The sequence below is a fragment of the Speluncibacter jeojiensis genome (assembly GCF_029589495.1).
GTDB classification, from domain to species: Bacteria; Actinomycetota; Actinomycetes; order Mycobacteriales; family Mycobacteriaceae; genus Speluncibacter; species Speluncibacter jeojiensis.
This window is the reverse complement of record NZ_JAAIVF010000006.1, coordinates 1-112,381: the sequence shown is the minus strand read 5'-3', so window position 1 is coordinate 112,381 and position 112,381 is coordinate 1. Positions and strand designations below refer to the sequence as shown.

Below are 112,381 nucleotides of genomic sequence, written 5' to 3'. Positions count from 1 at the left end.
ACCTCGCTGGTGCTGGCGGTCGGCACCGCGACGCTGAGCTTCCTGGTCGGCGCGGGCGGACTGGGTGTGCTCATCGACACCGGATACAAGCTGCGGGAGAACTCCACGCTGTACGTCGGCGCCCTGCTCGCGGTGGCTCTGGCGCTGTTCGTGGACTGGCTCGGGGCGCTCGCCGAGAGGTACCTCGGACCGAGGGGGCTGCGCTGACATGACGCTTCGCACGATCGTCGGCGGCGCACGACGTCGCTCGCTTCCTCTCCTGGTGCTGACGCTGACCGGCATCCTGTTGGCCTCCTGCGGGTTGCAGTCCGGCGGCGCACTGCCGCTGCAGGTCGGGCCGGGCAGCATCACCAAGGTGCCCGAACTCGACGGCGTGCAGTTGACCGTCGGCTCGAAGGACTTCACCGAGAACGTCATCCTCGGTTACATCGCGGAGTTCGCACTCAGCGCGGCCGGCGCCGACGTCCGCGACCTGACCAACATCCAGGGGTCGAACAGCGCCCGGTCCGCGATGGAGGCCGGACAGATCGACCTGTACTACGAGTACACCGGCACGGGCTGGATCAACTACCTGCACCACGAGCACCCGATCCGGGACCCCGAACAGCAGTTCACCGCGGTGCGGGACGAGGACCTGAAGAAGAACGGCATCGTCTGGGTCGATCCGGCGCCGATGGACAACACCTACGCGCTGGCCACCAACCAGCGCAACGCGAAGGCGCTCGGTGTGCGCACCCTCTCGGACTACGCGAACCTGGTGCACACCGACCCGCGGGCGGCGACGACCTGCCTGGAGACCGAGTTCAACAGCCGCCAGGACGGATTCCCCGGGATGGCCGCGGCCTACGGGTTCGACCCCCACACGGTTCCCGTCAAGATCCTGCAGACCGGCATCATCTACCAGGCCACCGCGGACGGCACCTGCACGTTCGGTGAGGTGTTCACCACCGACGGCCGCGTCAAGGGCCTGAACCTGGTGGTGCTCGAGGACGACAAGCAGTTCTTCCCGCACTACAACGCGGCGGTCGTGATGCGCGAGGAGATCGCGAAGAAGTACCCGCAGATCGCCGAGATCCTGCGGCCCGTGTCGGCGGCGCTGACGAACCCGGTGATCTCGGACCTCAACGCCCAGGTCGACGTCCACGGCAAGGAGCCCGCCGACGTCGCGCGGGACTGGATGGTGTCCAAGGGTTTCGTCACCGCGCGGTGAGCGACAGCGATCGTCCGGCCGCGACCCGGTACCGCTCGGGCCCCGCCGACGGGGGTTGGATCACTCGCCGAAGGTGCGCTCCACGACCGCCTTCGCGCGACGGGTGACGCGCAGGTAGTGGTCGAGGAACTCGTTGGCGTCTCCCCCGGGCCACCCGGCGGCGTTCGCCACCGCCGCCAGCTGCCGCCCCGGACCGGGCAGTTGGTCGCCGGGCTTGCCGCGGGCCAGCACCAGCGCGTTGCGGGCATGCGTTGCGGTCAGCCAGGATTCGCGCAGCAACTCGGCGTCCTCGCGGCTGAGCAGGTCCGCCTCCGCGATCGCGTCGAGCGTCTGCAGCGTCGACGTCCCGCGCAGGTCCGGCACCTCGTGCGCGTGCCGCAGCTGCAGCAGCTGCACCGTCCACTCGATGTCGGCGAGACCGCCGCGTCCCAGCTTGGTGTGGGTGGCGGGATCGGCGCCGCGCGGCAGCCGCTCGGAGTCGACGCGGGCCTTGATGCGGCGGATCTCCTGCACCGCGGTCTGGGACACCCCGCCTGCGGGATAACGGAATTCGTCGATCATGTGCAGGAACCGCAACCCCAGGTCCGGATCGCCGGCGACCGCGTGGGCACGCAGCAGTGCCTGGATCTCCCACGACTGCGCCCACTGCTCGTAGTAGGCCCGGTACGACCCCAGGGTGCGGACCATCGGCCCGCTGCGCCCCTCCGGACGCAGCCCGGTGTCGACCTCCAGCGGCGGGTCCACACTGGCGGCGCCCAGCAGGGCCCGGACCCGCTCGGCGATCTCGGTGGCCCAGCGCACCGCCTCGGTCTCGTCGGCGCCCTCGACCGGCTCGCACACGAACAGCACGTCGGCATCGGAGCCGTAGCCGAGTTCGCCGCCGCCGAGCCGGCCCATGCCGATCACCGACAGCCGCGCCGGGGCGGGACGGCCGCGACCACGCAGCGACGCATCGGCCACCGAACGCAGCGCCGCCTCGAGCACCGCGACCCACACCGACGACAACGCCGTGCACACCTGCGGCACCGTGAGCATCCCGAGCAGGTCGGCCGAGGCCACCCGCGCGAGTTCGTGCCGCCGCAGGGACCGGGCCGCGGCGACCGCCCGGTCCGGGTCCCGGTAGCGCATCGACGACGACAGCAGACCGCGCGCGACGTCCTCCGGCTCGGCCTCGAGCAGCTTGGGCCCGTTGGCGCCGTCCGCGTACAGCCGCAGCACCTCGGGTGCCCGCATCAACAGGTCCGGTACATAGGCCGACGACCCGAGCACCGTCATCAGCCGCTGCGCGACCGCGCCCTCGTCCCGCAGGGTGCGCAGATACCAGGTCTGGTCGATCAACGCCTCGGACACCCGGCGGTACGCGAGCAGTCCGGCGTCGGGATCCGGTGTCTCGCCGAGCCATTCGAGCAGTGTCGGCAGCAGCAGCGCCTGGATGCGGCCCTTGCGCGAGGCTCCTCCGGTCAGCGCGCGCAGGTGGCCGAGCGCGTTCTCCGGGGCCAGGTAGCCGAGCGCGGAGAGCTGCCGGATGGCCGCCTCGGGGCTCAGCCGCAGCGCGGCCGAGTCGATCCGGGTGACCGATTCGAGCAGCGGGCGGTAGAAGAGCTTCGCGTGGAGCCGCCGCACCCGCAACGAGTTCCGCTTGATCTCGGCCCTCAGCACGCCCAGCGAGTCGGTTCGTCCGTCGGGCCGCATGTGTGACGCCCGGGCCAGCCAGCGCAGCGACTCCTCGTCGTCCGGCGCGGGCAGGGTGTGCGTGCGCTGCAGCCGCTGCAGTTGCAGGCGGTGTTCGAGCAGGCGCAGGAATTCGTACGAGGCCGTCAGGTTCGCGGCGTCGTCGCGCCCGACGTAACCGCCGGCAGCGAGCGCGGTGAGCGCCTCGACCGTCGACTGGACGTGCAGCGACTCGTCCGCGCGGCCGTGCACCAGTTGCAGCAGTTGCACCGCGAACTCGACGTCGCGCAGGCTGCCGCGGCCCAGCTTCAGCTCCCGCTCGCGCATCGCGGCCGGGACCATGTTCTCGACGCGACGGCGCATCGCCTGCACCTCGGGCACGAAGTCCTCGCGCTGCGAGGCGGTCCACACCATCGGGCCCAGCGCCTCGACGTACTTGCGCCCCAAGCCCATGTCGCCGGCCATCGGCCGCGCCTTCAGCAGCGCCTGGAACTCCCACGTCTTCGCCCACCGCTGGTAGTAGGCGATGTGCGAGTCGAGGGTGCGGACCAGCTCGCCCCGCTTGCCCTCCGGCCGCAGCGCGGCGTCGACCTCGAAGAAGGCCGCCGTCCCGATCTGCATCATCTCGGCCGCGATCCGGCTCGCCTTCGCGTCGGCGGGCTCGGCGACGAACACGACGTCCACGTCGCTGACGTAGTTCAGTTCCCGCGCACCGCATTTGCCCATCGCGATCACGGCGAGCCGCACCGGGCAGGGCTCGTCCGGATAGACCGTGGCCACGGCCACCGCGAGCGCGGCGGTCAGCGCGGCGTCGGCGAGGTCGGACAGGTGCCGGCCGACCGCCGGGAACGCCAGCACCGGCTCGTTCTCCACGACCGCGGCGAGGTCTGCGGCCGCCAGGATCAGCAGCTGGTCGCGGTACTCCTTGCGCAGCAGCGCGACAGCCTCCGGACCGGTCACCGCGGCGCGCAGCACCGGACCGCCCGGACACCCCTCGTCGGCGGTGGCCCGCACGACCTCCAGGAAGCGCGCGGTCATCCGGTCGGCCGGCGGCAGGTCGTTGCCGGTGGTGAGCCGCCGCCAGCCCTGCGGGTCGGTGACCAGGTGTTCACCGAGCGCCGTCGACGCGCCGATCACCGCGAACAGCCGGCCGCGCAAGGTCCGATCGGCGTGCAGCGCCTCGGCCAGTTCCGGCCAGCCGTCGCCGAGCGCCTCCTTGAGCTGCGTCAGCGTGCGCAGCGACAGGTCGGCGTCCGGTGCCCGCGACAGCGCCCAGAGCAGATCGATGTGCGCCTCGGTCGTCCATCCGAGGTCGGCCAGGTCGGCGGCCGCAGCGGGTTCGACCAACCCGAGCCGGCCCGGGCCGGGGATCACCGAGCGTGCTGTCGGAGGCCGGATCATCTACAGCCCCAGGTAGTTCTGCAACTCGAACGGCGTGACCAGACTGCGGTAGCCGTCCCACTCCTGACGCTTGTTGCGTAGGAAGAAGTCGAAGACGTGCTCCCCCAACGTCTCTGCCACCAGCTCCGAGCTCTCCATCGCCGACAACGCCTGGTCCAGACTCGTCGGCAACCCCTTGTAACCCATCGCCCGGCGCTCGCCCGGAGTCAGCGCCCAGACGTCGTCCTCGGCCTCCGGCGCGAGTTCGTAACCGCCCTCGATGCCCTTGAGACCCGCGGCCAGCAGCACCGCGAACGACAGGTACGGGTTGCAGGCGGAGTCCGGGGTCCGGATCTCGACCCGGCGAGACGACGCCTTGTTCGGCGTGTACATCGGCACCCGGACCATCGCCGACCGGTTCGCCGCGCCCCACGTCGCCGCGGTCGGCGCCTCCCCGCCCACGATCAGCCGCTTGTACGAGTTGACGTACTGGTTGGTGACCGCGCTGATCTCGTTCGCGTGCTCGAGAATGCCTGCGATGAAAGCCTTTCCGGTCACCGACAGCTGCAGCGGGTCATCCGGGTTGTGGAAGGCGTTGTTCTCGCCCTCGAACAGGCTCATGTGCGTGTGCATCGCCGAACCCGCGTGCTCGCTGAACGGCTTGGGCATGAACGTCGCCCGCACGCCCTCCTGGATGGCGACCTGCTTGACCAGGTAGCGGAAGGTCATCACGTTGTCCGCCATCGACAGCGCGTCGGCGTAACGCAGGTCGATCTCCTGCTGGCCGGGGGCGGTCTCGTGGTGGCTGAACTCCACCGAGATCCCCATCGACTCGAGCGCGTCGATGGCGTGCCGGCGGAAGTTCGGCGCCGCGTCGTGCACCGCCTGGTCGAAGTAGCCGCCGTTGTCCGCGGGCACCGGCGCCGACCCGTCGGACGGGCCGTTGCGCAGCAGGAAGAACTCGATCTCCGGGTGCACGTAGCAGCTGAAGCCGAGGTCCGCCGCCTTGTTGAGCTGACGTCGCAGCACATGGCGCGGGTCGGCCCAGGAGGCGGTGCCGTCGGGCATCGCGATGTCGCAGAACATGCGCGCCGAATGCTGGGCGCCGTCGGCGTGCGCCCACGGCAGCACCTGGAACGTCGACGGGTCGGGCTTGGCGACCGTGTCGGCCTCGGAGACCCGGGAGAAGCCCTCGATCGCGGATCCGTCGAAGCCGATCCCCTCCTCGAACGCGCCCTCGAGTTCAGCGGGCGCGATCGCCACCGACTTGAGGTAGCCGAGGACGTCGGTGAACCACAACCGGACGAACCGAATGTCGCGCTCTTCTAGGGTCCGGAGCACGAATTCCTTCTGGCGATCCATGTCCGCGAGCCTAGCGTGAACGCTGTCGGTGCGCCTCAACGACCGCAGGTCAAACCCGCTGCCGGAGTGGTCAGATCGACAAGGTACTTCGTGACCGCGTCGTCGACACAGGAATTGCCGTCCAGCGTCGCGGTGTGCTGGGTGCCCTCGAAGGTGATCAGCGAGCCGCCGAGCGCCTTCGCCAGGTCGACGCCGGCCTGGTACGGGGTCGCCGGATCGTGGGTCGTGGAGACGACGACCGTCGGGGCCAGTCCGGGCGCGTTCACCTGCCGCGGGGACAGCGTGTTCGGCACCGGCCAGAACGCGCACAGGTCGAGCGGCGCATTGCCGGTGCCCCGGCCGTCGTCGAGGAAGGGCGCCGCCTTGCGGTAGGCCATGTCGGCCTTCCCCGCCACCGCGCGATCCTTCTGCGGCGGGTCGTCGACGCAGCGGATCGCGTTGAACGCGTCCGTCGAGTTGGAGTACTTCCCGTCGTCGTCGCGGCCCTCGTAGAGGTCGGCGAGCTGCAGCAGGGTGTCGCCGCGATCCTGGGCGAGTTCGTCGAGACCGGTGCGCAGCGCCGGCCACAGCTGCGGCGAGTACAGCGCCTGCATGACCCCGGTGATGGCGTCGGCGTAACTCAGCCCTCGCGGGTCGGTCGTGCGGGCGGGATGCGCGATCAGCGGGTCCACCAGCGCGCGGAACTTCTTGTTCGCCTGGGCCGGATCGTCGCCGAGTGCGCAGTCGGACGCCTTCGCACAGTCGGCCGCGAAGCCGTCGAACGCGCTCTGGAAGCCGGCGCCCTGGGCGATCTGTTCCTGCACCGGATCCTGCGCCGGGTCGAGCGCCCCGTCGAGCACCATCGCGCGCACGTGCGTCGGGAACTGCTCGGCGTAGACGGTGCCGAGGCGGGTGCCGTAGGAGAAGCCCAGATAGTTCAGCTTCGGGTCGCCGAGCACCGCCCGGATCACGTCCATGTCCTTGGCGACCTCACGGGTCCCGACGTGCGCGAGCAACTCGTCGCCGCTGCGTTTGGTGCACCGGGCCGCGTAGGTCTTGCGTTCCTTTTCGATCTTCGCGATGCCGGCCGGGCTCATGTCGACGTCGGGCAGCGTGCGCTGGTGGTCGGCCTCGGCGTCGGTGAGGCAGTGCACCGCCGGCGTGGAGGAGCCGACTCCGCGCGGGTCGAAGCCGACCAGGTCGAAACGTTTCCCCAGCTCCGCGTTGGACACCGTCTGGCCGAGACTGCCCGCCACCAGCTGCAGCCCCGAGCCGCCCGGGCCGCCGGGGTTGACCAGCAGCGAGCCGATCTTGCTCCCGGTGGCCGCCAACTTCATGATCGCGACCTTCGCCGTCGGTCCGTCCGGCTTGTCATAGTCGATCGGCACGGTCACCCGCGCGCAGGACAGCAGCGGATTGGCGAACTGGTCGGGCGAATCGCCGGTGGTCACGAAGGCGCTGCACGGCTGCCAGTCGAGCTTCTGGTCGTAGAAGCGCTCCAGCCCCGCGGGGACCGCCGGGGCGGAGCTGGGCGCCGGCGCGGACGACTGCGGCAACTTGCCGGCCGACGTCGACGCCGCCGGCGACGACCCCGCCTCGGCCTGCCCGTCGGTCTGACGTGCACACCCGGCACCGACCAGTCCCACGATCAGAAGTGCGGTCAGGACAATCGGGTACCGCCGGACTCGCTGCATGCCGCGATCGTGCCACGCCGACCTGTCCCCGATCACATCGCCAGGTCGGGGCCGCACACCCCGAAAACTGACGGTGACCTGCGTCACTGCGCCGTTCCCCGGGCTCCGCACCGATGGCACACTGGGGGCGTCATCACAACCCACACCCGGGGACCCGCATCGGGCCTCGAGGGCAGAAAGGGACAACGATGTCCGAAAATTCTCCGTACGGTGCTGCGCCCACCTCGGCCGCGACCGGAGCCGCGAAGCGGACCAAGACCCGCGTGCACCACCTCGCCGAGATGAAACTGCGCGGCGAGCGGTGGGGCATGCTCACCGCCTACGACTACTCCAGCGCCCGCATCTTCGACGAGGCCGGCATCCCGGTGCTGCTGGTCGGCGACTCCGCCGCCAACGTCGTCTACGGCTACGACACCACCGTCCCGGTGACCACCGAGGAACTGCTGCCGCTGGTGCGCGGCGTGGTCCGCGGCGCGCCGCACGCACTGGTCGTCGCCGACCTCCCGTTCGGCAGCTACGAGGCCTCGCCGGAGCAGGCGCTCGCCACCGCCACCCGCTTCTTCAAGGAGGGCCTCGCCCACGCCGTCAAGCTGGAGGGCGGCGTCCGGGCGGCCCCGCAGATCGCGGCGCTCACGGCGGCCGGCATCCCGGTGATGGCGCACATCGGCTTCACCCCGCAGTCGGTCAACGGGCTCGGCGGCTTCCGTGTGCAGGGTCGCGGCGACGGGGCGAGCCAGTTGCTCGACGACGCGCTCGCGGTCGAGGAGGCGGGCGCCTTCTCGGTGGTCATGGAGATGGTGCCGGCCGAACTGGCGGGCCAGGTCACCGGCAAGCTGACGATCCCGACGGTCGGCATCGGCGCCGGCGCCGACTGCGACGGCCAGGTGCTGGTCTGGCAGGACATGGCCGGCTACACCTCGGGCAAGACCGCCAAGTTCGTCCGCCGCTTCGGCGAGGTCGGCGCGGCGCTGCGCGAGGCCGCCACCGGGTACGCCGACGCCGTACGCGAGCGCAGCTTCCCCGCCGCCGAACACAGTTTCTGATCTGATCCACGGGCGAGTCCGGGTGCGGCGCTGCCGCACCCGGACTCGTCGCACCGCCGCGTTTCCACCCCGCCATGCCCGCGCCACGAAGGGAACCGTTGTGACCGTCACCGTTTCGCCCTCCCCCACTCGGCATCGGGTCCGGTTCCGCCGCGCCGCACTGCCGCTCGCCGCCCTCGCGCTGGCCGCGACGGCCTCCGCCTGCACGAGCACCGGCACGCCCGAATCGACCGGCCAGGGCTCCCCCGTACCGCCCGCCACCGCGGCGCCGGCGCCCGGCGGCGCCACCCTGCCCGGCGGGGTCTCGGCCGCTGCGGCACAGAAGCTGTGCGACAGCCTGGAAAGCCAGCTGCAGTCGATGCGCACCTACACGCTCACCCCAGGCAAGATCACGCTCAACGGGGTCGTCGCCACCTGGGCCACGCAGAACGGGATCAACGTCGTCGACCTGGCCACCCACAAGGAGCGCGTCGACGCGATCACGCAGGCCCAGTGCCCGCAGGTCCGCACCGATGTGACCAAGGCGCTCGAGATCCCGGACCTCGCCTCCGGTCTGCTCGGCATCTGATCCCGGCACGTCCGAACCGCTACGAGGCGCTGCGGTTCGGACCTCCGGCGCGATCCGGCTGGCAGGATGGCGCCCATGCGCACCCTCTATCCGAGGATCGAGCCCTACGCCGAGGGGATGCTCGACGTCGGCGACGGCCAGTTGATCCACTGGGAACAGTGCGGCAACCCGGACGGCAAGCCCGCGGTGTTCCTGCACGGCGGACCGGGCGGCGGCAGCAATCCGCAAGCGCGGCGGGCTTTCGATCCGCAGGCGTACCGGGTGGTGCTGTTCGACCAGCGTGGCTGCGGCCGCTCGACACCGCATGTCGCCGACGGGGCCGACCTGTCGATGAACACCACCGGGCGCCTGGTCGCCGACATCGAGACGCTGCGCACCCATCTGGGCATCGAACACTGGCAGGTGTTCGGCGGCTCCTGGGGGTCGACGCTCGCACTGGCCTATGCGCAGGCCCATCCTCGGAGAGTCACCGAAATGGTGTTGCGCGGGATCTTCCTGCTGCGCCGCAGCGAGATCGACTGGTACTACAACGGCGGCGCAGGTCACCTGTTCCCCGAGTGGTGGTCGCGTTTCCTCGCGCCCGTACCGCCGGACGAGCGCGACGGCGACCTCGTCGAGGCGTATCACCGACTGCTGCATCACGACGACCCCGCGGTCGCGTTGAACGCCGCGGTCGCCTGGTCGATATGGGAGGCCGCGACCAGCAGCCTTCTGCCGCAACCGAACCGGATCACCGAGAACGCGGACCCGCGGTTCGCGCTGGCGTTCGCTCGGATCGAGAACCACTACTTCCGCCACGGCGGCTTCCTCGACGAGGGCCAGTTGCTCGCGGACGCCGGCGCGTTGGCCGGCATCCCCGGCGTGCTGGTGCAGGGCCGCTACGACGTGGTGTGCCCGGCCACCAGCGCGTGGGAGCTGCAACGGGCCTGGCCCGATGCCGAACTCGTCGTCGTCGACGACGCCGGCCACTCGTTCGCCGAGCCCGGCATCACCCATCACCTCGTCGAGGCGACCGACCGCTTCCGCCGCTGAGCGCGCCTGTGGCTCAGTTGTTCCAGCGGTCGTCGGCCTCGTCCGCGGATTTGTTCCGCGCCGCGGCGATCTCCAGCGCACGCTCCGCGGTGGCCCGGTCCGGGTAGGGCCCGAGACGGTCCAGCCCGCGTGCCTGTTTGCCCTGGCGCACGGTGTGGTCGCTCAGGCAGTAGTACCAGCCCTGGTCCTCGTCGTCCATGTCCGAGAGTCTGCCCCGGTTGCCGGGGCGTCGCCAGGGAAACGGTCACGCCTCGCCGGGGTGCCGCGCCTCGGCCGCGCGGCGATCGCGGCCGATCCGCGCCGCGGCCGTCAACAGCTTCACCCCGATCGCGAGCATCCCGAGGTTCGCGAGCATCTGCACCGTCACCAGCACGCGCGCCAGTTGGCTGTGCGCGGTGATGTCGCCGAAGCCGACGGTCGCCAGCACGGTCACCGTGAAGTAGAGCGCGTCGACGCGGGTCAGCGGCCCGCCGAAGCTGTCCGCGGACTGCGCCGCCAGCACGTAGTAGACGGTCGCGAACACCAGGATGAACAGCGGCACCGTCACCGTCAGTGCCTGCGCACCGCGGACCACCGGACGATCCGACACCATGATCCGGTTGACCTGCCAGCTCATCAGCGCGACAACGACCAGCAGGCCGACGGTGGTCATCCCCACCGGCCCGAGCGGGACCAGGCCGTCCAGCGGCAGCAGGAAATACAGGGCCGTGAGCACCGTGGTGGACACTGCGGCGCGCAGCAGCACCCCGAACAGCGTCCGGCGCCGGGCCCGCCGCTCGGCCACCTCATCCCGCATCCGCACGCCCCTCGAAGGACAACCGCCACCGTGTGTTCCGGCGTCGGGCCACCGGGCCGACGCCTGCCGGTAAGGGTAGGCGGACGGGGCGGACGAGTTGGCCTGTAAGCCGGATCCTGTTCCCGGCGCCGAAACGCCGGGCGGCGACCATCCATCTGGGCACACCGTCGCCGGGTACCTCGAGCGGTCCACCCGCAGGCTCGGGCGAGCAGCCCTCGGACACCTGCGCAGCCGCACCTTCGAGAAGGTGCGGCCTTTGACCTTGCTCCGGGCGGGGTTTACCGAGCCACCCCGGTCACCCGGGGTGCTGGTGCGCTCTTACCGCACCGTTTCACCCTTACCGGCCTGACGGCCGGCGGTCTGTTCTCTGTGGCACTGTTCCCGCGAGTCACCTCGGGTTGCCGTTGGCAACCGCCCTGCTCTGTGGAGTCCGGACTTTCCTCGGCACCTGGCCTGCCCACATCCGTGAACGGTTCCCTGTGCCGCGGCCGCCCGGCCAACTCGTCCGCCCGTACAGCGTACTGTGCCGCCGCGCGGTGACCGAGCCGACCACCAGCGTCGCCGCGGCGGCACCCGATCGCCGGGCAGATGTCCCTGTCCCCCAGTAGGTTCTGCGCATGACGCGCTACATCACACTGCTCCGCGGCATCAACGTCGGCGGAATCAACATCAAGATGGCCGATCTGCGGGCCGCGGTCGCCGACCTCGGATACGCCGACGTCAAGACGGTCCTGGCCTCGGGCAACGTGCTCTTCGACAGCGACCGCACCGACGTCGCGGGACTGAAATCCGAACTCGAGGCCCGGCTGCGGGACCGGTTCGGCTACGAGGCGTGGGTGATCGTGCTGGACCAGGCCACGCTGCGCGCGGTCGTCGACGGCTATCCGTTCGAGCCCGACCGCGAGGGATGGCACCCGTACGTGCTCTTCGGTTCCGACCCCGCCGTGCTCACCGAACTGCTCGACCTCGCCCCCGACCTGGACCCGTCACTCGAGCGGGTGCGCGGCGGCGACGGCGTCCTGTACTGGGAGGTCGAGCGCGGCCACACCCTCGACAGCCGCTTCGGCAAGACGACCGGCCGGGCGCGCTACAAGCCGAGCACGACGACCCGCAACCTGCGCACGCTACGCAAGTTGTTGTGACCGATCGTGACGCCCCCGACCTGGCCGAACACCCGCCGGATCGTTAGCACACGGAAGTGCGTAAAGGTTGCTGTGAACGCCCGGAACCACTTACCCCGGGCGCGTGGGGTCGCTATCTTTTCCCGCGGCAACCGCCCCACGAAGTAAGGAGAAACACATGAACTCCAGCGGATCCTTCTCGACGCTCTTCAGCACCCTGCTGTCCGCGCTCGGCAGCGGCAGCACCGGCGGTGGTGGCGCCAACGGCACCGGGGGCGTCAGCCTGTCGGCCTGATCCGCTCGGTGTGAACGGGGGTGGGACCACACCGGTCCCACCCCCGTTCCGCGTCTGCGTCCGGTCGTCAGACGCCGGCCGGTACGCGCTGCTGCTCGCGCTCCGTCGCCGTCGCCTCGCCGGCGATCGCCTCCGTCGCGTCGCTGTCGTCGGCGAACGGGTCGCCACCCCGGTCGGCGTTGTAGAGGTTCTCGTCGAGGATGCCCTCACGCTTGGCGACGATCACCGGCACCAGCGCCTGACCGGTCACGTTGACCGCGGTGCGGCCCATGTCCAGGATCGGCTCGACGGCCAGCAGCAGTCCCACCCCGGCGAGCGGCAGCCCCAGCGTGGACAGGGTCAGGGTGAGCATCACGGTCGCGCCGGTGGTGCCGGCGGTGGCGGCCGAGCCGATCACCGCCACCACGACGATCAGCAGATAGTCGGTCACCGACAGGTGCACGCCGTAGAACTGGGCGACGAAGATCGCCGCCACCGCCGGGTAGATGGCCGCGCAGCCGTCCATCTTGGTGGTCGAGCCGAGCGGCACCGCGAACGACGCGTAATCGCGCGGCACGCCCAGATTCCGCTCGGTGACCCGTTCGGTCAGCGGCAGCGTGCCGATCGACGATCGCGAGACGAATCCGAGTTGTGTGGCCGGCCACACACCGGAGTAGAAGCGGCGCACCGACAGCCCGTGGACGCGGATCAGCACCGGGTAGACGACCAGGAACACCAGTGCCAGACCGAGGTAGATCGAGACCGTGAACCAGCCCAGCTGGCCCAACGCGTTCCAGCCGTAGGTGGCGACCGCCTTGGCGATCAGCGCGGCGGTGCCGATAGGCGCGAGCCGGATGATCCACCACAGCACCTTCTGCACGATCGCGAGCAGGGCGGCGTTGAAGTCGAGGAACGGCTGCGCCTTCTCCCCCACCTTCAGCGCCGCGATGCCGATCGCGACCGCGATCACCAGCAGTTGCAGGACGTTGAAGTTGAGCACGGTGGCGGCGACGCCGTCCGTCACCGTCGTCTTGGCGCCGAGTGCCAGGAAGTTCTGCGGCACCAGGCCGGTGAGGAAGGCCCACCACGATCCCGACGATGCGGGTGCCGCGGCCGACGCGGCGTCGATGCTGGTGTGGGCGCCGGGCTGCACGATCAGGCCGATGACGATGCCGATGACGACGGCGATCAGCGCGGTCAGTGCGAACCACAGCAGGGTCCGCACCGCGAGCCGCGCGGCGTTGGCGACCTGACGCAGGTTCGCGATGGAGCTGACGATGGCGGTGAACACCAGCGGGATCACCGAGACGGTGAGCAGCGCGACATAACTGGTCCCGATGGTGGTGACCGTGCCGGCCAGCCAGTTCGGGTTGCCGTCGGCGGCGGCGGGCAGTGCGCGGGCGATCACGCCGAGCAGGACGCCGGCGATCAGGCCGAGGAGGATCTGGGTTCCGAAGGAGGTTGCCCAGGCGGGCAGGCGGCGTCCGGTGCGGACGCGGGAGGAGGCCGACATGCGGCGGGGCCTTTCTGGCGGACACGCGCGGGCCACGGCGTGGGCGGGGCGCGTGAATGAGGTGCTGCGCGACGGGCGCGGCAGCCGACGACTGTGGGCTGGTCCCGGGACTCGACGGTCGACCGGGGCTCAGCGCGAACAGACGGCGCTCGACTGCAGACAGTTGTCGACATAGCGTCGGCAGGTCAGCAGCGGAGTCACTCGGCAGATATTAGCGCTCCGCGCCCGTGAGTGCGTTGCGGGGTCCCGACCACGCACCGTGCTCACAGGCGGCGGAGCCGCCTCAGAGGTGGGAGGTGTCGTTGACCAGCCGCACCGACGAGCCGCCGTCGGGATAGAACTCGGCGATGCTCAGCGAGGCCAGGTCGAGGTGCAGGCGGTACAGCAGCGACGGGCCCGCGTCGAGCGCGATCCGCAGCAGTTCCTTGATCGGTGTCACGTGCGAGACCACCAGCACGTTCGCCGCGCCGTAGGTGCGCACGAGCCGGTCGCGGACGTCGGCGATCCGGACCGCGACCTCGTCGAAGCTCTCCCCCCGCGGCGGCCGCACCGAGGTGTCTCCCAGCCAGCGACCGTGCAGTTCGGGGTCGCGCGCGGCAGCCTCGGCGAACGTCAGCCCCTCCCAGTCGCCGAAGTCGGTCTCGATCAGACCCTCGTCGACGACCACCTCGGCGCCGAGCGCGTCGGCCGCGGCCTGCGCGGTCGCCCGGGCCCGCGCCAGCGGCGACGAGACGACCGCGGCGATGCCGCCACGCGCGCCCAGCCGCCGGGCCGCGGCCGCGGCCTGTGACCGTCCGAGCTCGGTCAGTTCGGGGTTGCCCCGCCCGGAATAGCGGCGCTGCACCGACAGCGGGGTCTGCCCGTGGCGCAGCAACAGCAGCCGGGTCGGCTTGCCGACCGCGCCCGTCCACCCGGGCGAACCGGTCGCCGCCGAACCCGTCGTCGGTGCGGCGGGCGTCGCGCGCACCGGCTCGGTGGACACGGCCTCGGCGGTCACGGCCTCGGCGGCGTCCATCGCCACATTGGCGAGGCGGTCGGCGTGGGCGTTCTGGGCGCGCGGGATCCACTCGAACTCCACCCGCGCGAAGCCGGCCACCAGCTCTCGGGCCCGGGCGGCGAGCGGAATCATGTCCGGGTGCTTGATCTTCCAACGCCCGGACATCTGCTCGACGACGAGCTTGGAGTCCATCCGCACCGCGACCTCGTCGGCACCGAGTTCCGCCGCCGCGGTCAGCCCCGCGATCAGCCCCCGGTACTCGGCGACGTTGTTGGTCGCGATGCCGAGGTTCTCGGACCGCTCGGCGAGCACCTCGGCGTGGTCTGCGTCGAACACGACCGCGCCGTAGCCGGCGTTGCCCGGGTTGCCGCGCGAGCCGCCGTCGGCCTCGAGCACCACCCGGGCCGGACGCGCACCCGGCACCGTCACAAGCCGGATTCCTTGGTGCGCACCAGGATTGCGCCGCACTCCTCGCAGCGGATCAGTTCGTCGTCGGCGGCCGCGGCGATGCTCGCGATGACGCCACGGTCCAGCTCGATGCGGCAGGCCCCGCAACGGCGGGCCTGCAGCAGCGCGGCGCCGATGCCGTGCGCGACCCGCTGCTTGTCGTAGATCGCGAGCAGCTCGGGCAGGAAGTTTCCGACGAGTCCGGCGCGCTGCGCGGTGCAGCGGTCCTCGGCGGTGTCCAGGTCGGCGACCGCGTCGTCGCGTCGGCGGGTGGCATCGATCAGCGCGTCGTCGATCTGGCTCAGCTGCGCACCCGCGTGGTCGTGGTCGGCGACACTCGCCTCACGCCGCTCCATCACCTCGAGCAGCTCCTCCTCGAGCACCGACTGGCGGCGCTGCAGGGTTCCGAGCTCGTGCTGCAGTTCGCTGAGCTGCTTTGCCGGGACCGCGCCCGAATCGAGTCGCTCGCGGTTGCGGCGTTCGCGTTCGCGCACCGCGTCGACCTCGCCCTCGAGCTTGCGGATGTCGCGGTCGAGGTCGTCGAGCACGATCTCGACCGACACCGCGGCGTCCTTGCGCTGTTGCCGGTCGCTCTCGAGTCGATCGATCTCCTGCGCCTCCGGCAGCACCCGGCGACGGTGGGCGATGCGGACCAGTTCCGCATCGACGGCAGCGAGGTCGAGCAGGTTTCGCTGCACCGCGGGATCGACTTTCACTCGGCTATCTCCTTGCTCGTCGGGCGGCATGTCCGCCCCGTGTGTGTCGCCCAACCGTACCGTTCCGCGCGGCGCCGTCCGTCACCTCTGGGCGACCGTCCAGGGATCGGTGCGGATCGTGCTGACCGTGGCCGTCAACCGGTCCCCGAACGCAGCCTCGAGCACGGACCGTGCCTGCGCGCACCAGGGGAACTCGCTCGCCCAGTGCGCGACGTCGACTAGCGCGGGCCCGCCGGCGCGCAGGTGCTCGTCGGCCGGGTGATGCCGCAGGTCGGCGGTGACATAGGCGTCCACGCCGAGCCTGCTCACCGTGGACAGCAGCGAATCGCCGGCCCCGCCGCACACCGCGACGGTGCGCACCTTCCGCTGCGGGTCGCCGGCGGCGCGCACCCCCCACGCGGTGGCCGGCAGCGCCGCGGCCACGGTGGCGGTGAACTCGGCGAGGGTCTGCGGCTGCGGCAGTTCGCCGACCCGGCCGAGTCCGCGCGGCGAGTCCAGCGGTGCGGACTCGAACACGTCGAACGCCGGTGACTCGTACGGGTGCGCCGCCAGCAGCGCGGCCAGCACCCGGCCGCGCAGCCCGCGCGGCGCGAGCACCTCGACCCGGTCCTCGGCGACCTGCTCGAGCTCGCCGATCGTGCCGATCGTCGGGTTCGCGCCACCCTGCGGCCGGAACCGGCCGGTGCCGGCGACCGTCCAGCTGCATTCGCGATAGTCGTCGATCTCCCCCGCGCCGGCCGCGAACAACGCCCGGCGGACCGTGTCGGTGTCGGTCTGCGGGGCCAGCACGACCCATTTGTCGGTGGCCGGCTGCGGCAGCGGGCCGATCGGGCCGCGTACGACCAGCCCCAGCGCGGCGGCCAGCGCGTCCGAGACCCCCGGATCGGCGGAGTCGGCGTTCGTGTGCGCGGTCATCAGTGCGCACCCGGACCGGATCAGCCGGTGCACCAGCGCACCCTTCGGGGTGTGCGCGCCGACCGTGTCGACGCCGCGCAGCAGCAGCGGATGGTGGACCAGCAGCAGCTGGGCGCCCGCCCCGATCGCCTCATCGACGACGGCCTCGGTCGCATCGACGGCGATCCGGATCGTGGAGACCTCGTCGTCCGGGTCGCCGGAGACCAGCCCGACCGAGTCCCAGTCCTCCGCCAGGTGTGGCGGATAGGCCCGGTCGAGTTCGGCGATGACCTCAGCCAGCCGCACACCCATCAGTGGTCCTCCCTCTCGTGTGATGTCCCGCAACCGATTTCGTTCAGCGCAACGACCAGCTCGCGCACCTGTTCCGGATCGCGGACGGCGACCCGCAGGTGGTCGGCGGTCAGCCCGGGGAACGTGTCGCACCGCCGGACCGCGATGCCGCGCGCACGCAGCGCCGTCCGTACGCGCTCGCCGCCGGGCACCCGCAGCAGCAGGAACGGCCCCGCCGCGGGCAGGTGCACACGCACCCCGATCGCGGTCAGCGCCGCGACCATCTCGGCCCGTTCGGTCTCGATCAGCTCGGCCTGGCGCCGCGCCGCGGCGGTCGCCTCCGCGGTGCTGCACGCCTCGATCCCGGCCAACTGCAGGGTGCCCAGCGGCCAGTGCGGACGACCGTGGGCCAGCCGGGCCAGTACCTCCGGCGCACCGAGCGCGTAGCCGACCCGCAACCCGGCCAGCGCCCAGGTCTTGGTCAGGCTGCGCAGCACCAGCACGTCCGGCAGCGACAGTCCGGCCACGGACTCGCGCTCCTCGATCACGGCGTCCGCGAAGGCCTCGTCGACCACGACGATCCGCCCGGGCCGGCGCAGCGCGAGCAGCGTCTCGCGCGGGTGCAGCACCGACGTCGGGTTCGTCGGATTGCCCACCACCACCAGGTCGGCGTCGTCGGGGATGCGGTCGGGGTCGAGCCGATACGGCTCGTCGAGCACCACCCGCCGCACCGGCACCCCGGCCTCGCGCAACGCCAGTTCGGGTTCGGTGAACGACGGGTGGACGACGGCCGCCAACCGCGGGGCCAGCCGCGGCAGCAGCGCGAAGCCCTCCGCCCCGCCGGCGAGCAGCAGCACCTCCTCGGGGCTGCGACGGTGCCGCCGCGCGACCTGCCCGCGCGCCCGCCGGTCCTCGGCGGCACCCGGGTAGCGGCCCAGGTCGCCGATCCGCTCGGTCAACGCCTCCTGCAGCCATCGCGGCGGCGCGCTGCCACGCACGTTGACCGCGAAGTCGAGCAGGCCCTCGCCCGCCTCGACGTCCCCGTGGTGGCGCAGCGCGGTGAGATCGAGTGCCGCCGCATTCATGCCCCGGGATCCTACTGACCGACCTGGGCCACAATGGGCGCATGCCCGATCGACCGATCACCACCGTCCTGTTCGACCTGGACGGCACCCTGACCGACTCGGAGGCCGGTATCGTCGCCGGCTTCCGGTACGCGCTCGAGGCCGTCGGCGCGCCGGAACCGTCCGCCGCGGTGGTGGCCGACGTCGCCGGGCCACCGATGTTCGACACACTGACCTCGCTGGGGATCGACGGCGAGCGCCGGGACGCGGCGCTGGCCGCCTATTCCGAGCAGTACGACGCCGTCGGCTGGGCGCAGAACGCGGTGTTCGACGGTGTCGAGGACCTGCTGACCGAGTTGCACGCGGCCGGGCTGCGACTGGCGGTAGCGACGTCGAAGGCGGAGTCCCGCGCGGTCCGGATCCTCGAGCACTTCGGACTGGCGCGGCACTTCGACGTCATCGCCGGCGCCAGCGCGGACGGCACCCGCCGCGCCAAGGCCGATGTCATCGCCCGCGCACTGTCCGGACTCGGCATCGCGCCCGACGACGCCGCGGCCGGGGTGCTGATGGTCGGCGACCGCGAGCACGACGTCGCCGGGGCGGCCCGCTTCGGCATCCCGGTGGTGTTCGTCGGCTGGGGATACGGTCGCCCCGCCGAGGCGGACGACGCCGACTGGACCGTGCACTCCGTCGCCGAACTCCGGAAGGTGATCATGGACCTGACCCGCACCGAACCCCCGGTCACCGAGCCGGACGCCGAACCGACCACCGCGCCGCGCACCGAAGCGCTGCACGTCAGCTTCGTGTGCACCGGGAACATCTGCCGGTCCCCCATGGCGGAGAAGATCTTCGCCGAGCACCTGCGCCGAGCGGGCCTGACCGACCGCGTGCGGGTCTCCAGCGCAGGCACCTCCGGCTGGCACATCGGCGACGACGCCGACGAGCGGACCAACGTGGTGTTGCGGGCGCACGGGTATCCGACCGGACACGCCGCCGCCCAGGTCGACGACGATCACCTCGACGCCGATCTGTTGCTCGCGATGGACACCGGCCACCTGCGCGCGCTGCTCGCGCTCGGTGTCGATCCCGAGCGCGTGCGGTTGCTGCGCAGCTTCGACCCGGACGCGGACGACGACGAGGTCGCGGACCCCTACTACGGCGGCGCCGACGAGTTCGAGCGCGTGCGCGTCGAGGTCGAGGACGCGGTGCCCGGGCTGCTCGAGTGGGTCCGCGAACAACTGTGAGACGGCTGTGCGCACGGCCCCTGACCTGTGCACTTCCGATGATGGCTTACCGTTGAGCCGTGCGAAGGCTCTCGTTCTTGTTCCGGCCCGGCTGGTTGGCCCTGGGTGCCGTGGTCGCGGTCTTCGCGGTCATGTGCTTCACGGTGCTGGCGCCGTGGCAACTGGGCAAGAACACCACGACCTCGCACCGCAACACGCTGATCACCGATTCGGTCAAGTCGACGCCGGTGCCGCTGGCGCAGGTCCTGAACGGCAAGACCGTCGCCCCGAGCGGTGACGAGTGGCGGCGGGTGACCGTCGGCGGTCACTACCTGCCGGACAAGCAGGTGCTCGAGCGTCTGCGCGTCATCGACGACAACCCGGCCTATCTGGTACTGGCCCCCTTCGCGCTCGACGGCGGCGAGGGCACCATCCTGGTCAACCGCGGCTACGTCCGCCCGGTCCAGGGCACCCAGCCGCCGGCGGTGGCCGCACCCCCGGCCGGCCACGTCACCCTGCAGGCGCGGATCCGGGCGGCCGAGCCGGTCGATCCGGGCCGCAGCCCGGTCACCGAGGCCGGCTGGCAGCAGGTCTATTCGATCGACCCGACCCAGGTCGGCCAGATCACCGGGCTGCCGCTGCTCGGCGACTACCTGCAGCTCGAGGCGGACCAGCCCGGCGGGCTGGGGGTGATCGCGCTGCCGCAACTCGACTCGGGGCCGTACCTGTCCTACGGGCTGCAGTGGCTGGCGTTCGGCATCATGGCGCCACTGGGCCTGGCCTACTTCGTCCGCGCCGAACTGCGCGAGCGCAAGCGGCGCCGCCAACAGCAGCAGGAGATCGACGCGCTGACGGCCGGGGACGCTGTGCCTGCGGATCCGCCATCGGACGGTCCTGCAGCGGGCGAGAAGACCGCACCGGTCGAGGATCCGGCGCCGGCCGAGAACATCGCGACGCCGGCGGCCGCCGCGACGCCCGCCGACGATCTCGACCACGTGCTGCGCGGACGTCGCCGCCGGTCACACGCCGACGCGCCCGCGTTGACGGCGACGCAGGCCAAACTGGCCGACCGCTACGGCGACCGCCGCTGACACCGCCGCCGCGCCGTACTGCACGGCCGTCGACAGCCGGGCCGCACGGGCCAGGTCGGCGATGGCCGGGCGCGGTCCCGCACCGAGCGTCGGTCGCAGTTCCGCGCCGTGCGCGTATTCGGTGAGCCCACCGAGCGCCACCCCCAGCGCGCCCGCCGCGGACGCCTCGACGACACCCGCATTGGGACTGGGATGACCGGCGGCGTCGCGACACCACGCCGACCACGCCTCGGCGGGATCCCCGCCGACGACCGGGGCGCTCGCGACCGTCAACGCGCCGCACAGCCGCGCGGGCAGCAGGTTCGCCACGTCGTCGAGGCGCGCCGCCGCCCAGCCGAACCGCAGATGCCGCGGCGACCGGTAGCCGATCATCGCGTCGAGTGTGTTGACCGCGCGGTAGCCGAGCAGTCCGGGCACCCCGGCGACCGCACCCCACAGCAGCGGTGCGACCGCGGCGTCGGCGGTGTTCTCGGCGACCGACTCCACCGCCGCTCGCGCGAGGCCGTCCGCGTCGAGCAGGTTCGGGTCGCGGCCGCACAACGACGGCAGCAGCGCGCGGGCCGAGGCCAGATCGCCGCCGCTCAGATGCTCGGCCATCTGCCGGCCGGTCGCGGCGAGGGTGGTCCCGCCGAGCACCGTCCAGGTGGCCGCCGCGGTACCGAGGATCTCCCACACCCGGCCGCGGCGGCGCAGCAACCGCGCGGCGACCGCCCCCGCTCCGGCCGTCCCGCCGACGAGGACCGCCACGTGCACCACCCCGGCGAGGCGGTGGTCCCGGTAGCCGCGGGCCTCGGCCGCCATCGCGATCCGACCGAATCCGGCGACCGGGTGGCCGCGCCGCGGGTCCGCCCACAACCGGTCCGCGGCGAAGCCGAGCAACAGCCCGGCCGCGCGGCCGAGTCCACGACCCCGGCCGCCGGAGGGTCGGCGCGGGTCGAGGTCACGGCGAGCAGCTGTCATGGGGACTGTTCTAGCAGCCGCCGCCGAGCAGGATCCGCTCCGGTCGGCGGGCGCGGACGGTGATAGAGAAGACGGATGCCCCACGCCATCGGCCCCGCCGTGCCCGCCCTCGACCGCGTCAACACGATGATGGGCGTCGAGGCCCACCTGACCGCCTCGGGCCGGCGGGTGCTGCGGCAGCGGATCGGGCGCAGGTTCCACGACCACCGGGGACGCACCGTGCTCGGCTCGGTCGGCGTGCTGGTCGACACCGGACTGGGCGGCGCCGCGTATGCGGGCATGAGCGTCAAGCCGCGGTCGGTGGTCTCGCAGATGAGCATCGCGATGGGCGCGCCGATGCCGGCCGAGGGGCTGCTGACCGTGTCCGCGCACTCGGTGCATCTCGACGACGAGTCGGGGCTCGGCCGCGGCGAGGTGCTCGACGGCGACGGCGCCGCCGTGCTGTCGACGCTGTCGCGGGTGCTGACGGTGTCGCGGTCGGGCACCGCGGCCGCGGGCGACGACGACGGGCCGGTCGCGTTTCCCGAGCCCGAGCCGTGCTGCACGCCAGACGAACTCGCCGGGCGCTCCGGCGCCGAGGTGGTGACGGGCATCTCCGCCGGACGCCTGCCCCGCGGGCCGCTGGCGGGGCTGCTCGGTTTCGAGGTGTCGGCCGCCGAACGCGGGAGAGTCGTCGCGCAGGTGCAGCCGCAGTCGTGGATGAGCAACATGCTCGGTTCCGTCCAGGGCGGGATCCTCACCTCGATCGCCAACCTTGTCTCCGAGTTCGCGGCCCAGTCGCTGACGGAGGCCGGGCAGGATTACCGGTTGCTGGACCTGCGCCTGGAATTCCTGCGTTCGCCGTCCGTGGACGGGCCGTCGATCCGGGCCGAATCAGAAGTGGTCCGGGCCGGACGCAGGCTGGCCGTTGTGGAATCGCAGCTGCTCGGCGGCGACGGCCAGGTGCTGGCGCGGGCGGGCGCGACCGCGCAGTTGCGCTGACGGCACGGCGCCACGCGGCTACCGTCGGACGCATGGCGACGACGATTTCCCGTCAGGTGGTGGTGGTCGGTGCCGGATTCGCCGGCGTGGCCGTGGCGCAGCACCTGGCGCGCAAGGGCATCGAGGTGCTGGTGGTCGACAAGAACAACTACCACCAATTCCAACCGCTGCTGTATCAGGTCGCGACCTCCCAGATCGGCATCTCCGAGGTGGCGCGCCCGCTGCGCGGCATCTTCCGCCGGTCCCGATCCGTGCGCGTGGTGGTCGCCGAGGCGAGCGCCGTCGACGCGACCGCGCGCACCGTCACGCTGGCGGACGGCACGGTGTGCCACGCGCAGATCCTCGTCATGGCACTCGGCGCCGAGGTCAACTTCTTCGGGACGCCCGGGGCCGAGGAGCACGCCTTCCCGCTCTATTCGCTCGACGACGCCGCCCGACTCGGCTCCGCGCTGATCGGTGAACTCGACCGCGCCGACCTGGCGGCGGACTCGGCGATGGGCCTGGACGTCATCGTCGTCGGCGCCGGCGCGACCGGGGTCGAGGTGGCCGGCGCGCTGGCCGAGAACCTGCAGTTGGTGGTCCGGCGGGTGTATCCACACCAGCAGACCGGAACCGTCCACCTCGTCGACATGGTCGATGTCGTGCTCGGGCCGTTCTCGGCGAAGTCGCAGCGGTACGCCACCGAGCGGCTCACCGACTACGGGGTCCGCCTCCACCTCGGCTCCGGGGTCACCGAGGTCCGGCCCGACGGTGTGACGCTCGCCGACGGGAGCGTCATCGAGGGCCGGATCGTCATCTGGGCCGGCGGACTCCAAGGCAACGCGCTGCTCCGCGGTTCGGGCCTGCCCCAGGGCCGCGGCGGGCGCGTCGACGTGGCCCCGGACCTGACCGTTCCCGGATTCGACGGCGTGTACGTGCTCGGCGACTCCGCGAACATCACCGACGCCAAGGACCGCAAGCTGCCGCAATTGGGTTCGGTCGCACAGCAATCCGGCAAGTGGGCCGCACGGAACATCCACGCGGACCTCAGCGGAGGGGCGCGCGCCCCGTTCGCCTACCGCGACAAGGGCATCATGGCGATGGTCGGCCGCGGCGCCGCCGTCGCCGAGTTGGGGACCAGACGTCTGCAATTCCAGGGGCCTCCGGCGTTCCTCGCCTGGCTCGGGGTGCACGCGGCACTGCTCTCGGGTGTGTGGCAGCGGGTCGGCGCGGTCGCGTCGTGGAGTGTCGCCTTCCTGACCAGCCACCGTCCGCAGGCGGTCCTGCCGCGGATCGGACAACGCTGATCGACGAGATGCCGACCGGCGAAGCACCGGTTCACCGCTCGTCCGCGTCGCGCCAGCTCCCCAGGTGCACGGGCACCGGCAGACCCGACTCCGTGTGCTCGACCCCGCCGACGATGGCGGCGGATTCGTCGATGTCGGCAAGCAGCGCGTTCGCCAGATCGATCTCGGCCTGGAAGTACCGCTCGGACCACCGCAGGCTCAGCGTCGGATAGGCCCAGGCGGGCTCGTCGACCGACCGCTGTGCCTGCCGGCGCGCCCGGTCGCGGATCTCGACGAGATTGTCGATGTGCGCCCGCACCATCTCCTTGAGCCGCTCGGGTTCACAGAGGTGGCCGAGCCACAAGCGCAGCATCACACCGTGTTTGAGCACCGGCAGTTCCACCGGGGCGTTGTTCGCCCAGGACCGCACCGCGACGACGCCGGCCGGGGTGATCTCGTAGACGCGTTTGCTCCGGCTCCCGGGCTCCGAAACCGATTGCGAGGAGACCAGTTCGAGCGATTCGAGCTTCTTGAGCTCCGAATAGATCTGGCTGACCGACGGGCTCCAATAGAAGTAGCTGATGCTGTTGCCCGCCCACTTGCGCAGGTCGTTGCCGGTCAGCGCCTCGCCGAAGGAGAGCATGCCCAGCACCGCCCATGCGGTCGCCGGCAGATCGGGGTGGACCTCGGCGTATTCGGACTGCGCTGACACGACCGGAGGGTAGCAGGGGCTTCGCCGCCTAACGGACGGCGAAGCCCTTGTATCCGGATTCGGCGACCTCGGTGATGATGTCGCGGTAGGCGGAGAAGCCGCCGAGAAACGGCATGAACACCCGCGGCCGGCCGGGGATGTTCGCCCCCAGGTACCAGGAGTTCGCGTTGTTCAGCAGCGACGACTCGGCACGGGTGCGGCACTCGTCGACCCACTCGGCGACCGCCTCGGGCTCGGCCTCGATCGCGCTCGCACCGCGGTCGTCGAGGTACGCGACGGCGTCGGCGACCCAGTCGACGTGCAACTCCGAGTGCAAGACCATGTTCGCCAGCACCGACGGACTACCCGGGCCGGTGAGGTTGAAGAAGTTCGGGAATCCGTCGATGCCCAGACCCAGGTACGTCTGCGGGCCTGCAGCCCACTTGTCCTTGAGCGTCTGCCCGCCCCGGCCGATGACCTCGAGTTTGTCGAGCGAGCCGGTCATGGCGTCGAACCCGGTCGCCAGCACGATCGCGTCGAGGTCGTAATGCCCTGCCTCCGTAGCGATTCCGGCGGCATCCATCCCGACGATCGGCGCGGCCTTGAGGTCCACCAGCTCGACGTTGTCGCGGTTGTAGGTCTCGTAGTAGCCCGAGTCGGTGACGATCCGCTTCGCGCCGATCGCGTGGTCGTTCGGGATCAGCAACTCGGCTACCGCCGAATCGTCGATGACCCCACGCACCTTGTCTTCCCAGAACATCCGTGCGGTGTCGTTCGCCGCCGTGTCGGTGAGTTGGTCGGGGAACGTCTTCGAGAACAGCACGCCGCCGAGCTGCCAGCGTTCCTCATATGCGGCGGCCCGTTCCTGCTCGGACGCTTCGAGGGCCTTCTTCGGATACGCCCGGTGCGGCGATCCGCCGCCGGATTCCCACGACATCCGGCGACGCTCGGGATAGGACGCCTTCTGCGCGGCACGGGTCGCGTCGTCGAGGGGCGCGTTGCCGGCGGGGATGGAGTAGTTCGCGGTGCGCTGGAACACGAACAACTTCTCGGCCTGCCCGGCGATCAGCGGAATCGACTGGATCCCCGACGATCCCGTGCCGATCACCCCGACCCGCTTGCCGGTGAAGTCGATACCCTCGTGCGGCCACTGCGCGGTGTGGTGGACCTCGCCCGCGAACTCGTCCAGACCGTGGAAGGCGGGGGTGTTCGCGTTCGACAGCGGCCCCGCCGCCACCACGACGAACCGCGTCGACACCCGCTCGCCGGTGTCGGTGCGGACCGTCCACCGCAGCGTGGCCTCGTCGAGGGTCGCCGACGTCACCCGCGCGTCGAACGTGATGTGGCGGCGCAGGTCGAACCGGTCTGCGACATGCTCGAGGTAGGCCAGGATCTCCGGCTGCGTCGCGTACTTCTCGCTCCAGTCCCAGTCCTGTTGCAGTTCCTCGGAGAACGAGTACGAGTAGTCCACCGACTCGACGTCGCAACGCGCTCCCGGATACCGATTCCAGTACCACACGCCTCCGGGACCCGATCCGGCCTCGAAGCCGCGCACGGTCAGCCCCTGCTCCCGCAGCCGATACACCGCGTAGAGTCCGGCGATCCCCGCACCCACCACGACCGCATCCACCGACGCACGGATTGTTGTGGACTCGTTCAACTCTCAACTCCCTTGACTTGTCTGCTTTGTTCCTGCGTCCGTGTCCACTCCCGGGCGGACGCCGGGGTCACATCTTGTTGCGCTGCCACTCCCGCCAGATCTGCGCGGCGGCGCGCTGCACCGGAAGCCGCAACATCGGGTCGCCGGACACCCGGACCGCCGGGCCGCAGACCGACACCGCTGCGATCGCGCCGCCGGTGGGGCCCCGGCCGATCGGCGCGGCGACGCAGGAGTAGCCGGCCGCCGCGACCTCGTGGTCGTATGCGAGGCCGTGCTGCCGAATCCGGTTGAGGTCGGCGCTGTTCCGTCCGGTTCCGCTAGTTGCGAGCAGGCACTTCCCGATCGCCGACAGGTGCGCCGGGTACCGGCCGCCGGCCCGGGTGGGCACCCTGGTGTCGAGGTGGCCGCCGAGCTTCTCGAGGTAGACGACGTCGGTTCCCTCGAGGATCCCCAGGTGCACGATGCACTCCGTGGCGCGGTAGAGCTCGCAGAGGCTCGGCAGCGCGATCTTGCGCAACGGGTTCGTGTGCATGGCCGTCGAACCGAGCTCGAGGATCTGCAGCCCCAGCGCATAGTCCCCGCCCTGCCGGGTCACCCAGCGCAGCCCGACCAGCCGCTCGAGCGTCCGGTGCACCGAGGACCGCGGCAGCCCGGTCCGGGCGACGATCTGAGTCAGGTTCAGCGCGTGGGTACCACCGAGGGCATCCAGGATGCGCGAGGCGCGATGCAGCGTGCTCGTCGGGACCTCTTCCAGCATCTGGGTCACGTCACTCCACCTCACTACCCCACGCCTACCTCGCTATTTCAAATCGAAATTAGACCAGAAAGCGCAGTCGAGTGCAACGGGTCACAGGAAGTCGATCTCACGCGGGAACACACACCCCCCGACGGCAGGCGAAACGTGATCGGGACAAGCGTCGGCAACGCGCCGACCGTGCGGCGGAGCAGCGACACCTCCGCTACGAGAAAGAGAAAAGTGCCCCTCACCTGATCACCCAGGTGAGGGGCACTTTCCATTCGGTGGGCGCGACAGGGATCGAACCTGCGACCGCCTGTGTGTAAGACAGGAGCTCTACCGCTGAGCTACACGCCCCGACCACGTCGGCAGGGCCGACCGATCGTCTACCGTCGGCGCAGCCGAAAATCCGCCTCAGGAATGTAGCGCGGCGAGCGCGTTCTCCCAAGCCGCCTGGTCACGCGGTTCACCGGGGCCGTTCATCTCGGAGAACCGGATGATCCCCTCCTTGTCGACGACGAAGGTCCCCCGGTTGGCGATGCCCGCCGCGTCGTTGAACACCTCGTACTGCTGCGCGACGGCGCCGTGCGGCCAGAAGTCCGACAGCAGCGGGAACGTGTACCCCTGCTCGGCCGCCCAGATCTTGTGCGTCGGCGACGGGCCGACGGAGATCGCGAGGATCTCCGCATCGTCGTTCTGGAAGGTCGGCAGCGAGTCGCGGACCCGGCACAGCTCGCCCTGGCACACCCCCGTGAACGCCAGCGGGTAGAACACCAGCAGCACGTTCTTGCGCCCACGGAACGACGAGAGCGTCACCTCTTGGTTGTTCTGGTCCTTCAACGTGAAATCGGGCGCCTCGGCGCCGACCGGCAACGGCATCTGTCATTCCTCCGAACAATGTTGTGCCACAACGACGATCCCGCCGTCGTCGGCCGACGGCAGCGACGGTCAGCGACGGGGGGCGCGGGCCTTCGGCTGGACGAGCCGGCTGCCGATCCAGTCGCCCAGCTTGGCGGCCGAGGTCTGGGTGAGCCCGGCGGTCGGCGCCGACTCGGCGATCTCACTCGGCTCGACGTGCCCGGGCAGTCCGGTCTTCGGGCTGAGCACCCACACGAACCCCTCGTCGGCGAGCGGGCCGATGGCGTCCATCAGCTCGTCGACCAGGTCGCCGTCGCCGTCGCGCCACCACAGCAGCACGACGTCGACCACCTCGTCGGAGTCCGCGTCCACCATCTCACCGCCGATGACATCTTCCACCGCGGCTCTCAGGTCGTCGTCGGTGTCTTCGTCCCAGCCCAACTCTTGGACCACCATCTCATTGGTGATCCCCAGTGTCTCTGCAAAGTTCCGGGCGTCCGCGGCGACCACGGTGGTGTCCTCCTCAGGTTGACGATGTCTCCGATCGGACGCTGTATCCGACCGAACGGTGTGTACGGGTGAAACCGGTTAGGTGAAAGCGAACAACGTCGAGCGCGATCTCGCAAGCAGAACGGTCTCGATTCGTAGCCGGACTCGGTGCGCGGGCGCGACCGGGAGGGTCCCCCGGCGACGGTTCCGCCCGCGGACACGAAGGCGGGTCTCGCCGTCTGCCCTCCGGATGCCACGCGGACGCGACGCCACGACGACGTGGCCGTCTCCCCCATCGGGACGGGGCGCACGGGTGCACGCCCTCCAACTCGAACCCACGTCGCAGACAGTACCTGCCGAGGCCGCTCTTGATCGGAATTGCACCGCCCCGGCTGCGCGAACCAGTCCCACCGCCGGATAGCCGAGACCACATGGTGACCCGGCCGGTGACATACGGCACGATGGGAGTGCACAACTACATACACATTGCACCCGCCTCCACCAAGGGCGGACGCATGAACCGGGCGCCCCACCGTGCGCCCCACCGCGATGAGGAGCACACGTTGTTCGATCAGCCCCGTGTGTCGGCGACAAACGCGCCTGGCACAACGCATTCCGGCGTCGCCCCGAGCCCCACCGGCTCAGGACAGACGAACCGTGACACCCGCGTGCGGGTGATCCGGGAGGGCGTGGCGTCGTACCTTCCGGACATCGATCCCGAGGAGACGGGCGAGTGGCTCTCCTCGCTCGACGGGCTGCTCGACGAGGCCGGCCCCGCCCGTGCCCGCTACCTGATGCTGCGCCTGCTCGAGCGCGCCGGTGAGCGCAACGTCTCGCTGCCGTCCCTGACCTCGACGGACTACGTCAACACCATTCCGACCGAGAACGAGCCCTGGTTCCCCGGCGACGAGGAGGTCGAGCGCCGCTACCGCCGCTGGATCCGCTGGAACGCCGCGATCATGGTGCACCGCGGCCAGCGCCCGGGCATCGGCGTCGGCGGCCACATCTCCACCTACGCCTCATCCGCCTCGCTCTACGAGGTGGGCTTCAACCACTTCTTCCGCGGCAAGGACCACCCCGGCGGCGGCGACCAGCTGTTCATCCAGGGTCATGCCTCCCCCGGTATCTACGCGCGGGCCTTCCTCGAGGGCCGGATCAGTGCCGACCTGCTCGACGGGTTCCGCCAGGAGCACAGCCACCCGGGCGGCGGCCTGCCGTCGTACCCGCACCCGCACCTGATGCCGAACTTCTGGGAGTTCCCCACGGTGTCGATGGGCCTGGGCGCGATGAACGCGATCTACCAGGCGCGGCTGAACCGGTACCTGCACAACCGCGGCATCAAGGACACCGCCGACCAGCACGTGTGGAGCTTCCTCGGCGACGGCGAGTTCGACGAGGCGGAGTCGCGCGGACTCGTGCACGTCGCGGCGATGGAGGGTCTGGACAACCTCACCTTCGTCGTCAACTGCAACCTGCAGCGACTCGACGGCCCGGTGCGCGGCAACGGCAAGATCATCCAGGAACTCGAGTCGTTCTTCCGCGGCGCCGGCTGGAACGTCATCAAGGTCGTGTGGGGCCGTGAGTGGGACGCCCTGCTGCAGGCCGATCGCGACGGCGCGCTGGTGAACCTGATGAACGTCACCAACGACGGCGACTACCAGACCTACAAGGCCAACGACGGCGCCTACGTGCGCGAGCACTTCTTCGGCCGGGACCCCCGCACCAAGGCGCTGGTCCAGAACATGACCGACGAGCAGATCTGGAACCTCAAGCGCGGCGGGCACGACTACCGGAAGATCTACGCCGCCTACGCCGCGGCGCTGGAGCACAAGGGCCAGCCGACGATCATCCTTGCCAAGACCATCAAGGGCTACGCGCTGGGCAAGCACTTCGAGGGCCGCAACGCGACCCACCAGATGAAGAAGCTCACGCTCGACGACCTCAAGCGCTTCCGCGACATGCAGCGCATCCCGATCTCCGACGCGCAGCTCGAGTCCGACCCGTACCTGCCGCCGTACTACCACCCGGGACCGAAGTCGCCCGAGGTCGAGTACATGATCGAGCGCCGCCGCTCGCTCGGCGGGTTCCTGCCCGAGCGCCGCACGTCCGCCGCGCCGCTGCCGATGCCCGAGCAGAAGACGTACGCACCGATCCTCAAGGGCACCGGCAAGCAGGAGATCGCCACCACGATGGCGTTCGTCCGCGTCCTCAAGGAGTTGCTGCGCGACAAGGAGGTCGGGCCGCGCATCGTGCCGATCATCCCGGACGAGGCCCGCACGTTCGGGATGGACTCCTGGTTCCCGACGCTGAAGATCTACAACCCGAACGGCCAGCTGTACACCTCGGTGGACGCCGACCTGATGCTCGCGTACAAGGAGTCCGAGGTCGGGCAGATCCTGCACGAGGGCATCAACGAGGCCGGATCGACGGCCAGCTTCACCGCGGTCGGCACCTCGTACGCGACACACGGTGAACCGCTGATCCCGATCTACATCTTCTACTCGATGTTCGGGTTCCAGCGCACCGGCGACGGACTGTGGGCCGCCGCCGACCAGATGGCCCGCGGCTTCGTCCTCGGCGCCACTGCCGGCCGCACCACGCTCACCGGCGAGGGGCTGCAGCACGCGGACGGCCATTCGCTGCTGCTCGCGTCGACGAACCCGTCCGCGGTGACCTACGACCCTTCCTTCGGGTACGAGATCGCGTACATCGTCAAGGACGGGCTGCGGCGGATGTACGGCGGGACGGTCAACGAGGACCTCACGCTCGCCGAGGGCTTCGGCGGCGAGAACATCTTCTACTACATCACGCTGTACAACGAGCCGTACCAGCAGCCGGCCGCACCTGCCGACCTGGATGTCGAGGGTCTGCTCAAGGGCATCTACCGGTACCAGCGCTCCACGCTCGACGCCGGTCTGAAAGCACAGATCCTGGTGTCCGGCGTGACCATGCCGGACGGCCTGCGCGCGGCCCAGCTGCTCGCCGACGACTGGGGCGTGGCCGCGGACGTCTGGTCGGTCACCTCGTGGGGCGAGCTGCGTCGCGACGGTGTCGAGTGCGAACGCACCGCGCTGCGCCACCCCGAGGCCGCGCACCCGGTGCCGTACGTCGCCAAGGCGCTCGCCGGCGCCGAGGGCCCGTTCGTCGCCGCGTCCGACTGGATGCGGGCCGTCCCGGACCAGATCCGGCAGTGGGTTCCGGGCCCGTACACCACGCTCGGTACCGACGGGTTCGGCTTCTCCGACACCCGCACCGCGGCGCGGCGCTACTTCAACATCGACGCCGAGTCGATCGCCGTCGCCGTGCTCGAGTCGCTGGCCGGCACGGGGGCGCTGGACCGCTCGGTCGCCGTGGAGGCCGCTCGGCGCTACCGGATCGACGACGTGTTCGCCGCGCCCACGTCGTTCAAGGACCCGGGTTCGGCATAGCGAACCGTTCCACCGACGCCCGGCAGGGGCCGACCCGCACCAGCGGGCCGGCCCCTGCCGGGCGTCGGGCCGTGCTCGGGACGTGTTCCGGCGTAGTTTTTGTGCCATGAACCCCGGCACCACCGAGAACCCGCTCCCCGAGGCGCTGCTGCGCCGGGTCAAGAAGTACTCGGGCCGGCTCTCCACCGAGGCGGTGTCGTCGATGGAGGAGCAACTGCCCTTCTTCGGGCGGCTGGAGGCCTCTCAACGCGCCGGCGTTCAACTGGTCGTCCAGACCGCGGTGGTCAACTTCATCGACTGGCTGCGCGACCCCGACGGCGACATCCTCTCCACTGTCGAGGCGTTCCGCGTGGTCCCGCAGGACCTCGCCCGCCGGGTGACGCTGCGACAGACCGTCGACATGGTCCGGGTGGCCATGGAGTTCTTCGAGAAGTGGCTGCCGTTGCTCGCCCGCAACGACCAGCAACTCGTCGCGCTGACCGAGGCGGTACTGCGTTACGGCCGCGAACTGGGATTCGCCGCGGCGGCCGTGTACGCCTCGGCCGCCGAGTCCCGCGGCGCCTGGGACACGCGGCTCGAGGCGATGGTCGTCGACGCGGTGGTGCGCGGGGACTCCGACTCCGCGATGCTCTCGCGCGCCGCCACCTTGAACTGGGACGCGACCGAGCGGGCGACCGTGCTGGTGGGGTCGCCGCCGCCGGCCGACAACGTCTCGTCGGCCGGCACCGTGCACGAGGCCGCGGAGAAGCACGGCCGGTCCGCGCTCGCGGTGGTGCAGGGCGCGCGGCTGGTCGCGGTGATCAGCGGCGAGCTCAGCTCGCCGAGTGCGCTGCTCGACGACGTGCTCGAGGGGTTCTCCTCGGGGCCGGTGGTCATCGGCGGGACGTCGGAGACCCTCGCCACGGCGCACACCAGCGCCGTGCAGGCGCTGATCGGCTTCGAAGCGGTCGCCGGGTGGCGGACCGCGCCGCGGCCCGTGCATGCCGCCGAACTGCTGCCCGAGCGCGCCCTCATCGGCGACCGGTCGGCGATCGCCGCCCTGGACCACCAGATCATCACGCCGCTGCTGGCGACCGCCACATCACTCGCCGAGACCCTGGACATCTACCTCGACTCCGGCGGCTCGATCGAGCGCTGCGCCCGGGAGTTGTACGTCCATCCAAATACTGTCCGGTATCGCCTGAAAAAGATCGCGGCTGTCACGGGCCGGGACCCCTCCGATGCGCGCGACGCCTACGTGCTTCGGGTCGCCAGCACGGTCGGAAGGCTCATCCGTGCAGGTACCCGGTCCCTGACCGAGGCCCCAACAAGCTCACAGGTAACACCTGTAACGATGTGGGGCCTTGCGTAGATAGGGCCCGTTTTCTTGGGGTTTTAGAGGAAACCTACAAATCTCGTCCTCATAGTTCGTGCCCGGCGACACGACTGCCGAGCGCCGCGGGGGTGTTCTCTGATCAACGTGATAGCGCTCCTTGCACCCGGACAGGGCTCCCAGACACCTGGCATGCTCGCACCGTGGCTGGAACTCGCCGGCGCAGCCGACCAGGTCTCCCTCTGGTCCAAGCTGACCGGCCTGGACCTGCAGCGGCTCGGCACCACCGCCTCCGCGGAGGAGATCACCGACACCGCGGTGACCCAGCCTCTCGTCGTGGCCGCCGCGCTGCTCGCCTACGCCGAGCTGACCCGTGACGGCGCCGTCCCGCAGGAGCTGGTGACCGCCGGTCACTCGGTCGGCGAGCTCGCCGCCGCGGCCATCGCCGGCGTCATCGGCGTGGACGAGGCCGTCTCCCTCGCCGCCGTCCGCGGTGCCGAGATGGCCAAGGCCTGCGCCCTGGTCCCCACCGGCATGTCCGCCGTCCTCGGCGGCGACGAGCAGGCCGTGCTGGCACGTCTGGCCGAGCTGAACCTGGAGCCGGCCAACCGCAACGCGGCCGGGCAGATCGTCGCGGCCGGCAAGCTCGACGACCTCGAGGCCCTCGCCGCCAACCCGCCCGAGAAGGCCCGCGTCCGCGCGCTCCCGGTCGCCGGCGCATTCCACACCCAGTTCATGGCTCCGGCCGAGGACGCCGTCGCCGCGGCCGCCGCGAAGATCACTCCGTCGGATCCGGTCCGGACGCTGTTGTCCAACGCCGACGGCCAGGCCGTCGCCTCCGGCACGGAGGCGCTCGAGCGCCTGGTCGCGCAGGTCACCCGCCCGGTGCGGTGGGACCTGTGCACCGCCACGCTGCGCGAGTCGGCACCGGCCGCGCTGGTGGAGCTGCCGCCGGCCGGCACGCTCGTCGGAATCGCCAAGCGGGAGATGCGTGGCACGCCCACGTTGGCCCTCAAGACACCCGACGACCTCGCTCAGTTCAGAGAGCTGGGCTAGCCTCTCAGACCGCGCATCCGGGTCTGCGCACCGAAATCGATCCGGGGCTCATTGTTTTCCACACAGCAGAAGGGAGCCACCCAAGTGGCGACTCAGGAAGAAATCATCGCCAACCTCGCGGAGATCATCGAGGAGGTCACCGGTATCGAGCCTTCCGAGGTGACCGTCGAGAAGTCCTTCGTCGACGACCTGGACATCGACTCCCTGTCCATGGTCGAAATCGCGGTGCAGACCGAGGACAAGTACGGCGTGAAGATCCCGGACGAGGACCTCGCCGGCCTGCGCACCGTCGGTGACGTCGTCTCGTACATCCAGAAGCTCGAGGCCGAGGGCGGCGAGGCCGCCGACACCGTCAAGGCCAAGCTCGCCGAGAACGCCGACTCCGAGGGCAAGTGAGTCGAGCCGTGACCTCCGCCACCACCCGCAACGGGACGATCCCCAATATCGTCGTCACCAGCCTCGCGGCCACGACGTCGATCGCTGGTGACGTGGATGCCACGTGGAAGGGACTGCTCTCCGGCGAGAGCGGCGTCGGCATCATCGCCGACCCGTTCGTCGAGGAGTATGACCTTCCGGTTCGGATCGCCGGCCAGTTGAAGGTCAGCCCCGACGAGACGCTCTCGCGCGTCGAGGTCCGCCGGATGAGCTTCGTCGAGCGGCTGGCGCTGAGCCTGTCCCGCACGGTGTGGCAGAACGCCGGCAGCCCCGAGGTCGACAAGGAGCGCCTCGGCGTCGTCATCGGCACCGGCCTCGGCGGGGGCGAATCCCTCATCGACGCGGTCGACAAGATGCGCGCCGGCGGGTACCGCAAGGTCTCCCCGTTCGCGGTGCAGATGGTCATGCCGAACGGCCCGTCCGCCACGGTCGGGCTCGAACTCGGCGCCAAGGCAGGCGTGATCACCCCGGTCTCGGCCTGCTCGTCGGGTTCCGAGGCGATCGCCCACGCCTACCGGATGATCGCTCTCGGTGACGCCGACATCGTCGTCACCGGCGGCGTCGAGGGCCAGGTCAGCGAGGTGCCGATCGCGAGCTTCGCGATGATGCGCGCGCTGAGCACCCGCAACGACGACCCACAGGCCGCCTCGCGTCCGTTCGACAAGGACCGCGACGGCTTCGTGTTCGGCGAGGCCGGGGCCCTGATGGTGCTCGAGACCGAGGAGCATGCGAAGGCCCGGGGCGCGACCATCCACGCCCGCCTGATGGGCGCGGGGATCACCTCCGACGGCTTCCACATCGTCGCTCCCGATCCCGAGGGCACGGGCGCGGCGCGGGCGATGACCCGGGCGATCCAGACCGGCGGCCTGACCAAGGCCGACATCGCGCACGTCAATGCGCACGCCACGGCCACCCCCATCGGCGACACCGCCGAGGCCCTGGCCATCAAGTCCGCCGTGGGCAACCACGCCGCGGTGTACGCACCCAAGTCCGCGCTCGGACACTCCATCGGAGCGGTGGGCGCGCTGGAAGCGGTCCTGACCGTCCTGGCACTGCGTGAGGGAGTCATCCCGCCCACGCTCAACCTGGACAACCAGGACCCGGAGATCGACCTGGACGTGGTCAAGGGAGAACCGCGCTACGGCCAGATCGATTTCGCGATCAACAACTCGTTCGGATTCGGTGGTCACAATGTGGCCCTCGCGTTCGGTCGCGCCTAGATCGCATGCCTCATCGGGCGGGGTGCCGCCGAGTCCTCCGGACACGCCGGCACCTCACCCCGCGGGTGGGTTCCGGGATCCGTCCCGGACCCACCCGAACCGGGGACCTCTCCCGTCCCCGACCCACACCGACTCGAAGCGAGATCGACTGCCACGCAAGCCGGCACACGACCAACCCCAGGAGGAATCGATGACTCTTCTCGCCCCCGGCCAGAGCGTCGAGGCCAAGCCTGATCCTCGTGACCCGCTGCGCCGCCTCGAGGTCCTCTTCGACCCCGACACCGTCGAGTTGCTGCACCCGCGCGACCGTTCCGGCGTCCTGGCCGCGGCCGGCGAGATCTCCGGCGTGCGCACCATCGCCTTCTGCACGGACGGCACCGTCATGGGCGGCGCGATGGGTGTCGACGGCTGCCGGCACATCGTCGACGCGTACGACGTCGCGATCGCCGAGGAATCCCCCATCGTCGGCGTCTGGCACTCGGGCGGCGCCCGCCTCGCCGAGGGCGTAGAGGCCCTGCACGCGGTCGGACTGGTCTTCGAGGCCATGATCCGCGCCTCCGGACTCGTCCCGCAGATCTCGATCGTCGTCGGCTTCGCCGCCGGCGGGGCCGCCTACGGCCCGGCGCTGACCGACGTGGTCATCATGGCGCCGGAGGGCCGCGTCTTCGTGACCGGGCCCGACGTCGTGAAGTCGGTCACCGGCGAACAGGTCGACATGGCCTCGCTCGGCGGCCCCGACACCCACCACGGCAAGTCCGGCGTCTGCCACATCGTCGCCGACGACGAGGCCGACGCGTTCAGCCGCGGGCGTCGCCTCGTGGCGCTGTTCTCCCGCCAGGGTCACTTCGACCGGGCCAAGGCCGAGGCCGGCGACGTCGATCTGAAGGCGATGCTGCCCGAGTCGAACCGGCGCGCCTACGACGTGCACCCGATCGTCCGGACGCTGCTCGACCACGAGGTCGTCGAGGGACCCGACGGCGAACGCCTCGAGCTGTCCAGCTTCGAGGAGTTCCAGGCCAAGTGGGCCCGCTCGATGGTGATCGGGCTGGGCCGGCTGGCCGGGCGCACCGTCGGCGTCCTCGCCAACAACCCGCTGCGCCTCGGCGGCTGCCTGAACTCGGAGAGCGCCGAGAAGGCCGCGCGGTTCGTGCGCCTGTGCGACGCCTTCGGCATCCCGCTGGTGGTCGTCGTCGACGTGCCCGGCTACCTTCCCGGCGTCAGCCAGGAATGGGAGGGTGTGGTCCGCCGCGGCGCAAAGCTGCTGCACGCCTTCGGCGAGGCCTCCGTGCCGCGGGTGACGCTGGTGACCCGCAAGATCTACGGCGGCGCGTACATCGCGATGAACTCCCGCGCGCTCGGCGCCACCGCCGTCTACGCCTGGCCCGACTCCGAGGTCGCGGTCATGGGCGCCAAGGCCGCCGTCGGCATCTTGCACAAGCGTGCCCTGGCCGCCGCACCCGACGAGGAGCGCGAGGCCCTGCACGACCGGCTCGCGCAGGAGCACGAGCAGATCGCCGGCGGAGTCGGCCGCGCGATCGACATCGGCGTGGTCGACGAGGTGATCGATCCCGCGGTCACCCGCAGCCGCATCACCGCGGCGCTCGCCGCCGCCCCGGCCCGGCGCGGCCGGCACAAGAACATCCCACTGTGATCTGAGCACGGCATCGAGTTCGGCTGCGGCCCCGACCATCACGGTCGGGGCCGCAGCCGTCCCGGTACCTCGTACTTCCGGTACCCGGATCAACTGAGCGATCGCCCAACTCATAGGGTCGGGGGGTAACAACAGTCACATCGTGGCCGGATCCACCTGCCGGTCACGCAGGAGGGGGACTTCGCGATGCCGGATGCGACCACGCTCGCCACACCTTTGCCGCTGCCCTGCGGGGTCACGCTGCCCAACCGTATGGCGAAGGCCGCGTTGAGCGAGGGGCTCGGTGACAAGCACAACGGCCCCACCGCGCGCCTCGACCGGCTGTATCGGCGGTGGTCGGGTTCGGGCGCCGGACTGCTGATCACCGGCAACGTGATGATCGACCGGACCGCCATCGGCGAGCCCGGAAACGTTGTCGTCGAGGACACCCGTCACCTCGCGGAACTGCGCCGCTGGGCAGAGTCGGCCACCGCGGGCGGCTCCCGGGCGTGGGTGCAGATCAACCACCCGGGCCGCCAGATCCCCCGCCACCTCAGTGCCCGGCCGGTCGCCCCGTCGGAGATCGCGATCGCCGGGACAGGCGGCGCCTTCGCCCGCCCCCGCGCACTGAACCACCAGGAGATCCTGGACCTGGTACAGCGCTTCGCGACCGCCGCACGCACCGTCGTGGACGCGGGCTTCGGCGGGGTACAGGTGCACGCCGCCCACGGCTACCTGATCAGCCAGTTCCTCTCCCCACTGACCAATCAGCGCGACGACGAGTGGGGCGGCTCCGCGCAGAACCGCCGTCGGTTCCTGCTCGAGGTCGTCCGGGCGACCCGCGCCGCGGTGGGCCCGCGGGTGCCGGTGTCGGTCAAGCTGAACTCCGCGGACTTCCAGCGCGGCGGGATGACCGAGGACGAGTCGGTCGAGGTGGTGCTGGAACTGGCCGACCTCGGCATCGACCTGCTCGAGATTTCCGGCGGCACCTACGAGTCCACCGCGATGATGGGCATGCCCGCCGAGCCGGCCAAGGACAGCACCCGGGCCCGCGAGGCATACTTCCTCGACTATGCCGAGCGGGTGCGGTCGGTGACCGACGCACGGACTCTGCCGCTGATGCTCACCGGCGGATTCCGCACCGGTGGCGGCATGACCGATGCCCTCGAGTCCGGCGCGGTCGACATGATCGGGCTGGGCCGACCGCTCATCCTCGAACCGGACCTGCCCGCGCGGCTGCTCGCCGGCACCGCCCAGGCCAGCACGGTCCGTCCGCGGCGCATCGGCATCGCCAAGCTCGACGGCGCCTCCGACCTGGTGTGGCACTCCACCCAGATGTGGCGACTGGCCGACGGCAAGGAGCCCCTGCCGAACCGTCACCCGGCGCTGACCATCGCGCACTATCTCACCGAGACCGGGCTGGCCTCGCTGCGCCGGCCGCGCCGCGGATTCGCCGCCTGAGACCACCCCGGCCCGGCACACCCGGCCCACAGGAAAGCGCAAGGCGCCGACGCGCTCCCAGGTCCGGGGTTTAGAGTGCTCAGGTCATCCGTGATGCCGTAGGAAACCGGTGCCAATCCGGTGCGGTCGCGCCACTGTGTCCCGCCGGCGAGCAATGTTTCGCGAGCAATGCCTTCGTGCATTCGCACTCGCGACCAGCTGCCGTCGGCGGGGAGCCAGACCCTGCGCATCACGCCCGTCGAGAGGGACGCGTCAATCCCAGGAGGCCCGCACGTGACCACGCCCCGCACCGGCACCCCGCCCACCCGCCAACCTCGCATCCTGCGCAGTGTGCTGTCCGACTGGACCCGCCGCGACTGGACCGAGGCCGGCGCGCTGCTGGGCGTGATCGCCGCCATGCACGTGATCGGGTTCGGCATGCTGTTCTGGCTGATCGCCCCGCACGGATACCACCTGGGCACGCAGGTGTTCGGGGTCGGGCTGGGGATCACCGCCTACACGTTCGGCCTGCGGCACGCCTTCGACGCCGACCACATCGCGGCGATCGACAACACCACGCGCAAGCTCATGGCCGACGGGAAGCGCCCGAAGTCGGTCGGCTTCTGGTTCGCGATGGGTCACTCGACGATCGTGTTCGTGATGGCCGCGCTCGTCGTGCTGGGCGCCCACATCGTCGGCACGCTCGTCGACGACGACTCGCCGGCGCGGCACCGGCTCGGCATGATCAGCACCCTCGCCTCCGGCTCGTTCCTCTACATCATCGGGATCCTCAACGTGGTCGCGCTGATCGGGATCTGGCGGGTGTTCCGCGGACTGCGCAACGGTCGATACGACCACGACGAACTCGAGGAGGCGCTCAACGCCCGCGGGTTCCTCGCCCGCATCCTCGGACCGCTGATGCGGGCGATCAGCCGTCCCGGGCAGATGTACCCGGTGGGGGTGCTGTTCGGCCTGGGCTTCGACACCGCCACCGAGGTCGCGCTGCTTGCGCTGGCCGGTTCCGGCGCCGCCGCCGGACTGCCGTGGTATGCGATCCTGGTGCTGCCGTTGCTGTTCGCGGCGGGCATGAGCCTGATGGACACGGTGGACGGTCTGTTCATGAACGTCGCCTACGACTGGGCGTTCTCGAACCCGGTCCGCAAGGTCTACTACAACCTGACGATCACCGGGCTGTCCATCGCCGTCGCCCTGCTCATCGGGTCCATCGAACTGATCAGCGTGCTGCACGACGACCTGGGTTTGGTCGACCCGGTGACGAACTGGATCGCCTCGATCAACCTGAACAACGTCGGGTTCGCGATCGTCGGCATGTTCGTCCTCGCCTGGGCCTGCACGGTCGGCTACTGGCGCTGGGCGAAGGTCGAACAGCGCTGGTCGGTCGAGCGGGACGAATAGGCCGCATCGAACAGTCCGTCGACGCGACCTGCCGGGTCACGCTGCGCAGCACACGAAGTGGGGATAGTCCGCTCCCCTGTCGTCGCGCAGCAGGCGCACCCGCAGAGGGCCGACCGGTCCGGCGGTGATCCCCTCGACCCAGGCGTAGATCCACGGGCCCTCGTCGAGTTCGACGATGGCGATCGCACACAGCGGGCCGGTCAGTCCGGAGGGATCGGTGACAACCGTGCACGCCACGATCGCGCCGCGTCCGCACACCGGCACGCGGGACAGTTCGCGGCCACCGCAACACGAGCATGCCGCGGCGCGGCAACCGAGCAGCGCCGCACAGCACTCGCAGCGACGGATCATCAACACCGCAGCACCGCCCGCAGGTCAGACGGGTCAGCAGGCGACGCGGTGGTCGCCGGTGTGCCGGACCGCGGTCAGGTAGTCGCTCACGACGATCGCCGCCCGCAGCGTCCACAGGCCCATCGGCTGGCCGGGATCCCGGCCGGTGAGCTGCGCGATGCGCCGGAGCCGGTAGTCGACCGAGTTCGCGTGCAGGTGCAGTCGGCGGGCGGTGCGCTGACGGTGCACCCCCTCGTCGAGGTGCACGCGCAGCGTCTCGATCAACTCGGGGCTGAGCGCGTCGAGCAGACCGACCAGCTGGTCGCGTCCGGGCCCGGGCCGGGTGAGCTGGTATTCCAGCGCCAGATCGGCCAGTCCGTGCAGCGTGGTCGACGACGCCGCACCCAGGCCCGCGAGCACCAGCAACTCCTGCGCCTGCTCGGCCGCATCGGGGATCCCGGAGGTCGGCGACTGGACGGCGGCCGCGGTGATCTCGACGCCCGCCGATGCCGCGGCCCGCTGCAGCGCCGACTCGACGTCGGTCCACGTCGGGGTTCCGGGGAGGAGCAGGAACTTGCGCTGTCCCGACAGCGAGGCCAGCAGCGGACCACCGAGCCGGTCGGTCAGCGCGACGCCGAGGGCCTGGCCGCCGCGCCGCACGGCGGGGTCCTCGTCGGCGCGGGGCCGGATCGCCAGCGCGACGACGAGGTGGTTCTCCGCCAGCCGGATGCCGTGGCGGTGGCCGAGTGACGTCGCGTCACGCCCGCTCAGCAGCGCGTCGACGACGAGGTCGGGGGTGAGCGCGCCACCGCGTGGTTCCGGCCGCGCGCACTGTGCCACGTACGCGCCGGAGGAGACGACCGCGAGCCGGTCTGAAAGCGAGAACAGCAGCAGGCTGTGCCGTCGGGTGACCTCGGGTCCCGGGTCCGGGGTCCGGTCGAGCAGGAAGGCCCGGGCGGCGGCCATCCCGCGATGGCAGTGCGCCAGCACCTGCTCGATCGGGGTGCCGCTGCGCGCCGCCTCGGCCGCGCGGTCACGGATCGGGGCGAACTCCTCGTCGCCGGGCAGGTGTCCCGATTCCAGCGTCATCGCGCTCAAGCGGAGGCAATGCTCGGCGGCCCCCATGAGGATCGGTCCGGTGGCGGCACGATGGCCCGTGACCGGCCGGCGGACGGCGGCGACCGGGCGTGACTGCAGCGGGGTGGTCGACATGGAGCGGAGTCCCTCTCGTTGGCCCGCCCCGGGCACGGCGGCGTTCGTGTCCGGGATTCGGGGAGTCCACTCCACTGTCCCCTGGCCACGGTCCCCCCACGACGGGAGAAGTACCGGAAGGCATACCTGCTTTTGCGGTACCCGTGCGCGGGTTGCGGGGTCCGGACCCCGCAACCCGCGCACGGGGCGTCAGCCCACGCTGCGCTTGAGCCAGGTGACCTCGGCGCCCTCGCCGCCGCTGCGATAGGGCTCGAGCGCCTCGTCCCAGGCAGTGCCCAGCGCGGTGTCCAGCTCGGTGGCCAGCGCGTCGACGCCGCCGGCCAGCATCGCCCGCAGCCGCATCTCGCCGACCACGACGTCGCCGTTCGCGCTGGTCGAGCCCCGCCACAGGCCCAGTCCCGGCACGTGGCTGAACCGTTCGCCGTCGACGCCGTCGCTGGGGTCCTCGGTGATCTCGAACCGCAGCATCGGCCACTCGCGCAGAGTGCGGGCCAGCCTCGCCGCGGTACCCACCGGGCCGACCCAGCTGGTGGCGGCGCGCAGCATCCCCGCGGCGACCGGCTGCGCGGTCCACTTGAGGTTGGCACGGCAGTCGAGAGTCGAGGCGAGCGCCCACTCGACATGCGGGCACACCGCAGCGGGCGACGAGTGGATGTAGACCACGCCAGTCGTCGCATCGGCAAACTGAGTCAGCGCTCGCACTGTGAACCTCCGGCTTCGACGAGGGACGTCTTCCCCAACGACCTCGTGTCCTGCACGGAATTCACGGCGACGCATGGTATCGGTGTGTATTCCAGTGACCAGTGTGCCCTGTGATGCCCCTGTTGCGCCACTTCAACGGTGATACTGCCGGTAATTCTCAGGAATCTTCTCAGGTCGACGCCGTGCTGTCCTCGCGAACCGCCGCGTCGGCCGCGCGATCGTTCAGCGCGTCATGACGACGTGAATTCGGCGAGCGCCGCGTCGGACAGTGCGGGCCACAGCGGCTTGGCCCAGTCCCCGAACGGCCGGTCGGTCAGCGCCACGCAGGCGACACCGGCCACCGGATCCACCCACAGGAAGGTGCCGGACTGCCCGAAGTGCCCGAACGTGGCCGGCGCGTTCCGCGACCCGGTCCAGTGCGGGGACTTGTGGCGGCGCAACTCGAAGCCCAGCCCCCAGTCGTTGGGGCGCTGCATACCGTAGCCCGGCAGGATCCCGTCGAGCCCCGGATACTGCACAGTCGTCGCCTCGGCCCACAGCGACCGGGAGATCAGGGTCGGGGCCAGCAGTTCGCCGGCGAACCTGTCGAGGTCCCCGACCGTCGAACGCCCGCCGTGCCCGGCCGGCCCGGGCAGCGCGGACGCGGTCATGCCGAGCGGCGCGAACACCGCCTCGGCCACGTACGCGGGGAACGCGATCGCCGTCTCCTGCTCGATGTGCGCGGCGAGCACCTCGAAGCCTGCGCTGGAGTAGATCCGGCGCCGCCCCGGTTCGGACCGCACCCGCTGCTCGTCGAAGGCCAGCCCCGAGGTGTGTGCGAGCAGGTGCCGGACCGTGGCGCCGGGCGGGCCGGCCGGCTGGTCCAGCTCGATCGCGCCCTCCTCGACGGCGACGAGTGCCGCATAGGCGCTGAGCAGCTTGGTGACCGAGGCGAGGTCGAAGACCCGGTCGACGGGACCGGCCGTCCCTGCGGGCCCGGCGGCGGTTCGCACCGCCACCGCGGCGTGGTCGACCGGCCAGGAGTCGATCACTGCAATGCTGTGCACGACGATCACCCTAGAAGATCGGCGACCGGCAGCGCCGGTCGGCACCGCACGTGAGTGGGGCAGGTGGGGCTCGAACCCACGACCTGACGGATTATGAGTCCGCTGCTCTGACCAGCTGAGCTACTGCCCCGTCGACCCGATGATCGCCGCCGGACAGTAACGCACGCCGATTTCGCGGGTCAAACGGCCGAAACCGCCGAAACGGCAAAACCCCGCACCGGAGTGCGGGGCCTTGGTGGCTCCCCCGACTGGACTCGAACCAGTAACCGTCCGATTAACAGTCGGATGCTCTGCCAATTGAGCTACAGGGGATTGCCGTGCTCTGCGTCCGTCTCCGGCCGCTGCGGGAAAACCTTAGCGCATGTGGGTGCCCCTGTGCCAAATCGCCCCCCGCCCCACCGCCACCGGTTGCGACGGCGGGCCCGCGGACCTGGCAGGATGGACGGCGGCAGTCAGTAGTCGTGGGCGGTGGAAACCGTGGGCGAGGAAGCGAGGCGCGGATGTTCCGGGTGTTGATCGCGGCAGGTGCCGGGTACGTGTTGGGCACCAAGGCCGGCCGACGGCGCTACGAGCAGATCTCCCGCGCGACCAAGGCGGTGCTGACCAGCCCCGCCACCAAGACCGTGCTCGACGCGGGGCGCCAGAAGCTGGCCGACTCGCTGAGCACGGAGCCGAAGATGCGCACGCTCAAGCAGATCGACGAGGAGACCGTCGTCTACATCCCGGAGCGCCGCGAGGCCTGACCGCGCGTCAGCCCGCGTAACTGTCGTCGTTCCGATCGCCGGCCGCCTGGACCAGAAGGCTGCGACGGTACTGCTCCAGCGCGACGAGATCGCCGAACAGCGCGTGGTAATTGTCGGGCTCCTCGGCCGGCGACATGCGCTGCAGTTTGGACTTGAGGTCGGCGATCTGGCCGCCCACCCACACTTCTTGCAGGCGCGCGAGGACCGCTCCGATGTAGCGCGGGGCGTCGGCCTGGTCGACCCGCATCGGTTCGACCGCCAACTCGGTGATCAGCGATGACTGCTCCCCCGCCGCCTGCGCCACCGCGTCGACCCACTGGGCGCCACCGAGCCCGGCGGCCGTGCCCCCGGCCTGCTCGATCGCCTCACGCACCGCCGCATAGGCGGGGTGGGTGAAGCTGTCCGTGGGCAGCGAATCGAACACGGTTCCGGCGATCGCCGGGTGCTGCAGCGCCGATTTGAGCGCCTCGCGCTGCGGCCACAACGCCGGGTCGTTCGGGCGCGGACGCGCCGGCAGCGCGCTTGCCTCCTGATCCGGCGCCGTCCGCGCCGTCGCGGCCGCCCCCCGACCGGGCCGCGCCGCACCGCCGCCACCGCCTCCGCCGCGCCGGGCCTCCTCGCGCACCCGGCGCAGGACCGACGCGATGTCGTCCCAGCCGACCCACCCTGCCAATTGGCGCGCGTAGTCGTCCCGCAGCGCGCGATCCTTGATCCGCGCGACGATCGGCACCGTGCGGCGCAGCGCCTCCACCCGCCCCTCAGCGGTGTCCAGGTCGTGTTCCTGCAGCAACGCCTTGATCGCGAACGCGAACATCGGTGTGCGACGGGCGATCAGATCGCGCACGGCGGCGTCGCCGCGGTCCTGACGCAGCTCGCACGGATCCATACCGTCCGGCGCCACCGACACGAACGTCTTCGCGGTGACCTTCTGATCACCGTCGAAAGCCTTGAGCGCCGCGGCCTGACCGGCGGCGTCGCCGTCGAAGGTGTAGATGATCTCGCCGCGGAAATAGCTGTCGTCGATCAGCAGGCGGCGCAGCATGGTCAGGTGCTCATCGCCGAACGCGGTGCCGCATGACGCGACCGCCGTCGGCACGCCCGCGAGATGCATGGCCATCACGTCGGTGTAGCCCTCGACGATCACCGCCTGATGACTCTTCGCGATGTCCCGCTTGGCCAGGTCGAGCCCGAAGAGCACCTGGGACTTCTTGTACAGCAACGTCTCCGGGGTGTTGACGTACTTCGCGCTCATCTGGTCGTCGTCGTAGAGCCGGCGCGCCCCGAAGCCGATCACGTCGCCGGCCAGGTTGCGGATCGGCCAGAGCAGCCGACGGTGGAACCGGTCGATCGGGCCGCGCCGCCCCTCCTTCGACAGACCGGCGGCCTCGAGCTCCGCGAACTCGAAGCCCTTGGCCCGCAGGTGCTTTGTCAGCGTGTCCCACCCGTCGGGCGCGTATCCGCAGCCGAACCGCTGCGCGGCCGCTGCGTCGAAACCGCGCTCGTCGAGATAGTCGCGCGCGGCCTGCGCCGCCGGGGTACGCAATTGCTCTGCGTAGAACTCCTGCGCGGCGGCATTGGCGGCGACCAGCCGCGACCGGGTGCCGCGGTCCCGCTGGACGGTGGTCCCGCCGCCCTCGTAGTTGATGTGGTGGCCGATCTTCTCGGCCAGTTGCTCGACCGCCTCGACGAAGCTGATGTGCTCGATCTTCTGCAGGAACGAGTAGACGTCGCCGCCCTCGCCGCAGCCGAAGCAGTGATAGTGCCCGTGATTGGGGCGCACGTGGAACGACGGGGACTTCTCGTCGTGGAACGGGCACAGGCCCTTGAGGGAATCCGCGCCCGCCCGCCGCAACGCCACGTAGTCGCCGACGACGTCCTCGATGCGGACGCGGTCACGAATCTCCGCGATGTCACGTTCGGGGATTCGTCCTGCCACACGTGCAGTCTACGGACGTGGCGGCCGGCTACCCCCACCCCGCCTGATCGGCGCGGCTGTCCCGGTCCACCCGCTCGAGCCGGGTCTCTGTATAGGAGGCGATCTGGTCGACGACCACCCGCACCCGCGCCGCATCGTCGTTGGCGCGGTGCCAGTCGGCCTCGACCATCGGGTCCAGCCCGCCGGGCGCGCTCGTGAGCAGCCACTGCGCGACCCGGTGGATGCGGTCGCGCTGACGTTCCTGGCGGGCCTGGTGCGCCGGGTCGGACATCACGTGCCGCAGCGCGACCGTCTTGAGCACCGCGACCTCGCCGGCGACGAGCGCCGGCACCACGAGGTCCGCCTCGTAGCGCGAGAGCGGCCGGTCGCCGGCGGCCAGCTTGGTGCCGGTGATCGCGGCCGAGGCGAACCGCCCGACCAGCTCGCTGGTCAGCTGTTTGAGCGCTACCGCACTGCTCAGCGTCCCGTCGTAGACGCCGACCGCGCGCACGACCGGCAACTCGGACAGCCGCTGCGCGGCCTCGACGAGCGTCGCCGAGTCGAGCCCGGTGAACTCCGAGTACCCGAGCTCGGCCAGCGCCCGCTGCTCGGCGGGATCGGCCAGTGCGCGCAGGTCGATCCGTCCCGCGATGACGCCGTCCTCCACGTCGTGCACCGAGTACGCGACGTCGTCCGCCCAGTCCATCACCTGCGACTCGAGGCACTGCCGTCGCTCGGGGGCGCCGTCGCGGATCCACTCCAGCAGGACCGCGTCGTCGTCGTAGGCGCCGAACTTGGCGCCCGGCTCGGGCCGCACCCACGGGTACTTGATCGCGGCGTCGAGAGACGCGCGCGTCAGGTTCAACCCGACGCTCCGGCCGGCGCTGGCCAGCACCTTCGGTTCCAGACGGGTCAGGATGCGCAGATTCTGGGCGTTGCCCTCGAACCCGCCGCACGGCGCCGCGACCTCGTCGAGTGCGCGTTCGCCGTTGTGCCCGTACGGCGGATGGCCGATGTCGTGGGCCAGGCCCGCGAGGTCCACCAGGTCGGGGTCGCAGCCGAGGCCCTCGGCGATTCCCCGGCCGATCTGGGCGACCTCGATCGAGTGGGTGAGCCGGGTGCGCGGGGTGTCGCCGTCGCGCGGCCCGACCACCTGGGTCTTGTCGGCGAGCCGGCGCAGCGCGGCGCTGTGCAGCACGCGGGCGCGGTCGCGGGCGAACGGGCTGCGGTGTTCGCTGCTGGTGCCGGGCAGCGCCCCGGACTTCGGCGCCTCGACGACCATCCGCTCGGTGGCGTGGTCGGTGTAGACAGCCTTGCTGGTGGAGATGGCGCCGCTGGAAGTCACTGATCTCCCTTGTATTTGAAGTCGGCCGAGAAGTGCGTCAGTTGGTACCACAGCAACGCGCCCGTCTCCCTGATGATTCCGTGCAGCTGCGACTCGCGCGTGTACACCGCCGGACCGGTGCGGGTCGGCGCGGTCCACGCCTGCAAACCGGCGTCGCGCGCCATCGTCCGCGCGCGCAGCGAGTGCCACGGGTCCGAGGAGATCACCGTCGAGTCCAGGCCGCGCGCGTGCAGCGCCGCAGCCACCGCCTCGATGCTCTGCAGCGTGTCCGAGCCGACGGGCACCGGCAGGATCCGGTCCGCCGGGACCCCGCGGGTGACCAGGTAGTCCCGGCCCGCCTCGGCCTCGGTGTACTCGTCGCCGACCTGTTTGCCGCCGACGGTGACCACCAGCGGCGCCACCCCCATCCGGTACAGCTCGGCGCCCTGGTCCAACCGCGCCTGGAACACGCTCGAGGGGGTGCCGTCGTATTGGGCCGCGCCGAGCACCAGGATCGAGTCCGCGTGCGAGTAGTCGTCGATCCGGGCCACCTGCCAGACCCGCAGGGCGGTGCCGCCGACGAGGACCAGCCCGATGAGCACCACCCCGACCAGCGTGCGGCGCACCCACCTGGCCACCGTGGCGCCGAAACCCAGTCCCGTACTCACCCGCGCCAGTCTGCCAGGGCGACGGTAACGAAACCGTCTCGGTGGACGACGTTCCCGGTGATGTGCAAGATCCTCTGCCGCCCCTGGGTGGCCGAGGTGTGGCGAACCCGCCACGACGAACTTCGACTGGGAGCCGGCCGTGGCAATTCGGGGATACCGGACCGTACGTGACTTCTTCGCGCACCATCGGCTCGCGTCGGGGCTGATCGCGCCGGGCGCCCTCGGCATCGCCGCGCTGATCACGGTCCCGCTGGCGCTGTCGGGGGGCTCGCACTCGGCGAACACCGAACTCACCGCGTCGGTCACCGAATGCCACGACATGGTGACGCTGTCGGTGGCCGGCCGCGGCGACACGCCCGTCGCCGGCACCACGAAGATGCTCGTCGACGCCAACGGCAAGGCGCTGCCCGCGGCACTGTCGGACAACTACAGCAGCCACTGGGTCGACCCCGTCGTCAACGCCCCCGCCGCGGTGGCCAAGCCCGGCTCGTACGCCGCGCTCTACATCGCCTACCCGGCGGACATGGACAGTTACGAGAACGCCGTCGACACCGGCGTGGCGAACACCGAGTCGGTGATGCGGCAGATCCAGGCGGCGTGCCCGAACACCAAGTTCTCGGTCGTCGGCTACAGCGAGGGCGCCGACGTCGCGCGGCGCGTCGCGATGGACGTCGGCCACCAGCAGGCCCCCGCCGACGGCCACTACGCCATCGTCGACCCGGCCCACGTGCTCGGGGTGGTGATCCTCGCCGACAACGGCCGCACCACCGGCCAGGGTCCGTTCCCCGGCGCGAAGAGCCCGTTCTCCAACCCCGACGGATTCGACAAGACCTACCAGACCGGTACCACCGCAGCCTCCGGACAGGGCGCGATGACCGACACCGGCGGCGACGACTTCGGCGCCCTCAACGGCCGGATCGCGTCATTCTGTTCCGACGGCGACCTCACCTGCGCTGCGCCGCAGAACATCTCGCTGCTGCAACTCGCGGCCAACGTCGGCCGGCAGCTGAACGTCGACGCGCTTCAGAAGGGCGGGCTGACCCCCGCGACCGGTCAGGACGTCGCGGTCACGCTGGCGCACATCGCGATCAACGCGTTCTCCTACATCCAGTCGCAGCCGAACTGGATGCAGAGCAACCAGACGTTCCTCGACGTGCTGCTGAAGGTGTCCGATCCGTCGTACAAGCCGGAGGAGGCGACGGCCGGGCAGACCGCCACCGACGCTTCCGGGTCGACGCCGTCGAAGCCCGGGCAGGTCCCCGCCGCGGGCAAGGCCGACGCGATCACCAGCGACCAGATGGCGCCTCTCGCCTACCTGCCGCGCAAGTTCCTCAACGAGATCGTCGGTCTGATCGTGACCAATCAGAACACGATCCCGGTCGTCATGAACGACCCGTACCAGCTCACGCTCGGCCCCGGCACCGGACACCACTTCGACTACTGGCACGACGCCAACCCCACCGACGGCAAGCCGCTCACGTCGGCCGAGTACGCCGCGGCGTGGCTGACCTATCTGGCGCAGCAGGCGCAGGCGGGCAAGCCCGTCGACCCGGCCGCGAAGCCCGACGCCAAGAGCATCGAGTCCGCACTCAACGCCGCGCAGAGCGCCGCCGCCGGCGCCACCGCGGCAGCACCGACGACCAACCCGCTCGCGCCCGCGCCGGCCACCCCGACCGAGGCCGCCGCCGACTCCGCCGAACAGAACGCGGCCGTCGCGGCGACGCCGACCACCACCCCTGCCATCCCGGCAGAGGCCACCCCGACCGAGGCCCCCCCGACGGAGGACGCGGAAGCTGCCGGCACCGAGTCGGCCACCACTCCCGATACCTCTGATCCGGCCGCCGCAGCGACCACCGCCGCAGCGCCCACCACCACCGCCGCGCCGACGGCCACATCCGCGGCGAACTGACCGCTACAGCCAGCCGTTCTCCTCGGCCAACCGGACGGCCTCGGCACGGGTGCGCGCGCTGGTCTTGCCGATCGCCGCGGACAGGTGATTGCGGACCGTTCCCTCCGACAGGTGCAGGTGCCGTGCCAGATCCGCGACGGTGCCACCGCTGCGTGCGGCCCGCAGCACGTCGGTCTCGCGACCGGTCAGCGGGGAGGCGCCGACGCTGAGCGTCGCCGCCGCGAGCGTCGGGTCGACCACCCGCAGGCCGGCGTGCACCCGGCGGACCGCCTCGGCCAGTTCCCGGGCGGGCGTGTCCTTGACGATGAACCCACCTGCCCCGGCCTCCATCGCCCGGCGCAGGTAGCCGGCCCGGCCGAACGTGGTCACCATCAGCACCCGACACTGCGGCACCGCGTCGCGCAGCGCCGCTGCGGCGGCCAGCCCGCCCATGCCCGGCATCTCCACGTCCAACAGTGCGACGTCGGGGCAGTACTCACGGGCCGCCTCGACCGCGTCCTCGCCCGTACCCGCCTCGGCAACCACCTGCAGGTCCGGCTCGAGGTCCAGCAGTGCGGCCAGGGCGCCGCGCACCAAGGCCTGGTCGTCCGCCAGCAACAGCCGGATCATCCGGCCACCTGCACCCGCAGGCTCACTCCGCCCAGGTCCGACCGCGACAGCACCAGTACCCCGCCGGCCGCATCGACCCTGTCCTGCAAGCCCTTCAAACCCGTCCCCTCGGTCGTCGCACGGGCACCCGTCCACGCGGCCGTCGACATGCCTCCACCATCATCGGCCACCTCGAGCACCTCGGCGCTCAAACGCACCCGGCACCGGCCGGCGCCGCTGTGCCGCACCACATTGGTGATGCCTTCACGAAGCGCCCACGCGAACAGGTCGCGGCGCCGCTCCGGAACGTCGTCGATCGAGTTCGGCAGTTGCGCGGCGATCCCGGCCGCCTCCAGCGCCGACCGAGCCCCGGCGAGCTCCCCGGTCAACGTGACGTTGCGGAGCCCGACGACGGTCCGGCGCACGTCGGCGAGGGACTGCCGCGCCAGCGCTTCGACGTCGGCGATCTCCCGGCGCGCACGGTCGCCGCCGATGGAGTCGGCACCGGCGGATCCGTCGGAACGGACCGAGTCGAGCAGCCGTCCCGCCAACTCGGCCTTGATGGTGATCACCGAGAGCGAGTGGCCGAGGATGTCGTGGATGTCTCGGCCGAGGCGTTCCCGTTCGGCGACGACGGCCAACGCGGAGAGCTGTTCGCGCACCTGCGCCAGTTCGAGGTTACGCAGGATCAGCATCGACACGCCCCACCCGGCAAAGGCGGACAGCAGCAGCTGGACCACGAAGAACCCGCCTGATTCCCAGCCGTCCATGAACGCCGACGCGAGCAGAATCGCCGCGACCAGCCCGGCCGCCACCGACCAGCCCGAGCGGTTCGGCAGCGTCATCGTCGCGAGCGTGGCGATGTAGATGGTGCCGGTCAACGCGGTCTGGCCCGCGAGCGGAACCAGCGCGACGACGAGGGCCCCCATCGCCACGAGCGAGAGCCACACCCACCACGGTGGCTCGAGGTTCAGCGCACGGCGGTACCGGGTCACCCGGGCGAAGGTCGCCGCGAACACGACGGCGAACGCGACGATCGCCGCTACGCCGACGGCCTTCGCCCACAGGGCCGGCCGGTCCAGCACCGCGCAGACCGGGTACCACAGGTACACCAGCCAGATCGCGGAGAACAGCCAGCCGTAGTTGATCGGCCTCCGCACACCCGCCGGCTCACCTGCCTTCACCGCGCCCACGCTATCCCCCGGGTTCAGACCCGCTGGGTGTCGCGCCGGAAGGCGACGGCCGCACCCACCACGAACACTGCCGCCCACACCACGATGTTGACCACGGCGAGGGCGATGCCGCCGGCGCTGTCCCCGGTCAGTGCGGCGTGCGCGAGCCTTGCCAGCCCGTAGGTCGGTACGAACTTCGCGATCGTCCCGAAGACCCCACCGTCGAGGGGGACGAACAGTCCACCGGCGAAGGCGAGCACAGCCAGTCCCGGTCCGAGGAACTGCATCACGTTCTCCGAGGGCAGCAGGTAGCCCACGAACAATCCGAACGCGGCGAAGACGGCCGACCCCGACCACGCGACCAACGGGGCGACCATCCACACCCGCGGGTCCGCCTCGGCGCCGCTGAGCGCGCCGAGCATGAAGACGATTGCCACGGAGGCGAGACCGAGGCTCATCGCGACCAGTACCTTGATGCCGACGTACGCGACCGGACGCAGCGGGGTCAGCCGCAGCTGCCGGCTCCAGCCCTGGGCGCGCTCGACCGCGACCATCGCGCCGCCGCTGGTGGTGGCGATCATCGCACCGTAGACGGCCATCGAGATCATCACGAACGCGCTCACGTTGCCGTGCCAGCCGTCCGGGTACTGGGTCTTGTAGTTCCCGGACAGTCCGAAGATCAGGTAGAAGATCGGCGGCATCGCCAGCGTGAAGACGACGGTGCGCCGATTGCGCAGCAGCCGGCGCAGTTCCAGGCCGAGGAAGCGCGCGCTGAACCCGCCCAGCGGCGGGACGCGGCGATCGACAGTGGTGGCGGTCATGACAGGCTCCCTTCGGTCGCCTGTGCGTGAGCTGCGGGCCCACGCACGCGGTCGTCTGCGGTCAGTGCGAGGAAGGCATCCTCGAGCCCCCGCGCGGTGATCTCCAGGTCGCGAGCGTCGGTGACGGTCAGCAGATGCCGTGCGACCGCATCGGAGTCGTTGGTGTGCAACAACACCCGATCACCACGCCGCTCGACCCGTTCCACCCCAGGCAATCCCAGCAGACCGGCCGGGTCGACGCCGGGCAGCGTGGCGGCGACGACCCGTCCCGAGGCGAGGTTCTTGATCTCGGCGGCGCTCCCGTCGGCGACCACTCGGCCCTTGCGCACCAATACGATCCGATCGGCGTAAGCGTCGGCCTCGTCGAGGTAGTGGGTGGCGAACAGCACGGTGCGCCCCCGCATCGAGTCCTGGCGCATAGCCGCCCAGAACTCGCGCCGGCCCTCGACGTCCATGCCGCTGGTCGGCTCGTCGAGCACCATCAGGTCGGGGTCGGGCAGCAGTGCCATCGCGAACCGCAGCCGTTGCTGTTGCCCGCCGGAGCACTTGTGCACCAGCCGCCCGGCGATCTCGGTGATGCCGGCGCGGTCGAGCACCTCGTCGACCGGCCTGGTGCTCGTATACAGCGACGCGATCATCTCGACTGTCTCGCGGACGGTGACGTCGCGCAGCAGACCGCCGGACTGCATCACGGCGGCGACCCGTCCCGACGCTACCGCCTCGCCGGGGTCGAACCCGAACACGCGAGCGGTGCCGTGATCGGGCCGGGCGAGCCCGAGCAGAAGGTCGATCGTCGTCGACTTGCCGGCCCCGTTCGGGCCGAGGAACGCGACGATCTCCCCCGGCTGCACCGTCAACGACAATCCGTCCACGGCCCGGACGCGGCCTTCCCCTTTGACCGCGAAGCTCTTTCGCAGATCGCGCAGTTCCAGCGCGGGTGTTGTGATCATGTCCACGAGCCTGCCGCCGGACGCCCCGCGGCACCCCGGATGTCGATCACGACCTTTCCATGACAAATGTCATGAGTGCCGCCGTCGTGCGAGGATTGTCCGACCCGCACCGGAAGGACTCCTCACCGCGATGACCGCGCCCGTGATCGGCCCACGCCCCCGTAGTCCGCTCGCGGCGTTGGGCAGGTGGGTCGGATCCCGCGAGCTGACAATGCGCCTGCGTCCGCTGATCCTGTTTCTCGAATCGCACCTGCGGGCGTGGACGAACAACCGGGTCAGCCTGGTCGGCATCGCCGGGCTGCCGTCCTTGCAGATCACCGTGCCGGGGCGCAAGACCGGACTGCCCCGCACGACCGCGCTGCTGTGCGTACCGTTCGGGCGCGGCTATGTCGTCGCCGGCTCGAACTGGGGGCTGCCCAAGCACCCCCTTTGGTCGGCGAACCTACGCGCGGTCGACACCGCCCGGGTGAAGGTCGGCGCGGCCGAGTCCGAGATGCGTGTGCGGATGGTCGAGGGCGACGAACGCGCCGCACTGTGGCAGGGCCTGGTGCACTATTGGCCGGGGTACGCGATGGAGCAACGCCTCGCGTGCGGACGCGAGTTCCGCGTGTTCCTGCTCGAACCCGCGGCCGATGCGGCTGCGCAGTCCCATGCCGCGCCCGAGTCGCACACCCGACGCAGCGCCTGACCGCTCAGCCCCGCACGTCCCACAGGTGGTGCACCGGCTCGTGCACCAGGTAGCGGGCCAGCGAGTCGACCGTGAACTCCATCCCGTCGCCGCGCCGACCGGTACGCGCACGGTCGCCCACGGGAACCGCCGCGAACGCATCCGCAACCCGGTTCGCCTGCGCGACAAGGGCGGTCGCGACCTGGCCCGGGTCCTGCTCCGCATAGGCCTGCTGCACCGCCGCGTCGTCGCCCGACCACTCGGAGAACCGCGGACCGTCCTCGGTCAGCATCGACGCCAGCCGGTCGGCGAACACCGCGCACACGTCCCGCACGTGCGCGGCGTACTCGACCGGCGACCAGGTGTGCGGGTCGGGCCGGCGCGCCGCGTCCGGACGGGCGAGCACGGCACCGAATCCCGCGGCGGCCGTGCGGATCGATTCCGGGATCCGCACGTACTCGACGGTCGACGCGTCGAGCCCGCAGTCCGGGCAGCGCCGGCCGATCACCCAGGTCCAGTCCTTGGTGTCCGGGGTGATCGCCGCCCCTGCCTCGCCCATGGCTACGCCCCGAGGAGACGCTCGGCCAGGTAGCCCTCGACCTTGTCCAGCGCGATGCGCTCCTGGCTCATGGTGTCGCGCTCGCGGATCGTCACCGCCTGGTCCTCGAGCGTGTCGAAGTCGACGGTGATGCAGAACGGGGTACCGACCTCGTCCTGGCGACGGTAGCGGCGGCCGATGGCGCCGGCGTCGTCGAAGTCGACGTTCCAATTGCGGCGCAACGTCGCGGCCAGGTCCTTCGCCTTCGGGCTCAGATCGGCATTGCGCGAGAGCGGCAGCACCGCGGCCTTGACCGGGGCCAGCCGGCGGTCGAGCCGCAGCACCGTGCGCTTGTCGACCCCGCCCTTGGCGTTGGGGGCCTCGTCCTCGCAGTAGGCGTCGACCAGGAACGCCATCATCGAGCGGCCCAGTCCGGCGGCCGGCTCGATCACGTACGGGGTGTAGCGCTCGCCCGAGGCCTGGTCGAAGTAGTTCAGATCGGTGCCGGAGTGCTCCGAGTGGGTCTTGAGGTCGAAGTCGGTGCGGTTGGCCACGCCCTCGAGCTCACCCCAGTCGCTGCCCTGGAACCCGAAGCGGTACTCGATGTCGACGGTCCGCTTGGAGTAGTGGGAGAGCTTCTCCTTCGGGTGCTCGAACAGGCGCAGGTTCTCCGGCTTGATGCCGAGGTCGGTGTACCAGGACATGCGGTGGTCGATCCAGTACTGGTGCCACTGCTCGTCCTCGCCGGGCTTGACGAAGAACTCCATCTCCATCTGCTCGAACTCACGGGTGCGGAAGATGAAGTTGCCGGGGGTGATCTCGTTGCGGAAGCTCTTGCCGATCTGGCCGATGCCGAACGGCGGCTTGCGGCGCGAGGTGGTCAGCACGTTCGCGAAGTTGACGAAGATGCCCTGCGCGGTCTCGGGCCGCAGGTAGTGCAGCCCTTCCTCGGACTCGACCGGGCCGAGGTGCGTCTTGAGCATCATGTTGAAGTCGCGCGGCTCGGTCCACTGGCCGACGGTGCCGCAGTCCGGGCAGGCGAGAACGTCCATCGCGACGTCATCGGGGTTGTCGAGGCCCTTCTTCTCCGCGTAGGCCTCCTGCAGGTGGTCCTGGCGGTGCCGCTTGTGGCAGTTCAGGCACTCGACGAGCGGGTCGTTGAAGACGCCGACGTGGCCGGACGCCACCCATACCTCGCGAGGCAGGATCACCGAGGAGTCCAGGCCCACCACGTCGTCGCGGCTGGTGACCATGTTGCGCCACCACTGCCGCTTGATGTTCTCCTTGAGCTCGACGCCGAGCGGGCCGTAGTCCCACGCCGACTTGGTGCCGCCGTAGATCTCGCCGCACGGGAACACCAGGCCGCGGCGCTTGGCCAGGTTGACGACGGTGTCGATGCGGTTGGTCTTACCTGCCACGGAACGCTGCTCCCGGTCGTGAGTGGTGCTCGGAATTGAGGACGGGCGCGGCGGCCACCGCGCAGCCGGCACCGAGGTGCCGCGCGGGGGCCGTGAACCCGAGTCCCACCTTATCCGGATCGGGCATCGGGTTCACCCGCCGCCTCACGGCCCGCGAACACTCCCGACGGACGCCGCAGCGCAAGGCCGCCGGCCGCCGTCAACTCTTCGCGGGTGAGCGGCTCCGCACCCAGCTCGGGTCGTAGGCATGGGCCAGGCGCGCGAGGGTCAGTGCGGCGAGCAACAGCCCGAAGTCGCGCAGGGCGATGTCGTAGAAGCCGGGATATGACAGCAGGTTGATGACGATGCCCGCGAGCCAGGCGGCGACCACGAAGGCTGCATAGCGCGGCTTGATCGCGACGGCGATGCCGGCGACGATCTCGATGGCCCCCACCACCAGCATGGTCTGGTGGGTGGTCAGCGGGCTCAGGTCCGCGACCCACGGGGCGAGGTAGTGGTCCCAGTCGGTGAGGACCCCGAAGAACTTGTCGATGCCGAACCACAACGGCAGCACGGTGAACCCGATCCGCAGCAGCCAGAACGCCGCATAGCCGGGGTCCGTGCGCACCCGCTCCATCGTCTCCGACAGGTGGTGGTCGTGCATCGGCGCATGCGCAACGATGGCCATGATCCAACCTCCAATTTCTATCGATGACTTACTTCGCTTTTACAATGCGCGCACCAGGCTCTTGAGTCAATAAAGATTGCCTATAGAAACGTGTGGCGACACCTTGACATGCGCAGAAGTGCATATGAAAATGATTGTGAATTTCTTTCCGGCGCCGTACCCCGGCGACCGGGCCGTCGATTCCTCGCAGGAGCCACCTCGTGACGATCATCTCGCATCCGGCGGAGGACGCCCCCGACTGCGCGGGGAGCGCCGCCCCCGCAGAGCTGCCGACCAAGCAGGTCATGGAGGGCGCCGGCGAGATCCTGCGCGCCCTGGCCGCCCCGGTCCGGATCGCGATCGTGCTGCAACTGCAGGAGGGTCCGCGCTGCGTGCACGAGTTGGTCGAGGCGCTCGACGCCACCCAGCCGCTGATCAGCCAGCACCTGCGGGTGCTCAAGTCGGCGGGGGTCGTGCGCGGCGACCGCGCCGGACGCGAGGTGCTCTACCAGCTGATCGACGACCACCTCGCCCACATCGTGCTCGACGCGGTCGCCCACGCGGAGGAGCAGTCGGGGGCCGACCGATGAGCGCGCCCAAGCCGGTCGGCATCCGGTCGACGAAGCAGCGCAGCGCGATCTCGTCGCTGCTCGACGAGATCACCGAGTTCCGGTCGGCGCAGGATCTGCACGACGAGTTGCGCCGGCGCGGTCAGGGCATCGGCCTGACCACCGTCTATCGGACACTGCAATCACTGGCCGACGCCGGCGCGGTCGACGTGCTGCGCACCGACAGCGGCGAGGCCGTCTACCGGCGCTGCTCGACCGGACACCACCACCACCTGGTCTGCCGCGAGTGCGGACACACCGTCGAGGTCGAGGGCCCGGCCGTGGAGAAATGGGCCCAGTCGATCGCCGACGAGCACGGCTTCGCCGACATCAGCCACACCGTCGAGGTGTTCGGCACCTGCCGCGACTGCACCGACCGCGACACCGCCTGAGCCCCATCGGGACCTACCTACGAGGTCCCGATCAGCGACTCCAGCGCGTCCATGACCCGGGCCAGACCGAACGACCAGGCCGCCTCCGCGCTGTAGACGCCGTTCATCGCCGCTCCCGCGGCCGCACCGACGCGCTGGGCGAGCGGGAAGTCGTCACCGAGGTACCGGGCCAATCGCTGCTGCCACGAGTGCCAGACCAGCGTCATGTCGGCGGCGCGCGGGTCGGGCCGCCGTGCCTGCGCCGAGGCTCGGACGAAGTCCGTGACAAAGGTGAGCGCGGCATCCGTCTCGAGGTCGCCCAGACCTGTGTCGTCGAACGCATGTAGCCCGTGGTCGTACTGCGCGATCGTCCCGGGCCCCATCGCGACGCGCTGATCGGTGACGTCCAGCAGCCACCAGTGCCCGGTATACAGGCCCAGTTCCGACTCGGCGAGCTCCTGCACCCGCACCCGCCACTCTCCGGCGACGAATCCACCTGCACACCAACCACTCCGGACAGAATCCGCCATCAGTACGAGCAGATCGTCACGTGAGCCGATGTGCGTGTAGACCGACATCGCGGAGATCCCGAGATCGTCGGACAGGCGCCGCACGGTCGTCGCCTCCAGCCCCTCGGCGTCTGCGATCTCGACGGCCGCATCGACGACCTGCGATGTGGTGACCTTGGCGCGCGGCCCGCGCGAGCCGCGCACGGACACATCCGGATGGTCGCGCCACAGCAGGTCGATGAGTTCCCGGGCCACCTGCGCCTCCACTCTCGCGGAATGCCGTCATTGCGGAATACCTTATACGACGTATAACATTGTACGTCGTACACTGTTTTCTCGACCCGAAGGTCCCCATGAAGATCACCAGCACCGCCCTGTCGCTGAATGTCGCCGACGTCACCGCGTCGTCGGAGTTCGCGACGACCAACTTCGGCTTCACCGAGGCGATGTCCGCAGACGGATTCGTCTCGCTGACCCACCCCAGCGCAGGTGTCAACGTGATCTTCCTGCGCACCGGTCTGGAGACCTTCAAACCCGCGTCGATCGCCGGCCCAGCCGGTCAGGGAACTCTCATCGCGTTCGTCGTCGAGGACATCGACGCCGAGTTCTCCCGGATCGCCGCCGCGGGCGCCCAGGTCGTCACCGCACCGGAGACCGAACCATGGGGCGAGCGCTATTGTCAGTTCGCCGACCCGAATGGGATCGTGTGGCAACTCGTGCAGTGGGTGTGATTCGAGGTACGACGGCCGGACGCACGCCCGCCGCCGTCAATGCGCGAATCCACGCTCGGCGGCGACGCCGAAGTGATCGCCGCCCTTGCGTGCGGGATTGTCCGCCCCCCACTCGCGGACCCGATCGGCGGGCACCATCTGCGGAATATGCTTGCGACAGTGGATGTATGCCTCCTCGACGTCGACGAGAACCCAGCGTTCGGCCCGGCGGCCGCGCAGCCTCTCGACAGGCAGGTCGGGATGTGCGGCGCGGACGTCGTCGTCGACCACGATGCTGGCGGTTCCGTTGACGTGCAGGCCGATCAACTCGTCGACGAAGTCGGCCATGAAGATCCCGACGTGTGGGTTCTCGACGATGTTGCCGAGGCTGGCCAGCACCCCGTTGCCCTGATACTCGGGGTAGCCGATCAACTCCTCGGAGAAGACGTGGACGAAGCCGGGCGGCCCGGCCCGCATCGACACGTCGCACGAGCCGTCGGCCGCCGATGTGCCGACGAACATCAACTCCCTCCGCGCGACGAACTCGATCATCGCGGCATTCAGCCGCGTGCACATCTGGCGGGTGTAGAAGCGGTCCGCGCGGAACGCGGTCCCCAACTGCTCCTGCATGACCTGCTCGCCGCGGGTGCCGCAGGCGGTGGTGTCGATGCTCGTCTGCCCGGTCGGGTTCTGGTCGGCATTGGACATCGTTGTTCTCCTTGCGCGAGAACGGTGATTCGACGCCGTCGCCTCTGAGGGTCGCGCCGGCCGCCGGCTGCCGCCACCCACCCCAGGGGGACATTCTCCTCACCTGGGGTGGTTGCGGCGCGCGCCGACGGGAAAGGACCGACTCGTCCGGGAGACGCCTCGCAGGGTGGGGCGACCGACACCCTTGGGCCCCTGGCGCACCCCGCGGTGACTCTCGACGATTGGTGCGAGACAACGAATCCCCGATCGAGAATGCGGAGGCGATCATGCCCGCTCATCAGAACGAACCGACGACCGCGGCGCAGGCCCGGGCCGAGGGGTCCCGAGCCGGCGCCAGGACCAGGGCGTACGGGGTGGTCGCCTACGCCCTGTTCCTGGTAGTGTTCCTCTATACGATCGGCTGGGTCGAGGGACTCGTCGTGCCGCGCAACATCGATGACGGTCCGACTGCTTCGACGACAGTCGCGGTCCTGATCGACCTCGGGCTGCTGTCGCTGTTCGCCGTCCAGCACTCCGTGATGGCCCGACCGGCGTTCAAGCGCCGATGGACCCGGCTCGTCCCGCCGGCGGCCGAACGCTCCACCTACGTGCTGTGCGCGACCGCGGCGTTGGCGCTGGTGATGTGGCAGTGGCGGCCGATCCCAGATGCTGTGTGGGCGTTCGGCCCCACGCCCGCCCGCACCGCCGTCTATGCACTCTCGATGGCCGGGTGGGCGCTCGTGCTGGTCGCGACCTTCGCGATCGACCATCTCGACCTGTTCGGACTCCGCCAGGCGTTCCGCCGGCACGAAGATGGTGTCGCCGCAACCGAATTCCGGATGCCCGCGCTCTACCGCCTGGTCCGCCATCCCCTCTACCTCGGATTCGTCATCGCCTTCTGGGCCGCGCCGACGATGACGGTCGGGCGACTGCTGTTCGCGGCCGTCACCACCGCGTACATCCTCGTCGCCATCCGCTTCGAGGAACGCGACCTGATCACCTCGTTCGGCGACCGCCGCCGCAGCTACCGGCGGCGGGTGCCGATGCTCGTCCCGGTACCGCGACCGTCGCACGCTCGCGTGCAGCGATCGGCGTAACCGTAAGGCGCTCAACATGAGCCGCACACCCGCGTACTACCGCGACCAGCCGGACTGGCGTGAGCTGCAGCAGTTCCTGCCCGCCCGCCTGCGCTTGAGCGACGCGACCGCCCCCGTCGAGCAGTTCTGGGACTGGCGCGGGCACCGCGTCCACCTCGACCGCTACCCCGCGCCGTGCGCGAGGGCCAAGGTCGTCCTGCACCACGGCGTGGGCACCAACGGCCGCCAGATGTCGCTGATCCTGGGCGCACCCTTGGCCGCCCGTGGCTTCGAGACGGTCGCGCCGGACAACCTCGGCTACGGCCTGACGCAGGTGAGGCCCGGCGCCACACCCTCCTACGACGACTGGGTGGACCTGGTGGTGGACCTCCTCGCCCACGAACGGGCACGCGACGACCGTCCGATCGTGCTCTTCGGCCTCAGCGCCGGTGGCATGCTGGCGTATCACGTCGCCGCGAAGGCGCCCCGCGGAACCCTTGCGGGCATCGTCGGCATGGCGTTCCTCGACCAGCGCAGCCGCCGGGTGCGGGACGAGACCGCACACAGCAGGCTCACCGCACGGGTCGGCGGGCCGCTCATGGTTGGTCTGGCGAAGACCCCGGCGGCAACGCTGAGGTACCCGATGCGCCTGGCATCGAGGATGTCGGCACTGGCCAACGATCCGGGCGCACAGAGCGTCCTGATGAAGGACCGCACCTCTGCAGGGAACTGGGTCAGCGTCCGCTTCCTCGGCCGTTACCTGAGCCATGCCCCCGCCGTCGAACCCGAGGACTTTGACCGCTGCCCGATACTGCTGACCCAGCCCGCCGCGGACCGGTGGACTCCGCTCCATCTCAGCGCACCGTTCCTGTCTCGGATCACGATGTCGCCGGTCGAGATCGTCCCCCTCGACAACGCCGGCCACTATCCGCTCGAAGAGCCGGGGCTGACCCAACTGCAGGACGCCGTCGCCGACTTCGTCGACGCACACAGCGCCTCGAAGCTAGCGTGACGGGCGAAGGGTTCCACGCCGCCCGCCCCATTCGACCTGTCGCCGGGCGAACGGCCCGAGGAGGATCGCCATGAGCAACTGGGGCACCGTGATCACCGGGACGCCGACGTCGACCGGAAGGTTCGGAGTCGGCGGAACCGACCTGGGCATCCCGTATCTGCGCACCCACGACGGCAGTTCGGGCTATGTCTTCGGCGACACCTTCGCCGGTGACACCGTCGGCTCCGGGAACTGGCGCTCACCGGTCCTGCTGATCCAGGAGGCGTTCGACCCGACCGGTGACACCGCGATCTCGTTCACCTCCGGCATCGGCGGCAACCCGGCCACCCAACTGCTCACCTACACCCACGACGCCGACAACGGCCACGGGTCCGAGGTCACCCGCATCCCCAACGATGCGATCGAGATCGACGGGCGCACCTGGCTGACCTACACCGCAGTGCGCGACTGGACCGCCGTCGACGACCGGTACGGCGCACTGTATGCGGCACTGGCCTATTCGGATGACCACGGCCGGACCTGGACAGACCACGCCGTCGTCTGGCCCAACGACGGATCCGACGGGTACGGCGGCTGGTCGCCACTGATGATGCAGTCGTTCGCCGGCATCGGCAACAACGATGACGACGGCCACCTGTACATCGCCGCCAAGGAATGGGGCCGCGCCCACAACCAGAACGGGCCCATCCTGATGCGGGTACCCGCCACCTCGGCAGCCATTCTCGACAAGGCCCGGTACCAGCACTGGGGCTACGACGGCAGCTGGCGGTGGGGCAGCCCCACGCCGACACCGCTGTTCGACGGCATGGGCCCGATAGGCGAGCTGAGCGTGCAGAACATCGGCGGCACCTGCTGCATGTCCTACTTCGACGTGAACGGCTACTGCATCTCCACCCGCACCGCCCCCGCCATCGACCGGGTCTGGACCGGGCCGACCCAGCAGATCCACGGGCAGGCGCCGTGGTGGAAGCCGGGGTTCACCGCGTTCCCGCAGCTCTACGGCGGCTACATCCACCCCGCCAGCGCATCGCCGACGAGCCTGACCCTGACCGTGTCGCAATGGAACACGGCCCGCGGCAGGCCGTATCAGGTCATGCAGTTCGACGGCATCAACCCGTGAACGATCTTCAGGCCGTGACCGTGAACTCGTTCGACAGTCCGCTGAACGGAGTGGTCCGGCCGTCGAGCGTCCGGGAGTCACCGCGGTAGGTGACCCGATACCGACCAAGGGCGGTGTTCGCGGGCACGTCCCAGGTGATGGTCGTGGTGGTGACCGGTCCGGCGTTGTCGAAGTAGATCTTCGTGGCCCAGTCGCTGTCGTCGGCGACCCGCACCCACCGGTCGCCGTCCCGGCGCTCGACGGTCAGGTACGTGTCGTCACGGCGCAGGTTGTTGTTCGGGTTCGCTCCCGAGAACCTCGCCCGTGCCATGCCGCCGCGCCGGACCGTGTCCGCGACCGGCGTGAGCAGTTGACCGTAAGCGGTGCCGGGCGCCGCGACATCGACGAACGCATTGCCCACTGGCGCCGCCGGGAGCTTGCCGGTGAGGTCGCCGTCGGTGCGCCCCGGGGCGACCGGTTTGCCCGACCGCATCGCCACCGCCAGTTCGTCGGCGATCTGCTGGACCGCGGGCAGTTGCCACTTGCCGAAGACGGTCGCGCCGCCCTCGTAGTCCTGGTTCTCGTACTCCTCGGGTGTGGTCAGGTAGTGACCGTACGAGTTTGTGTAGCCCTGCACCACAACGTGTTCCACCGGAACGCCGAGCGTGGCGGCGAGCCCACGTCGCAGCCGCAGGCCCGCGACCACCGTCGGCTCGAAGCCGCACGCGAACAGGTAGGTGTCACCCAACCGGACCAGATAGAACGGCAGCTGCTGCTGGACGGTACCGGGCACCAGCCCGACCGGCAGCAGGATGTCCTTCGGGGCCTGCTCACGCTTGAGCCAGTCCGGGACCACGACCTCGTTGACCTTGCGCACCCACGGGTTGCCGCCGCGCTCGCCCTCGTTCAAGCCGAGCTCGGGCATGCCGCCGCCGTCTTCCTGGCTGCTGGCGGCGAACGCGGCCCCGAGCATCGCCGGCGTCGTGTGGTGGGTGCGGCCGTCGCCGGTGTACTGCGAGCGCACGGTCACCGCGCTCATGTCGACGTACTTCCAACGGACGTCGATCGCACCGGCAATCGGGCGGGCACCGACGCCGACCTGCCGCGACGCCGCCTCGTACTGCCGCTCGCCGATGATCCGGGTGTTGGCGAACGCGTCGTCGGTCGGACCGGTGCCGGGCATCCGGTCCAGGTTCGGCGTGACGTCGCCTGGCGTGGACTGGCTGAACGCGGTGACCAGCGCCGGTGAGGCGTGCGAGGTGTAGTCGACGCCGGCGGCGCGCTCCCATCGCAGCGCCGCGTACCCCTTGTTGTCCGAGCTGGAGAGCAGGTTCGTCGGCGGCATGCTGGTGCCGTGGGTGGCGAACCAGTTGATGACGCCGACGAGCTTGCCGCCGCGGGTGATCTGCAGGTTCACCGAGTTGGGGTCGATCTTGAGCGGGAACGGCGCCTTGTCGGCTGCGGGGTCACGGTCGAACGCCTTCGGTGACCGGTTCACACCGGCGTCGTCGAGTTGGCCGCGGGTCATCGCCACCTCGGACGGGGCGAGGTCGCGGTGCGCGCGCTCGATCGCGTCGACGATGCCGGCCACGTTGGACTCGAAGGTCGCCGGGCGGAAGCCGAAGGTGGTGATGTCGACGAGCAGGTGCCCGTCGGTCCCGCCGGGCGCCGAGTGGGTGTGCGTCGCGGCGAGCAGCACGTTGCCCTGGTGGTAGACGCCGGGGAAGCGGGCCTGCAAGCGCCGCAGCACCTCCTGGAAGATGCTCTCGAACATCAGCCCGATCTCGACGGTGACGTGCGCGAACCGCGGCCCGTCCGGCGACTGCGCGAACACGAACGCCCGGGCCCGCTGGCGCAGGTGCAGGCCCGCGCTGGATTGCGCGGGCACGGCATAGCCGTTCATCCCCGCACCCAGCGGCTCCCCGGTGGAGTCGCCGATGCCGCGGCCGACCAGCATCGCGGCGCCGCCGGCGGGCAGCGCGGCGGAGAGCCCGGGGAACAACGCTCCGGTCGCGGCGACCGCCCCGACGACGACGCCACCGGCGAGCACGCGCCGGCGGGAAACGTGGGTGCTCCGGAACTGCTGGTGATCGTGTTCACTCACGCGATCATGAATACACCAAGCGTCCGTTTGGTTCCAGAGGGCAGGCGAGATTCCCTGGCAGTCGATCCGACGAACGTCGGGACGCCAGTGTTCGGAAACAGCGCCGTGAGGCGCTCTTCCCCCGCCCTCACAGCCGGCGTCGACGTGCTGTCCGAGTGTGGTCGTCGTAATGTCTGTACCCATGGAGAACACCCCATTCGGGCGGATCATCACGGCGATGGTGACGCCGATGCACGACGACGGTTCGATCGACTACGACGGGTTGCAGCGGCTTGCCGTGCACCTCGCCGACCACGGGCATGACGGGCTGTTGGTCAACGGCACCACCGGCGAGTCGGCGACGACGACCGACGACGAGGACTACGACTGTGTGCGGGCGGTCGTGGAGGCGGTGGGAGATCGGGTCGCGGTGATGGCCGGGTGCGGCACCAACGACACCGAGCATTCCGCGCGGGCCGCCCGCGAGATGGTCGCCCGTGGCGCCGACGCGCTGCTGATTGTCACGCCGTACTACAACAAGCCGCCGCAGGACTGCATCGTCGAGCATTTCCGGATGGTCGCCGAGGCGGGCGATGGGACGCCGGTGATGCTCTACGACATTCCGAGTCGCACGGGCACCGCGCTGTCGACGGAGACGATCCGACGGGCCGCGGATATCGAGCAGGTGAAGGCCGTCAAGGACGCGAAGGGCGACTTATTCGAGGCGTCGCGACTGATGGCCGAGACCGGCCTGCTCTGGTACTCCGGCGACGACGTCGTCAACCTCGCGCACCTGGCGCAGGGTGCCACAGGAATCGTCTCCGTCGTCGGTCACGTGGCGGGCGACCTGTACGCGGAGATGCTGGCCTGCATAGACAGGGGCGACCTGCCGCGTGCACGGGCGATTCACACCCAGCTCATCCCGGCGGTGGACGCGATCATGCACACCTCCCAAGGCGCGATCCAGGTGAAGGCGGCGCTCAAGATGCTGGGCCTGATCGAGTCGGATCAGCTGCGGATGCCGCTACGCCAGGGTCCGGCCGAACACCTCGAGAAGCTACGCAACGGGCTGGCGGCGTCCGGGCTCAGGTGAGGGCGCGCACTGCGACGCTATCCGTTCAGCGCGCGCAGGCTCTCCCTCATCTCGCCGACCCCGGACAGCACCAGCAACAGCATGGTACGCAGCGCCTCCGGTTCCAGGGTTCCGGCCGGAAACGTGTACTGCAACAGAACGTCCGCGGAGTCCGGACGCTCGATGACGTTGACCGAACCGAACTGCACCGATTCGGCGGCACGGGCGACCGTTGCCCGCAGGTCCGGCCCCAGCGGGATGTCCCACGCGAGCACACAGGTCATCGACAGCACATCGAGCCCGTCGGCCAACGCGAACGCGCGCACCGCGCAGGGCGCACCGGCGTAGTCGAAGCTCAGCGCGTCGTCGCCGTTGGTCGGCGCGGCGGGCGAGCGCATGTCCACCAACGGTCCCAACTGAACCCGGACCCGTTCGCGCAGTTCCGCCAGGGCGCCGACCTCCGAGTCGGTCACTTGACTCCCCCGAACCGGCGGTCGCGCGAGGCGTACTCGACGCACGCCGCCCACAGGTCGCGGCGGTCGAAGTCGGGAAACAGCTTCTCCTGGAACACCATCTCCGCGTAGGCGGACTGCCAGATCAGGAAGTTCGACGTGCGCTGCTCGCCGGAAGGCCGCAGGAACAGGTCGACGTCGGGCATGTCGGGCTCATCCAGGTACTTCGCGACGGTCGCCTCGGTGACCTTCTCCGGGTTGATCTCCCCCGACGCCACCCGACGGGCGATCTCCCTTGCCGCATCGGCGATCTCGGCGCGGCCGCCGTAGTTGACGCACATCGTCAGCGTCATCGTGGTGTTGTGCTCGGTCAGCTCCTCGGCGACCTCGAGCTCCTTGATCACCGACGCCCACAGGCGCGGGCGGCGGCCGGCCCACCGTACCCGCACCCCCATCTCGTGCATCTCGTCGCGCCGGCGGCGGATCACGTCCCGGTTGAAGCCCATGAGGAACTTGACCTCCTCGGGGCTGCGCTTCCAATTCTCCGTGGAGAACGCGTACGCCGAGAGCCACTTGACGCCGATCTCGATGCAGCCCTCGACGGTGTCCATCAACACCGCCTCGCCGCGCTCGTGTCCGGCCGTGCGAGGCAGCCCGCGGTCTTGCGCCCAGCGGCCGTTGCCGTCCATCACCAGCGCGACGTGCCGCGGGATCAGCTCCGGCTGCAGGATCGGCGCCCGCGCGCCCGAGGGGTGCGCGCTCGGGGGCCGGATCTCGCGGGAGGGCCGTCCCTTCATCGTCTTTGCCTGGGCGTCAGATGCTCGCCGTCGCTGGATCACGGTCCCCATCTTGCCCGACCCCACCCGGGTGCGGGCGAGCGCGCTCGATCAACGGAAGCGTGCGCAGCTGTCGCTCCAGGTGCCACTGGAGGTGCGCGGCCACCAAGCCGCTGGCCTGACCGCGGACGGCGTCGGACGTACCTTCGGTCTCCGCCCACCGGCCCCGGTACAGCGCGTCCATGAGCTCGAGCACGCCCGGCGACGGGGTCGCCGCGCCCGGCGGCCGGCAGTGCACGCAGACCGCTCCCCCGGCGGCGACGTGGAAGGCCCGGTGCGGCCCCGGCGCCGCGCAGCGCGCGCAGTCACTCAGCGCGGGTGCCCAGCCGGCGAAGTTCATCGCCCGCAGCAGGTAGGCGTCGAGGATCTGCTGGGCGGGCCGATTCGCCTGCGCCAGCGCACGGAGCGCCCCGACCGTGAGGTCGTGCAACTCGCGAGCCGGCGCACGCTCCTCACCGGCGAGCCGCTCGGCGGTCTCGAGGACCGCGCAGCCCGTCGTGTAGCGGCCGTAGTCGGCGACGATGTCCGAGGTCAGCGCGTTGACCGCGAGCACCTGGGTGACGACGTCGAGGTTGCGTCCGGGGTAGAGCTGGACGTCGATGTGCGCGAACGGCTCGAGCCGGGCACCGAACTTCGAGCGGGTGCGGCGCACCCCCTTGGCAACTGCGCGCACCAGACCGTTCTCCCGGGTCAGCAGCGTGACGATGCGATCCGCCTCGCCGAGCTTGTGCTGGCGGACCACCACCGCCTGATCCCGGTACAACCTCACCGCGCCATTGTCCCACCGCCGCGTGACAGGTTCCGGCAGACACCGCCGGTCGGACGGTGACAAGTACCTGTTCGTTCGAACGAACAGTGTGTAGGGTCGGCGACCATGACCACCGTCCCCACCGAGCGCTGCGACACCCTCGCCGACCAAGTCGAGGCCCTGAACTCGGGCACCGTCACGTCGTCGGAGCTGGTCGGACGCGCGATCGAGGCGATCGAGGCGAGCCGTCCGACGCTCAACGCGTTCCGCAGCGTCCGGCGTGACGCCGCACTCGCTGAGGCCGCCGACGCCGACCGCCGGCTCGCGCAGGGACAGCGGCTGCCGCTGCTGGGTGTGCCGATCGCGATCAAGGACGACACCGATCTCGAGGGCGAGCCGACGGCGTTCGGCTGCCCGGCCGACGGCCTGGCCCCGGCCCCCGCGGATTCGGAGATGGTGCGCAGGCTCCGCGCGGCCGGTGCGGTCATCGTCGGCAAGACCAACGCTCCCGAACTCGGCCAGTGGCCGATCACCGGCGGCGCCGCCTTCGGCCACACCCGCAACCCGTGGCACCGCGGCCGCACCCCCGGCGGCTCGTCCGGCGGCAGCGCCGCCGTGGTCGCAGCGGGCATCGTGCCCGCGGCGATCGGCAGCGACGGCGCCGGGTCGGTCCGCATCCCCGCTTCCTGGACCAACCTGGTCGGCATCAAGCCGCAGCGCGGACGCATCCCCACCTTCCCCGATCCGGAGGCGTTCCACGGCCTCACGGTGTTCGGACCGCTGGCCCGCACGGTTGCCGACGCGGCTCTGCTGCTGGACACGCTCTCGGGCCGGCACCCGGGCGATCTGCACCAGCCGCCGCCGGTCTCGACCGCCGAATGGGTCGGCCGCGACCCGGGCCGGCTGCGGATCGGGCTCTCGCTCGACATCCCGTTCACCGCGACACCGACCACGCTCGATCCGCAGGTGCGGCGGGCGGTCGAGGCGGTCGCGCGCACGCTCACCGCGCTGGGGCACGACGTCGTCGTCGACAATCCGCGCTACGGCACGCTGTTCGGGCTCAACTTCCTGCCGCGGTCGATGGCCGGTCTGGAGGACTGGCGCCGCCGCTTCCCAGACCCGTCGCTGCTCGATCACCGGACGCTGGAGAACGCACGCAACGGTCGCGTGCTGCACGGGCTTCCGCTCGCTGCGGCGCGCAAGGCCGAGCCGCACCTGCGCCGGCGGATCGGCAAGGTCTTCGACCGGGTCGACGTGGTGCTGGCGCCGGTGACCGCGACCGGACCGTTGCGCGTCGACGCTATCGACGGGCTGTCGAACTGGGCGACCGACAAGGTGATCACCGCGGCCTGCCCGTACACCTGGCCCTGGAACGTGCTGGGCTGGCCGAGCGTGGCGGTCCCCGCGGGCTTCACCGCCGACGGGCTGCCCGTCGGTGCTCAGCTGATGGGCAACGCCAACTCGGAGACGTTGCTGGTCTGCCTTGCCGCACAGCTGGAATCGGAGCTGCGCTGGGACCTGCACACACCGGAGCACTGGTGGTGAACACCCCGGTCCGCGAGCGGATCATCGAGGCGGTGCTGGCGATGATCGGCTCCGACGGCATCGCGGCGGTGACCAACCGGCGGATCGCCGCCGAAGCGCACGTCTCGCTCGGCTCTGTCACCTACCACTTCGCGTCTCAGGCTGAGATGCTGCGGGCGGCGCTCGTCGAGTTCGTCGCCGCGGAGACCGCGCGGTTGTCCGCGATCGCCGAGGACTACCGGTCGCTGGACCTCGACCTGGATCAGGCGGCGACGCTGGTCGAGCAGGTGGCCGCCCAGGTGGCCTTCACCTCCGAGCAGATCGCCGCGTTCGAGCTCTACATCCAGGCCGGCCGCGATGCCCAGCTTCAGGAGGCCGCGGCCGACTGCTTCGCCGCCTACGACCGGCTGGCGCTGACGATCCTCGAGGCGCTCGGCGTGCCGGACCCCGAGCCGCTCGCGCAGAGCCTGGTCGCGCTGGTCGCGGGGATGCAGTTGCGCCGCTTGGCGACCGGCGTTGCGGGACAACAGGTCGCCGCCGCACTGATCTCGCTGGTCCGCGGGGCGGGCGAGGCCGGGCCGAACGGCGCCCGATAGGCTGAGCCCGCAACATGGGGCAGGGTCGCCCCTGGTGATCAGTTGACACGGGGATTCATGACACGGGGGGGTCGATGACGCTGCCGTTCGACGGACAGCACGCCGACGAGATCTACGCGGACGTCCGACGACGACTCGCGCAGGTCGATCGGTTGCGTGGGACCGCACTGGCACAGACGGCATCGGCTCGCTCCGCCGATGGTCTGGTCACGGTGTGGGTCAACGCGTCCGGGGTGCTGACCAAGACGCAGATCTCCCCCGCCGCGAGGGAGCGGCTCTCGATGGGCGCACTGGCCAAGACCATCACCGCGCTGACACAGGATGCCGCGCAGCAGGTGCGCGCTGCGGTCGAGGCGCAGACCGCTCAGATCCACCAGGCCGCCGGCACCGACGACCGTGTCGAGCAGTTGCTCGGAACCATTCCAGAGGCGTCCGCGCTGCTCCGCGGCTCCGATGCGCCGCCGCTGACCCCACCGGACGGTGCACCCCGAGATCCCGCGCCGGTCCGGCAGCAAGCCGCCCCGGTCGTCGTGCAGGATTTCGACGATGAGGACGACTTTCCGCGCCGTCGGTCATGGACGTCGACGTCGTGGTGAGCCGGGCAGGGCACGAGGGGGAACGATCGTGAGTGGCGACCAGTTGCGGGCCGCGCTTCCCGAATTGCGCGGTTCCGCATCGCGATTCGACGGAGCCGCGACCGTTGTCGGCGAGGTGTTGCAGCTGCTGGCCACGCAGGTGGATTCGGAAGGCGCCTGCTGGGGCCACGACGAGCCGGGCTCGGCATTCTCCGACGGCGTCGGCTACGCGCAGTCCCGCCAGAACGCGCACGCCGCGCTGCAGGCGATGCGGCAGCAGCTGACCGCCGTCGCCGGCAAGGTCCGCGATACCGCAGAACTGCTCGACACCGAGGACCGCGCCACCGCCGAGACGATCGCCGCCCCGGCGAAGGGACTGTTCTGATGGGGATGGAACTGCCCGGCTGGCTCGAAAAGGTGGCCGGTTTCGTCGGCGGCCAACCGTGGCCGGAGGGCGACGAGACCGCGCTGATGCGCATGGCCCACGGCTACAAGCAGGCGGCTTCCACACTGTCTACGGCCGTAGCCGATGTGAATGCCGGTGCCGCACAGGTGAGCTCCACATTCGAGGGTGATGCCGCCGACGCGATGGCCGTCGCGTTCAGGGATCTCGCGCAGGGCGACGGTGGGCTCGAGCAGCTGATCGACGAGCTGAACAAGCTCGGGTCGATGTGCGAGTTGACCGCGATCCAGATCCGCGTCACCAAGGGCATCATCGTTGCGGCGCTGGCCGAGTTGGTGGTCGAGTTGGCCGTCGATGCGGCCACCGAATGGTGCACCTTCGGCGCGTCCACCGCGGTCGCCGTCGCCGAAGTCGCCGCCGCCCGGGTTGCCGTGCGGATGGCGCTGAAACAGCTGGTCGAGCGGATCGCGGCGTCGGTCGCGGAGCTGACAGTGAAGGACGTCGCGAAGACTCTCGGGAAGGAGCTGGCGACCAGCGTCGTCACCGGAATGGTGACGTCGTCGGCCCAAGACGTCGGGCTACAGGTGGCGGGGAATCTGGTGGGCGCGCACCACGGCATCAGCGTTGATGAAGCGTGGCGAGCCGCAGGGAACGGCGCGATAGGGGGTGCCGAATCCGTGCCCGGCAAGTTTGCCGGCGAATTTCTGCATCACGAGATCCACGGTTCGTCGGCAGAGGGCGATCGCCTGGCTGCAGCGAGAGAGTTCGCGTACAAGACCTTGGGTGGACAGCTCTCGAAGCGGGGAATGAATGAACTCGATCAGGATGCCCCCGACGACGCCCAAGATCAGCTCAAGGAGCGACTGATCGACGAGTCACGAGAGCGGTTGAACGGGGCAGTGGGCGGTTCGGGAGGAAGCCGATGACCAAACGGGTGACGGGGGGTGTCGACTGATGAGTTTCGGCATAACGGTAGTTGGGGTTGTCGGCATACTCGCAGTCTTTGTGGGCGGCGTTCCTGCCATACTCTCGGAGATGGGGCTCCTCAGGAAGCGCTCGGAGTGGCCGTGGTACTTGACCGTCGGACTGCTCGGCGGCGCTCTGGTGTTCGTGGCGCTTGCCCTGTCCGGAGAACTGCGGTTCTGAGCTGACGAAACGGCCGCCTCAGCCGAGCACCTCCGCTATCGGAGCGTCTCCGCCGTTGAAGTCGATGACCCGGCCGGCCGTCTCCGGATGGTCGAGCACATAGGCCGCAACCGCGGCGACGTCGTCCCGGCTGACGCTCGACTTCGCCACGCCCGCACCGGTTTCGATCCGGCTGCCCCCTGGTTCATCGCGTAGCGCGCTCGGCCCGAGGATGGTCCAGTCCAGCCCCGACGCCTGCAACCGCCCATCGGCGGCGGCCTTCGCCTCGGCGTACGGATAGAACGAGCTGTCCTCAGGCACACCGTGGTCGGGGCGGTCGTAGAAGTACGACACCATCACGTACCGGCGCACCCCGGCCTGCTCGGCCGCGGACATCGACCGGATGGCCGCGTCGCGATCGACCGCGTACGTCCGCTTCGGGTCACCACCACCCGCCCCGGCCGACCACACCACCGCATCCTTGCCGCGTAGTAACTCGGCCATCTGCTCGACGCTCATCGTCTCGAGGTCGGCGACCACCGCCGTCCCGCCGGCGGCGGCGACATCCGCGCCGTGGTCGGGGTTGCGCACCCACGAGTGCACTTCGTGGCCCACCGCGGACAACAGTCGCGCCAGCCTCAGGGCCACCTTTCCGTGACCACCGATGATCGTGATCTTCGCCATGCGGGCCACGTTACGCCGCGACGTGCGGAAAAACCGGGCGACAGGAATGCCGGGCAGAGGCCGGTGAGCGCCGGCTCAGCCTCCGGGCGGGGTGTCGAGTCGCCCTGTCGTGTAGCGGTTCCCCACTTGATAAGCCATCAGAATCCGATGGTTTATCAAGGACGCAAATCGAGAGTGTCCCGACATGAGCCCCAGCGCCCGCGGCCGGATTTCGCCGCCTGACCGGTCGCGGCTCAGAACCCCAGCCTCCCCAGCTGCTTCGGGTCGCGCTGCCAGTCCTTGGCGACCTTCACGTGCAGCTCCAGGAACACCTTGGTGCCCAGCAACTTCTCGATCTGCCGCCGCGCAGTGCTGCCGACCTCGCGCAGCCTCGCACCGCCCTTGCCGATCACGATGCCCTTCTGGCTGGGCCGCTCCACGTAGAGCAGCGCGTGCACGTCGAGCAGTTCGCCCTGCTTCTCGGTGCGCCCCTCGCGCTCGAGGACCTCCTCGATGACGACCGCGAGCGAATGCGGCAGCTCGTCGCCGAGCCCCTCGAGCGCGGCCTCGCGGATGAGCTCCGCCATGAGCGTTTCCTCGGGCTCGTCGGTGAGCTCGCCGTCGGGATAGAAGGCCGGCCCCGGCTCCATCTTCGAGGCCAGCACGTCGACGAGCACCTCGACCTGTTCACCATTGGCGGCCGACACCGGGACCACGTCGACTTCGGGACCGAGCAGCTTCGACAGTGCCATCAGCTGCTGGGCCACCTGCTCCTTGCCCACCTTGTCGATCTTGGTGACGATGCCGACCAGCGTCGTCTTCGGCGCCATCGTCCGCACCTGGTCGAGGATCCAGCGGTCGCCCGGACCGATCTTCTCGTCCGCGGGGATGCACAGGCCGATCACGTCGACCTCGGAATACGTGTCGCGCACAAGGTCGTTGAGCCTCTGCCCCAGCAGGGTTCGCGGACGGTGCAGGCCCGGCGTGTCCACCAGGATCAACTGCGCGTGCTCGCGGTGCACGATTCCCCGGATGGTGTGCCGGGTGGTCTGCGGGCGGCTCGAGGTGATGGCGATCTTGCTGCCCACCAGCGCGTTCGTCAGCGTGGACTTCCCGGTGTTCGGCCGTCCGACGAAGCAGACGAAGCCGGACCGGAACTCCTGCCCGTGTTCAGTGCCCTGTCCCATGACCGTCCTCTCCGGAGGCATCCGCCCCAAGTCTGCCGGCGCGCTGCGCCCCGTCTCGTCCGGCGCCATGCGCCGCATCCATGCCGTGCGTGTCGGGCAACGGTTCCGGGCGCGCCATCACCGTCGTGATCCGCACCCGGCCCCGCGCATCGTCGCCGCCCTCGGCGCGCAGCGAGATCCCCTGCGTGGACACCTCCGCGCCGGGCAGTGGCACCCGACCGAGCAGATGCGCGAGCAGGCCGCCGACCGTCTCCACGTCCGGGTCCTCGATCTCGACCCCGAACAGTTCGCCGAGATCATCCAGCGGCAACCGCGCCGACACCCGGTACGACCCGTCTCCGCAGTCGGCGATCGGCGCGACCTCGCCGGTGTCGTACTCGTCCGCGATCTCGCCGACGATCTCCTCGAGCACGTCCTCGATGGTCACCAGTCCGGCGATGCCGCCGTACTCGTCGACCAGGATCGCCATGTGGTTCCGCGTGCGCTGCATCTGGTCGAGCAGGGTGTCGAGGGACTTCGAGTCCGGGACGAACGCGGCCGGGCGCATCAACTCGCCGACCGTGCGCCCCCGGCCGCCGTCCGCCGAGTGGTAGGTGTGCGCGACCAGGTCCTTGAGGTAGACCACGCCGAGCACGTCGTCGACGTTCTCCCCGATGACCGGGATACGCGAGTGACCGCTCCGCACCGCGAGCGAGGTGGCCTGGCCGGCGTTCTTCTCCCGCTCGATCCACACCATCTCGGTGCGCGGCACCATCACCTCGCGCGCGGGGGTGTCCCCCAGGTCGAAGACCGACTGGATCATCCGGCGTTCGCCGGCGGCGACCACGCCGCGCTCCTGCGCGAGGTCGACCAGCTCCCGCAACTCGATCTCGGAGGCGAACGGCCCCTGCCGGAATCCGCGACCGGGCGTGAGCGCGTTGCCGAGCACGATCAGCAGCCGGCTGAGCGGGCTGAGCAACGCACCGAGCGCCTGCAGCGGCAGCGCCGCGGCGAGCGAGACCGGGTAGGCGCGCTGGCGCCCGACCGTCCGCGGCCCGACCCCGATCACGATGTAGCTGAGCAGGATCATCACGACCGCCGACAACACCAGCGCCACCGTCAGGTGCAGGTGGCCGATCAGCAGGCCGGCCAGCAGCACCGTCGCCGTGATTTCGCATGCGATGCGCAGCAGCACCAGCAGGTTCACATAGCGGGGGCGGTCGGCCATCACCGCCGAGAGCCGTTGCGCGCCGGCCCGACCGTCCTTGACCAGCTCCGCGACCCTGGCCACGGAAACGGTGTTGAGCGCGGAGTCGACCGCGGCGAACAGCCCGCCCAACGGAACCAGCAGGATGACGCCGATGATCAGCGCCAGATCGTCTCCGCTCACTGCTGGTCGAGGAAGCCGGTCTTGCCGAGCAGCTTGCGGTCCCGATCCGCCTGTGCGGCATGCCGTTCCGCGTTCCGCTTCGCCTCGTACCAGCTCTCCAGGAGTTCGGCCTGCAGGCCGAACATCTCCTTCTCCTCGTCGGGCTCGGCATGGTCATAGCCCAGCAGGTGCAGCACGCCGTGCACCGTCAGCAACGCCAACTCGTGTTCGAGCGGATGCCCGGCTGCGGCAGCCTGCTCGGCGGCGAAACTCGGGCACAGCACGATGTCGCCGAGCATCGCCGGCCCTGGCTCCGGCGCGTCCGGCCGGCCGCCCGGTTCGAGCTCGTCCATCGGGAAGGACATCACGTCGGTGGGACCGGGCAGATCCATCCACCGCATGTGCAGGTCCGCCATCGTGTCCGAGTCGACGAGCACCATCGACAGCTCGGCCGCCGGGTGCACGTCCATGCGGGCGATCACGTGGCGCGCGACGCTGATCAGTTCGGACTCCGAGACGTCCATGCCGGACTCGTTCGACACCTCGATGCTCACGTCGCACCCACTCCTGCGGCTCCCGCCTGTTCTCGTTTCAGGGTCATCTGTTCGGCCCCGCCGATTCAGCGGTGCGGGCCATGCCCGCGGGCGGAGCGGCGCTGTGCGCGATTGCCCTCGCCGAAATCGCGGACGTTCTCCGACTCGAACTTCTCGTAGGCGTCGACGATGTTCGACACCAAGCGGTGCCGCACGACGTCTCGGCTGGTCAGTTCCGAGAAGTGGATGCCGTCGATGTCGGTGAGGATCTCGGCGGCCGCCTTGAGCCCGGACCGCGCACCACCGGGCAGGTCGATCTGGGTGACGTCGCCGGTCACCACGACCTTCGATCCGAAACCGAGCCGGGTCAGGAACATTTTCATCTGCTCGGTGGTCGTGTTCTGCGCCTCGTCGAGGATGATGAACGCGTCGTTCAACGTCCGGCCGCGCATGTACGCCAGCGGGGCGACCTCGATCACCCCGGACTGCATCAGCTTCGGGATCGCCTCGGGGTCCATCATGTCGTGCAGCGCGTCGTACAGCGGGCGCAGATACGGGTCGATCTTGTCGTTCAGCGTGCCCGGCAGGAAACCCAGACGCTCACCGGCCTCGACGGCGGGCCTGGTCAGGATGATCCGGGTGACGTTCTTGGACTGCAGTGCCTGCACGGCCTTGGCCATCGCCAGATACGTCTTGCCGGTGCCCGCTGGGCCGATCCCGAAGACGATCGTGTTCTCGTCGATCGCGTCGACATAGCGCTTCTGGTTGAGCGTCTTGGGGCGGATGGTCTTGCCGCGGCGCGACAGGATGTCGAGGCTGAGCACCTCGGCCGGGGAATCGGAGATCCCCTCGGTGAGCATCGAGATGGTCCGCTGCACGGCGTCCGGCGTCAGCTGGTGCCCGCTGCCGACCATCACCACGAGCTGGCCGAGGACCCGCTCCGCGAGGGCCACGTCGGCGGCGCGGCCGGTGAGCGTTACCTCGTTGCCTCGAACGTGGATGTCGGCATCGAGCTCACGCTCGAGCAACTTGAGGTTCTTGTCTGCCGAACCGAGCAGCGGGAAAACGGCCTCGGGCGACAGCTCCATGCTGGAGCGAACGGTGCGCCCGGCCGGTTCCGCCGAACGCGCGTCGTCGATCTCGTCCTGTGATGTCACGTGGTGACTACGGCCTACTTTCCTGCTCTGCTGCCGACCGACCGGTCGCCGGTTCGTGCTTGCAGTCTAGCGCCGCCACCGTGTGCTCGGCAGCGAGCAGACCGGGGCCCCCGCCGAGCAACGCGCCCAGCGCCGCCTCCCAGGTCCGCGAGCCCGGATCGAGGATCGCGTTGTGCCCCTCCCCCTCGACCACCACCAGCGTCGCGGGGTCACCGGCGGTCCGTGCCGCGCGCACGTACTCGCGGCTGGACTCGACCGGAACCTGGGCGTCGGCCTCGCCGTGCACGCACACGACCGGCGTGCCGATCGGCACCCGGTGCAGCGGGGACGCCGACCGGTACAGCTCCGGCGCCTCGGCGTAGCCGGCCCCGAAGAGCTCGCGCAGGCAGGCCTGCGCCGCGGGCCGTTCCGTCGCGCGGAGCAGGTCCAGCGGTGCGCCGGTCGCCACCGCGCGGCGCACCGGTCGTTCGCCGGCGAGCCATACGGCGAGCTGACCGCCCGCCGAATGCCCGTCCACCCGTAGGTCGTCGACGTCCATGCAGACCTCGGGGCGCACCTGGGCCAACCGGTCCGCGACCACGCTGCCGAGCGCATCGACGGCCGCGACCACGTCTGCGGACATCTGCGGCCAGCCGCCGCCGGCGCCGATCCGCCGGTACTCCACGTTCCACACGACCGCGCCGCGCCGGGACAACTCCACCGCGAACGCGGTGCGCAGGTTCAGGTGGTAGTCGGCGTTCCAGCTGCCGCCGTGCAGCAGCACGACCACCGGTGACGGACCGTCCACCGGCACGGTCGGCGCGTACAGGTGACCGAACTGGGCGGGATGGTCCCCGTACGCGATCTTCAGGCGCGGCATCGCGGCTACTCCAGCGGTCCGTGCGTCCAGCGGTCGGTGAGCACACCGATGGCGCCGAGCGCGACCGCGGCCGCCGACGACGTGCGGAGCACCGTCGGCCCGAGTCGCACCGCCCGCGCACCCGCCTCGACCAGCGCGGCGACCTCCGTGTCGTCGAGGCCGCCCTCGGGCCCGACCACCAGTGTCACCGCATCGCGGCCGGCCAGATGGTCCCCGCCCAGTGCGGTCGTGGCCGACTCGTGCAGCACCAGCACCGCACCACCCGCGCGCACCTGGGCATGCACCCGTTCGACGACCATCGCGGTGGTGTGCAGCTCGGTCACCTCCGGCACGTACGCCCGGCGCGACTGCTTCGCCGCCGCATGGGCGACCGCACGCCACCGGGCGACGCCCTTCGCCGACTTGTCCAGTTTTCCTGTGTGCCAACGGGATACGCAGCGCACCGCCTGCCACGGGACGATCCGGTCGACACCGGCCTCGGTGGCCAGGTCCACCGCCAGCTCCGAGCGCTCCGACTTCGGCAGCGCCTGCACCAGCGTCACCTCGGGCCGGGCGGGCGCACACCGGTCGACGGTCCGCACCAGCAGCTCGAGACGATCCTTGCCCACGGCGGTGACCGCGCAGTCGGCGACGCCGCCGCGGGTGTCGCTGAGCAACAGCCGATCACCGACTCCGAACCGGCGCACGGTGGACGCGTGCCGGCCCTCGGGGCCGTCCAGCACGGCGGTGCCGCCCGCCTCCGGCAGCGTGTCGACGTAGAACACGGTGGCGGCCATCAGGTCGTCCCCTCCGTCAGCGGCCCGTGAAGGCGTCCCGCAGCCGCGAGAACAGCCCGCTTCCCTGCGGCGATCGGGTGGAGACCACCTCGGGCAGGTCGCGCTCGCGCAACTCCCGGAACTGGCGCAGCAGATCGGCCTGCTTGCCGTCGACCTTGGCCGGCACCACTACCTCCAGGTGCACGTGCACGTCGCCGCGGGCGCTGGTGCGTAGCCGGGGCATGCCGTTGCCGCGCAGCAGTGCCACGGCGCCGGGCTGGGTGCCGGGCTCGATGTCCAGTTCGACCGGTCCGTCGATGAGCGTCTCGAGGGTGACCGAGGTGCCCAGCGCCGCGTCGACCATCGGCACCCGCACCGTGCAGTGCAGGTCGTCGCCGTCGCGGACGAAGATGTCGTGCGGCTGCTCGATGACCTCGACGTACAGGTCGCCGGCGGGCCCACCGCCGGGGCCGACCTCGCCCTGACCGGCCAGCCGGATGCGCATGCCGTCGCCCACCCCGGCAGGCACCTTCACGTTGATCTCACGGCGGGCCCGCACGCGGCCGTCGCCGCCGCACTTACGGCAGGGGTCCGGGATGACCTCACCGGTGCCGCGGCAGGTCGGGCAGGGACGCGCGGTCATCACCTGGCCGAGGAACGAGCGCTGCACCGACTGCACCTCGCCGGCGCCGCCGCAGGTCTCGCAGCGCACCGGCTTGCTGTCGCCGTTGGTGCCCGAACCCGCGCAGATGTCGCAGAGGATCGCCGTGTCGACGGTGATCTCCTTGGTCACACCGCGGGCGCATTCCTCCAGCGTCAGCTTGGTCTTCAACAATGCGTCGGAGCCCGGCTGGACGCGCGAGCGCGGTCCCCGGCCGCCGCCGGTGGTGGCGCCGCCGCCGAAGAACGCCTCGAACACGTCGCCGAGTCCGCCGAAACCCTGCCCGGTGAATCCGCCGCCGCCGAAGCCGCCGGCGCCGCCACCACCACCCGCCTCGAGCGGATCGCCGCCGAGGTCGACGATGCGGCGCTTGGCCGGATCGGTCAGCACCTCGTAGGCCGCGGTCACCTCACGGAACCGTTCCTGGGCGGCCTCGTCCGGATTGACGTCCGGGTGCAGTTCCCGGGCCAGCTTGCGATAGGCGCGCTTGATCTCCTGGTCGGTCGCCTTCTGGCCGACTCCGAGGATCCCGTAATAGTCCCGTGCCACGTCTCTCGTCTCGTCCTCACCTGAATCGTGCCGAACACTCCGTCCGGCGAGGGGCAGCGCTTGCGGCCCACAGTGGTGGCCCTGTCTCCGCTTCGGCGATCCCGACCACCGTCAGCGCTCCCCGATCACCTCGCCGACATAGCGGGCGACCGCGGCCACCGTCGCAATTGTCCCCGGATAGTCCATCCGGGTCGGACCCAGGACCCCCATTCCGCCGAAGATCGTGTCCGCGGTGCCGTATCCGGTCGAGATCACCGAGGTGCCGCGCATCTTCTCGGCCTGGGTCTCCTCGCCGATCCGCACGACCACCCTGCCGTTGTCCTGGGTGGACGCGAGCAGCTTGAGCACCACCACCTGTTCCTCGAGTGCTTCGAGGACCGAGCGCAGCGAACCCGGCAGGCTGAAGTCCGCGACGTTGCGGGTCAGGTTCGAGGTGCCACCGAGCACCAGTCGTTCCTCGGGATGCTCGACGAGGGTCTCGACCAGCACCGTCGCCGACCGGATCACCGCGTTGCGCAGTTCCGGGGGCGCGTCGTCGGCCAGTTCCGAGACCGCGATCGAGGCGGCGGCCAGCCGCTTGCCCTCCAGCGCCCCGGCGAGCAGGTCGCGCAGTGTGCCGAGGTCGTCCTCGCCGATCACGTCGCCGAGTTCGACGATCCGCTGGTCGACACGGCCCGAGTCGGTGATCACGACCAGCAGCAGTCGCGCGGGGGTCAGTGGCACGACCTCTAGGTGACGGACCGAGGACGCCGACAGGGTCGGGTACTGCACGACGGCGACCTGCCGGGTCAGCTGGGCCAGCAGCCGCACCGCCCGGCGCAGCACGTCGTCCAGGTCGACACCGCCCTCGAGGAAGCCCAGGATGGCCCGGCGCTCGGGCACCGACAGCGGCTTGACCTCGGCGATCTTGTCGACGAACCGGCGGTACCCCTTGTCGGTGGGGATCCGGCCGGAGCTGGTGTGCGGCTGGGTGATGTAACCCTCGGCCTCGAGCGCGGCCATGTCGTTGCGGATCGTCGCACTGGAGACCCCGAGATTGTGCCGATCGACCAGGGTCTTCGACCCGATCGGCTCCTGGGTGGCGACGAAGTCGGAGACGATGGCGCGCAGTACCTCGAAGCGTCGTTCGTCGGTGCTCGACACCGCTGTCCACCTCCGGTCGGCCGCGTGCTCGTCTGTCGTTTGTCCCGCCGCCAAGTCTAAACGTCGCGGTGGTGACTACCCTGGAGCCCCGAGTTCTCCGGTCACAGTTCTCCCAGATGGAAGCGCGGCGAGTAGCGAATGATCTTCAAAGGCGTCCGGGACGGCAAGCCCTACCCCGACCACGGATTGTCCATGCGCGACTGGTCGAAGATCCCGCCGCGGCAGGTGCGCCTGGACCAGCTGGTGACCACCACGACCGTGCTGGCCCTGGACCGGCTGCTCTCCGAGGACTCGACGTTCTACGGCGACCTGTTCCCGCACGTCGTGCAATGGGACGGCGTGCTCTATCTGGAGGACGGGCTGCACCGGGCGGTGCGGTCCGCGCTGCGCAGCCGGGTCGTCCTGCATGCGCGGATATTCGACTACGACGCCGTGCGCGCGCCCGCCACCGCCGAAGACGTGTCCTGACCGCTGCCCGGGGGCGTCAGCCGGTTCAGCCGAGGATGTCGCGCACGGCGGCGTCCGCCAGCAGCCGTCCGCGGTCGGTCAGCCGGTACCGGTCGCCGCTGCGCACGGTGAGCCCGTCGGCGACCGTCCGGTCCGCCGCCGTCCGCTCGGCGTCCGACAGCTCACTCATCGGCAGGCCGGTCGCTAGCCGCAGTGTCAGCATCACCCGCTCGACGTGGATCTCCTCGACGCCGAGGATCTCCGCGCCCGCCACCGGCAGCCGCGCCGCAGCCTGCGTGTCGGGCCGCAGCGCGTCGGCGTAGCTCGCCGGGTGTTTGAGATTCCACCACCGCACCCCGCCGATGTGCCCGTGCGCGCCGGGGCCCGCACCCCACCAGTCGCCGCCGTCCCAGTAGCCGAGGTTGTGCCGGCAGCGGGCCGACGGATCGTCCGCCGCCGCCCAGTTCGACACCTCGTACCAGCGCAGGCCGGCGGTGGTCAGCGCCGCGTCGATCCGCTCGTACCGCGATGCCAGCACGTCCTCGTCCGGCGCGGGCAGTTCACCGCGCCGGACCCGGCGGGCCAGCGCGGTCCCGTCCTCGACGATCAGCGAGTACGCCGAGACGTGGTCGACACCGGCGTCGAGCACCGCGTGCAACGACCGGTCCAGGTCCTCGTCGCGCTCGCCCGGCGTGCCGTAGATCAGGTCGAGGTTGAGGTGGTCGAAGCCGGCCGCCCGGGCTTCGAGGGCAGCGGCGACCGCGCGGCCGGGGGTGTGGGTGCGGTCGAGCACCGCCAGCACGTGTTCGGCCGCGGACTGCATGCCCAGCGAGACCCGCGTGTAGCCGCCGGCGCGCAGGGCCTCGAAGAACCGCGGCGAGGTGGACTCCGGGTTGGACTCGGTGGTCACCTCGACGTCCTCGGCCAGCCCGAAGCTCGACCGCACCGCGTCGAGCACCCCGACCAGCCGGTCGGCGCCGAGCAGTGAGGGGGTGCCGCCGCCGACGAACACCGTGTCCGCGCGCGGCACCAGACCGGCCCGCGCGGCGAGCAGGGCTGCGGCCGAATCCAATTCGCGCCTCATCGCCTCGAACCACGAATCCGGCGAGGCCGCGCTGCCCAACTCCCCCGCGGTGTAGGTGTTGAAGTCGCAGTAGCCGCAGCGGGTGGCGCAGAACGGCACGTGCACGTAGATGCCGAACGGTCGGGTCCCGACCCCGCGCACCGCATCGTCGGGCAACACCAGGTCCACGGGGTGGGCCTTCATCTACACATCCTCGGAACTCGCGGAAGGCGCCTGCACGCCCCGGCGCGTTTCGTGCCCGCCAGGGACCGGAACGGCGCCCGGCGCGACGCGCCTGACCACCATTGTTCCAGCCGGTGCGGCGGGCGCGGATCGCCGCTCGATCGACCGCACCCGCAGGTCGCCGCGGAGCGCGCATCCTCCACGCTGGGACACAGTTCGGACTTCGCAGCATCTCGTGGCACAATGGACCGCGTGATTGGACCTGGGGTGTGGTTGGCCGCGCGACGGCACGTCGACCTCAAGCGCGTGTGTAGTGGAAGCTGTCTGTCCTCGACGCGCTAGTTCCGCATTCTTCGAGGACCTTCTTCTTCCTCGATTTGTTTCGTAAACCCAACCATTTCGCTTGTTTCGGTTGTTGCCCGCGGCGCCCTTCGGCCCGCCTCACGGCCCCGTGACGCACGCGAATGGATTCTCCCGCAGATCGACATCCAGGAGCACCTCCATGTCGCCGAACACCGACACCTCCGCCGCCGTCGCCGAGCGCCCCAAGCGTTCGGCCCGTCCGGTGCAGAAGAAGTCCGAGGGCCAGTGGGCACTCGGCTACCGCGAACCGCTCAACGGCGTCGAGCAGTTCAAGAAGGACGATCATCCGCTGAACGTGCGTCAGCGCATCATCGACATCTACTCGAAGCAGGGCCACGACAGCATCGACGCCAACGACCTGCGCGGCCGCTTCCGCTGGATGGGGCTGTACACCCAGCGCACCGAGGGCTACGACGGCACCTTCACCGGTGACGACAACGCCGACCTGCTCGAGTCGCAGTACTTCATGATGCGGGTGCGCGCCGACGGCCAGCGCCTCGACCTCGCCCGCCTGCGCACGCTGGCCGGGATCTCGAAGGACTTCGCCCGCGACACCCTCGACATCACCAACCGGCAGAACTTCCAGTACCACTGGGTGCGGATCGAGGACGTGCCGGAGATCTGGCGTCGCCTCGAGGAGGTCGGCCTGCAGACCACCTCGGCCTGCGGCGACTGCCCGCGCGGCATGCTCGGCTCGCCGCTGGCCGGCCTGGCGGTCGACGAGGTCCTCGACGCCAGTTCCGCGCTCGACGAGATCGTGCGCCGCTACATCGGCAAGCCCGAGTACGCGAACCTGCCGCGCAAGTACAAGACCTCGGTGTCCGGCCTGCAGGACCTGCCGCACGAGATCAACGACATCGCGTTCGTCGGCGTCAACCACCCCGAGCACGGTCCGGGGCTGGATCTGTGGGTCGGCGGCGGCCTGTCCACGGTTCCGCACTTCGCGCAGCGGCTCGGCGTGTGGGTGCCGCTCGACGAGGTCCCGGACGTGTGGGAGGCGGTCACCTGCCTGTTCCGCGACTACGGCTACCGCCGCCTGCGCAGCAAGAACCGCTTCAAGTTCCTCGTCAAGGACTGGGGCCCGGAGAAGGTCCGCGAGGTCCTCGAGACCGAGTACCTGCACCGCAAGCTGATCGACGGCCCCGCACCCGAGCCGCTGACCCGGGTGCGCGACCACGTCGGCGTGCAGAAGCTCAAGAACGGCCTCAACGCGATCGGCGTCGCCCCCGTGTCGGGCCGCATCGCCGGCTCGCAGCTGGAGAAGTTCGTCGACGCGGTCGAGCGGGCCGGCGCCACCGAGGTGCGCACCACCCCGTACCAGAAGCTGATCGTGCTCAACGTCACCGACGACAAGGTCGACCAGCTGGTCGCCGAGCTCGACAAGATCGGCCTGCCGACCAACCCGACGCCGTGGCGCCGGTCCATCATGACCTGCACCGGACTCGAGTTCTGCAAGCTCGCCTTCGTCGAGACCCGCCGCCGCGCCATCGCGCTGCTGCCGGAACTCGAGGAGCGGATGGCCGACCTCAACGCGCAGCTGGACGTGCCGGTGACCGTGCACCTCAACGGCTGCCCGAACTCGTGCGCGCGCATCCAGACCGCCGACATCGGCTTCAAGGGCCAGCTCATCGAGCAGGAGGACGGCACCAAGGCCGAGGGCTTCCAGGTGCACCTGGGCGGCAGCCTCGGCGCCGACCTCGGATTCGGCCGCAAGGTGCGCCAGCACAAGGTGCTCTCCTCCGAACTCGGCGACTACATCGAGCGGGTCGTGCGCAACTTCATCAAGCAGCGCACCGAGGGCGAGCGGTTCGCCCAGTGGGTCGCCCGCGCCGACGACGACGACCTCAGGTGAGCGGGACCCAGCCGGTCCCCGACACCTACGCCCTTTCCCGACCGGAATCATCGAAGAAGGTGAACCCGTGAGCGTTTCCACCGAAATCGACCTGCGTGCCGTCGCCGAACGCGGCGCGAGCGAACTCGCCGGAGCCTCCGCCGAGGAACTGCTGCAGTGGACGGCCGACAACTTCGGCGACAGCTTCATCGTGGCGTCGAACATGCAGGACGCCGTGCTCGTGCACCTGGCCGCCCAGGTGAAGCCGGGCGTCGACGTGCTGTTCCTCGACACCGGCTACCACTTCGCCGAGACCATCGGCACCCGGGACGCCGTCGCGTCGGTGTACGACGTGAACGTCGTCGACGTGCGCCCCGAGGCCACCGTCGCCGAGCAGGACGCCGCCGAGGGCAAGGACCTGTTCGCCCGCGACGCCGCCCGTTGCTGCCAGCTGCGCAAGGTCGCACCGCTGAGCACGGCACTGAGCCGCTACGACGCCTGGGTCACCGGCATCCGCCGCGTCGAGGCGCCGACCCGCGCCAACGCGCCGCTGATCTCGTACGACGAGGCGTTCGGCCTGGTGAAGATCAACCCGATCGCCGCGTGGTCCGACGAGCAGATGCAGGCCTACATCGACGCGCACTCGATCCTGGTCAATCCACTTGTCTCCGAGGGCTACCCGTCCATCGGTTGCGCCCCGTGCACGGCGAAGCCCGCGCCCGGCGCCGATCCGCGCAGCGGACGCTGGGCGGGACAGGCCAAGACCGAATGCGGGTTGCACGCCTCATGACCGCGATCACCACCACGGAACAGATCGAAGAGACGATGAACACCACCACCGCCACATCCGGCACCCCCCAGTTCATTCCGGCCCATCCCGCCGACAGCGCGTTCGACACGCTGGCCGCGCTGGAGTCCGAGGCGATCCACATCTTCCGCGAGGTCGCGGGCGAGTTCGAGCGGCCCGTGATCCTGTTCTCCGGAGGCAAGGACTCCACCGTGCTGCTGCACCTGGCGGTCAAGGCGTTCTGGCCTGCGCCGCTGCCGTTCTCGCTGCTGCACGTGGACACCGGGCACAACCTCCCCGAGGTCCTCGAATTCCGCGACCAGATCGTCGAGCGCTACAACCTGCGCCTGCACGTCGCCAAGGTCGAGGACTACCTGGCCGACGGCCGGCTCACCGAGCGCCCCGACGGCATCCGCAACCCACTGCAGATCACCCCGTTGCTCGACGCGATCACCGAGAACCGGTTCGACGCCGTGTTCGGCGGCGCCCGCCGCGACGAGGAGCGTGCCCGCGCCAAGGAGCGGATCTTCAGCCTGCGCAACGCGTTCGGCCAGTGGGACCCGAAGCGCCAGCGCCCGGAACTGTGGAACCTCTACAACGGCCGGCACGCCCCCGGCGAGCACGTGCGCGTGTTCCCACTGAGCAACTTCACCGAGCTCGACATCTGGCGCTACATCGCCCGCGAGGACGTCGCGCTGGCGAGCATCTACTACGCACATCAGCGCGAGGTCTTCCAGCGCGACGGCATGTGGATGACACCCGGCCCGTGGGGCGGCCCGCGCGACGGCGAAGAGCTGCAGACGCTCTCGGTGCGCTACCGCACCGTCGGTGACGGCTCCACGACCGGCGCGGTGCTCTCCGATGCCGCCGACAACCAGGCCATCCTTGCCGAGGTGGCCGCCTCCCGGCTGTCCGAGCGCGGCGCCACCCGTGGCGACGACCGCGTCTCCGAGGCCGCCATGGAAGACCGTAAGCGAGAGGGATACTTCTGATGACCACCCACCCCGACCTGCTGCGCCTGGCCACGGCCGGCAGCGTGGACGACGGCAAGTCCACCCTGGTGGGCCGCCTGCTCTACGACACCAAATCCGTTCTCGCCGACCAGGTCGACGCGGTCACCCGGGCCTCGGTGGACCGCGGCCTGGCCACCCCGGACCTGTCGCTGCTCGTCGACGGCCTGCGCGCCGAACGCGAGCAGGGCATCACCATCGACGTGGCCTACCGGTACTTCGCGACCCCGAAGCGCTCCTTCGTGCTCGCCGACACCCCCGGCCACGTCCAGTACACCCGCAACACCGTCTCGGGCGCCTCGACCGCGCAGCTGGTGGTGCTGCTCGTCGACGCCCGCAAGGGTGTGGTCTCGCAGACCCGCCGGCACGCCGCCGTGCTCGCGCTGCTCGGCGTGCCGCGACTGGTGCTGGCGGTCAACAAGATCGACCTGGTGGAGGACCCCGCGACGGTGTTCGCGGACATCTGCGCCGAGTTCGGTGCGCTCGTCCGCGCGCTGGGCTGGTCCGACGAGGCGGTGCAGGCGATCCCGGTCTCCGCACTGCACGGCGACAACGTCGCCACCGCATCGACCGACACGCCGTACTACGACGGTCCGACGCTGATCGAGCACCTCGAGACCGTGCCGGTCGACGCGGAGCCCACCGAGGTCGGGTTCCGGTTCCCGGTGCAGTACGTGATCCGCCCGCGTACAGCGGAGTTCCCGGACTACCGCGGCTACGCCGGACAGGTCGCGGCAGGTTCGGTGGCCCCGGGCGACGAGGTCGTGGTGCTCCCCTCGGGAACGCGCACCACGGTCGCGAGCGTCGACACCGCCGACGGCCCGCTGCCGCAGGCACAGTCCGGACGGAGCGTCACGCTGGTGCTGGCCGACGACGTGGACGTCTCGAGGGGTGACGTCCTGGTCTCGGTCGCCGATGCGCCGCAGCCCGTGTCCGAGTTCGACGCCACCGTGTGCTGGCTGGCGGAGAAGCCGCTGCGCCCGGGCGCCCGGTTGCTGCTCAAGCACGGGACGAAGACGACCCAGGCGATCGTCGGCGCACTCGAGGAGCGCTTCGACGAGCAGGAGCTCACCGCCGCGCCGTCGCCGGACTCGTTGGAGCTCAACGAGATCGGCCGCATCTCGGTCCGGGTCGCCGAGCCGATCGCGGCGGACCACTACGGGGTCAGCCGCCGCACGGGCAGCTTCCTGCTGATCGATCCGGCGGACGGGAACACGCTCGGCGCCGGACTGGTCGGCAACGCGCTGGCGGCCGTCGAAATCGGCGAGACCGTCCCCGCCTGAGGTGCCGATGACTCCGCTGATCGCCGTCGCCCACGGCAGCCGCGACCCCCGCTCGGCCCGCACCATGCGTGCGGTCGCCGAGCGGGTACGCGCGGCGTGTCCGGGGCTCGACGTTCGGCTGGGGTTCCTGGACCTGTCGGAACCGTTGCTGGACACGGTGATCGACGATCTCGCCGCCGCGGGATGCCGCCGAGCAGTGGCGGTGCCGCTGCTGCTCGGCGATGCGTACCACTCGCGCGTCGACCTGCCCGCGCTGCTCGCGGCGGCCGAGGCCCGGCATCCCGGGATCGAGCTGCGGCAGGCCGGCGTGCTGGGCACGGATCCGCGTCTGGTGCACGCGGTGCGGGACCGACTCGCCGAGGCCGGTGCGGCGCCGGATGATCCGGGTCTGGGAATCGCGCTGGCGGCGGTGGGCTCGTCCCGTCCGGCCGCGAACGCGACCGCCCGGGCGCTGGCGCCGACGCTGCGACTCGGCACCCGGTGGGCGGCGGTGCGCACCTGCTTCGCGACCACCGATCCGTCCGTCGAGTCGGCCACGGCGGCACTGCACGCGGCGGGGGCGGCGCGGATCGCGGTCGGCTCGTGGTTCCTGGCGCCGGGCCTGCTCACCGACCGGGTCCGGCAACGGGCACTGGAGGGCACGCCGGACACCGTGTGCGCGGAGCCGATCGGCGCGCACCCGCTGCTCGCCGAGGTCGTGCTGGACCGCTACCGTGCGGCCCTGCGCGACGGGGTCCGCCGCGACGCCGTCGCCCTGACCGCGTAGTCCGCAGAATCCGCACACCCATCGGTCATCCGCGCACGGTGCAGCATGAGCGGATGACCGATAGGTGCGTATTGTGACCAAAGCCACTGTCGCGACCGTCCGTGCGGGAGCAAGGTGAGGCCATGAGCATCGAAAACGCGGAGATCTGCAGCGAATACGCCGAATTCCCCGAGTTGGACGACCTCGACTTCCAGAAACTCGCCCGCGGCCGGGTCCGCAAACTCATGCACGCCTTCATGCCCGCCGACCACCCGGAGGCCACCGACCTCGTCCTGGAGGTCTGGATGGACGGTCTGGCCACCGGCCTGCGGATGGCCCGCGAGAACTGAGGCCCGCCGGGGCATCAGCCGATCCCGTACACCACCGTCACCGTCGCATCGACCTGCTGTTGGCCCGGCTCGATCGGCGTGGTCGGGGCGGCCTGCCGCAGCGGTCCCGGACCCGGTGCCGACGGCGCCCCCTCGGTGATCGACCGGAGCGGTCCCAGGCTCACCCCCGCGGCCTTCGCCAGTTGCTGCGCGTGCGCCTTCGCCTGCTGCACCGCCTGGTCGCGCGCCTTGTCCCGTAGCGCGCTGTCGTCGCTGATCGAGAACCCGACCTGCTGCACCCTCACCGCATCGCCGGCCGCGGCCGCGGCGGCGTCGATCACCGCCCCCGCCTTGGCGATGTCGTGCAGTTTCGCCGTCACCGTGTTGTCCACCTGGTAGCCGGTGACCAGGCCGCCGTCCGGCGCGGCGGTCGCGTCAATGCTCAGCCCGCTGGTCTGCACGTCCTGCGCCTGCACCCCCGCGTGTTCGAGCGCGCCGACCAGCGCTGTCGCCCGGGTGCGGTTGTCCGCCAACGCCGCCTGCGCGGTCGCCCCCTCGGTGTGCACACCGAGACGCACCGTGAGGGTGTCCGGCGCGGCACTGACCGTGCCCGTGCCCTGGGCGGTGATGCCCGCCGCATTCCCGTCCGCCGCACCGCCACCGGACCCCGCACCGCTGCCGCAACCGGCGAGCAGCAGCGCACCCGTCAGTGTCCCCGCAACCACCACAACCGACCGTCTCATCGTCCGCCTCCCTCGTGCCCGATCCCCCACCCTGACACAGATTCCCGCGCGATCACCGCGACACCTCGCCTGCCTGTCGTCGTCACCAGGCTGACCGTCAGCACGACAGCGGCGACCAGACCGATCCCGAGCACCGCCCCGCCCAGTCCGAGTCCTCCGGTCGCCGACGCCACCGCCAGCACGCCGACCGCCCCGGCGCAGCCCGCCCACACACGCAGCCCGGTGCCCGTGCCGGTGATGCGGTGCAGCACAGCCAATACCGCGAAGACCACCGCCACCGGCACCGCGACCGTGAACGCGGCATCCGTCTCCGGCACCTGCGCGGACCGCTCGGCCACGTTCAACGCCGTGTCCAGCCCGGCGCCGATCGCCGCGATCGCCGCGAACACGAAGTAGTGACCGTAACCCCAGAGGAGGGCGGTGCGCAGGGTCTCGAGTGCGACCTCGCCCGCGGTGAAATAGATCCACCACAGCGCGAACACCAGGATCAGCGCGCCGATGGCGATCATCAGCAGCGACGCGGACACCCCGTGGTCGCCGGTGACCGCCTGCACGCCGACGAGCGTCGCGAGGATCACCTCACCGAGGACGATGATCGTGAACCCGCCGTAGCGTTCCGGGATGTGTCCGGGATGCCAACTCGTCTGCCGCCCACCGCGTTCGGCCCAGGCCGGCACCGCCATCTCGGCGACCACCAGCACCGCGAACCCGATGCGGTCCCACGGATACGGCAACGCCAACCGGGCCACCCAGCCGATCTGGACCACCGCGATGCCGACCGCGTACCGCAGTGCGGCAGGCCGCCCGGGCGGATCCTCCGCGGCCGCCCGGATCCACTGGCCGATCATCGCCACCCGCATGATCACGTAGCCGATCGTGATCACGGTGAAGTCATAGTGGGTCAGTGCCGCCGGGACCCCCGCGGCCAGAACCAGCACGCCCGCCATCTGCAGCAGCGTCAGCAGCCGGTACGGCACGTCGTCGGTGTCGTAGGCCGAGGCGAACCAGGTGAAGTTCATCCACGCCCACCAGATCGCGAAGAACACCATCGCGTAGCCCAGCAGCCCCGGTCCGAGCCGATCGTCGCGCAGGGCGTCGTGCAGCTGGGCCGCGGCCTGCGACACCGCGACGACGAAGCACAGGTCGAACAGCAGCTCCAACGGAGTGGAGACGCGATGCTGTTCGGATCGGTCGCGTGCCCGCATCGCGGTCCGCCAGGGTGCGAGCGGGTGCCCGCTCACCGCGGAACCGAACGTTCGATCATGCAATACAGCCTGGCAGAGCACTGGCCGAACCGCTGCCAGTGCTCTGTGAAATCATGGGAAACCTTCGACACGGACACCACTTTTGAATACCTTTGTCTGTGTCGACCGGTTGCAAGAGGCCGGCCGTTGCTCTGTTTGAAGTCGGCGCATCCGCGCGGCGCACGCAGGGCGCAGGCCCTGCACAGCATGTGCTGTCGCAGGGCATCGATGAACGCGTGGTGAACACATCACCGCGCACGACCAAGTGCGGTCACCGACGGAATTGACGAAAGGACTTCGATGATCACCAACTTGATCAATGCGTTCCTGAACGCTTTCGGCACCATGTCTGCCGGCAGCAGCGGATACCAGATCGCGCCGGGAACCCTGCCGTTCGGCAGCTGACGGAGAGATCCGCCGCGGGGCCCGGTCCGTTCCTCGGACCGGGCCCCGCGGCATGTCCGTACCCCCGGTCGCCCCGATCCTCCCCCGAATCACCGTTGCACCTGCCGACCGACTGTTACCGTCCGGTCATGGCCGAATCCGGGATTCGGAACGATGGCACACCCCCACGGCCCGCGCGTGCTCGATCCGCGGCCGACGAGGATCTCCACAGGGTGCACCGGGAACTGACCACCGGCGAGGACACGATCGACTCGGCGACCTGGTCCGGGTCGGTCCCCGACTCCCCCGCGCTGGCCCCACGCGTCCGGGTCGGCCGGGACAAGTGGTTCAACCTGCTGTGGCTGCTGCCGATCGGGTTCGCCGTGCTCGTCGTCGCGGTCGCGGTCGCGCAGGGGCTCCGCAACATGCCGTCTGTGCAGTCGTTCATGCAGGACCACCCCGGCACCCTCGTCCCCGACGGGCTCGCCCCGGGCCTGCCCGCCTGGATCGGATGGCAGCACTTCTTCAACCTGTTCCTGATGATCTTCATCATCCGCTCCGGCCTGCAGATCCTGACCGACCATCCGCGGCTGTACTGGACCCGGCACTGCACCCCCGGCAGCGATTGGCTGCGCATCCAGCAGTCGGTCCCGGACGATCCGCTGTGGACGGCCAAACAGGACTCGGTCAGCCTGCCCGGTCAGGTCGGACTGCCCGGGCGTCGCCATTCGATCGGCCTGGCGCGGTGGTGGCACCTCGGCACCGACGTGCTGTGGCTGCTCAACGGACTTGTGTTCTACGTGCTGCTGTTCACCACCGGCCAGTGGCGCCGGATCGTCCCCACCAGTTGGGACGTGTTCCCCAATGCCGTCACCGTCGGCATCCAGTACCTCTCGCTGGATTGGCCGCACGAGAACGGGTGGGTCGCCTACAACAGCCTGCAACTGCTGGCCTACTTCCTCACGGTCTTCGTCGCCGGCCCGCTCGCGCTGATCACCGGTCTGGGCATGTCGCCCGCGTTGTCGACCCGGTTCCGTCGGCTGAGCACCCTCTTGAGCATCCAGACCGCGCGGTCGCTGCACTTCCTGGTGCTGGTGTGGTTCCTGCTGTTCATCGTCGTGCACGTGACGCTGGTGTTCACGACCGGACTGCTGCGCAACCTCGACCACATGTATGCGGTGCGGGACGCGAACGACTGGATCGGCTTCGCCGTGTTCGCCGCGTCGATGGTCGTGGTGATCGTCGGGTGGGTCGCCGCGACCCCACTGACCTTCCGGCACCCGCGACTGGTCCAGCGTGTCGGCTTCGCGCTGATCGGCCCGGCGCAACGGCTCTTCGAGCACGTCGACGCGCGTCCCGGGCAGTACACCGAGCGCGACATCTCGCCCTACATGTGGCACAACGGGCACTACCCGAAATCACCCGAGTACGAGGCGCTGCGCGAGGGCGGCTTCGAGGACTACCGACTCGCCGTCGGCGGGCTGGTCGCGAACCCGGTCGAGCTGAGTCTGGCGGACCTGCGCGGCCTGCCGCCCCACGAGCAGATCACCCAGCACTACTGCATCCAGGGCTGGTCCGGCGTCGCCGAGTGGGGCGGGGTGTCCATGCAGACGATCATGGATCTCGTCCGACCGGACCCCGCTGCCAAGTGGGTGCTGTTCTACTCGTTCGGCGAGGGCGCGGACGGCGGCGTGTACTACGACGCCCATCCCGTCGAGCAGATGGGCAACGCGCTGACCATGCTGGCCTACGACATGAACGGCGACCGGCTCAGCTTCGGGCACGGGGCGCCGCTGCGGCTGCGCAACGAACTACAACTCGGCTTCAAACACGTCAAGTGGATCAAGGCGATCGAGTTCGTGGCCGACTTCTCGCACACCGCAAGCGGTTTCGGCGGCTACAACGAGGACCACGAGTTCTTCGGCTACCGCCAGTCGATCTGACCGCTCACCCGACCGGTGCGGGGATCTCCGGGGTCCGGGTCGCCCGCACATAGACGGTCTCCCCCTCGTGCAGGTCCAGCACCTTCGCGTCGCCGCGGGTGATCTGCGCGGACAGCCCCTCGGCGCCGCTCTTCGGCCGCAGTTCGACGCGCACCTCGAAACCCAGGTGCGCGACCCGCTCGACCGTCGCCGCGAACGAGGCCGGCAGCTGCTGGCGGTCCAGGCGCAGATCGTGCGGGCGCACCAACTGACCGTTCAGCTTGGCGACCGGACCGAGGAACGACATCACGAACGCGTTCGCCGGGCGGTCGTAGAGGTCGTCCGGGCTGCCGACCTGCTCGATGCGGCCCTTGTTCATCACCGCGATCCGGTCGGCGACGTCGAGCGCCTCCTCCTGGTCGTGGGTGACCAGCACCGTGGTCACGTGCACGTTCTCGTGCAATCGGCGCAGCCAAGACCGCAGGTCCTCGCGCACCTTCGCGTCCAGCGCACCGAAAGGTTCGTCGAGCAGCAGCACCTGGGGGTCGACCGCCAGTGCCCGGGCGAGCGCCATGCGCTGACGCTGCCCGCCGGACAGCTGCGCCGGGTATCGGCCCTGGAAACCGGCCAGGCCCACCACCTCGAGCAGCTCGTCGACCTTGGCCTTGATCTCCTTCTTCGGCCGCTTGCGGATCTTGAGCCCGAACGCGACGTTCTCGCGCACCGACATGTGCTTGAACGCGGCGTAGTGCTGGAAGACGAACCCGATGTCGCGCTGCTGCGGCGGCACGCCGGTCACGTCCACCCCGGCGATGGTGATCTCGCCGGTGTCCGGGTGGTCCAGTCCCGCGATCGAACGCAGCAGCGTCGACTTGCCCGAGCCGCTCGGGCCGAGCAGCGCGGTCAGCGAGCCCGACGGGACGGTGAAGTCGACGTCGTCGAGCGCCTTGAAGTCTCCGTAATGCTTGCTCGCACCGGAAATCGTGATCATGTCGGTCATGTCGGGGCTCATTTCTGGGCTCATTACGGTGCTCGTTACGGTGCTCACTTCGAGGGAGTCCGTTTCCGGTTGAACAGGGTCATCAGCAGCAGGGTCACCAATGCCAGGCCCATCAGCAACGTCGACGCGGCATAGGCGCCGTACTCGTTGCCGGCGGCGTGGCGGGCGTTGACCAGCAACGTCAGCGTCTGCGACTTGCCGGCCAGCCCCGACGACACCATGATGACCGCGCCGAACTCGCCGAGGCTGCGGGCGACGGTGAGCACCACGCCGTAGGTCAGCCCCCAGCGGATGGCGGGCAGCGTGATCCGACTGAAGGTCTGCCAGCCGTTCGCGCCGAGGGTGGCGGCGGCCTGCTCCTGCTCGACGCCGATCTCGTGCAGCACGGGTTCGACCTCGCGCACCACGAACGGCAGCGTCACGAACAGCGTCGCCAGCACCATGCCGGGCAGCGCGAAGATCACCCGGAACCCGCTGCTCTCGACGAAGCCGAGCCATCCGCCGGCGCCCCACAGCAGGATCAGCGCGGTGCCGACGACGACCGGCGACACCGCGAACGGCAGGTCGACGACCGCCTGCAGCAGCCCGCGACCGCGGAACCGTCCGCGCGCCAACGCCAACGCGGTGCCGACGCCGAAGACCACGTTCAGCGGCACCACGATCACCACGATCAGCAGCGACAGCTGCAGCGCCGAGATGGCCGCCGGCGTGGTGATCCAGTCCCAGAACAGCCCGACGCCGTGCTCGAACGTGCGGTAGAGGATCAGCGCCACCGGCACCAGCAGCAGCGCGGCGACGTAGCCGAGCGCGAGCACCCGCATCGAATAGCGGGCAGGCTTCGACGGGATCATCGGTCGAGCTCCTCACGCCGGGCCGCGCGGCTGCCGAGGATCCGCAGCACCAGCAGCATCGTGAACGAGATGGCCAGCAGCACCACCGAGATCGAGGCCGCCGCCACCGGGCTGTCCTGCTCGATCAGCGACTTGATGTACTGCGAGGCGACCTCGGTGTCGCGGGGGATGCCGCCGCCGATGAGGATGACCGATCCGAACTCGCCGATCGCCCGCGAGAAGGCCAGACCGGCCCCGGACGCGACCGCCGGGATCAGCGCAGGCAGCACGATGCGCCGGAAGATGACGAGGTTCCCGGCGCCGAGCGAGGCCGCGGCCTCCTCGACGTCACGGTCGAGTTCGATCAGCACCGGCTGCACCGCACGCACCACGAACGGCAAGGTGACGAACAGCAATGCGATCGCCAGACCGATCTTGGTGTGCTGCACGTGGATCCCGATCGGGCTGTCCGGACCGTACAGCGCGAGCAGCACGATGCTCGCCACGATCGTCGGCAGCGCGAACGGCAGGTCGATGAAGGCGTTGACGAACCGTTTGCCGGGGAACTCGTCGCGCACCAGTACCCATGCGACCAGCGTGCCCATCACCGCGTTGATCGCGGTCACTGCCAGCGACGTCACGATGGTCACCTCGAAGGCCGCCACCGCGGACGGCGCGGTCACCGCATCCCAGAAGCCACCGAACCCGTTCTTCCCGGATTCGACGGCGATCGCGGCGAGCGGCAGCAGCACGATGACGCTGAGCCAGATGCTCGCCACCCCCACCGCGGCGGGCCCGGGGACGCCGCGGCCGCGCCGCCGCACGGCGCGCAGTCGGCGACGCGGTGGGCGGGGCTTCGCCGACGCCGCGGAGCGCGGCCGACCGGGCTTCTCTGCCGCGGCGGTGGTCTCCACCGCGCCGTCCACGTCGCCGTCTGCCGTAGGGTCGTCCGTCATCCGTTGCCGCACCGAGGTTCCCATCGTGCTCACCCGATCGCCTTGGTGTAGATCTTCGTGATGGCGCCGGAGTCCTTGTCGAACAACTGCGAGGACACCTGGTCCCAACCGCCGAGGTCGGCGACCGTCCACAGTTTCGCGGGGACCGGGAACTGCCGCGCGTATTCGGCGGCCACCCCGGGATCGGCGGGGCGGAAGCCCGCCTTCGCCAACAGCGTCTGCCCGTCCGTCGAGTAGAGGTAGTTCTCGAAGTCCCGTGCGGCGTCGGCGTGTCCGCTGTTGTCGAGCACCGCGAACGGGTTCTCGATGCGGATGTTCTGCGCGGGGTCGACGTAGTCGACGGCCTTGCCGGCGCGCTGGGTGAAGATGGCCTCGTTCTCGTAGCTGATCAGCACGTCACCGGAGCCCTGCAGGAACAGGTCGGTGGCGTCGCGTCCGGACGACGGGCGGGACTTGACGTGATCGGTGACCAGCTTCTGGATGTAGTCCAGCCCGGCCTGCGGGTTCTTGCCGCCGTCGGATTCGGCCGCGTACGGCGCCAACAGGTTCCACATCGCCGAACCCGAGCTCAGCGGATTCGGCGTGATCACCTCGACGCCCGGCTTGAGCAGATCGTCCCAGGTCTCGATGTGTTTCGGGTTGCCCTTGCGCACCACCAGCGAGACCACCGAGCCGAACGGCACGCCGCGGAAGGCGCTCTGGTTCCAGTCCTTGTCGACCAGGCCGGCCTTGACCAGCCTGGTCATGTCCGGTTCGACCGAGAACGACACGACGTCCGTCGGCAGTCCGGCGACGACCTTGCGGGACTGGTCGCCGGAAGGTCCGTAGGAGGTCGCGAAGCTGACGTCCTTACCTGCAGACGAGCGGCGGAAGCCGTCGATCACCGGCGCGAAGGCCGGTTCGGCCGCCGCGTAGCCGACCAGCGAAAGCTGCGTGCTCCCGGCGGAAGTGGCGCTGCCACCGCCGATCTCGTCACTCGCCCCGCCGCCGCACGCGGACAGGGTCAATGCCGCAGCCAACAGCAGGGCGCCGGCACCGAGGGATCGGGCGGAGCGGGATCTGGTGGGGCGGGATCGGATACGGGTCCTCATCGTCGGGCCTTTCCGAGGGCTCGATAGCTGCCACAGGTCGCAGGTGGGGATCGAAACGAGTGATCTGCGAGAAGTCCTGTCGCACGTGTGGTCCGAACGTCGTGGGGACAGCACCGCGCAACCCCTTGAAGGGCGGCGGGAGAGATCCCGGACTCGGACCGGCCGGTGAGATCAGGCACCGGGCCGACGTGCGGGACTAGCGACAGTCGATGTCGGCGACCGCGCGCATGCCGACTGCGATCAACGCCAATTCATGGCGGACCTGGTGTACGGCTGCGTCAGACACGCGGTCGACTCTAGCAGAGCGTGATCGACGCGGACGAACCGCAGGTCAGCGGGTGAGCAGCCAGGCGACGATGACGACGACGAGCAGTGCGATGAGCACGAGCGTGACCCGTGAGCGTGGCATCAGGATCGTGCCTCCGAATCAGTGGCGGCGGCCGCGGCGGCCGACGGTTCCTCGTCGCGGCCGAGAACCCGGAACACCCAGGCGAGGGCGAGGTCGACCAGCCTCGCGATCAGCGCGCACAGCGGGACCACGACCACCATGACGACGAGGACCTGCGGTATGAAGGCGAGCCCGGTGACCCACAGCTCCACCCCATCCCACCAGTGCGCGATCTGATTCACGCGACCAGCCTAATGGTTGGCCGGACCGCGCCCACACGACACAGTGTGCGCAAGTGATGGACGACACCGGCGCGCCGGGAAATGATGGAGCGATGGATCAGTCTGACGATGCCGTCGAGAACCGTCCGCTGTTCGGGCCGACCTCCACTCGCAGCCCTTTTCCGCCCATCGCCGACTACGCGTTCCTGTCCGACTGCGAGTGCAACTGCCTGATCGCCCGCAACGGCGCGGTCGAGTGGATGTGCGTGCCCCGACCCGACTCCCCCAGCATCTTCGGTTCGCTGCTCGACCGCAGCGCCGGCCACTTCCGGGTCGGCCCGTACGGGGTGAACGTGCCCGCCGCGCGTCGCTATCTGCCGGGCAGCCTGATCCTGGAGACCACCTGGCAGACCGACACCGGCTGGCTGATCGTGCGCGACGCGCTGGTGATGGGGCCCTGGCACAACACCGACAGCCGCTCGCGGACGCACCGGCGCACACCGAACGACTGGGACGCCGAACACGTGCTGCTGCGCACCATCCGCTGTGTCAACGGCACCGTCGAGCTCGGCGTGAGCTGCGAGCCCGCGTTCAACTACCACCGCGCCGCCGCGCAGTGGGAGTACACCGGCACCGCCTACGAGGAGGCGACGGCGACCTGCCGGCCGACGGGCCCGCTCGCCGCCGACCAGCCGACGCTCAAGCTCACCACCAACCTGCGGCTGGGCCTGGAGGGTCGTGAGGCCCGCGCCCGCACCCGCATGTCCGAGGGCGACGAGTGCTTCGTCGCGCTGTCGTGGTCGGCGTTCCCCGCGCCGTCGACATATCAGGAGGCCGCCGACCGGATGTGGCGCACGGCCGAGTGCTGGCGGCAGTGGATCAACATCGGCCAATTCCCCGACCACCCCTGGCGGGATCAGTTGCAGCGCAGCGCCCTGACGCTCAAGGGACTGGCTTATGCGCCGACCGGCGCCCTGCTGGCGGCGGCGACGACCTCGCTGCCCGAGACCCCGGGGGGCGAACGCAACTGGGACTACCGCTACAGCTGGGTGCGCGACTCGACGTTCGCGCTGTGGGGCCTCTACACGCTCGGTCTCGACCGGGAGGCCGACGACTTCTTCGCGTTCATTGCCGACGTGTGCGGCCAGGAGGACGAGGCCGACCAGCACCCGCTGCAGGTGATGTACGGCATCGGCGGCGAACGGTCCCTGGAGGAACAGGAACTGCTCCATCTCAGCGGATACGACGGGGCCCGACCGGTGCGGATCGGCAACGGCGCGTACAAGCAACAGCAGCACGACATCTGGGGCGCGATCCTCGATTCGGTGTACCTGCACATCCGGTCCCGCGAGCAGCTGCCGGAGTTCCTGTGGCCGCTGATCGAGCGTCAGGTCCACGAGGCCATCAAGCACTGGGCCAAACCCGACCGCGGTATCTGGGAGGTCCGCGGCGAGCCCCAGCACTTCACCTCGTCGAAGATCATGTGCTGGGTGGCCCTGGACCGTGGCGCCAAGCTGGCTGCGCTGCACGGCAAACCGAACTACGCCAAGCAGTGGAACGGGATCGCCGACGAGATCAAGGCGGACATCCTCGAGCACGGCGTCGACGAGCGCGGGGTGTTCACGCAGCGCTACGGCGACTCCTCGCTGGACGCGTCGCTGCTGCTCGTGGTGCTGCGCCGGTTCCTGCCGTCGGACGATCCGCGGGTGAAGGCGACGGTGCTGGCGATCGCCGACGAGTTGACCGTCGACGGTCTGGTGCTGCGCTACCGGACCGACACCACCGACGACGGCCTCTCCGGCGAGGAGGGCACGTTCACGATCTGTTCGTTCTGGCTGGTCTCGGCTCTGGTCGAGATCGGCGAGGTCGACCGGGCGCGGCGACTGTGCGAGCGGTTGCTGTCGCTGGCCAGCCCGCTGCACCTGTATGCGGAAGAACTCGATCCGCGCAGTGGCCGGCACCTGGGCAACTTCCCGCAGGCGTTCACCCACCTGGCGCTGATCAACGCCGTGGTGCACGTCATCCGCGCCGAGCAGGACCAGAACGCGGGGCTGTTCCAGCCCGCGCACTCGCAGGTCTGACCGCTTCCGCCCACACCTGTCGGTTGGCTGTGAGAAGGTGTCGCACATGCTGGACCACTTGGGAATTCAATGCGCCGACGTCGCCGTCGCCGCCACGTTCTACGACCGAGTCCTCGGCACACTGGGGGCGACCAGGATGATGGAGATCGACGGCGCCGATGTCATCGGCTACGGCATCCCGCCGAGCCCCGACTTCTGGCTCTCGCCCCGGACCCCCGCCGACGCAGGATTCCGCGAGTCGCACATCGCGTTCGCGGCAGCCGACCGCGCCACCGTCGACGCGTTCTTCGCCGCGGCGGTCGACGCAGGGGCCGAGGTACTGCACGCGCCGCGGGAGTGGCCCGAGTACCACCCGGGCTACTACGGCGCGTTCGTCCGCGACCCCGACGGCAACAACATCGAGGCGGTCTGTCACCGCTGAGCGCAGGTCGGCGGGCCCGGCCGCCGGTCGGCTCAGCGGCCGGCCGGTCCCGCCGGCGAACTCACTTCCGGAAGCGCGCCAGCTGCCGCTCGGCACCCTCGGCGATGTCGCGCACGACATCGCCCGCAGGACGGATAGCGTTGACCAAACCCGCCGCCTCGCCGGCGTAGACGACCGCCAGTTCCGGGTTGGTCGCGTCGTAGGCCTGCGCCAGCGTCGCCTTGTCGGCACCGCGGTCCTGCCAGGTCTCCGTGTACTCGTTGACCAGCGCCCGGCCGCCCCACCGCTCCGGCCACGGCTGGTCACGCGCACGGTCGAAGATCGACGTGTAGACGGTGTCGGTCGAGTCGGCGTCGACCAGCCGTTGCGGGGCGAACGCCGGACCTATCGTCTCCGGGCTGGCCAACAGCGCTGTCCCGATCCAGGCGCCCTCCGCACCCGCCGCGAGTACCGCTGCCAGGCCACGGCCGGTGGCGATGCCACCGGCCGCCACGACCGGCAGGTCGGTGGACTCGAGGATCTGCTGCAGCAGCGGCAGCGTGCCGATACTCCCGGTATGCCCGCCGGCCTCGGTGCCCTGCGCCACCACGAAGTCCACGCCGGCGGCCTCGACGACCCGGAGATCCTCGACGTTGTTGATCTGTGAACACACCAGCGCGCCGGCCGCGTGCGCCCGCGGCACGAACGGTGCGGGGTCTCCGAAGGACAGCGAGATCACCTTCGGCTTCTCGGCGACCGCCGCGTCGAGCAGCGCGTCGTCGTCGTAAAGCGACCAGGTCATCAGCCCGATCCCGAGGTCGCCACCGATCTGTCGGGCGACGGCGGATTCGGCTGCGATCCACTCACGGGTCGCGTAGCGAGCCGCACCGAGCAGCCCGAGACCGCCGGCCTTGCTGACCTCGCCGGTGAGCCGTCCACCGGCTCGCCCGCCCATCGGTGCCCCGAGGATCGGGACCCGGATGCCGAGTTCGCGGGTAAGCCAGGTGTCGATCACAGTTCGCTCCCTTCGGTCGCCTGTGCGTGAGTTTCGGGGCCGGGCCCCGCAACTCACGCACAGGGCTACTTCTTCGGCTTGTCGGAACTCGCCTCCGACGACAGCGCGGCGACGAAGGCCTCCTGCGGCACCTCGACCCGGCCGATCGTCTTCATCCGCTTCTTGCCTTCCTTCTGCTTCTCGAGCAGCTTGCGCTTACGGCTGATGTCGCCGCCGTAGCACTTGGCGAGCACGTCCTTGCGGATCGCGCGAATGTTCTCGCGCGCAATGATCTTCGAGCCGATCGCGGCCTGCACCGGCACCTCGAACTGCTGGCGCGGGATCAGCTCCTTGAGCTTGGTGGTCATCTTGTTGCCGTACGCGAACGCCGCATCCTTGTGGACGATCGCGCTGAACGCATCGACCGCCTCGCCCTGCAACAGGATGTCGACCTTGACGAGGTCGGACAGCTGCTCGCCGGCCTCCTCGTAGTCGAGGCTGGCGTAGCCCCGGGTGCGGGACTTGAGCGAGTCGAAGAAGTCGAAGATGATCTCCGCCATCGGCAACGTGTACCGCAACTCGACGCGGGTCTCGGACAGATAGTCCATGCCGCCGAGCTCGCCCCGGCGCGACTGGCACAGCTCCATGATCGAGCCGATGAACTCACTTGGCGAGATGATCGTGCACTTGACGATCGGCTCGTAGATCTCCCGCATCTTGCCTTCCGGCCAGTACGACGGGTTGGTGACGATCTGCTCCTGCCCGCCCTCGGTGACCACCCGGTACACCACGTTCGGCGAGGTCGAGATCAGGTCCAGGCCGAACTCGCGCTCGAGCCGTTCGCGGGTGATCTCCATGTGCAACAGGCCCAGGAAGCCGCAGCGGAAACCGAACCCGAGCGCCACCGACGTCTCGGGCTCGTAGGTCAGTGCGGCGTCGTTGAGCTGCAGTTTGTCGAGGGCGTCGCGCAGGTCCGGGTAGTCGGAGCCGTCCACCGGATACAGGCCCGAGTAGACCATCGGCCGCGGCTCGCGGTAGCCGGTGAGCGGCTCGGTCGCGCTGTCGCGGGCGGTGGTCACGGTGTCGCCGACCTTCGACTGGCGCACGTCCTTCACACCGGTGATCAGGTAGCCGACCTCGCCGACGCCGAGGCCCTGGGTGGGCTTGGGCTCGGGCGAGACGATGCCGACCTCGAGCAGTTCGTGGGTGGCGCCGGTGGACATCATCTTGATCTTCTGACGCGGCACGATCTTGCCGTCGACGACACGGACGTAGGTGACCACGCCGCGGTAGGTGTCGTACACGGAGTCGAAGATCATCGCGCGCGCCGGCGCGTCCGCCTCGCCGACCGGCGGCGGGATCTGCCGGACCACCTCGTCGAGCAGTTCCGCGACACCGACGCCGGTCTTGCCGGACACCCGCAGCACATCCTCGGGCTCGCAGCCGACGATGTGCGCCAGCTCGGCGGCGTACCGGTCCGGGTCGGCCGCCGGCAGGTCGATCTTGTTGAGGACCGGGATGATCGTCAGATCCTTGTCCAGCGCCAGATACAGGTTCGCCAGCGTCTGCGCCTCGATGCCCTGCGCGGCGTCGACCAGCAGGATCGCACCCTCGCAGGCCTCGAGCGCCCGCGAGACCTCGTAGGTGAAGTCGACGTGCCCGGGAGTGTCGATCAGGTGCATGACGTAGTTTTCGTCGGCGCCGTCGGCGCCCTTGACGGTCCACGGCAGCCGGACGTTCTGCGCCTTGATCGTGATGCCACGCTCGCGCTCGATGTCCATCCGGTCCAGGTACTGCGCGCGCATCGCCCGCTCCTCGACCACCCCGGTCAGCTGCAGCATGCGATCGGCCAGCGTCGATTTGCCGTGGTCGATATGAGCGATGATGCAGAAGTTCCTGATCTTCGCGGGATCGGTGAACGTCGTGTCGGCGAAGCTGGGCACGTGTGTCCTCTGGGATGGTCGGGCGTGGGTACGGGCATCGGTACGGAAGGCGCGTGACCATCCTCCCACGAACGACCGGCCCGTCGAACGTCACCGGCCCCGCCACACCCCCACACCGCTAGGCTCGGCGGTCATGACCGGGAAGTGGAACCCTGGCAAATGGCTGCCCGGGAAATGGCCGCCGGACAGAGCCACGACGGAGAAGTTGACGACGGCCGGCCGGCAACTCGGATCGGCGGCGCTGCGCGAGGCGCCGCGCCTGCTGCGGCAGTTGCAGCGGACGCCGCCGGGCCATCAGGGATCGGCCGGCCACCCGACGATCACCCCGGGGCGCCCGGTCGCCTCGACCGCGGTGCCGAGCGCCCACCGGGCCCGCCGCATCGAGTACGCGCCGGACCTCGACGGCCGCGCCGATCCGGGCGAGATCGTGTGGACGTGGGTGACGTTCGAGGAGAACCCGCACGAGGGCAAGGACCGTCCGGTGCTGGTCGTCGGGCGCGACGGTGCGACGCTGCTCGGGCTGATGCTCTCGAGCCAGGACAAACGCGCGGACGACCCGAACTGGATGCCGATCGGCAGCGGCGCCTGGGACGGCGAGCACCGGCCCAGTTGGATCCGGCTGGACCGGGTGCTGGACGTGCCGGAGGACGGCATCCGGCGCGAGGGCGCGGTCCTCGACCGGGCCCGATTCGACACGGTGGCGGCACGGTTGCGGACCGACTACAGCTGGAGTTGAACCGCACCGGCCCGCCGACCGGTTTGGGGCGGGTACGCCCAGGCTGGTAGTCTCGACGTTCGGCACAGACGCGCCGGGTTTCACGTGCGGTTCCGCACCGGATCCGACGGCGTCTGGACAGTGAACTCGAGCAGCATTCCAGCACTCCTGTACCACCAAAGACAAGAGGATTTACGCGTGGCCAACATCAAGTCCCAGGTGAAGCGGATCGGCACCAACGAGCGCAACCGCCTCCGCAACCAGTCGGTGAAGTCGGCGCTGCGCACGGCCATCCGTAGCTTCCGCGAGGCCGCGGCCTCCGGCGACAAGGACAAGGCCGCCGCGCTGCTGCAGTCGACCAGCCGTCAGCTGGACAAGGCCGTCTCGAAGGGCGTCATCCACGCGAACCAGGCCGCCAACAAGAAGTCGGCGATGGCCCTCGCCACCAACAAGCTCTGAGGCCGAGCTCCACTCCGGAGTTCATCGCGCCACCGAAAGACCGCCCGATCATCTGATCAGGGCGGTCTTTCGCGTGCGACGGCGACTCTTGTGACACCCGGTGTCCGGCGCTGCCGATGTGTCAGTTCCGCGGTGGCGACGACTCAGCCGCCCCGCACACGGACGTGGTCACTCAGCGGCCGGCGCGAAGCGTCGCGACCGCGCCGACGGCCCGCTCCATCGCGTAGTCCGGATCCGCCGCCTGGCCCTTCACGTCCGCGTTCAGGATCGCGACAACCTCCAGCGCTCGGCCGACCGAGTCGGGGGTCCAGCCGCGCAACTCGCCCTGTGCCTTCTTGATCTTCCACGGCGGCATGCCGAGTTCGGTGGCCAGCCGGTACGGGTCGCCGCGACCGGCCGACCCGACGCGGGCGAGGGTGTGCACAGCGTCGGCGAGCGCATCGGCGAGCAGCACGTGCGCCACGCCGCGACCGAGGGCCCATCGCAGCGATTCGAGTGCCCCGGCGCGGTCGCCGGCGACCGCCTTGTCGGCCACCTCGAACCCCGTCACCTCGGCGCGGCCCGAGTAGTACCTCCGCACCGCCGCCTCGTCGACCCGACCACCGGTGTCGGCAGCCAACTGCGAGCAGGCGGACGCCAGCTCACGCAGGTCCGAGCCGACCGCGTCGAGCACTGCCGCGACCACCTCCGGCGCGGCCCGGATCCCGGCCGTCCGGAACTCACTGCGGACGAAGTCGATCCGATCCTGGGCCTTGGTCACCTTCGCGCAGTCGTGCACCTGCGCCCCCGCCTTCTGCAGGGCGGGGGCCATCGCCTTGGCGCGGCCGCCGCCCGAGTGCAGCACGATCAGGACGACGCCCTCCGGTAACGACGAGGCGGCGTCGAGCACCAGCGTGGCGGGCTCCTTGCCCGCCTCGCCGGCGGCCTCCAGCACGATCACCCGGTCCTCGGCGAACAACGACGGGCTGAGCAGTTCGGCCAGTTCGGCGACGGTCGCCTCGCCGGCGCGCAACCGGGTCACCGGCACCTCGTCGCCGGCACCGCCGGACGCCGCCCTGGTCGCCGCGATCACCCTGGCGACCGCACGCTCGACGAGTAGTTCCTCGTCCCCCAGAACGAGGTGCAGGGGTGCAGGTCCGTCGGCGTTGCTCACCACAGCATCGTGCCACGCGACACCGACACGACCACCCGCGGCTCGGACGGCCGGCCGGGTCACCACGGCGACCATCGTGACGGGATCCAGACCAGCGCGAACCCGGCCAGCGCGACGACGAGCGCGACTCGCATCCTCGCGCTGCGGACCACGCCGAACGCGACCACAGTGCCGACCGTCAGCAGCAGTCCACCGGCGACTCCCCCGACCACCGGGACCGACGCGGACGGCATCCGCACCGCCGCGTCGGCCACCCTCAGCAGCCACCACACCGCCGGCCCGGCCAACCGGATCAACAGTTCTGCGCCCATCGGCCAGACCATCGCGAGCACCGCGCCGGCCGCCCCCAACAGCGAGGCCGGCGCGACCGCCGGGGCCGCCGCCAGGTTCGCCGCGAGCGAGACCACGCTGAACCGGCCGGAGATCCCCGCGATCAGCGGTGCGGTCGCGACCTGCGCCGCCGCGGCGATCGACAGCGCCTCGGCGAGCCCGGTCGGACACCCCCGCGCGGTCAGCCAGTCGGTCCAGGTGGGGGCGAGCAGCACCAGCGCGGCGGTGGCCGCGACCGAGAGCGCGAAACCGATGTCGACCGCGAGCGCCGGTGTCCAGGCGAGCAGCGCCAACACGGTCGAGGCCAGCGCCGGCAGCGCCTGCTTGCGCCGGCCCAGCAGCAGGGCGAACAGTGCGATCGCGCCCATCGATGCGGCCCGCAGCACACTGGGCGAGGGGCGTACCAGGATCACGAATCCGACGAGCGCCACCCCGGTCAGCACCGCGGCCGGACGTGGGCCGAGCGGTCGCACCACCAGCAGCACCGCCCCGCAGACGATCGCGAAGTTGCTGCCCGACACGGCGGTCAGGTGGGTCAGCCCGGCCGTGGTGAACTGGTCGCGTACTCGGTCCGGCAGCGCCGACACGTCGCCGAGCACCAGACCGGGCAGCAGACCGGCCTCGTTCGGTGCGAGCACCCGATGACACCGTGCCGCGAAGGCCGACCGGATCGATCCGGCCGCCCGCTGAATCCACGAGGGCCGGCCGATCCGTGTCGGCGGGTCGGCCGTCTGCACGGTCGCGACCGTCAGGTCCGCCCGCGACGGCGGCCGCACACCACCGCTGAACCGCACGTGCTGCCCGGGCAGCAGTCCTCTCCAGCCGTCCGCCGGCGCGAACACGACGATCGCCCCGTGCACGCGGGTCGTGCGGTTGCCGAAGCGGACCGTGTCGAGCCGAGCCCGCACCAGCACCCGGCCCGGTGCGCCGGTGTCCGTGGGCAGCGGCCGGGGGTCGTCGGTCAACGTCGCCGTAAGGTGGGCGCCGCCGCCGTGGCCTGCGATCGCCGACTGGGTCGCGGTCACCGCATGCGCCCGCAGGGCGATCGCGACCGCGTAGCCGCACCCGACCAGCGCGATCCCCGCCGCACCCGACCACCACCGCACCCGATCCACCGAGCGGGCGCGGACCGCGAACACAGCGGCCGCGAGCACCGACACCGCAGCGACCACCAGCGCTGTCCCCCAACCGAACACGATGCCCGCGAGGGTGACCGTCCAGCACAGCACCGCGGCCACGAGAAGCCGCAGATCAGGCGGGGTCGCCTCCGCCGCGGCACCGGTCGGGCTCACACCCGCACCAGGTCCTTGAGCTTGGCCAGCTTCGCGGGTCCGATACCTTTCACCTCACCGAGTTGGTCGACGCTCGCGAACCGGCCGTTCTCCTTGCGCCACTGCAGGATCGCCTCCGCGGTCGCCGGCCCCACCCCGGGCAGCGCGTCCAGTTCCGCGGCACCGGCCGCGTTCAGGTCGACCTTGGCACCCCCGGCCGCTCCGGCAGTCGTGCCGCTCGCGGCCGCCCCGCCGACCGTCGCGCTGCCGAGTTGCGGTGGACCGCCGTCCGCGGGCGCGACGCCGACCAGCACCTGTTCGCCGTCCGACAGCCGCTGGGCCATGTTCAGGCTGATCAGGTCCGCCTGCGGCAGCACCCCGCCTGCCGCGTCCAACGCGTCCGCGATGCGGGAGCCGACCTCGAGCCGCTTGAGTCCCGGCGCGTTGACCAGACCCTGCACGCTGACCACCATCTCTTCCGGCGCCTCCACTGCGGCACTGGGCGTGGCACTTTCGCTCGCCACGACGGCCGGGGCCGCCAGCGGCGGCGCCGGTTGGGTGACCGGACGGTCGCGCCACGCCCCGACCCCCGCGCCGGCCGCCGCCAGCAGCCCGACCACCGCGAGCGCGACCGCGCCGCGCCGTCCGATCGCGACGCGCGCGCCCCGCCAGCGCTCCGGTAGCCACTCGCGGCCGGCTGCGGATCCGGAGTGCGGATCCGTGTCGACGTGACCGTCGTCGTCGTCGGTGTCGGTGAGCCAACCGGGTGACGTCGGCAGCGGGTCGGGTTCGAGATCGAGCGCCGGCTCGTGCGCCTCGTCTATCGGTTCGCCCTCGACGACGGCGTCTTGCCCGGCGACCGCAGTGCCCCGCGCGGTGACATTCGAAAGCCGTTGCCGGCTCTGCACATCCGCTCGACTGGTCCGCATGTCGCCGACGTTAGGGCGGCGGACCGGCCACCGGCCCGCCCCCGAAACGATCTGTGGAGAACGCGGGAGGTTGTGGACAACTCGACCCGCGAAGGCCGGTCATCGATCGGCCCGGCCGCGCAGCGCGACGACGGCACCGGCCATCGCCACCACGGCGGCGGCGATCAGCGCCGCGTGCAGTCCGTCGACGAACCGCTGCGGGAAGTCCGGGGCGTCCACGACCGTGTTCGGCAGCGACGCGCCGAGCACCGCGATGCCGAAGACCCCGCCGACGAGCCGCGCGGTGAGGTTGGTCGAGGACGCCATGCCGGCACGCTCGGGCGGGACCGCGCCCATGACCGCGGCCGCCATCGGTGTGGACAGCAGCCCGTAGCCGACACCGATCAGCACGAACGGCCACCCCACCGGCGCCAATCCGCTGCCCGCATCGACGCGCAGCAGGAGCAGCGCCCCCACCGCCACCAGCACCGCGCCGGACGCCATCGGCATGCGATGGCCGAGTCGGTCGATCAGCCGGCCGACCACGGGCCCGGTGATCACGAACGCGACCGTCAGCGGCAGGAACCTGGCTCCGGCGCCGACAGGCGAAAAGCCTTGTACCTGTTGGAAGAACAGTGAGAACACGAACAGCAGCCCGATCGTCGCGAAGCCCATCACGAACCCGTTGACGTTCGCGGCGGCATATCCGGCGTTGCGGAAGTAGCCCAGCGGTAGCACCGGATCCGGGTGCCGGCGCTCGGCGATGACGAACCCGACGAGCGCCAGCGCACCGGCGACGAGCAGGCCGGCCGGAAGCGCCGAGGCGAAGCCCAGCCGTCCGCCTTCGATGGCGCCGCCGGCCAGCAGCACCAGCGCCGCCGAGCCGAGCATCTGACCGCGTACGTCGAGTGACCGGACGCCGCGCTCAATGTCGCCTGCGCGGACGGTACGGACCGTGAGAAGCGCGACCAGCACGACGACGGGCAGGTTGACGACGAACACCGACCGCCACCCGAATGCGGCAACGAGGGCGCCGCCGAGGACCGGCCCGATGACCAGCGAGCTGCCCGCCACCGACGCCCAGATGCCCATCGCCTGCGCCCGCCGCCGCGGGTCGGTGAACGTGTGCGACAGGATCGCCAGCGTGGCAGGCAGTTCGATCGCCGCGCCGATCCCCTGCAGGATCCGGGACGCGGTGAGCTCCCCGGCGGTGGGGGCGACCGCGCACAGTCCCGACCCGAGGGCGAACACGGCGATGCCGACGAGGTACACCCGTTTGTGACCGGACCGGTCCCCGAGCCGCCCACCGATCAGCAGCAGGCTCGCCATGGCCACGTTGTAGCCGTCGACCACCCACTGCAGACCGGACGCGGACACCCCCAGATCCGCCCCGATGCTCGGCAGGGCGACGTTGACGATGGTCAGGTCCAGCTGGATCAGGAACTGCCCGAGCGAGACGGCGACGAGTACCAGGGCCTCGCGTAGGCCTGCGGTCGGGCGGCGCGGAACCGTCAGTGTGCGCATGATCAAAGCCTGCATCCGAATCCCTTCGGTCCCCGCCGAAGCATCGCGGGGCTACCGTCGGAAGGGTGAAGGGCGATGCCGACATCTCCATCCCCGCGGCGCTGATCGGAGACGCCGCACGATCGCGGCTGCTGATGGCGCTGGCCGACGGCCGGGCGCTGCCCGCGAGCCGGCTGGCCGCCGAGGCCGGTGTCGCCGCCTCCACCGCCTCCGAGCATCTGGCGAAGCTGCGCGCCGGAGGGATGGTCGTCGTCGAAACCCAAGGACGACACCGCTTCTACCGCATCGGCGACGATCGGGTCATGCGTGCGGTCGAGGCGCTGGCGGCCATCGCGCCGACAGTGCCGGTCCGATCGCTGCGCCAGGGCACTCGCGCACACGCCCTGCGTCGCTCGCGGTTGTGTTACGACCACCTCGCCGGACGACTCGGCGTCGCGCTCATGGCCGCACTACTCGACGACGGGGCGCTCACCGGCGGGGACGGAATCCACCATCCGGAGACCGCCACCGACGACCGGTTCTCCGCTCCCGGGCACGACGTCGACTACCTGCTCACCGAGCACGGTGCGGTGCTGCTGGGTTCGTTCGGAGTGGACGTCGATGCGCTCCGCGCCGGACGCCGGCCGCTGATCCGCTACTGCCTGGACTGGACCGAACAGCGCCATCACCTCGCCGGGGCGCTCGGCGCCGCGCTGGCCGACAGACTGTTCGAGCTCGATTGGCTGCGCCGCGCGCCGACGCATCGCGCGGTCCGCCTGACCGACGCCGGTCGTAGTGGGCTGGCCGCCGACTTCGGCCTTCACTTCGACGACGACGGGGCGCGCACCGCCTGATGGCGCGGCCGTTTACGGCATTCTGTTGCTATGGGTCGTGAGCCGGATTGTTTCGAGCGCCGGCGATCGCACGATTGTGTCGATCACATCCTCATCGTTCGACGCGACAAGGGTCTCAACACTGTCCATGCCGGTCCCGACACACCAGGAATGGTCATCAGGCCACCAGAAATTCGGCGATTCGTAGGTGATGGTCGCAGCAAATGGATCTGCGACCGCGCGGAGGGACCAATACCGTTGTGGGCCATCGCCGACCACCGCCGCGGAGGCCATTGCATCACTGAGCCCGCCGTACCCGGTCCACAGCAACCCGCAGGTGCCCGACGGTCCCAGTAGTTCTTGCAGCGGCGGCATGACTTCGTCCGGCAGAGACCCATCTACGGGTCTCCTCGCGAAGATCCCCGGCAGCACCGCATTCGGATCCTGTGTGCCGACCAACGCGCCGAACGAGGTTCCGGCATCAACTGTCACGCCGCGAGTCCGGGCGATCTGCCGCCAGGTCACCGGCTGGTCGGCACTGTCGTAGGCCGGATGCAGAATCCGGACCAAATGGGAGAACCGTGAGTCGAGCCATCTCCTGACATGACGGTCGAAAGGCACCGGATGGTCGTACGGGCTCAGCCAGGCCGCCCCGTGCGTGTCGGGTGACGGGTCCCAGCCGTAAAGGGGACGGATCGCACCCTCGCCCGACCCCATACTCGCCTCCCCTCACCCGAACCGGAGTCGTCTCAGCGCACCACTCGTCATCCATGATCGTCCCCGCGACCACGACCCTCAACTACGCCACACGCCGCGTGCGGCGCACGGATGGCCCAGACCCCGGCGCAGATCGGCAGTACGAACGCCGCCGCGGCGCCGAACAGCAGTGGGTCGGCCCATCTGGCGGCGCCGTACCGGGAGGGCCACCAGTCGTAGTAGATGCACGCCAACACGACGAGCGGGACGAGAGTGAGGGCAAGATGGACCGCACCGGGCGGCTTGCGCGGCCGGGCCTGCTCGGTCGATCGATCCCCGTCGGTCACTCGACCACGCTCTCCCCCAGCGTATTTCCACGACGACGCCACACCCGACCCGCGATCAACCCCGCCACGACCAGGACCTGGCCGACCATCAGCGACGCGGGCAACGCCAGCAGTTCCCAGCCGGTCGCGTCGTCCGCACGCGACCATGCCACGACCAGTGCGACCACCGCCCATGTCACGATCTGTCCGACGGTCATCAGCGCACCGGTCCACGACCGGTCCGTGCCGCGGGCGATTCCGACCACTCCCGCAACGACTCCGACGAGCGAAGCCAACAATCCGACCGGCGTCGGCACCACGATCAGCAGACCGAGCAACTCCCCCGCTTCGACGAGCCCCGTGCTGACCAGTTGCGGTGCGACGTAGAGCCACACCGCGGCGCCGCACACCACCGAGACGACCGCCGCACCCGTGGAAACCCTCACACCGGAAATCTATCGTTCTCACCGCCGATCCTGCGCACCCTTACAAGGCTGGTATGACGACAAGCCGATTGAATCCGGGACGCTGGGGGGGGGATTTAGTTGCTGGCTTCAGCTAAGGTCGCCTGTCGTGTCGATCACAGTGAGTGACCCCGCACCGGCATCCTCTACCTCGGGGGGTGGTATGTCCGGCGATGAGCCGGCGCGCCTGCGCGTTGTCCGCCTGGTCGCGATGGTGGCCGGGCTGTTGGGGTTCGTGCTGGCCGTGTTGACGCCGGTCCTGCCTGTTACCCAGACGACTGCGCAGTTGAACTGGCCGCAGGACCACAGTCTGAATGCGGTGACCGCCCCGCTGGTGTCGTATGCACCCACCGAGCTCGACCTGTCGATTCCGTGCACGGCCGTTGACCGGCTCGCGCAGCAGCCCGGCAGGGACAACGAGGTGTTGCTCTCGAGCGCGGGTTGTTCGTCACCGCGAAGGACGGCACCGTCTCGGTGCGCTCACGTAACACACTGATCGCCGAGGCGCCGCTGACGCAGGTCGCGAGGGGCCAGTGCACGTCCATCGATGTG

General features: G+C 70.3%; 109 protein-coding genes, 3 tRNA genes, 1 other RNA gene and 2 pseudogenes (1 of these 115 cut by a window edge). 48 read left to right on the top strand and 67 right to left on the bottom strand.

Features of this window, described 5'->3' with window-relative positions:
* Positions 1 to 207, top strand: the final stretch of a protein-coding gene (locus G4X40_RS17530) for an ABC transporter permease (RefSeq protein ID WP_277834358.1). Its footprint begins 636 nt before the window's first position; the window shows 207 of its 843 coding nt (coding positions 637-843); its start codon lies beyond the left edge, outside the window; the stop codon is at positions 205 to 207.
* 1 nt (position 208) lies between these two features.
* Positions 209 to 1,210 (top strand): glycine betaine ABC transporter substrate-binding protein, encoded by a 1,002-nt coding sequence (locus tag G4X40_RS17525; RefSeq protein ID WP_277834357.1) that lies wholly within the window; start codon positions 209 to 211, stop codon positions 1,208 to 1,210.
* A gap of 60 nt (positions 1,211 to 1,270) precedes the next feature.
* Here the strand turns inward: G4X40_RS17525 and G4X40_RS17520 are convergent, their stop codons facing one another.
* The 3 genes from G4X40_RS17520 to G4X40_RS17510 are packed head-to-tail and all read right to left on the bottom strand — an operon-like array spanning position 1,271 to position 7,296.
* The gene (locus G4X40_RS17520; RefSeq protein ID WP_277834356.1) at positions 1,271 to 4,282 is read right to left on the bottom strand and encodes a bifunctional [glutamine synthetase] adenylyltransferase/[glutamine synthetase]-adenylyl-L-tyrosine phosphorylase; all 3,012 of its coding nucleotides are present in this window, start codon (positions 4,280 to 4,282) and stop codon (positions 1,271 to 1,273) included.
* Entirely contained in the window at positions 4,283 to 5,623 is a 1,341-nt protein-coding gene (gene glnA / locus G4X40_RS17515) for a type I glutamate--ammonia ligase (protein ID WP_277834355.1), read from the bottom strand.
* 35 nt (positions 5,624 to 5,658) lie between these two features.
* Positions 5,659 to 7,296, bottom strand: a complete 1,638-nt coding sequence (locus tag G4X40_RS17510) for an alpha/beta hydrolase (protein ID WP_277834353.1) — start codon at positions 7,294 to 7,296, stop codon at positions 5,659 to 5,661.
* A 188-nt stretch (positions 7,297 to 7,484) separates the two neighbouring features.
* Between G4X40_RS17510 and panB the strand changes: the two genes are divergently transcribed.
* The 3 genes from panB to pip all read left to right on the top strand — a co-directional run bounded on the left by panB (position 7,485) and on the right by pip (position 9,939).
* A complete protein-coding gene (gene panB / locus G4X40_RS17505; RefSeq protein ID WP_277834351.1) occupies positions 7,485 to 8,339 on the top strand; it encodes a 3-methyl-2-oxobutanoate hydroxymethyltransferase in 855 nt (284 codons plus the stop codon).
* 100 nt (positions 8,340 to 8,439) lie between these two features.
* Positions 8,440 to 8,907, top strand: coding sequence for a hypothetical protein (locus G4X40_RS17500; protein WP_277834349.1), 468 nt, complete (start codon positions 8,440 to 8,442; stop codon positions 8,905 to 8,907).
* A 66-nt stretch (positions 8,908 to 8,973) separates the two neighbouring features.
* Positions 8,974 to 9,939, top strand: a complete 966-nt coding sequence (gene pip / locus G4X40_RS17495; RefSeq protein WP_277834346.1) for a prolyl aminopeptidase — start codon at positions 8,974 to 8,976, stop codon at positions 9,937 to 9,939.
* A 13-nt stretch (positions 9,940 to 9,952) separates the two neighbouring features.
* On the opposite strand, the gene G4X40_RS17490 is transcribed toward pip, so the two are convergent.
* The 3 genes from G4X40_RS17490 to rnpB all read right to left on the bottom strand — a co-directional run bounded on the left by G4X40_RS17490 (position 9,953) and on the right by rnpB (position 11,239).
* Entirely contained in the window at positions 9,953 to 10,138 is a 186-nt protein-coding gene (locus G4X40_RS17490; RefSeq protein ID WP_277834344.1) for a hypothetical protein, read from the bottom strand.
* A gap of 45 nt (positions 10,139 to 10,183) precedes the next feature.
* Positions 10,184 to 10,735 carry a potassium channel family protein gene (locus G4X40_RS17485; RefSeq protein WP_277834342.1) on the bottom strand — a complete coding sequence of 184 codons (552 nt, stop codon included), beginning with the start codon at positions 10,733 to 10,735 and terminating at the stop codon, positions 10,184 to 10,186.
* Positions 10,736 to 10,824: 89 nt separating this feature from the next.
* Positions 10,825 to 11,239, bottom strand: an RNA gene (gene rnpB / locus G4X40_RS17480) — RNase P RNA component class A.
* Between the two features lie 113 nt (positions 11,240 to 11,352).
* Here rnpB and G4X40_RS17475 point away from each other — a divergent pair.
* Positions 11,353 to 11,877 carry a DUF1697 domain-containing protein gene (locus tag G4X40_RS17475; RefSeq protein WP_277834341.1) on the top strand — a complete coding sequence of 175 codons (525 nt, stop codon included), beginning with the start codon at positions 11,353 to 11,355 and terminating at the stop codon, positions 11,875 to 11,877.
* Positions 11,878 to 12,218: 341 nt separating this feature from the next.
* On the opposite strand, the gene G4X40_RS17470 is transcribed toward G4X40_RS17475, so the two are convergent.
* The 5 genes from G4X40_RS17470 to cobC form a co-directional block, all read right to left on the bottom strand.
* The gene (locus G4X40_RS17470) at positions 12,219 to 13,643 is read right to left on the bottom strand and encodes a dicarboxylate/amino acid:cation symporter (protein ID WP_277834338.1); all 1,425 of its coding nucleotides are present in this window, start codon (positions 13,641 to 13,643) and stop codon (positions 12,219 to 12,221) included.
* 283 nt (positions 13,644 to 13,926) lie between these two features.
* Positions 13,927 to 15,069, bottom strand: coding sequence for a bifunctional RNase H/acid phosphatase (locus G4X40_RS17465; RefSeq protein ID WP_277834336.1), 1,143 nt, complete (start codon positions 15,067 to 15,069; stop codon positions 13,927 to 13,929).
* Positions 15,066 to 15,803, bottom strand: a complete 738-nt coding sequence (locus G4X40_RS17460) for a zinc ribbon domain-containing protein (protein WP_277834335.1) — start codon at positions 15,801 to 15,803, stop codon at positions 15,066 to 15,068. The genes G4X40_RS17465 and G4X40_RS17460 overlap by 4 nt, the downstream gene beginning before the upstream one ends.
* Positions 15,804 to 15,884: 81 nt before the next feature.
* Entirely contained in the window at positions 15,885 to 17,009 is a 1,125-nt protein-coding gene (locus G4X40_RS17455; RefSeq protein ID WP_408642241.1) for a Nif3-like dinuclear metal center hexameric protein, read from the bottom strand.
* A complete protein-coding gene (cobC, locus tag G4X40_RS17450) occupies positions 17,009 to 18,073 on the bottom strand; it encodes an Rv2231c family pyridoxal phosphate-dependent protein CobC (protein ID WP_277834333.1) in 1,065 nt (354 codons plus the stop codon). Before cobC ends, G4X40_RS17455 begins: the two co-directional genes overlap by 1 nt.
* Before the next feature lie 41 nt (positions 18,074 to 18,114).
* On the opposite strand from cobC, the pseudogene G4X40_RS17445 reads away from it, so the two are divergent.
* From G4X40_RS17445 to G4X40_RS17435, 3 genes and pseudogenes are all read left to right on the top strand, one after another.
* A pseudogene (locus tag G4X40_RS17445) lies at positions 18,115 to 18,738 on the top strand (HAD hydrolase-like protein); the annotation flags it as partial.
* Positions 18,739 to 18,771: 33 nt separating this feature from the next.
* Positions 18,772 to 19,296 (top strand): low molecular weight protein-tyrosine-phosphatase, encoded by a 525-nt coding sequence (locus G4X40_RS17440; RefSeq protein WP_408642247.1) that lies wholly within the window; start codon positions 18,772 to 18,774, stop codon positions 19,294 to 19,296.
* Positions 19,297 to 19,355: 59 nt separating this feature from the next.
* Complete coding sequence (locus G4X40_RS17435) at positions 19,356 to 20,366, top strand: SURF1 family cytochrome oxidase biogenesis protein (protein ID WP_277834331.1); 1,011 nt, start codon at positions 19,356 to 19,358, stop codon at positions 20,364 to 20,366.
* Here the strand turns inward: G4X40_RS17435 and G4X40_RS17430 are convergent.
* Positions 20,295 to 21,326, bottom strand: coding sequence for a cobalamin biosynthesis protein (locus G4X40_RS17430; protein ID WP_277834329.1), 1,032 nt, complete (start codon positions 21,324 to 21,326; stop codon positions 20,295 to 20,297). The genes G4X40_RS17435 and G4X40_RS17430 overlap by 72 nt on opposite strands.
* Before the next feature lie 75 nt (positions 21,327 to 21,401).
* Between G4X40_RS17430 and G4X40_RS17425 the strand changes: the two genes are divergently transcribed.
* Positions 21,402 to 22,307, top strand: coding sequence for a PaaI family thioesterase (locus tag G4X40_RS17425; protein WP_277834327.1), 906 nt, complete (start codon positions 21,402 to 21,404; stop codon positions 22,305 to 22,307).
* 32 nt (positions 22,308 to 22,339) lie between these two features.
* A complete protein-coding gene (locus tag G4X40_RS17420) occupies positions 22,340 to 23,593 on the top strand; it encodes an NAD(P)/FAD-dependent oxidoreductase (RefSeq protein WP_277834325.1) in 1,254 nt (417 codons plus the stop codon).
* 31 nt (positions 23,594 to 23,624) lie between these two features.
* On the opposite strand, the gene G4X40_RS17415 is transcribed toward G4X40_RS17420, so the two are convergent.
* From G4X40_RS17415 to G4X40_RS17390, 6 genes are all read right to left on the bottom strand, one after another.
* A complete protein-coding gene (locus G4X40_RS17415) occupies positions 23,625 to 24,215 on the bottom strand; it encodes a PadR family transcriptional regulator (protein WP_277834690.1) in 591 nt (196 codons plus the stop codon).
* A 97-nt stretch (positions 24,216 to 24,312) separates the two neighbouring features.
* Entirely contained in the window at positions 24,313 to 25,923 is a 1,611-nt protein-coding gene (locus G4X40_RS17410) for a flavin-containing monooxygenase (protein WP_277834323.1), read from the bottom strand.
* 67 nt (positions 25,924 to 25,990) lie between these two features.
* Complete coding sequence (locus G4X40_RS17405) at positions 25,991 to 26,680, bottom strand: IclR family transcriptional regulator (protein WP_277834688.1); 690 nt, start codon at positions 26,678 to 26,680, stop codon at positions 25,991 to 25,993.
* Positions 26,681 to 26,944: 264 nt separating this feature from the next.
* Positions 26,945 to 27,016 (bottom strand) — tRNA-Val (locus tag G4X40_RS17400).
* Positions 27,017 to 27,073: 57 nt separating this feature from the next.
* Entirely contained in the window at positions 27,074 to 27,538 is a 465-nt protein-coding gene (locus G4X40_RS17395) for a peroxiredoxin (protein WP_277834321.1), read from the bottom strand.
* 69 nt (positions 27,539 to 27,607) lie between these two features.
* Positions 27,608 to 28,027, bottom strand: coding sequence for a DUF3052 domain-containing protein (locus tag G4X40_RS17390; protein WP_277834319.1), 420 nt, complete (start codon positions 28,025 to 28,027; stop codon positions 27,608 to 27,610).
* Positions 28,028 to 28,521: 494 nt separating this feature from the next.
* Here G4X40_RS17390 and aceE point away from each other — a divergent pair, with 494 nt between their 5' ends.
* From aceE to nicT, 8 genes are all read left to right on the top strand, one after another.
* Positions 28,522 to 31,434, top strand: a complete 2,913-nt coding sequence (aceE, locus tag G4X40_RS17385) for a pyruvate dehydrogenase (acetyl-transferring), homodimeric type (RefSeq protein ID WP_277834316.1) — start codon at positions 28,522 to 28,524, stop codon at positions 31,432 to 31,434.
* 106 nt (positions 31,435 to 31,540) lie between these two features.
* Positions 31,541 to 32,785 (top strand): PucR family transcriptional regulator, encoded by a 1,245-nt coding sequence (locus G4X40_RS17380; protein WP_277834314.1) that lies wholly within the window; start codon positions 31,541 to 31,543, stop codon positions 32,783 to 32,785.
* 108 nt (positions 32,786 to 32,893) lie between these two features.
* Positions 32,894 to 33,802, top strand: a complete 909-nt coding sequence (locus tag G4X40_RS17375; RefSeq protein ID WP_277834312.1) for an ACP S-malonyltransferase — start codon at positions 32,894 to 32,896, stop codon at positions 33,800 to 33,802.
* 84 nt (positions 33,803 to 33,886) lie between these two features.
* On the top strand, positions 33,887 to 34,198 hold the full coding sequence (acpM, locus tag G4X40_RS17370; protein ID WP_277834310.1) for a meromycolate extension acyl carrier protein AcpM: 312 nt from the start codon (positions 33,887 to 33,889) through the stop codon (positions 34,196 to 34,198).
* Between the two features lie 8 nt (positions 34,199 to 34,206).
* Positions 34,207 to 35,457 (top strand): KasA/KasB family beta-ketoacyl-ACP synthase, encoded by a 1,251-nt coding sequence (locus tag G4X40_RS17365; RefSeq protein WP_277834309.1) that lies wholly within the window; start codon positions 34,207 to 34,209, stop codon positions 35,455 to 35,457.
* Positions 35,458 to 35,647: 190 nt separating this feature from the next.
* The gene (locus G4X40_RS17360) at positions 35,648 to 37,108 is read left to right on the top strand and encodes an acyl-CoA carboxylase subunit beta (protein ID WP_277834307.1); all 1,461 of its coding nucleotides are present in this window, start codon (positions 35,648 to 35,650) and stop codon (positions 37,106 to 37,108) included.
* A gap of 186 nt (positions 37,109 to 37,294) precedes the next feature.
* A complete protein-coding gene (locus G4X40_RS17355; protein ID WP_277834305.1) occupies positions 37,295 to 38,548 on the top strand; it encodes an NADH:flavin oxidoreductase/NADH oxidase family protein in 1,254 nt (417 codons plus the stop codon).
* A gap of 318 nt (positions 38,549 to 38,866) precedes the next feature.
* Positions 38,867 to 39,943, top strand: coding sequence for a Nickel transporter NicT (gene nicT, locus G4X40_RS17350; RefSeq protein WP_408642246.1), 1,077 nt, complete (start codon positions 38,867 to 38,869; stop codon positions 39,941 to 39,943).
* 36 nt (positions 39,944 to 39,979) lie between these two features.
* Here nicT and G4X40_RS17345 read toward each other — a convergent pair whose 3' ends face one another.
* From G4X40_RS17345 to G4X40_RS17320, 6 genes are all read right to left on the bottom strand, one after another.
* Positions 39,980 to 40,294: a Zn-ribbon domain-containing OB-fold protein gene (locus tag G4X40_RS17345; RefSeq protein WP_332519203.1), complete on the bottom strand. Its 315-nt coding sequence runs from the start codon at positions 40,292 to 40,294 to the stop codon at positions 39,980 to 39,982.
* 33 nt (positions 40,295 to 40,327) lie between these two features.
* Positions 40,328 to 41,485, bottom strand: a complete 1,158-nt coding sequence (locus tag G4X40_RS17340) for a PucR family transcriptional regulator (RefSeq protein WP_277834299.1) — start codon at positions 41,483 to 41,485, stop codon at positions 40,328 to 40,330.
* A 189-nt stretch (positions 41,486 to 41,674) separates the two neighbouring features.
* On the bottom strand, positions 41,675 to 42,187 hold the full coding sequence (locus tag G4X40_RS17335; protein WP_277834297.1) for a DUF3145 domain-containing protein: 513 nt from the start codon (positions 42,185 to 42,187) through the stop codon (positions 41,675 to 41,677).
* Positions 42,188 to 42,417: 230 nt separating this feature from the next.
* Positions 42,418 to 43,233 (bottom strand): serine hydrolase domain-containing protein, encoded by an 816-nt coding sequence (locus tag G4X40_RS17330; RefSeq protein ID WP_277834295.1) that lies wholly within the window; start codon positions 43,231 to 43,233, stop codon positions 42,418 to 42,420.
* Positions 43,234 to 43,288: 55 nt separating this feature from the next.
* A tRNA-Ile gene (locus tag G4X40_RS17325) sits at positions 43,289 to 43,363 on the bottom strand.
* A 106-nt stretch (positions 43,364 to 43,469) separates the two neighbouring features.
* Positions 43,470 to 43,545 (bottom strand) — tRNA-Asn (locus G4X40_RS17320).
* A gap of 188 nt (positions 43,546 to 43,733) precedes the next feature.
* Between G4X40_RS17320 and G4X40_RS17315 the strand changes: the two genes are divergently transcribed.
* A complete protein-coding gene (locus G4X40_RS17315) occupies positions 43,734 to 43,976 on the top strand; it encodes a hypothetical protein (protein ID WP_277834293.1) in 243 nt (80 codons plus the stop codon).
* 7 nt (positions 43,977 to 43,983) lie between these two features.
* On the opposite strand, the gene dnaG is transcribed toward G4X40_RS17315, so the two are convergent.
* From dnaG to G4X40_RS17300, 3 genes are read right to left on the bottom strand one after another with little or no spacing between them, the layout of a single operon-like run.
* Positions 43,984 to 45,912: a DNA primase gene (gene dnaG, locus G4X40_RS17310; RefSeq protein WP_277834291.1), complete on the bottom strand. Its 1,929-nt coding sequence runs from the start codon at positions 45,910 to 45,912 to the stop codon at positions 43,984 to 43,986.
* A gap of 28 nt (positions 45,913 to 45,940) precedes the next feature.
* Complete coding sequence (locus G4X40_RS17305) at positions 45,941 to 47,236, bottom strand: deoxyguanosinetriphosphate triphosphohydrolase (RefSeq protein ID WP_277834289.1); 1,296 nt, start codon at positions 47,234 to 47,236, stop codon at positions 45,941 to 45,943.
* On the bottom strand, positions 47,233 to 47,883 hold the full coding sequence (locus G4X40_RS17300; protein ID WP_277834287.1) for a YdcF family protein: 651 nt from the start codon (positions 47,881 to 47,883) through the stop codon (positions 47,233 to 47,235). The genes G4X40_RS17305 and G4X40_RS17300 overlap by 4 nt, the downstream gene beginning before the upstream one ends.
* 139 nt (positions 47,884 to 48,022) lie before the next feature.
* On the opposite strand from G4X40_RS17300, the gene G4X40_RS17295 reads away from it, so the two are divergent.
* Positions 48,023 to 49,792 (top strand): cutinase family protein, encoded by a 1,770-nt coding sequence (locus tag G4X40_RS17295; protein ID WP_277834285.1) that lies wholly within the window; start codon positions 48,023 to 48,025, stop codon positions 49,790 to 49,792.
* Between the two features lie 3 nt (positions 49,793 to 49,795).
* On the opposite strand, the gene G4X40_RS17290 is transcribed toward G4X40_RS17295, so the two are convergent.
* From G4X40_RS17290 to G4X40_RS17275, 4 genes are read right to left on the bottom strand one after another with little or no spacing between them, the layout of a single operon-like run.
* Complete coding sequence (locus G4X40_RS17290) at positions 49,796 to 50,401, bottom strand: response regulator transcription factor (RefSeq protein ID WP_277834283.1); 606 nt, start codon at positions 50,399 to 50,401, stop codon at positions 49,796 to 49,798.
* Positions 50,398 to 51,564: a sensor histidine kinase gene (locus G4X40_RS17285; protein ID WP_277834280.1), complete on the bottom strand. Its 1,167-nt coding sequence runs from the start codon at positions 51,562 to 51,564 to the stop codon at positions 50,398 to 50,400. The genes G4X40_RS17290 and G4X40_RS17285 overlap by 4 nt, the downstream gene beginning before the upstream one ends.
* 23 nt (positions 51,565 to 51,587) lie before the next feature.
* The gene (locus G4X40_RS17280) at positions 51,588 to 52,373 is read right to left on the bottom strand and encodes an ABC transporter permease (protein ID WP_277834279.1); all 786 of its coding nucleotides are present in this window, start codon (positions 52,371 to 52,373) and stop codon (positions 51,588 to 51,590) included.
* The gene (locus G4X40_RS17275; protein WP_277834278.1) at positions 52,370 to 53,323 is read right to left on the bottom strand and encodes an ABC transporter ATP-binding protein; all 954 of its coding nucleotides are present in this window, start codon (positions 53,321 to 53,323) and stop codon (positions 52,370 to 52,372) included. Before G4X40_RS17275 ends, G4X40_RS17280 begins: the two co-directional genes overlap by 4 nt.
* Before the next feature lie 130 nt (positions 53,324 to 53,453).
* On the opposite strand from G4X40_RS17275, the gene G4X40_RS17270 reads away from it, so the two are divergent.
* Positions 53,454 to 54,011 (top strand): nitroreductase family deazaflavin-dependent oxidoreductase, encoded by a 558-nt coding sequence (locus G4X40_RS17270; RefSeq protein ID WP_277834277.1) that lies wholly within the window; start codon positions 53,454 to 53,456, stop codon positions 54,009 to 54,011.
* Positions 54,012 to 54,015: 4 nt separating this feature from the next.
* Here the strand turns inward: G4X40_RS17270 and G4X40_RS17265 are convergent, their stop codons facing one another.
* The 3 genes from G4X40_RS17265 to G4X40_RS17255 all read right to left on the bottom strand — a co-directional run bounded on the left by G4X40_RS17265 (position 54,016) and on the right by G4X40_RS17255 (position 56,613).
* A complete protein-coding gene (locus tag G4X40_RS17265) occupies positions 54,016 to 54,549 on the bottom strand; it encodes a DinB family protein (protein ID WP_277834276.1) in 534 nt (177 codons plus the stop codon).
* 2 nt (positions 54,550 to 54,551) lie between these two features.
* The gene (locus G4X40_RS17260) at positions 54,552 to 55,946 is read right to left on the bottom strand and encodes a glycine--tRNA ligase (protein WP_277834274.1); all 1,395 of its coding nucleotides are present in this window, start codon (positions 55,944 to 55,946) and stop codon (positions 54,552 to 54,554) included.
* Positions 55,947 to 56,145: 199 nt separating this feature from the next.
* The gene (locus G4X40_RS17255; protein WP_408642240.1) at positions 56,146 to 56,613 is read right to left on the bottom strand and encodes a hypothetical protein; all 468 of its coding nucleotides are present in this window, start codon (positions 56,611 to 56,613) and stop codon (positions 56,146 to 56,148) included.
* Between the two features lie 209 nt (positions 56,614 to 56,822).
* Here G4X40_RS17255 and G4X40_RS17250 point away from each other — a divergent pair, with 209 nt between their 5' ends.
* Both G4X40_RS17250 and G4X40_RS17245 read left to right on the top strand, forming a co-directional pair.
* A complete protein-coding gene (locus tag G4X40_RS17250) occupies positions 56,823 to 57,182 on the top strand; it encodes an ArsR/SmtB family transcription factor (RefSeq protein ID WP_277834685.1) in 360 nt (119 codons plus the stop codon).
* Positions 57,179 to 57,592: a Fur family transcriptional regulator gene (locus G4X40_RS17245; RefSeq protein WP_277834272.1), complete on the top strand. Its 414-nt coding sequence runs from the start codon at positions 57,179 to 57,181 to the stop codon at positions 57,590 to 57,592. Before G4X40_RS17250 ends, G4X40_RS17245 begins: the two co-directional genes overlap by 4 nt.
* Before the next feature lie 17 nt (positions 57,593 to 57,609).
* Here the strand turns inward: G4X40_RS17245 and G4X40_RS17240 are convergent, their stop codons facing one another.
* Positions 57,610 to 58,335: a TetR/AcrR family transcriptional regulator gene (locus G4X40_RS17240; protein ID WP_277834271.1), complete on the bottom strand. Its 726-nt coding sequence runs from the start codon at positions 58,333 to 58,335 to the stop codon at positions 57,610 to 57,612.
* Between the two features lie 98 nt (positions 58,336 to 58,433).
* Here G4X40_RS17240 and G4X40_RS17235 point away from each other — a divergent pair, with 98 nt between their 5' ends.
* Entirely contained in the window at positions 58,434 to 58,811 is a 378-nt protein-coding gene (locus G4X40_RS17235) for a VOC family protein (RefSeq protein WP_277834270.1), read from the top strand.
* Between the two features lie 36 nt (positions 58,812 to 58,847).
* Here the strand turns inward: G4X40_RS17235 and G4X40_RS17230 are convergent, their stop codons facing one another.
* On the bottom strand, positions 58,848 to 59,498 hold the full coding sequence (locus G4X40_RS17230) for a pyridoxamine 5'-phosphate oxidase family protein (RefSeq protein ID WP_277834269.1): 651 nt from the start codon (positions 59,496 to 59,498) through the stop codon (positions 58,848 to 58,850).
* Between the two features lie 266 nt (positions 59,499 to 59,764).
* On the opposite strand from G4X40_RS17230, the gene mddA reads away from it, so the two are divergent.
* From mddA to G4X40_RS17215, 3 genes are all read left to right on the top strand, one after another.
* Positions 59,765 to 60,574 (top strand): methanethiol S-methyltransferase, encoded by an 810-nt coding sequence (gene mddA / locus G4X40_RS17225; protein WP_277834268.1) that lies wholly within the window; start codon positions 59,765 to 59,767, stop codon positions 60,572 to 60,574.
* Positions 60,575 to 60,590: 16 nt separating this feature from the next.
* On the top strand, positions 60,591 to 61,565 hold the full coding sequence (locus G4X40_RS17220) for an alpha/beta hydrolase (RefSeq protein WP_277834267.1): 975 nt from the start codon (positions 60,591 to 60,593) through the stop codon (positions 61,563 to 61,565).
* 70 nt (positions 61,566 to 61,635) lie between these two features.
* Positions 61,636 to 62,685: a DUF4185 domain-containing protein gene (locus G4X40_RS17215; protein ID WP_277834265.1), complete on the top strand. Its 1,050-nt coding sequence runs from the start codon at positions 61,636 to 61,638 to the stop codon at positions 62,683 to 62,685.
* A 7-nt stretch (positions 62,686 to 62,692) separates the two neighbouring features.
* On the opposite strand, the gene G4X40_RS17210 is transcribed toward G4X40_RS17215, so the two are convergent.
* A complete protein-coding gene (locus tag G4X40_RS17210) occupies positions 62,693 to 64,768 on the bottom strand; it encodes a neutral/alkaline non-lysosomal ceramidase N-terminal domain-containing protein (RefSeq protein ID WP_277834263.1) in 2,076 nt (691 codons plus the stop codon).
* 181 nt (positions 64,769 to 64,949) lie between these two features.
* Between G4X40_RS17210 and dapA the strand changes: the two genes are divergently transcribed.
* Positions 64,950 to 65,840 (top strand): 4-hydroxy-tetrahydrodipicolinate synthase, encoded by an 891-nt coding sequence (gene dapA, locus G4X40_RS17205; RefSeq protein WP_277834261.1) that lies wholly within the window; start codon positions 64,950 to 64,952, stop codon positions 65,838 to 65,840.
* A 17-nt stretch (positions 65,841 to 65,857) separates the two neighbouring features.
* On the opposite strand, the gene G4X40_RS17200 is transcribed toward dapA, so the two are convergent.
* The 3 genes from G4X40_RS17200 to recO are packed head-to-tail and all read right to left on the bottom strand — an operon-like array spanning position 65,858 to position 67,876.
* Positions 65,858 to 66,292, bottom strand: coding sequence for a hypothetical protein (locus tag G4X40_RS17200; protein WP_277834259.1), 435 nt, complete (start codon positions 66,290 to 66,292; stop codon positions 65,858 to 65,860).
* A complete protein-coding gene (locus G4X40_RS17195) occupies positions 66,289 to 67,068 on the bottom strand; it encodes an isoprenyl transferase (RefSeq protein ID WP_277834258.1) in 780 nt (259 codons plus the stop codon). Before G4X40_RS17195 ends, G4X40_RS17200 begins: the two co-directional genes overlap by 4 nt.
* Positions 67,069 to 67,084: 16 nt before the next feature.
* Positions 67,085 to 67,876, bottom strand: coding sequence for a DNA repair protein RecO (gene recO, locus G4X40_RS17190; RefSeq protein ID WP_277834257.1), 792 nt, complete (start codon positions 67,874 to 67,876; stop codon positions 67,085 to 67,087).
* Between the two features lie 105 nt (positions 67,877 to 67,981).
* On the opposite strand from recO, the gene G4X40_RS17185 reads away from it, so the two are divergent.
* The 5 genes from G4X40_RS17185 to G4X40_RS17165 all read left to right on the top strand — a co-directional run bounded on the left by G4X40_RS17185 (position 67,982) and on the right by G4X40_RS17165 (position 71,879).
* Entirely contained in the window at positions 67,982 to 69,400 is a 1,419-nt protein-coding gene (locus tag G4X40_RS17185) for an amidase (protein WP_277834256.1), read from the top strand.
* On the top strand, positions 69,394 to 69,975 hold the full coding sequence (locus tag G4X40_RS17180) for a TetR/AcrR family transcriptional regulator (protein WP_277834255.1): 582 nt from the start codon (positions 69,394 to 69,396) through the stop codon (positions 69,973 to 69,975). Before G4X40_RS17185 ends, G4X40_RS17180 begins: the two co-directional genes overlap by 7 nt.
* A gap of 74 nt (positions 69,976 to 70,049) precedes the next feature.
* Complete coding sequence (locus tag G4X40_RS17175) at positions 70,050 to 70,571, top strand: YbaB/EbfC family nucleoid-associated protein (protein ID WP_277834254.1); 522 nt, start codon at positions 70,050 to 70,052, stop codon at positions 70,569 to 70,571.
* A gap of 28 nt (positions 70,572 to 70,599) precedes the next feature.
* On the top strand, positions 70,600 to 70,935 hold the full coding sequence (locus G4X40_RS17170; protein WP_277834253.1) for a WXG100 family type VII secretion target: 336 nt from the start codon (positions 70,600 to 70,602) through the stop codon (positions 70,933 to 70,935).
* Positions 70,935 to 71,879 (top strand): WXG100 family type VII secretion target, encoded by a 945-nt coding sequence (locus G4X40_RS17165; protein ID WP_277834252.1) that lies wholly within the window; start codon positions 70,935 to 70,937, stop codon positions 71,877 to 71,879. The genes G4X40_RS17170 and G4X40_RS17165 overlap by 1 nt, the downstream gene beginning before the upstream one ends.
* 238 nt (positions 71,880 to 72,117) lie before the next feature.
* On the opposite strand, the gene G4X40_RS17160 is transcribed toward G4X40_RS17165, so the two are convergent.
* From G4X40_RS17160 to hrcA, 9 genes are all read right to left on the bottom strand, one after another.
* A complete protein-coding gene (locus G4X40_RS17160) occupies positions 72,118 to 72,762 on the bottom strand; it encodes an SDR family oxidoreductase (protein WP_277834251.1) in 645 nt (214 codons plus the stop codon).
* A gap of 233 nt (positions 72,763 to 72,995) precedes the next feature.
* Complete coding sequence (gene era / locus G4X40_RS17155) at positions 72,996 to 73,928, bottom strand: GTPase Era (RefSeq protein ID WP_277834250.1); 933 nt, start codon at positions 73,926 to 73,928, stop codon at positions 72,996 to 72,998.
* Entirely contained in the window at positions 73,912 to 75,297 is a 1,386-nt protein-coding gene (locus G4X40_RS17150) for a hemolysin family protein (RefSeq protein ID WP_277834249.1), read from the bottom strand. The genes era and G4X40_RS17150 overlap by 17 nt, the downstream gene beginning before the upstream one ends.
* Complete coding sequence (gene ybeY / locus G4X40_RS17145; RefSeq protein ID WP_277834248.1) at positions 75,294 to 75,830, bottom strand: rRNA maturation RNase YbeY; 537 nt, start codon at positions 75,828 to 75,830, stop codon at positions 75,294 to 75,296. The genes G4X40_RS17150 and ybeY overlap by 4 nt, the downstream gene beginning before the upstream one ends.
* Positions 75,831 to 75,895: 65 nt before the next feature.
* A complete protein-coding gene (locus G4X40_RS17140) occupies positions 75,896 to 76,897 on the bottom strand; it encodes a PhoH family protein (protein WP_277834683.1) in 1,002 nt (333 codons plus the stop codon).
* A 76-nt stretch (positions 76,898 to 76,973) separates the two neighbouring features.
* Positions 76,974 to 77,825 (bottom strand): alpha/beta hydrolase family protein, encoded by an 852-nt coding sequence (locus tag G4X40_RS17135; RefSeq protein WP_277834247.1) that lies wholly within the window; start codon positions 77,823 to 77,825, stop codon positions 76,974 to 76,976.
* A 5-nt stretch (positions 77,826 to 77,830) separates the two neighbouring features.
* Positions 77,831 to 78,601 (bottom strand): 16S rRNA (uracil(1498)-N(3))-methyltransferase, encoded by a 771-nt coding sequence (locus G4X40_RS17130; RefSeq protein WP_277834246.1) that lies wholly within the window; start codon positions 78,599 to 78,601, stop codon positions 77,831 to 77,833.
* A 16-nt stretch (positions 78,602 to 78,617) separates the two neighbouring features.
* Positions 78,618 to 79,790: a molecular chaperone DnaJ gene (dnaJ, locus tag G4X40_RS17125; protein ID WP_277834245.1), complete on the bottom strand. Its 1,173-nt coding sequence runs from the start codon at positions 79,788 to 79,790 to the stop codon at positions 78,618 to 78,620.
* A 111-nt stretch (positions 79,791 to 79,901) separates the two neighbouring features.
* Positions 79,902 to 80,933 carry a heat-inducible transcriptional repressor HrcA gene (gene hrcA / locus G4X40_RS17120; protein ID WP_277834244.1) on the bottom strand — a complete coding sequence of 344 codons (1,032 nt, stop codon included), beginning with the start codon at positions 80,931 to 80,933 and terminating at the stop codon, positions 79,902 to 79,904.
* A 138-nt stretch (positions 80,934 to 81,071) separates the two neighbouring features.
* Here hrcA and G4X40_RS17115 point away from each other — a divergent pair, with 138 nt between their 5' ends.
* Entirely contained in the window at positions 81,072 to 81,401 is a 330-nt protein-coding gene (locus G4X40_RS17115) for a type II toxin-antitoxin system VapB family antitoxin (protein WP_277834243.1), read from the top strand.
* A gap of 25 nt (positions 81,402 to 81,426) precedes the next feature.
* On the opposite strand, the gene hemW is transcribed toward G4X40_RS17115, so the two are convergent.
* Positions 81,427 to 82,647 carry a radical SAM family heme chaperone HemW gene (gene hemW / locus G4X40_RS17110; protein ID WP_277834242.1) on the bottom strand — a complete coding sequence of 407 codons (1,221 nt, stop codon included), beginning with the start codon at positions 82,645 to 82,647 and terminating at the stop codon, positions 81,427 to 81,429.
* A gap of 481 nt (positions 82,648 to 83,128) precedes the next feature.
* Here hemW and G4X40_RS17105 point away from each other — a divergent pair, with 481 nt between their 5' ends.
* From G4X40_RS17105 to G4X40_RS17080, 6 genes are all read left to right on the top strand, one after another.
* Complete coding sequence (locus tag G4X40_RS17105; protein ID WP_277834241.1) at positions 83,129 to 84,841, top strand: nitrite/sulfite reductase; 1,713 nt, start codon at positions 83,129 to 83,131, stop codon at positions 84,839 to 84,841.
* Between the two features lie 67 nt (positions 84,842 to 84,908).
* Positions 84,909 to 85,610 (top strand): phosphoadenylyl-sulfate reductase, encoded by a 702-nt coding sequence (locus G4X40_RS17100; RefSeq protein ID WP_277834240.1) that lies wholly within the window; start codon positions 84,909 to 84,911, stop codon positions 85,608 to 85,610.
* 35 nt (positions 85,611 to 85,645) lie between these two features.
* A complete protein-coding gene (cysD, locus tag G4X40_RS17095) occupies positions 85,646 to 86,599 on the top strand; it encodes a sulfate adenylyltransferase subunit CysD (protein ID WP_277834680.1) in 954 nt (317 codons plus the stop codon).
* Positions 86,599 to 87,900, top strand: coding sequence for a sulfate adenylyltransferase subunit 1 (locus G4X40_RS17090; RefSeq protein WP_277834239.1), 1,302 nt, complete (start codon positions 86,599 to 86,601; stop codon positions 87,898 to 87,900). The genes cysD and G4X40_RS17090 overlap by 1 nt, the downstream gene beginning before the upstream one ends.
* Positions 87,901 to 87,907: 7 nt before the next feature.
* On the top strand, positions 87,908 to 88,666 hold the full coding sequence (locus G4X40_RS17085; RefSeq protein ID WP_277834238.1) for a sirohydrochlorin chelatase: 759 nt from the start codon (positions 87,908 to 87,910) through the stop codon (positions 88,664 to 88,666).
* 122 nt (positions 88,667 to 88,788) lie between these two features.
* Positions 88,789 to 88,995 (top strand): hypothetical protein, encoded by a 207-nt coding sequence (locus G4X40_RS17080; RefSeq protein ID WP_277834237.1) that lies wholly within the window; start codon positions 88,789 to 88,791, stop codon positions 88,993 to 88,995.
* A gap of 14 nt (positions 88,996 to 89,009) precedes the next feature.
* Here G4X40_RS17080 and G4X40_RS17075 read toward each other — a convergent pair whose 3' ends face one another.
* Complete coding sequence (locus tag G4X40_RS17075; RefSeq protein WP_277834235.1) at positions 89,010 to 89,717, bottom strand: SIMPL domain-containing protein; 708 nt, start codon at positions 89,715 to 89,717, stop codon at positions 89,010 to 89,012.
* Positions 89,714 to 90,958: a low temperature requirement protein A gene (locus G4X40_RS17070; RefSeq protein WP_277834233.1), complete on the bottom strand. Its 1,245-nt coding sequence runs from the start codon at positions 90,956 to 90,958 to the stop codon at positions 89,714 to 89,716. The genes G4X40_RS17075 and G4X40_RS17070 overlap by 4 nt, the downstream gene beginning before the upstream one ends.
* A gap of 536 nt (positions 90,959 to 91,494) precedes the next feature.
* Between G4X40_RS17070 and G4X40_RS17065 the strand changes: the two genes are divergently transcribed.
* Entirely contained in the window at positions 91,495 to 93,288 is a 1,794-nt protein-coding gene (locus tag G4X40_RS17065) for a molybdopterin-dependent oxidoreductase (protein ID WP_408642239.1), read from the top strand.
* Between the two features lie 4 nt (positions 93,289 to 93,292).
* Here G4X40_RS17065 and G4X40_RS17060 read toward each other — a convergent pair whose 3' ends face one another.
* From G4X40_RS17060 to G4X40_RS17040, 6 genes are all read right to left on the bottom strand, one after another.
* Complete coding sequence (locus G4X40_RS17060) at positions 93,293 to 94,258, bottom strand: sulfate/molybdate ABC transporter ATP-binding protein (RefSeq protein ID WP_408642245.1); 966 nt, start codon at positions 94,256 to 94,258, stop codon at positions 93,293 to 93,295.
* Positions 94,259 to 94,311: 53 nt separating this feature from the next.
* Positions 94,312 to 95,118 (bottom strand): sulfate ABC transporter permease subunit CysW, encoded by an 807-nt coding sequence (gene cysW, locus G4X40_RS17055; RefSeq protein ID WP_277834229.1) that lies wholly within the window; start codon positions 95,116 to 95,118, stop codon positions 94,312 to 94,314.
* On the bottom strand, positions 95,115 to 96,053 hold the full coding sequence (gene cysT / locus G4X40_RS17050; RefSeq protein WP_277834677.1) for a sulfate ABC transporter permease subunit CysT: 939 nt from the start codon (positions 96,051 to 96,053) through the stop codon (positions 95,115 to 95,117). The genes cysW and cysT overlap by 4 nt, the downstream gene beginning before the upstream one ends.
* Before the next feature lie 29 nt (positions 96,054 to 96,082).
* Entirely contained in the window at positions 96,083 to 97,144 is a 1,062-nt protein-coding gene (locus G4X40_RS17045) for a sulfate ABC transporter substrate-binding protein (RefSeq protein WP_277834228.1), read from the bottom strand.
* A gap of 196 nt (positions 97,145 to 97,340) precedes the next feature.
* Positions 97,341 to 97,430: an Ms4533A family Cys-rich leader peptide gene (locus G4X40_RS22900; RefSeq protein ID WP_332519028.1), complete on the bottom strand. Its 90-nt coding sequence runs from the start codon at positions 97,428 to 97,430 to the stop codon at positions 97,341 to 97,343.
* A gap of 122 nt (positions 97,431 to 97,552) precedes the next feature.
* Positions 97,553 to 97,774: a hypothetical protein gene (locus G4X40_RS17040; protein WP_277834227.1), complete on the bottom strand. Its 222-nt coding sequence runs from the start codon at positions 97,772 to 97,774 to the stop codon at positions 97,553 to 97,555.
* 92 nt (positions 97,775 to 97,866) lie between these two features.
* Between G4X40_RS17040 and G4X40_RS17035 the strand changes: the two genes are divergently transcribed.
* A complete protein-coding gene (locus G4X40_RS17035; protein ID WP_277834225.1) occupies positions 97,867 to 99,834 on the top strand; it encodes a glycoside hydrolase family 15 protein in 1,968 nt (655 codons plus the stop codon).
* 46 nt (positions 99,835 to 99,880) lie between these two features.
* Complete coding sequence (locus G4X40_RS17030; protein ID WP_277834223.1) at positions 99,881 to 100,255, top strand: VOC family protein; 375 nt, start codon at positions 99,881 to 99,883, stop codon at positions 100,253 to 100,255.
* A gap of 61 nt (positions 100,256 to 100,316) precedes the next feature.
* Here the strand turns inward: G4X40_RS17030 and G4X40_RS17025 are convergent, their stop codons facing one another.
* Together G4X40_RS17025 and lepA are read right to left on the bottom strand one after the other, a co-directional pair.
* Complete coding sequence (locus G4X40_RS17025; protein ID WP_277834221.1) at positions 100,317 to 101,249, bottom strand: NAD(P)H-dependent flavin oxidoreductase; 933 nt, start codon at positions 101,247 to 101,249, stop codon at positions 100,317 to 100,319.
* Between the two features lie 65 nt (positions 101,250 to 101,314).
* Positions 101,315 to 103,171, bottom strand: a complete 1,857-nt coding sequence (gene lepA / locus G4X40_RS17020; protein ID WP_277834219.1) for a translation elongation factor 4 — start codon at positions 103,169 to 103,171, stop codon at positions 101,315 to 101,317.
* Between the two features lie 133 nt (positions 103,172 to 103,304).
* Here lepA and G4X40_RS17015 point away from each other — a divergent pair, with 133 nt between their 5' ends.
* Together G4X40_RS17015 and rpsT are read left to right on the top strand one after the other, a co-directional pair.
* Complete coding sequence (locus G4X40_RS17015; RefSeq protein ID WP_277834217.1) at positions 103,305 to 103,907, top strand: type II toxin-antitoxin system PemK/MazF family toxin; 603 nt, start codon at positions 103,305 to 103,307, stop codon at positions 103,905 to 103,907.
* Positions 103,908 to 104,084: 177 nt separating this feature from the next.
* Positions 104,085 to 104,345, top strand: a complete 261-nt coding sequence (gene rpsT, locus G4X40_RS17010) for a 30S ribosomal protein S20 (protein WP_277834213.1) — start codon at positions 104,085 to 104,087, stop codon at positions 104,343 to 104,345.
* A 172-nt stretch (positions 104,346 to 104,517) separates the two neighbouring features.
* Here rpsT and holA read toward each other — a convergent pair whose 3' ends face one another.
* The 4 genes from holA to G4X40_RS16990 all read right to left on the bottom strand — a co-directional run bounded on the left by holA (position 104,518) and on the right by G4X40_RS16990 (position 109,531).
* Entirely contained in the window at positions 104,518 to 105,498 is a 981-nt protein-coding gene (gene holA, locus G4X40_RS17005; RefSeq protein WP_277834211.1) for a DNA polymerase III subunit delta, read from the bottom strand.
* Positions 105,499 to 105,557: 59 nt separating this feature from the next.
* Positions 105,558 to 107,120, bottom strand: coding sequence for a ComEC/Rec2 family competence protein (locus G4X40_RS17000; protein WP_277834209.1), 1,563 nt, complete (start codon positions 107,118 to 107,120; stop codon positions 105,558 to 105,560).
* Positions 107,117 to 108,028 (bottom strand): helix-hairpin-helix domain-containing protein, encoded by a 912-nt coding sequence (locus tag G4X40_RS16995; protein WP_277834206.1) that lies wholly within the window; start codon positions 108,026 to 108,028, stop codon positions 107,117 to 107,119. The genes G4X40_RS17000 and G4X40_RS16995 overlap by 4 nt, the downstream gene beginning before the upstream one ends.
* Before the next feature lie 99 nt (positions 108,029 to 108,127).
* Positions 108,128 to 109,531 (bottom strand): MFS transporter, encoded by a 1,404-nt coding sequence (locus G4X40_RS16990; protein WP_277834205.1) that lies wholly within the window; start codon positions 109,529 to 109,531, stop codon positions 108,128 to 108,130.
* Positions 109,532 to 109,596: 65 nt separating this feature from the next.
* Between G4X40_RS16990 and G4X40_RS16985 the strand changes: the two genes are divergently transcribed.
* The gene (locus G4X40_RS16985; RefSeq protein WP_277834203.1) at positions 109,597 to 110,364 is read left to right on the top strand and encodes an ArsR/SmtB family transcription factor; all 768 of its coding nucleotides are present in this window, start codon (positions 109,597 to 109,599) and stop codon (positions 110,362 to 110,364) included.
* Between the two features lie 12 nt (positions 110,365 to 110,376).
* On the opposite strand, the gene G4X40_RS16980 is transcribed toward G4X40_RS16985, so the two are convergent.
* Genes G4X40_RS16980 through G4X40_RS16970 form a run of 3 tightly spaced genes read right to left on the bottom strand, consistent with a single transcriptional unit; the run spans position 110,377 to position 111,811 of the window.
* Positions 110,377 to 111,060 carry a hypothetical protein gene (locus tag G4X40_RS16980; protein WP_277834202.1) on the bottom strand — a complete coding sequence of 228 codons (684 nt, stop codon included), beginning with the start codon at positions 111,058 to 111,060 and terminating at the stop codon, positions 110,377 to 110,379.
* Positions 111,061 to 111,107: 47 nt separating this feature from the next.
* Entirely contained in the window at positions 111,108 to 111,386 is a 279-nt protein-coding gene (locus tag G4X40_RS16975; protein ID WP_277834200.1) for a hypothetical protein, read from the bottom strand.
* Positions 111,383 to 111,811, bottom strand: a complete 429-nt coding sequence (locus tag G4X40_RS16970) for a hypothetical protein (RefSeq protein WP_277834198.1) — start codon at positions 111,809 to 111,811, stop codon at positions 111,383 to 111,385. The genes G4X40_RS16975 and G4X40_RS16970 overlap by 4 nt, the downstream gene beginning before the upstream one ends.
* 181 nt (positions 111,812 to 111,992) lie before the next feature.
* Here G4X40_RS16970 and G4X40_RS16965 point away from each other — a divergent pair.
* A pseudogene (locus tag G4X40_RS16965) lies at positions 111,993 to 112,381 on the top strand (arabinosyltransferase); the annotation flags it as partial.

What these genes read in the sequence shown, in the direction of transcription:
- G4X40_RS17525 (WP_277834357.1), top strand. Translation starts at nt 209, where the DNA reads ATGACGCTTCGCACGATCGTCGGCGGCGCACGACGTCGCTCGCTTCCT.
- G4X40_RS17520 (WP_277834356.1), bottom strand. Translation starts at nt 4,282, where the DNA reads ATGATCCGGCCTCCGACAGCACGCTCGGTGATCCCCGGCCCGGGCCGG.
- glnA (WP_277834355.1), bottom strand. Translation starts at nt 5,623, where the DNA reads ATGGATCGCCAGAAGGAATTCGTGCTCCGGACCCTAGAAGAGCGCGAC.
- G4X40_RS17510 (WP_277834353.1), bottom strand. Translation starts at nt 7,296, where the DNA reads ATGCAGCGAGTCCGGCGGTACCCGATTGTCCTGACCGCACTTCTGATC.
- panB (WP_277834351.1), top strand. Translation starts at nt 7,485, where the DNA reads ATGTCCGAAAATTCTCCGTACGGTGCTGCGCCCACCTCGGCCGCGACC.
- pip (WP_277834346.1), top strand. Translation starts at nt 8,974, where the DNA reads ATGGCGCCCATGCGCACCCTCTATCCGAGGATCGAGCCCTACGCCGAG.
- G4X40_RS17490 (WP_277834344.1), bottom strand. Translation starts at nt 10,138, where the DNA reads ATGGACGACGAGGACCAGGGCTGGTACTACTGCCTGAGCGACCACACC.
- G4X40_RS17485 (WP_277834342.1), bottom strand. Translation starts at nt 10,735, where the DNA reads ATGCGGGATGAGGTGGCCGAGCGGCGGGCCCGGCGCCGGACGCTGTTC.
- G4X40_RS17475 (WP_277834341.1), top strand. Translation starts at nt 11,353, where the DNA reads ATGACGCGCTACATCACACTGCTCCGCGGCATCAACGTCGGCGGAATC.
- G4X40_RS17470 (WP_277834338.1), bottom strand. Translation starts at nt 13,643, where the DNA reads ATGTCGGCCTCCTCCCGCGTCCGCACCGGACGCCGCCTGCCCGCCTGG.
- G4X40_RS17455 (WP_408642241.1), bottom strand. Translation starts at nt 17,009, where the DNA reads ATGGGTGTGCGGCTGGCTGAGGTCATCGCCGAACTCGACCGGGCCTAT.
- cobC (WP_277834333.1), bottom strand. Translation starts at nt 18,073, where the DNA reads ATGAATGCGGCGGCACTCGATCTCACCGCGCTGCGCCACCACGGGGAC.
- G4X40_RS17430 (WP_277834329.1), bottom strand. Translation starts at nt 21,326, where the DNA reads ATGACAGCTGCTCGCCGTGACCTCGACCCGCGCCGACCCTCCGGCGGC.
- G4X40_RS17425 (WP_277834327.1), top strand. Translation starts at nt 21,402, where the DNA reads ATGCCCCACGCCATCGGCCCCGCCGTGCCCGCCCTCGACCGCGTCAAC.
- G4X40_RS17420 (WP_277834325.1), top strand. Translation starts at nt 22,340, where the DNA reads ATGGCGACGACGATTTCCCGTCAGGTGGTGGTGGTCGGTGCCGGATTC.
- G4X40_RS17415 (WP_277834690.1), bottom strand. Translation starts at nt 24,215, where the DNA reads ATGCTCTCCTTCGGCGAGGCGCTGACCGGCAACGACCTGCGCAAGTGG.
- G4X40_RS17405 (WP_277834688.1), bottom strand. Translation starts at nt 26,680, where the DNA reads ATGCTGGAAGAGGTCCCGACGAGCACGCTGCATCGCGCCTCGCGCATC.
- G4X40_RS17395 (WP_277834321.1), bottom strand. Translation starts at nt 27,538, where the DNA reads ATGCCGTTGCCGGTCGGCGCCGAGGCGCCCGATTTCACGTTGAAGGAC.
- aceE (WP_277834316.1), top strand. Translation starts at nt 28,522, where the DNA reads ATGAACCGGGCGCCCCACCGTGCGCCCCACCGCGATGAGGAGCACACG.
- G4X40_RS17380 (WP_277834314.1), top strand. Translation starts at nt 31,541, where the DNA reads ATGAACCCCGGCACCACCGAGAACCCGCTCCCCGAGGCGCTGCTGCGC.
- G4X40_RS17360 (WP_277834307.1), top strand. Translation starts at nt 35,648, where the DNA reads ATGACTCTTCTCGCCCCCGGCCAGAGCGTCGAGGCCAAGCCTGATCCT.
- G4X40_RS17355 (WP_277834305.1), top strand. Translation starts at nt 37,295, where the DNA reads ATGCCGGATGCGACCACGCTCGCCACACCTTTGCCGCTGCCCTGCGGG.
- G4X40_RS17345 (WP_332519203.1), bottom strand. Translation starts at nt 40,294, where the DNA reads ATGATCCGTCGCTGCGAGTGCTGTGCGGCGCTGCTCGGTTGCCGCGCC.
- G4X40_RS17340 (WP_277834299.1), bottom strand. Translation starts at nt 41,485, where the DNA reads ATGTCGACCACCCCGCTGCAGTCACGCCCGGTCGCCGCCGTCCGCCGG.
- G4X40_RS17315 (WP_277834293.1), top strand. Translation starts at nt 43,734, where the DNA reads ATGTTCCGGGTGTTGATCGCGGCAGGTGCCGGGTACGTGTTGGGCACC.
- G4X40_RS17290 (WP_277834283.1), bottom strand. Translation starts at nt 50,401, where the DNA reads ATGATCCGGCTGTTGCTGGCGGACGACCAGGCCTTGGTGCGCGGCGCC.
- G4X40_RS17280 (WP_277834279.1), bottom strand. Translation starts at nt 52,373, where the DNA reads ATGACCGCCACCACTGTCGATCGCCGCGTCCCGCCGCTGGGCGGGTTC.
- G4X40_RS17275 (WP_277834278.1), bottom strand. Translation starts at nt 53,323, where the DNA reads ATGATCACAACACCCGCGCTGGAACTGCGCGATCTGCGAAAGAGCTTC.
- G4X40_RS17270 (WP_277834277.1), top strand. Translation starts at nt 53,454, where the DNA reads ATGACCGCGCCCGTGATCGGCCCACGCCCCCGTAGTCCGCTCGCGGCG.
- G4X40_RS17265 (WP_277834276.1), bottom strand. Translation starts at nt 54,549, where the DNA reads ATGGGCGAGGCAGGGGCGGCGATCACCCCGGACACCAAGGACTGGACC.
- G4X40_RS17255 (WP_408642240.1), bottom strand. Translation starts at nt 56,613, where the DNA reads ATGGCCATCGTTGCGCATGCGCCGATGCACGACCACCACCTGTCGGAG.
- G4X40_RS17245 (WP_277834272.1), top strand. Translation starts at nt 57,179, where the DNA reads ATGAGCGCGCCCAAGCCGGTCGGCATCCGGTCGACGAAGCAGCGCAGC.
- G4X40_RS17235 (WP_277834270.1), top strand. Translation starts at nt 58,434, where the DNA reads ATGAAGATCACCAGCACCGCCCTGTCGCTGAATGTCGCCGACGTCACC.
- G4X40_RS17230 (WP_277834269.1), bottom strand. Translation starts at nt 59,498, where the DNA reads ATGTCCAATGCCGACCAGAACCCGACCGGGCAGACGAGCATCGACACC.
- mddA (WP_277834268.1), top strand. Translation starts at nt 59,765, where the DNA reads ATGCCCGCTCATCAGAACGAACCGACGACCGCGGCGCAGGCCCGGGCC.
- G4X40_RS17220 (WP_277834267.1), top strand. Translation starts at nt 60,591, where the DNA reads ATGAGCCGCACACCCGCGTACTACCGCGACCAGCCGGACTGGCGTGAG.
- G4X40_RS17215 (WP_277834265.1), top strand. Translation starts at nt 61,636, where the DNA reads ATGAGCAACTGGGGCACCGTGATCACCGGGACGCCGACGTCGACCGGA.
- dapA (WP_277834261.1), top strand. Translation starts at nt 64,950, where the DNA reads ATGGAGAACACCCCATTCGGGCGGATCATCACGGCGATGGTGACGCCG.
- G4X40_RS17195 (WP_277834258.1), bottom strand. Translation starts at nt 67,068, where the DNA reads ATGAAGGGACGGCCCTCCCGCGAGATCCGGCCCCCGAGCGCGCACCCC.
- G4X40_RS17185 (WP_277834256.1), top strand. Translation starts at nt 67,982, where the DNA reads ATGACCACCGTCCCCACCGAGCGCTGCGACACCCTCGCCGACCAAGTC.
- G4X40_RS17175 (WP_277834254.1), top strand. Translation starts at nt 70,050, where the DNA reads ATGACGCTGCCGTTCGACGGACAGCACGCCGACGAGATCTACGCGGAC.
- G4X40_RS17165 (WP_277834252.1), top strand. Translation starts at nt 70,935, where the DNA reads ATGGGGATGGAACTGCCCGGCTGGCTCGAAAAGGTGGCCGGTTTCGTC.
- G4X40_RS17160 (WP_277834251.1), bottom strand. Translation starts at nt 72,762, where the DNA reads ATGGCGAAGATCACGATCATCGGTGGTCACGGAAAGGTGGCCCTGAGG.
- era (WP_277834250.1), bottom strand. Translation starts at nt 73,928, where the DNA reads ATGGGACAGGGCACTGAACACGGGCAGGAGTTCCGGTCCGGCTTCGTC.
- G4X40_RS17140 (WP_277834683.1), bottom strand. Translation starts at nt 76,897, where the DNA reads ATGGAGCTGTCGCCCGAGGCCGTTTTCCCGCTGCTCGGTTCGGCAGAC.
- G4X40_RS17135 (WP_277834247.1), bottom strand. Translation starts at nt 77,825, where the DNA reads ATGCCGCGCCTGAAGATCGCGTACGGGGACCATCCCGCCCAGTTCGGT.
- G4X40_RS17130 (WP_277834246.1), bottom strand. Translation starts at nt 78,601, where the DNA reads ATGGCCGCCACCGTGTTCTACGTCGACACGCTGCCGGAGGCGGGCGGC.
- G4X40_RS17115 (WP_277834243.1), top strand. Translation starts at nt 81,072, where the DNA reads ATGATCTTCAAAGGCGTCCGGGACGGCAAGCCCTACCCCGACCACGGA.
- hemW (WP_277834242.1), bottom strand. Translation starts at nt 82,647, where the DNA reads ATGAAGGCCCACCCCGTGGACCTGGTGTTGCCCGACGATGCGGTGCGC.
- G4X40_RS17105 (WP_277834241.1), top strand. Translation starts at nt 83,129, where the DNA reads ATGTCGCCGAACACCGACACCTCCGCCGCCGTCGCCGAGCGCCCCAAG.
- cysD (WP_277834680.1), top strand. Translation starts at nt 85,646, where the DNA reads ATGAACACCACCACCGCCACATCCGGCACCCCCCAGTTCATTCCGGCC.
- G4X40_RS17090 (WP_277834239.1), top strand. Translation starts at nt 86,599, where the DNA reads ATGACCACCCACCCCGACCTGCTGCGCCTGGCCACGGCCGGCAGCGTG.
- G4X40_RS17085 (WP_277834238.1), top strand. Translation starts at nt 87,908, where the DNA reads ATGACTCCGCTGATCGCCGTCGCCCACGGCAGCCGCGACCCCCGCTCG.
- G4X40_RS17080 (WP_277834237.1), top strand. Translation starts at nt 88,789, where the DNA reads ATGAGCATCGAAAACGCGGAGATCTGCAGCGAATACGCCGAATTCCCC.
- G4X40_RS17075 (WP_277834235.1), bottom strand. Translation starts at nt 89,717, where the DNA reads ATGAGACGGTCGGTTGTGGTGGTTGCGGGGACACTGACGGGTGCGCTG.
- G4X40_RS17065 (WP_408642239.1), top strand. Translation starts at nt 91,495, where the DNA reads ATGGCCGAATCCGGGATTCGGAACGATGGCACACCCCCACGGCCCGCG.
- G4X40_RS17060 (WP_408642245.1), bottom strand. Translation starts at nt 94,258, where the DNA reads ATGATCACGATTTCCGGTGCGAGCAAGCATTACGGAGACTTCAAGGCG.
- cysW (WP_277834229.1), bottom strand. Translation starts at nt 95,118, where the DNA reads ATGATCCCGTCGAAGCCTGCCCGCTATTCGATGCGGGTGCTCGCGCTC.
- cysT (WP_277834677.1), bottom strand. Translation starts at nt 96,053, where the DNA reads ATGACGGACGACCCTACGGCAGACGGCGACGTGGACGGCGCGGTGGAG.
- G4X40_RS17045 (WP_277834228.1), bottom strand. Translation starts at nt 97,144, where the DNA reads ATGAGGACCCGTATCCGATCCCGCCCCACCAGATCCCGCTCCGCCCGA.
- G4X40_RS17035 (WP_277834225.1), top strand. Translation starts at nt 97,867, where the DNA reads ATGGATCAGTCTGACGATGCCGTCGAGAACCGTCCGCTGTTCGGGCCG.
- G4X40_RS17030 (WP_277834223.1), top strand. Translation starts at nt 99,881, where the DNA reads ATGCTGGACCACTTGGGAATTCAATGCGCCGACGTCGCCGTCGCCGCC.
- G4X40_RS17015 (WP_277834217.1), top strand. Translation starts at nt 103,305, where the DNA reads ATGACCGGGAAGTGGAACCCTGGCAAATGGCTGCCCGGGAAATGGCCG.
- G4X40_RS16995 (WP_277834206.1), bottom strand. Translation starts at nt 108,028, where the DNA reads ATGCGGACCAGTCGAGCGGATGTGCAGAGCCGGCAACGGCTTTCGAAT.
- G4X40_RS16990 (WP_277834205.1), bottom strand. Translation starts at nt 109,531, where the DNA reads ATGCGCACACTGACGGTTCCGCGCCGCCCGACCGCAGGCCTACGCGAG.
- G4X40_RS16980 (WP_277834202.1), bottom strand. Translation starts at nt 111,060, where the DNA reads ATGGGGTCGGGCGAGGGTGCGATCCGTCCCCTTTACGGCTGGGACCCG.